The following is a 115343-nucleotide window of genomic DNA, read 5'->3' on the forward strand; positions in this document are numbered from 1 at the left end:
GACCCGATAAGAGCCACCCGGCCGTGAGCCCCCGGACCCCGCCGCCCTCTCCCACAGGCAGGCGGCGGCGTCCGGGGGCTCACCTGCGCTTACGTGCCGCCTGGGCGCTGTACGCAAGCTCTCACCGACGCGCGCGGGCGGGGTCGCTCGGTTATGCTTAACAACGCGTAACAAGTCGGCCCGGTATCGCTCCGGCGGGCTGAATCGTTACGGCGCGGCGACCGAGATCACCCGTTGGATGGTGTGGTCCGGTTTCGCGACTGTTAAAGTCGCGTCAACACGCGGGCCATCGTCGTCCCGTGCCCAGCACCCGGATTCCAGGACCTGGACACGAGGACTCGTTCTTTCACCAAGGACGACGAAGGAGGTCTGCGCAGTGATCTTCTCCGCCATCCCGTCCCCGCAGGGGCTCTACGACCCCACCGCGGAACGTGACGCTTGCGGTGTGGCGATGGTCGCCGACATCAAGGGCCGGCGCTCGCACGACATCGTCGTCGACGCGCTCACCGCGCTGGCCAACCTCGAACACCGAGGCGCCGCGGGCGCCGAGCCGACCAGCGGTGACGGCGCCGGCATCCTGCTCCAGCTGCCGGACGCGTTCCTGCGGGACGTGCTGGACTTCGACCTGCCCGAGCCGGGCGCGTACGCGGCGGGCATCGCGTTCCTGCCCGCCGACGAGGGCGACCGCGCGAAGGCGGTCGAGCTGACCGAGCGGATCGCCGCCGAAGAGGGCCTGGCCGTCCTCGGCTGGCGCGACGTGCCGACCGACCCGGACCACGCGGGTGTCGGGCCGACCGCCCGCTCGGTGATGCCGCACTTCGCGATGCTGCTGCTCACCGGTGAGGCCGGCCGCCACGGCGTCGACCTGGACCGCCTCACGTTCGCCCTGCGCAAGCGGGTGGAGCACGAGACCGCGGCGGCGGACGTCGGCACGTACTTCCCGTCGCTGTCGGCCCGGACGATCGTCTACAAGGGCATGCTGACCACGGGCCAGCTGCCCGCGTTCTTCCCCGACCTGCGCGACGAGCGGCTGGCCAGCGCCATCGCCCTGGTCCACTCCCGGTTCTCCACGAACACGTTCCCGTCGTGGCCGCTGGCGCACCCGTTCCGGTACGTCGCCCACAACGGCGAGATCAACACCGTGCGCGGCAACCGGAACCGGATGCGGGCACGGGAGGCGCTGCTCGCGTCCGACCTCATCCCCGGCGACCTGGCCCGGCTGTTCCCGATCTGCCACCCGGAGGGCTCCGACTCGGCGAGCTTCGACGAGGTGCTGGAGCTGCTGCACCTGGGCGGCCGGAGCCTGCCGCACGCCGTGCTGATGATGATCCCGGAGGCGTGGGAGAACCACACCTCGATGGACCCGAAGCGCCGCGCGTTCTACGAGTTCCACGCCAGCCTGATGGAGCCGTGGGACGGTCCGGCCTGCGTCACGTTCACCGACGGCTCGCTGGTCGGCGCGGTGCTCGACCGCAACGGCCTGCGCCCGGCCCGCTGGTGGCAGACCGCCGACGGCCGCGTCGTGCTGGCGTCCGAGACCGGTGTGCTGGACGTCCCGCCGGAGCAGGTCGTGGCCAAGGGCCGCCTCCAGCCGGGGAAGATGTTCCTGGTCGACACGGTCGCGGGCCGCCTGGTCGACGACGACGAGGTCAAGGCCGCGCTGGCCGAGGAGAAGCCGTACGACGAGTGGCTGCACGCGGGCCTGTTGGACCTGGCCGACCTGGCCGACCGCGAGCACGTGGTGCAGACCCACGAGTCCGTGGTGCGGCGTCAGCTGACGTTCGGCTACACCGAGGAAGAGCTGCGGGTCCTGCTCGGCCCGATGTCCACGGCGGGCGCGGAGCCACTGGGCTCGATGGGCACGGACACGCCGGTGGCGGCGCTGTCGCAGCGCTCCCGCCTGCTCTACGACTACTTCGTGCAGAACTTCGCCCAGGTCACGAACCCGCCGCTGGACGCGATCCGCGAGGAGATCGTCACCAGCGTGTCCCGGGTGATGGGCCCGGAGCAGAACCTGCTGGAGCCCGGCCCGGTCAGCTGCCGGCACGTCAAGCTGACCTACCCGGTGATCGACAACGACGAGCTGGCCAAGCTCATCCACATCAACGACGACGGCGACCTGCCCGGCTTCGCCTGCACGGTCCTCAGTGGACTGTACGAAGTGGACGGCGGGGGCGAGGCGCTGGCGGCGGCGGTCGAACGGGTGCGCCGCGAGGCGTCCGAGGCGATCGCGAACGGCGCGCGCACGCTGGTGCTGTCGGACCGCGACTCGGACCACCGGATGGCGCCGATCCCGTCGCTGCTGCTCGTCTCCGCGGTGCACCACCACCTGGTGCGCACCAAGGAGCGGCTGCGCGTGGCGCTGGTCGTGGAGACCGGTGACGCCCGCGAGGTGCACCACATCGCCGCGCTGCTGAGCTACGGCGCCGCCGCGGTGAACCCGTACCTGGCGTTCGAGACGATCGAAGACATGATCAGCACCGGCGCGGTCACCGGCATCGAGGCGCGCAAGGCCGTCCGGAACTACGTGACGGCGCTGGTCAAGGGCACGTTGAAGATCATGTCCAAGATGGGCATCTCGACCGTCGGCGCGTACACGGCGGCGCAGGTGTTCGAGGCCGTCGGCCTGTCCTCGGACCTGCTGGACGAGTACTTCACCGGCACGGTGTCGAAGCTCGGCGGCGCGGGCCTGGACGTGCTGGCGGAGGAGGTGGCGCTGCGCCACCGCCGCGCCCACCCGGACAACCCGACCGACCGCGCGCACCGCCGGCTCGAGGTGGGCGGCGAGTACGCCTACCGCCGCGAGGGCGAGCTGCACCTGTTCACGCCCGAGACGGTGTTCCTGCTCCAGCACGCCACCAAGACCGGCAAGCAGGACGTGTACCGCCGCTACACCGACGAAGTCGAGCGGCTGTCCCGGACGGGCGGCACGCTGCGCGGGCTGTTCGCGTTCCAGACCGAGGGCCGCACGCCCATCCCGATCGACGAGGTCGAGCCGGTCTCCTCGATCGTCAAGCGGTTCAACACCGGCGCCATGTCGTACGGGTCGATCTCGGCGGAGGCGCACGAGACGCTGGCCATCGCGATGAACCGGCTGGGCGGCCGGTCCAACAGCGGTGAGGGCGGCGAGGACCGGGAGCGCCTGTACGACCCGGAGCGGCGCAGCGCGGTCAAGCAGGTCGCGTCCGGCCGGTTCGGCGTCACCAGCGAGTACCTGGTCAACGCCAGCGACATCCAGATCAAGATGGCGCAGGGCGCGAAGCCCGGCGAGGGCGGCCAGCTGCCCGGCTACAAGGTGTACCCGTGGATCGCGCGGACGCGGCACTCCACGCCCGGGGTCGGCCTCATCTCCCCGCCGCCGCACCACGACATCTACTCGATCGAAGACCTGGCGCAGCTGATCCACGACCTGAAGAACGCCAACGAGCAGGCCCGCGTGCACGTGAAGCTGGTCAGCGAGGTCGGCGTCGGCACGGTCGCGGCGGGCGTGGCGAAGGCGCACGCGGACGTGGTGCTGATCTCCGGCCACGACGGCGGCACCGGCGCGTCACCGCTGAACTCGCTCAAGCACGCGGGCACGCCGTGGGAGATCGGCCTCGCCGAGACCCAGCAGACGTTGCTGCTCAACGGTTTGCGCGACCGGATCACGGTGCAGGTGGACGGCGCGCTGCGCACCGGCCGCGACGTGGTGGTGGCCGCGCTGCTCGGCGCGGAGGAGTTCGGTTTCGCCACCGCGCCGCTGATCGTCGCGGGCTGCATCATGATGCGCGTCTGCCACCTGGACACCTGCCCGGTGGGCGTGGCGACGCAGAACCCGGAGCTGCGCAAGCGGTACACCGGGCAGGCGGACCACGTGGTGGCGTTCTTCGAGTTCGTCGCCCAGGAGGTCCGGGAACTGCTGGCGTCCCTGGGTTTCCGCACCATCGACGAGGCCGTCGGCCACGCCGAGCTGCTGAAGACCGACGAGGCCGTCGAGCACTGGAAGGCGGCCGGGCTCGACCTGTCGCCGGTGTTCGAGGTGCCCGAGACCCCGTACCGCACGGCCAAGCGCAAGGTCCGCGACCAGGACCACGGGTTGGCGCAGGCGTTGGACCGCACGCTGATCCAGCTCGCCGACGCCGCGCTGGAGGACGCCCGCCCGGTGCGGCTGGAACTGCCGCTGCGCAACGTCAACCGCACCGTCGGCACGCTCCTCGGCGCCGAGGTGACGCGCCGGTTCGGCGGTGACGGCCTGCCCGACGACACGATCCACGTGACGTTCACCGGGTCGGCCGGCCAGTCGCTCGGCGCGTTCGTGCCGCGCGGCGTCACGCTGGAGATGATCGGCGACGCCAACGACTACGTCGGCAAGGGCCTGTCCGGTGGTCGGATCGTGGTCCGACCGCACCCGGACGCGCCGTTCGCGGCCGAGCAGCAGGTCATCGCGGGCAACGTGATCGGCTACGGCGCCACGTCCGGCGAGATCTTCCTGCGCGGCCGGGTGGGCGAGCGGTTCTGCGTGCGGAACTCGGGTGCGCTGGCCGTCGCCGAGGGCGTCGGCGACCACGCGTTCGAGTACATGACCGGTGGCCGGGCAGTGGTGCTCGGACCGACCGGCCGCAACCTCGCCGCGGGCATGTCCGGCGGCGTGGCGTACGTGCTCGACCTCGACCCGGCGGCCGTCAACGCCGCCATGGTCGAGTTGCAGCGGCCCGGCGCGGAAGACCTGCGCTGGCTGCGCGAAGTGGTGGAGCGCCACCACCAGCTCACCGGTTCGGCGGTGGCCGCCTCGCTGCTCGGCGACTGGCCCCGGCGTTCCGCGTCGTTCACCAAGGTCATGCCCGGTGACTACCAGCGCGTGCTCGAAGCGATGAGGCTCGCCCGCGCGGAAGGCAGGGACGTCGACCAGGCGATCATGGAGGCCTCCCGTGGCTGACCCGTACGGTTTCCTCAAGCACACCCGTGCCGAGCCGAAGAAGCGGCCCGCCGCCGAACGGCTGTCCGACTGGAACGAGGTGTACCGCGACGTCCCGGCGGAGCAGCGTGACGCGGAGGTGCGCACGCAGGCCTCGCGGTGCATGGACTGCGGCATCCCGTTCTGCCACTCGGGGTCGGCCGGCTGCCCGCTGGGCAACCTGATCCCGGAGTGGAACGACCTGGTCCGCACGGGCGACTGGGGCCTGGCGTCGGACCGGTTGCACGCGACGAACAACTTCCCCGAGTTCACCGGGAAGCTGTGCCCCGCGCCGTGCGAGGCGGCGTGCGTGCTTGCGATCAGCAACGACTCGGGCGGCGCGGTCGCGATCAAGCGGGTCGAGGAGACCATCGCCGACGTGTCGTGGGAGCAGGGCCACGTGCGGCCCGCGCAGGCGCAGGTGGTGTCGGGCAAGCGGGTGGCGGTCGTCGGCTCCGGCCCGGCCGGGCTGGCGGCGGCGCAGCAGCTGACGCGGGCCGGGCACGAGGTCACCGTGTTCGAGCGGGACGACCGGCTCGGCGGGCTGCTCCGGTACGGCATCCCCGAGTTCAAGATGGAGAAGAAGGTCCTCGACCGGCGGCTCGCGCAGCTCCGCAAGGAGGGCACGAAGTTCGTCACCGGCTGCGAGGTCGGGGTGGACCTGACGGTGGAGGAGCTGCGGGCGCAGTTCGACGCCGTCGTGCTCGCGGTGGGCGCTCTGCGCGGCCGTGACGACACGACCACGCCGGGGCGCTCATTGCAGGGCATCCACCTGGCCATGGAGCACCTGGTGCCCGCGAACCGCGCGTGCGAGGGCGACGGCCCGCCCGCGATCGACGCGGCCGGCAAGCACGTCGTGATCATCGGCGGCGGCGACACCGGCGCCGACTGCTACGGCACGGCGTCCCGCCAGGGCGCGGCCTCGGTGCTGCAGCTCGACCAGTACCCGATGCCACCGTCCACTCGGGACGACGCGCGCTCGCCCTGGCCGCTGTGGCCGTGGATCCTCCGCACCTACCCGGCGCACGAGGAGGCAGGGGAGCGGAAGTTCGCGGTCGCGGTGGAGAAGTTCGTCGGCGACGAGGACGGGCACGTGCGGCAGATCCAGCTGCGCAAGGTGCGGGTGGAGAAGGACGCCACCGGCCGGCGCCAGGTGGTGCCGACATCCGAGGAGGTCGAGGTGCTGCCGGCGGACCTGGTGCTGCTGGCCATCGGCTTCGAGGGCGTCGAGCACATGCCGCTGCTGGACGGGCTGGGGATCCAGCTCACCTCGCGCGGCACGATCTCGTGCGGCTCCGACTGGCAGACGCAGTCGCCCGGCGTGTTCGTCTGCGGTGATGCCCACCGGGGCGCGTCCCTGGTCGTGTGGGCGATCGCCGAGGGCCGTTCGGTGGCCAACGCGGTGGACCGCTACCTGACCGGCTCGTCCGACCTGCCGTCCCCGGTGATCCCCAACATGCTCCCGCTCGCCGTGGTGTGATCCGCTGGATCGCCCAGGCCGCCCCGACAACGACGTCGGGGCGGCCTTCGCATCGGGCGTTCGCTAGCCGCCTTCCACATCACCCACCCAGGTGGGTTGCAGTGCGGGCATCTTGCCTCCGAGTGCCGCGTCGACCACTGCGGCGCTCGCCGGTTTCAGCTCGGATGAGCGGCGCACCTCCACCAACCGGTCGCGCAGCAGGGACGTCGACAACGCCGCCGCCGCGTGCTCCACGACCTTCGGCTTGCGGTCCGCGAGGCAGGTGGCCAGCGCGTCGGCCACCGACTCCACCGCTTCCGGTGCGACGGCACCGTCCCTGACCAGCCGGCGGACCGCTACGGCGGCCTCCGTGCGAACCCGCCAGTTCCGGTCTCGCAACGCCTCCACGACGAGCGGCACCGCAGCCGGGGCCGCCGTGTCCCCGAGCGCCAGCACCGCGTTGAACCGGCGGGTCGCCGACCAGCTCGTGAGGTCGTCGCGGTAGTGCTCGACCGGCGAAGCCCGTCGCAGCCGGGGTATCCCGTACGCCAGGCCCAGCGGGTTGCGGTAGGCCTGGCCGCGTACCCACTTGTCGACCTTGTCGGGGATCTCGGGCCGGGGCCCCGCGATGGCGTCGAACGCGTACGAGGGATCCCGGTCCGGGTTCCGCTCGGCCAGGACGCGACACAGCACGGACGCCACCGCGACCGGGCGGCCCTTGATCAGGGCCAGGACTTTGTCGTCGAGACCTTGCTCCTCACTGTCAATCAAAAATCGGATGTGGTCACGCCGATTCGGCGAATCCACGTCCACCACCGCCGCGAGAGCTGCATCGCCGGACATCGTCACCGGAGTCCTCACCGTCGGCCCAACAAACCTGTCAAACACCCGCCTGCCGCGAACACCAGCCTCATCTGCCACGGGGCTCGAGGTCCCGATCGCCATGCTGATGGCGTTCATGTCCTGCTTGCAGCGTATGACCCGATTGCTGAGGTAGACCTTCTGATACGTCCTCTGCACGAAGCTCTTGCCGCGACCCAGCCCGGCCTTGGCGCCGTGCCGGTGTCGATCGTCATCGTCGCGTCGCGTCGCGGACCTTGTAGGTCCAGGCGTGCGGGTCCCGCACGTCGACCTTCTCCCTCAGGGACTGGGTCAGCCGCGGGTCGCTGAAGCTGCCCACCAGCCCCACCAGCGTGCTCGCCAGGTGCCGGCCGAGGCCGTCGAACTGGAACGCGGTCCCGTGGTAGAGGTTCGCTCCGTAGATCTTGTCGACCGGCGCCAGCGTGCGGTTGTTCTTCACGTCGAACCGGGCGCCGACCACGGTGCGGCCGAACATCTGCGGGTAGTCGAACTTGAACAGGGTCCGCCACACCGTCTGGTTGTGCTGACCGGGTACACCCGCTTCTCGTCCCGCAGCCGGGCCTCGTCCACCGAGACCGTCAGCACCCAGCGGGAACCGCCGACGTGCTCCAGCCCGTAGACGCCGCCGGTGCGACCGGGCGGGGTGTCCTCCGTGCCCGCCGAGTCCCAGGTCAGCACCGGCGGGATCACCAGCTCGGCCTTGCCCCTGGCGTCGGCCAGCTGGACGCCCTCACCCACCAGCTTGGGGGTCGACCCGCCGGTGTCGACCGAGGCCGTCCCGACAACGACGTCGGGGCGGCCTTCTCGGTCATTCGACCCCGGTGGTGTTGCGATTGCGGGTGCGCACCCGAGTCGAGTCACCGACAGGGGCGCAGCTGGGCGAAGACGCGTTCCGGCAGTACGGGATCGAGTGCCGGTGAACGATAATGAAAGGGTTTCTTCCCGGTTGTCTCGTCAGTAAGGTGCCGTTCGTGACTGCCTTCGACTACGGGCGTTGGCTGACGTCGATGAACGACCTCGCGGCCCGGTTCGTCTCCGGCTTCGAAAAGAATTTCGGGTACCCGCCGGGCGGGAATGGGGTCACGCCCGTGTCCGGACCACTCTCGGGCGGGGTGGAGCAGTTGCCGGCTCCTCTCGTCCAGTTCTACCGGCACGTGGCGGAGGTGTCGCTGCCGGATGTCAGCATCGGCTACTTCGTTGCGATGGCGCGAGTCGCCGTCGACGGGCGTGACGGCCGACTTCCGGTCCGGATCGAAGGAGTCGAGAGCATCGACGTGGTGAGCTTCGGTTCGGACGGGGGCGGGTCGCACTTCGCGCTCGGGCTGCCCGATGGTGCGCCCGTGTACGGGCTGCCGCCGAGTGCGGTCGATCGCACGGGTGTGTACGACAACCACGATTCCCGCGTGCGGGTGGTGGCGGCGACGTTGCCGGACTTCCTCACCGGGTTGCACGACTTGCCGGCATCCGAAATTCGCCTGTGAGATCAGCGGGCCCGGTGGAGATCGACCGCCGGAATTTCCACGCCGCTTGGCCTGGCGGCATTGTGCGACCATCGGGTGGCAGGTGGTGGGCCGGTGGCCGCATTCGAGTCGGCGAGTGGCCGAACTTCGGCCTTTCTTGTATCGGATCGACGTTTCCCGCGACTTGAGCGAGGAAGAGTCCCGTCTCAGGCGAAAGGTATTCGCGGTGAACATGCAAAGATCTTCGAGACGTGTCGGCGTGGTGCTCGCGAGCGCGTTGCTGGCGACCCTCGGGCTGGTGTCGCCGGTGTCCGCGGGCGCGTCGAAGGGTGTGGAACTCGGCGCGAGCGACACCGAAGGCGTGACGACGTCGGCCACGCCGCTGCGGGGGACGCGGGGCGTGTCCAGCTACGAGGGCACCGGCGTGCCGAGCGACGTGACCGCGTACGGGGCACAGCGCGTGCCCGCCGGGCATCGGATCGAGGGCTACTCCTCGCCCACCGGCGACGACTTCGGCACCCAGTCGATCATCGGCGCGGACGGCCGCGTCCGGGTCGACCCGACGACAAGCTTCCCGGCCCGCGCCACGGTGCTCATCACCCGCACTGTGAGCGGTGTCGAGCGGCTGCACTGCACCGGCTGGATGTTCGGCGCGAGCCTCGTGCTCACGGCCGGGCACTGCGTGTTCAACCAGAGCACCGGCTGGTACACCGGCCAGCTCAGGTTCTACCCCGGCGCCAACGGGACCACCTACCCGTACGGCTCCTGCACCGCGGCGACCCTGCGGTCCAACACCGGCTGGACCGTCGACGGCAGCCCGGACGCCGACTACGGCGGCGCGAGCCTCAACTGCTCCATCGGCAACACCACCGGTTGGTACGGCGCGTACTGGACCACCGCGTCGCTCAACGGCACGTCCACCACGATCCAGGGCTACCCCGGCGACAAGTCCCAGCAGCAGTGGATCCACTCCGACCAGGTCCGCGCGAGCAACTCCCTGCGCCTGTACTACGACAACGACACGGTCGGCGGCAACAGCGGCAGCTCGGTGCACACGGTGCGCGCGGACGGGTCGTCCGGGTGCTCCGGCCGGTGCTCCCTCGCGTTCCACGCTTACGGTGTCGGATCGGGCACGCACAACAGCGGGCCTCGCATCACAGAGAGCCGGTTCAACCTGGTCATCGGCTGGCGCTGAGGTTCGGCGCCGGCGCCTGCCGGTCAGGCAACCGCGGACCCCGACCGTTCCGTCCTCGAAGTGACCGAGAGGAGCAGATCGTGCGACGTCCACTCCGCATGCGAGCGGTCCTGCTGATCGGCATGCTGGTGCTCGGGGCGTGCGGTCGGGAATCCGCCACGTCCGACCAGGACCCGCCGCCAACCCTGACGAACACCCAGGCCACCGTCACCGGCGTGGTCGTGGACGGCAGCGGCCGTCCCGTCGACGGAGCCCTGGTGCAACCGAAGTCGCTCGACTCACCACCGCTGCCCGTGCCGGAACTGGCGGTCCTGTCCGGACCGGACGGCCGTTACGAATGGCACCTGAACGCGGGACGCTACGAGTTCACCGCCACGAAGGACGACCGGACCGGGCCTCCGTCCGAGGTCACCGCGGCAGCCGGTGCGACCGAACAGGTGGAACTCCACCTGCCCTGACCGCACCCGCCGACGAGAGCCCCGACACGCGGACCGCGGTCGGGGCTCACCTCGTGGTCGCGCCGGAAGACGACCGGACCGCGATCACCACGCGATCACCACGCGGTCAGACCCCGGTCACCGCGCGCACCGACCGGATGCGACTCACCAGGAACTCGCGGTGCTCGCCGCGCGGGGCGCAGTTGGCCTTCAGGTTGCCCGCCGCGTGGTCCACGGGCGTGATCACGTGCTTCACCGTGCTGCGCGGCCCGTTCGCCACGGCGATCTCCACCGACGTCCGGCTCGCCAGCGCCTCCGCCAGCAGCACGACCTCCGAATCCCGCAGCACCAGCGACTGGTCCCGCAGCAGCCGCACCGTCCCGATCCGCTGCGGGTCCGCCGCGTGCACCACGAACCTCGGCCGTGGACGCTCCCGCTCGACCAGCGCCATCGCCAGCTTCGTCAGCTCCTGCCCCGTCAACGGCATCCGCCACGCGTCCTCGGTCACGCGCGGGGGCGGCGGCTCGACCCTGCGGCGGGCCACCCGCTCCACCACCGCGATGCCGTCCGGGGTCGACGTCGTCGGCGCGTAACCGGCCGCGCGCAGCAGCGCCAACGTCTCGGCGACCGGCAGCGAGGACGCCAGCACCGTCGGCCCCAGGTGCTGCAGCGACAGCTGCGCTAACAGCCGGTGCCCGGCGATCTCCCGCAACAGCACGGGATCCTCGGTGCGCACGCAGCACGCCACCGGCGTCACCGTGATCCGCCCGTGCTGCCGCGCGACCTCCCGCACCAGGTGCTCCAGCGTCGGCGGCACGCCGTGCTCCGCCACCGACGCCAACCGCGCCAGCAACGCGTCCGGCTCGTGCCCCGCGTCCAACGCCCGCCGCACGCTCGCCCCGCTGAACCGCCACCCGCCCGTCGCGCAGTCCGCCGCCTGGTCCAGCACCCCGCTCAGCCCGCGGGACGGCAACCCGGCGACCACCGCGGTCAGGTCGGGCCGCAGGTGCGCGGTCGTCGCGGCGGGCGGCACGAACCGGTCGGCCACCTCCGCCGTGGCACCCGCCAGCACCGCCCGGCCCAGCGCCGTCGACGCGCCCAGTGCCACCAGGCCCAGCGACTCGGCCTCCACCAGCGCCGCCTCGGTCGCCGCCCGGCCGTGCACTGCGGGCCGCGTCCACACCAGCTCCGCCACCACCTCGTGCCGGTGCTCGTACGCCTCGTCCTCACCCAGCCGCGCGTACCACTCCAGCACGCCCCGCCGCGTCCGGTCGCCGAACTCGGTCGAGGACGGTTCCGCCGTCGCCGCCCGCTGCTTCCCCGGCGTCCACGCCATCCGCGGCCACGCGTCGGCCAGCGTGGACAGCCGGCCCGCGGGCGACTCGTCCCGCCACGCGTCCGAGCCGACGGTCGGCGCCAACCGGCCGTCGTCCACCGCCAGCAACCGCGTCTCCAGCGCCAGCTCCACCCACAGCCGGGCCCGGACCTCCTCGGTCCGCAGCACGCCCGCGATCCGCCGCAGCTCCCGCAGCCCGACCCCGGTCCGGCACGCCACCTGCTCGACGTCACACAGCTCGACCAGCCGCGTCACGCCATCCACAGTGGACGTCGCGGGCGCGATCGCGGCCCGGTCGGCGAAACCCCGGTGCTGGGCCGCGCGGCGCGGCGTCCGCGGCGCGGGCGTGATCCGGCGCGGCGGCTCGTCCTCCAGCAGCCGCAGACCCGGCGAGCTGACCAGCTTCCCGCCCGCCGACCACAGCAACGCACGGGAGCGCAACTCGCCCAACGTCCGCTTCAGCTCCGCCCGCGAGGCCTTCCCGTTGCAGCGCAACCGTTCCGCCAGCGCGTCCGCGCAGGTCTCGTCGCCCATCCTCAGGGCGGTGTCCAGCACGTCACGGCACGCCTGGTCCAACCCGTCGACGGCGGACCGCAACGACGCCGCCGTGGCCAGCTCGTCCGCCAGCGCGCGCAGCGAGTGCGGCCGGCTGTCCGCGGCGTCCCCGCGCAGCGCCAACAGGTCCCGGATGTCCTGTGCGTCGAGCCCCCGCAACCAGCCGGCCAGCGCCGCTTTCCTACCCACCCGGCCGATTATGCACAGAACGTGACAGATCGGTCATGCATTGCGATAGGGCGTTCGAATGAGCCACCAACGGACGAACGTAAGCTTGGCGCCGTGGAATTCACCGGCTTTGGCGAACACGCCATCGACTTCTACGACGGCCTCCAGGTCGACAACTCGAAGGCGTACTGGGAGGACCACAAGCACGTCTACCAGGGTGACGTCCGCGCGCCCATGGAGGCGCTCCTCGCCGCGCTGGAACCCGAGTTCGGCCGGGGCAAGGTCTTCCGGCCCTATCGCGACGTGCGGTTCAGCAAGGACAAGACCCCTTACAAGGACCACTGCGGCGGCGTGGTCGAGCTGGGTCGCGGCGGCGGGGCGCACTACGTCCAGCTCGGCACCGAGGGCCTGTTCGTGGCCGGCGGGTCGTTCGCCATGGCGTCCGACCAGATCGCCCGCTACCGCGAATCCGTGACGGACGACGTGCGCGGGCGTGCGCTGGAGAAGCTGATCGCCGGGCTCACCCGCACCGGCTGGGAGCTGCGCGGCGACAAGCTGAAGCGGGCGCCGCGCGGCTTCGACCCCGAGCACCCCCGGATCGAGCTGCTCAAGCACAAGCGCCTCTACGTGGCGAAGGTGTGGCCGCCGGACGACGTGCTGCACGAGCCGGGGTGCCTCGACCGGGTCCGTGACGCATGGCGCGAGGTGACCCCGTTCGTCGACTGGTGCGCCGACCACATCGGGCTCACCGAGGTCGGCTTCCGCTGACGGGCGGTCCCGCCGTCCACCGCCTCGTGAGCAGGTAGCCGAATGCGATGCCGGCCACATCCACCAGTCCGTCCAGGACGTCGCCGCCGCGACCCAGCGCGGTGATGAGCCACTGCAACACTTCCGAGACCGCGGCGTAACCGATCAGCGCGCCGACCAGTGGTCCGCGCGGCAGCCTCCCGTACCGGCCGGTGGCCGTGAGCAGCGCGAACAGCAGGAAGTGCACCACCTTGTCGGTGCCGGGCGGAGCCGTCGGCACACCTGACGCGGGGGTGAACAACACGATGACGCTCAGCGACGCAGCGACCACGAACGGAAGGATTCTGACGCCCACCGGGCAGATTCTGCCGGTTTCGCGGACGTTACCCCCCGGTACATCCTGATCGGTCCAGTGACAGCGACTACTCTCCTGAGACGTGAGTCGACGCGCGAAGATCGTCTGTACGATGGGCCCCGCCACCGCGACCGAGGACAAGGTCAACGAGTTGGTGGCGGCCGGTATGGACGTTGCCCGGATGAACTTCAGCCACGGCAGCCATGCCGACCACAAGCAGGTCTACGAGCTCGTCCGCGCCGCGGCCGACGCCTCGGGCCGCGCGGTGGGCATCCTGGCCGACCTGCAAGGACCCAAGATCCGCCTGGGCCGGTTCGCCCACGGCCCGGTCGAGTGGCGCACCGGTGACATCGTCCGGGTGACGGTGGAGGAGGTCGAGGGCACCCACGACCGCGTCTCCACCACCTACAAGCAGCTGGCGCAGGACGCCAAGGTCGGCGACCGGCTGCTGGTGGACGACGGCAAGGTGGGCCTCGTCGTCACCGAGGTCGACGGACCGGACGTGGTCTGCGAGGTCACCGAGGGTGGCCCGGTCAGCAACAACAAGGGCCTCTCGCTGCCCGGCATGGACGTGTCCGTGCCGGCCATGTCCGAGAAGGACATCGAAGACCTGGAGTTCGCCCTCAACCTGGGCGTGGACTTCATCGCCCTCTCGTTCGTGCGCTCGCCCGCGGACATCGACCTGGTCCACCAGGTCATGGACCGCGTGGGCCACGGCCGCAAGCCGGTGATCGCCAAGATCGAGAAGCCGGAGGCGGTCGACAACCTCGAAGCGATCGTCCTCGCCTTCGACGGCGTCATGGTCGCCCGCGGCGACCTGGGCGTCGAGCTGCCGCTGGAGCACGTGCCGCTGGTGCAGAAGCGGGCCATCCAGATCGCCCGCGAGAACGCCAAGCCCGTCATCGTGGCGACCCAGATGCTCGACTCGATGATCACCAACTCCCGGCCGACCCGCGCCGAGACGTCGGACGTCGCGAACGCGGTGCTCGACGGCGCGGACGCGCTGATGCTGTCCGGTGAGACGTCGGTCGGCCGGTACGCCATCGAGTCGGTCAAGACGATGGGCCGCATCATCGAGGCCGTCGAGACCGAGTCCACCGTGGTCCCGCCGCTGACGCACGTCCCGCGCACCAAGCGCGGCGTGATCTCGTACGCGGCGCGGGACATCGGCGAGCGGCTGAACGCGAAGGCGCTGGTCGCCTTCACCCAGTCCGGTGACACGGTGCGGCGGCTCGCCCGCCTGCACACGCCGTTGCCGCTGCTGGCGTTCACGCCGGAGCCGAGCGTGCGCAGTCAGCTTTCTCTCACCTGGGGCACCGAGACGTTCATCGTGCCTAAGGTGGACTCGACGGACGAGATGGTCCGCCAGGTGGACCTGTCGATGATCGACATCGGCCGGTACCAGCCCGGCGACCTCGTCGTGGTCGTGGCAGGCTCGCCGCCTGGCACCATCGGCTCGACGAACCTCATCCGGGTGCACCGCCTGGGGGAGGACGACCACGCTTAGGAGTTGACGTGACCGAGGCTGCCCGCGCCGCGGCGTCCGCCGAGTTCTCGGACGTTCCACTGGACACCGACGGCGTGCCGCACGGGCAGCCCGTGCTCGACCGCCTCGTCGCGCTGCTCGACCTGGAGCGCATCGAGGAGAACATCTTCCGCGGGGTGTCGCCCGCCGAATCGCCCGTGCGGGTGTTCGGCGGGCAGGTCGCGGGTCAGGCCCTGGTCGCCGCCGGTCGGACCGTCCCACCGGAACGCCGGGTGCACTCGCTGCACTCGTACTTCATCCGCGGCGGAGACCCGAGCGTGCCGATCGTGTACGAGGTGGACCGCGTCCGGGATGGACGGTCCTTCACCACCCGCCGCGTGGTGGCGGTCCAGCACGGCAAGGCGATCTTCACGCTGTCGGCGTCGTTCCAGCTGGACGAGCCGGGCCTGGACCACCAGGAACCGATGCCCGACGTGCCGCCGGCGACCACGCTGCCCACGTACGCCGAGTCGGCGACCGGGTACCTGGAGAAGATCGGCATGGCGCGGCTGCCCCGGCCGATCGACATCCGGTACGTGACGGAGCCGCCGTGGCGGGCGCGCGAGGGCGGGCCGGCGGAGGCGCGCAGCCAGGTGTGGATGCGGGCGGACGGCAAGCTGCCGGACGACGACATGCTGCACGTGTGCGTGCTCGCGTACGCGTCGGACATGACGTTGCTCGACTCGGTGCTGGTCCGTCACGGCGTGTACTGGGGCACCGACAAGGTGCTGGGCGCCAGCCTCGACCACGCCATGTGGTTCCACCGCCGTTTCCGCGCGGACGAGTGGTTCCTCTACGACTGCGCGTCGCCGTCCGCTTCAGGCGCCCGAGGCCTCGCCACCGGCCGCTTCTACAGCCAGGACGGTCACCTGGTGGCTACCGTGGTGCAAGAGGGACTGCTCCGGGTCCTGTAGTCGATCGGCTACGCCGCGCAGTCGGTTGTCTTCGACCTCGACGCGCTGCTCCGCCGCTAAGCGGTCAGGGCGTCCCACAGCGCGCGGACGTGGCGTTCTTCGGTGGACTCGGCGCCGATGGCGATGCGGATCGCGAAGCGGCCGTCGACCGTGGTGTGGGTGATGAACGCTTCGCCGGCCGCGTTGACGCGGTCCATCGCGGCACGGGTGGGTTCGTCGCCGTCCCGGTGGGCGATGGTGAGCAGGGACAGCGAGCGCGGGGCGACGAGGGTCCAGTTGTCGTCCGCCGCCACCCACGATTCGAGGAGTTCCGCCAGCGCGACGTGGCCGCGCAGGTGCGCGCGCACGCCCTCCAGGCCGTACCAGCGCAGCACCGACCACAGCTTCAGCGCCCGGAAGCGCCGACCCAGCGGGATCTGCCAGTCCCGGTAGTCGACCACCGCGCCCGACTCCGTCGCGGTGTTGCGGAGGTACTCCGGGAGGATCGTCAGCGCGTCCACCAGCACGTCCGGGTGGGCGGTCCAGAACAGGGTCAGGTCGAACGCCGTCAGCATCCACTTGTGCGCGTTCGCCGTGAACGAGTCGGCGAGGTCCAGGCCGTCGAACAGGTGCCGGAACTCCGGGCACAGCGCCGCCGGGCCGGCCCACGCCGCGTCCACGTGCAACCAGATCCCGTGCTCGGCGCACAGCGAGGCGATCTCGCGCACCGGGTCCACCGCGCCCGTGCCCGTGGTGCCGATCGTCGCGCACACCATGACCGGTTTGCGGCCCGCCGCGACGTCGGACCTGATCCGCGACGCCAGGTCGTCCACCCGCATGGCCAGCGCGCCGTCGACCTCGATCGACCGGACGGCCTGCTCGCCGAGCCCGGCCATGCGGGCGGCGCGCTCGACGGACGAGTGGGTCTGCGACGACACGTACACCGTCTCGCTGCCGTCCACGCCGGTCTGCCGCCACTTGCCGCCGGACGTCCGGTGCAGCGCGGCGAGGAGCGCGACCAGGGCGGCCGACGACGCGGTGTCCTGGATGACGCCGCCGCCGAGGAACCGCCGGGGCAGGCCCATCGCGCCCACCAGCTCGTCCATGAGGTGCTGCTCGACCTCGGTGGCGGCGGGCGAGGTGGACCACAACATGCCCTGCACGCCCAGCCCCGACGAGAGCAGGTCGCCCAGCACCGACGGCAGGGACGCGTTCGCCGGGAAGTACGCGTAGAACCCGGGGTGCTGCCAGTGCGTGACACCGGGCAGCACCACGCGGTCCAGGTCGGCGAGCAGGGCGTCGAACCCCTCGCCCCGTTCGGGCAGCGCGCCCAGCTGTCCTCGCACCCAACCCGGCTCGACCTGCGACCGGACCGGGAAGTCCTCGATCCGCGCGCGGTAGTCGGCGATCCAGTCGACCACCTCGTGACCGATCCGGCGGAACTCGTCAGGGTCCATACCGCGGAAATCTAGACGGCGGGGCTAGACGCGCCGCCTGCGGTGGGTGGGGCGCCGGTCGTTCGGCGGGGTGAGGGCGCGCGTCTCGACGCGTTCCAGGACCACCGAGCTGGTCAGGTTCCGCACCTCCGTGCGCGACGCGATCTTGTCCATCAGGAACGCCTGCAGGTGCGTGCTGTCCGCCACCGCGATGTGCACCAGGAAGTCCGCCTGCCCGCTGACGTGGAACAGCGACCGCGTCTCCGGCTGCGCCATCACGAACCGCCGGAACCCCGCCACCACCGGCCTCGTGTGCGGCCGGACGTTCACCGAGATCACGGCCTCCAGCGGCAGCCCGGTGGTGCGCGGGTCGACCACGGCGTGGAAGCCGGTGATCACGCCGAGTTCGCGCAGCCTGCGCACCCGTTGCAGGCACGTGGACGGCGCGATGCCCACCTGCTCCGCGAGGGTCCGGTTCGGCAGCGTCGCGTCGTTCTGCAACGCCTCCAGGATCAGCCAGTCGACCGAATCCAGTTCGGCTGTCTCGTTCACAACCGAACACTGTAACCGTCAGGTGGAATACGCCCGAACGTGTGACCGAGGATTCGGGCGTGCACATCGCCTGGACCTCCTTCCTGCTCGCGCTCGTCGTCGTCACCGTCGTGCCCGGCCCCGACTTCGTGCTGATCACCGGGCACGCGGTGCGCGGCGTGCGGTACGGCGCGGTGACGGCGGCGGGCGTGGTGACCGGGCTGCTGGTGCACGCCGGCCTGGCAACCGTGGGGGTGTCGGCGCTGGTCGCGGCGGTGCCGGCGGCGTTGCTCGCGGTCAAGGCGGTGGGCGCGCTGTACCTGGCGTACCTGGGCGTGATGACGTTGCGGGCGGCGCGGGCCGGTGGGCCGATCACCAGGGCGCCGAAGTCGGACCGCTCGCTGTTCCTGCGCGGTGTGCTGTGCGACCTGCTCAACCCGAAGGTGATGCTGACGTTCCTCAGCCTCGTCCCGCAGGCGATGGACCCGGCCGCACCGCCCCTGCCGCAGGCGGCGTTGCTGTCGGCGGTCGCGGTGGGCGTGTTCGCGTGCTTCTGGGCCGTGGTGGTGCCGCTGGCGGGCCGGTTGGCGGTGCTGCTGGCACGGCCGAAGGTGCGGCCGGTGTTCGAGCGGCTGTGCGGCACCGCGTTGATCGGGATGGCCGCTTCGGTGCTCGCCGCGTAATTCTCGTTATCGTGTCGCCGTCCGACCGTCTCCGGTGGGTAGAGCCGATTCGGCCGAGAGGAGCGGTATGCGCACGCCAGGGGACGCCGAGGCGGTGACGGCGGCGCGGCGGGGTGAGCCGGGCGCGTTGGACGCGCTGGTGGCGGCCTACCTGCCGCTGGTCTACAACGTGGTGGGGCACGCCCTGTCCGGGCACCCCGACACGGACGACGTGGTCCAGGAGACCATGCTCCGGGCGTTGAACGGGCTGCCGAAGCTGCGTGAACCCGAGGCGTTCCGGTCGTGGCTGCTGGCCATCGCGCTGAACCAGGTGCGCGAGCACCACCGCAGCCGGTTGCCGCTCGCCGACGCGGAACCCGTCGACATCGCCGATCCGGGCGCGGACTTCGCCGACCTGGCCATCACCCGGCTCCAGCTCACCGGCCAGCGCCGCGAGGTCGTGGCGGCCACCCGCTGGATCGGCGACGACGACCGCGAGCTGCTGTCCCTGTGGTGGATGGAGCAGGTCGGCCGGATCACGCGGGCCGAGCTGGCGTCCGCGCTCGACCTGACGCCGCAGCACGCGGCCGTGCGGGTGCAGCGGATGAAGGCGCAGCTCGACGCGGCGCGGGTGGTCGTGCGGGTGCTCGCCATGCCGCGGTGCGGTGAGCTGGCGGTGGTGATGGGGGACTGGGACGGTCAGCCGAGCGCGTTGTGGCGCAAGCGGATCGTGCGGCACGCGCGGGAGTGCGCCCGGTGCGCGCGCGGGTTCGACGACTTGGCGGCGGTGGACGGGCTGCTGTCCCGGATCCCGCTCGTGCCGCTGCCGGCGGGGTTCGACCTGCTCGGCGCGGAAGCCGTGGAGCACGTGGTGGCCGAGCCCGTGGTGACCGAGCCCGTGGTAGCCGAGCCCGTGGTGGCCGTGGTGAAGAAGGGGGTCTGGGCGCACGCCGTGACCAAGCCGTTGATCGCGGCGGCGGCCGTGGCTGCGGTGGCGGGCGCGGTGGTGCTGTTGCCGGTGGAACGGCAGCCGGTGCCGGTCGCCGCGCCGATCAGCGTGACCACGACGACCACTGCCGTGGCACCCACGACCGTCGAGACCACGACGACCACCACCACCACCACTCAGCCGCCCGCGTCGACACCACTGCCGGCACCGGCTCTTGCTCCGGCACCCGCGCCGGTGACCAGGTCGATCAAGAAGGGCGTCAGCACCTGGCACTTCGACGGCGTGACGCGGGCGCTGTCGGAAGTCGGCGCGGGTTGGTTCTACAACTGGGCGCCCACGAGGGAGGACGTGCAGGCTCCCGGCGTGGAGTACGTGCCGATGATCTGGGGCGCGAAGACCATGACGCCCGGGAACCTGGCAGCGGTCAAGGGCCAGGGCACCACGCTGCTCGGCTTCAACGAACCCGACCTGCCCGAGCAGTCGAACATGACCGTGGACCAGGCGCTGGACCTGTGGCCGCAGCTGCAGGCGACGGGGATGCGGCTGGGCAGCCCGGCCGTCGCGCACAGCGGTGACAAGGCCGGTGGCTGGCTCGACCGGTTCATGGCCGGCGCGCGGGAACGCGGGCTCCGGGTCGACTTCATCACGCTGCACTGGTACGGCTCGGACTTCGGCCCGGCTGCTGTGGGTCACCTGAAGAACTACCTGGACGCCGTTCGAGCGCGCTACGACCTGCCGATCTGGCTGACCGAGTACTCGCTGATGGACTTCTCCGGCGGTGGGGTGCGGTATCCGGGCGAGCAGGAGCTGGCCGAGTTCGCGGGCGCGTCGTCTCGGATGCTGGAGGGTCTGTCCTATGTGGAGCGCTACGCGTGGTTCGCGCTTCCCGCGGACAAGCCGGGCACGGGGCTGTACCTGCCCGGCGGTGTGCCGAACCGGGCCGGCGAGGCCTATCGCGCCACCGGTTAGGTGAGCGCCCGCCACCGGTCGTGCGGTGGCGGGCGCTCCGCGGAACCCGACCCGCCGCCGGTCGTGCGGCGGCGGGTCGGGCCGTGGTCAGGCGAGCCGAGGTCAGGCGTCCGGGCGGTTGTCGAACAGCGGCTGCCACCGGCCGTCGAAACCGCCGTTGGCCGCCAACTGCCACCCCGGCGGCAGCCAAACGCCGACCTCGCGGCTCGTGCTGTCGTCGATCCCGCCGGAGTGCACGAAGTACTCGTGCTGCCGCCAGTACACGCCGTGCGACGCGAGGTCCCCGCTCACCGCGCCCCGGCTGCGGCCCGAGCTGTCCAAGCCCGTACCGGCGAACCCGCCGAAGTCGTCCGATCCCGAAGGCGTGTCCTCGTCCAGCTCCGCCGAGTACGCGCCGAAGAACCACGCCTTCGACAGGTAACCCTCACGCCCGTCGGTCAGGTCGGACGCCGCGTTGTCGCGCGACTGGTTGTAGAACCGCTGCACGCCCGTGCCGATGCCCAGCGCGGGCGTCTCGAACCGCACGTCCACCACGTCGGTCGCCAGCCAGTGCGCCTGCCACGCCGCCTGCGCCCAGTGCGTCGGCACGATGTCGGCCAGGTCCTGGAGCTCGTACGTCAGCCGCTTCACCCGCGGCCACGTGACCTTGGTGCCGTTGTCGACCCGGCTCGCCTGCACGGACGCGTTGGCGAACGTCAGCGGCACGGCGCCCAACGCCGCCACGGCACCCGCCGCGCCCTCCGGCACGAACGCGTAGTGCACGTTGCGCTTGTCGTCCGCGCCCGAGATGTTCACCTCCGCGTTCGCGGCCACCGCCATCCGCCCCGAGATGTACGCCCACGTGTTCGTCACGAACCGCAGCTCGTGCGCGTGCGGACCGGCGCTCGGCAGGTCGAAGTCGCTCTCGTCGGCCTGCCACAGCAGGAGGTGCTTCCCGGTGGAGGTCTGGAGGAAGTTGACGTCCTGGTCGTAGGACCGCCGCATGATGTGGTCCTTGTGGTGCGTCACGGTGGCGTTCGCGAACGACTCGCCCGCGCCGCCGGGGGTGCCGGTCACCCCGCGCACCACGATCTCCACCCGTTCCCAGTCGTGGATCTCGTCGCCGTCCTTGTCGGCCGCGTTGTAGACGTGGTACAGCAGCACCAACGACTTGCTGCCGTTCTCGGTGAACTCCAGCAGCGCGGTGTAGAGCGTGGGCCGGACCTTCCACCGCTCGTAACCCGCGGCACCGGCCACGTACTGGGGAACCTGGCGCCAGTTCGCGCGGTTGGTGGCGTAGACGCCGTCGCGGTCGAAGTCGAAGTTCGCGAGCCAGTCCCGGCCCTGCTTGCCGTCGTTCTCGTCACCCCGCTTGAGGATGACCGGTGCGTAGTGGTCGAGGTACGCCTGCCGCTGTGCGGCGGTGAGCGTCCAAGGGACTTGGGCCTGCGCGGCGGGCGCGGTCAGGCAGGCCGCCAGCACGGCCGCGACGAGCACGAGCAATCGGGTCATTCCCCCGACTCTCGACCCGTCGCGGCCGGCTGTCAGCGGGGTCGCGCCCCGCTGGAGCGGGACCCCGTAGCGGACGACAGCGGTCAGGCGATGGTCCACTTCTGGTTGGCCGCGCCGGTGCACGTCCAGATCTGGAGCCTGGTCCCGTCGGCGCTGGTGTTGCCGGTGACGTCCACGCACTTGCCGGTCGCGGGGTTCACCAGGTCGCGGCCCGAGGTGTGAGTCCACTGCTGGTTGGCGCCGCCCGCACAGCTCCACAGCTGGAGCTGTGCGCCGTCGGCGGTGCCGTGGTCCTTGATGTCGAGGCACTTGCCGAGCGCGCGCAGCGTGCCGTCACCGGGCCGCGACCACTGCTGCGCCGCGGTGCCGTTGCACGTGTACAGCTGCACCGCCGTGCCGTCGACGCTGCTCGCGCCCGCGATGTCGACGCACTTGCCGGCCAGGCCGGTGATCGCGCCGCCGCCCGTGCCGCCGCCGCTGCCGGGCGTGCCCTGCCAGGTGAACGTCGCCGTGGTGCGGGCGGGCAGGGTGTAGGTGAAGGACTGGTTGCCCCAGTTCACCCGGATCGACTGGGACGACGTGCCGCCGTTGTGCGCGATCAGGGCCTTGGAACCGTCAGGGTTGCGGTAGGCCACGTTCTGCACGGTGCCGTTCGCGGTGGAGTCGATCCGGTACGCGCCCGGCTTGACGAACTTCGTCAGGTGACCGGTGGTGTAGTACTCGACCGTGTAGTCGACCTGGCCGGCGCGCGAACCGCCCTCCTGGACGGTGATCAGCCCGGTGCACGTGCCGCAGCCACCGTTGTGCGGCCCCATGTTCTGGTTCAGCCCCAGGCTCCACTTCACCAGGCTGGAGCTCCAGTTGCGGGCGTAGTTGACGATGTCGGCCATGTCCTCGTTGTGCTGGTTCGAGATCCACGTGCCGCCGGAGTGCTCGGTGCTGAACTGCTTGACGCCCGGGTACTGGTTGCGCACCTGCGTGCCGACCGCCGGGTCGCCGAAGTAGCCGTGCCACGCGATGCCGCCGAACAGCGGGTCGTTGCGGACGCCCGCGTCACCGAGGATGGCCGCGCCGAAGTTGGCGTAGTCGCCGTAGTTCCAGTCGTGCACCAGCACCTTGGTGGTGATGCCCGCCGCGCGGAACGCCGGGTAGACGTGGTTCTTGGTGAACTCGACCAGCCCGGACGGGTTCCAGGCCATGCCGGGGTAGTTCATCGCGGTCGGGTTGGACGCCTGGCAGCAGTTCGGCTCGTTCTGCACGGACAGGTAGTCGATCGGCACGCCGGCCGCCTGGTAGCTCTGCACGTACTTGACCAGGTACTGGGCGTAGGTGGGGTAATGCTCCCACTTCAGCCAGCCCATCTGGTCCATCCGGCCGTTGTCCTTCATCCAGCCCGGCGCGCTCCACGGCACGCCCTTCACCCGCAGCTGCGGGTTGAGCTGCTTGGCCTGCTGCGTCAGCAGCCGCACGTTCGTGTCGTAGCCGTTCGCGCCCCAGTCGTTCAGGTCGCAGCACGTGTCGTCCAGCGAGACGTTGCCCGGCCGGGACAGGTCGGACGCGCCGATCGGGTTGCGCACGAACGACAGGCCGATGCCGTCGACCGGGTGGAACAGCTTGCGCATCACCGCGTCCCGGGTGGCCGCCGAGACGGGACCGCCGCGCAGCAGGTACGCGGTGGTGTCGGTGATCGACGCGCCGCCGCCCTCGAACTGCTGGTAGGTGGTGCCCTCGTTGACGGTGATGGTGTGGTTCGCGCTGCCGCCGTTCGTGCTGAAGGCTACGGACGGCTGCTGGGCGAGGCCGCGGGTGACGACCCGGCCGCCCGAGTCGGACGTGGTGGTCAGGTGGACGCTGACCGTCTCGCCCGCTGCGGCGGCGGGTGACGAGGCGGTGACGGCCGCCGCGAGTGTGATCACGGCTATACCGGTGCTGACGAACGCCCGACGGTGGGGAGAGGGCACCTCGGACTCCTTTCACGACGTTGTGCACAGGGTCATCGGCGGTGAAACAGAATGGAACATTTCTGGAACATCTGCGCACCTGAAGGAAACAATGGCGCAGTACCCGTGTCAAGGCCGCCGATCGTGCGCGGGAGAACCCGGTAAAGACCGTGAAAAGCAGCCGACTCAGCCGCGCGGAGCGGGCCCGGTGGACGCCCTGACCACCAGTTCCGTGGCCAGCTCGACGTGCAGCGCTTCCAGCTCGTGCCGGTCCAGCAGCCGCATCAGCAGCGTCACGGCCATCCGGCCCATCTCCTGCAACGGCTGCCGCACGGTGGTCAGTTCCGGTCGCGTGGCACGGCTGAGGTCCAGGTCGTCGAAACCGGCGACGGACAGGTCGCGCGGCACGTCCAGCCCGTGCTCCCGGGCCGCACGCAACGCGCCGACCGCCATCTTGTCGTTGAACGCGACCAGCGCCGTCGGCCGCTCCGCCAGGTCGAGCAGGTCGCGCGCGACCAGGTAGCCGTTCTCCGTGGTCGGCTCGTCCACGTGCCGCAGCAGCTCCGCCGACGGCAGCACGCCGACGTCCGACAACGCCGCCGCGTACCCGGCGAGCCTGCCGTCGCTCGCCAGCCAGTCACCCGGTCCGCCGATGATCCCGATCCGCCGGTGACCCAGCTCCACCAGGTGCGCCATCAGCCGCCGCGCGCCCGCGAAGTGCGCCGCGGACACCGAGGCCACGTCGCGCGGCAGCTCGGTGCGCGGGTCCACCACCACGAACGGGAACCGCAAGTCCCGCAACCGGACCAGCTCCTCGACCGGCTCCGGCGGCAGTATCAGGATCGCGCCGCCCACGTCGGACCGGGCGGCCAGACCGGGCAGCGCGGACGTGCGCTGCGCCGACGTGCCCGCGTTCAGCAGGACCTGCCGGTGGTGCAGGGACAACGTCTCGGCGACCGTGGACACGATCAGTCCGAAGTAGTCGGTGAGCAGGTACGGGCAGCGCACGTAGATCGGCCCGGAAGGCTTCGCGCCACGCGGCCTCGGCGCCTCCGCGCCCAGGTCGGCAACGGCCTTGAGCACCAGCTCGCGGGTGTGCGCGGCGACGTTGGCCTGGCCGTTCAGCACCCGGGAGACGGTCGCGATGGACAGCCCGGTCGCCCTCGCCACGTCCCGCACCGTCGCCCTGGCCATCCGCGCCCCCTGTTCCACGCCTGTTTCAGGATGTTACAGGCCTTCCGGACCGTCGGCCCGTCGATCCCACCCGTCGGATCGCACAGGTGCGCGCGGGCGCGGATTTCGGCAGGCTGTGCAGATGACCACCTCCGAGGCACCCGCGCGGATCGCCGTCACCGGGCTCGCCGTCATGGGCAGCAACCTGGCGCGCAACCTCGCCCGACACGGCTACCGCGTCGCCGTGCACAACCGCAGCAACGCCCGCACCAAGGCGCTCGTCGCCGAACACGGCCACGAAGGCGACTTCGTGCCGGCCGAGACGCTGGAAGAGCTCGTCGCGAGCCTCCAGACACCGCGCCAGATCATCATCATGGTCAAGGCGGGCGGACCGACCGACGCCGTCATCGACGAGCTCGTGCCCCTGCTGGAACAGGGCGACATGGTGATCGACGGCGGCAACGCGCACTACGCCGACACGCGCCGCCGCGAGGCCGCGTTGAAGGAGGTCGGGCTGCACTTCGTCGGCGCGGGCATCTCCGGTGGCGAGGAAGGCGCGCTGAACGGCCCGTCGATCATGCCGGGCGGGCCCAAGGAGTCCTACGCGCACCTCGGCCCGGTGCTGGAGGACATCGCGGCCAAGGTCGACGGGGTGCCGTGCTGCGTGCACGTGGGGCCGGACGGCGCCGGGCACTTCGTGAAGATGGTGCACAACGGCATCGAGTACGCCGACATGCAGCTCATCGCGGAGGCGTACGACCTGCTGCACCGGGTCGGCGGCATGTCGCCCGCCGACGTGGCCGAGGTGTTCCGCGGCTGGAACAGCGGCGACCTGGAGTCGTACCTCGTGGAGATCACCGCCGAGGTGCTGGGCCACGTGGACGCGGAGAGCGGCGCCGCGCTGGTCGACGTGATCGCGGACGAGGCCGAGCAGAAGGGCACCGGCCGCTGGACCGTGCAGGAGGCGCTGGAGCTCGGCGTGCCGGTGACGGGCATCGCGGAGGCCGTGTTCGCGCGGTCCCTGTCCGGGCGGGCGGGGCAGCGGGAGGCGGTGTGCGCCGCGTTCGGGCCGGCCGACGTCGTGGGCGGGACGGACGAGTCGCTGGTCGAGGACGTGCGGCAGGCGCTGTACGCGTCCAAGGTCGTCGCGTACGCCCAGGGCTTCGACCAGATGCGGGCGGCGAGCGCCGAGTACGGCTGGGACCTCGACCTCGGAGCGATGGCCACGATCTGGCGTGGCGGCTGCATCATCCGGGCCCGGTTCCTGGACCGGATCCGCGAGGCGTACGACAAGGCACCGGAGCTGCCGTCGCTGCTGGTGGACGACTACTTCCGCGACGCCGTGCGGTCGGCCGAGGCGGCGTGGCGGCGGGTCGTGGTGAAGGCCGTGACGGCGGGCGTCCCCGCGCCCGGTTTCGTGTCCGCGCTGGCGTACTACGACGGGCTGCGGTCCGAGCGCCTGCCCGCGTCCCTGATCCAGGGCCTGCGCGACTTCTTCGGCGCGCACACCTACCGCCGCACCGACCGCGAGGGCAGCTTCCACACCCTCTGGTCGGGTGACCGGTCGCAAGTGGACGCCTGACCGGATCTTCGACGGAGAACCCCGTCACGGCCGACTGCCGGCTGTGGCGGGGTTTTCCGCTGTCCGGGGCAAGAAGTCGTCACCTCGGGTGACGAGCACCGGGTTGATCAACACGTCCGGGTGGAACGGCTGTCAGATCGGCCGGAACCTCGTCATCATGGTGTGGACGCGACCTGTGCGACGCGGGCTGTGCCGACACGTCCCCTGTGCCGACACGGAGGTGCCACCGTGGCGACCCCTCACCACCGTGCCCATGGCCGCTGGCCCGCAGACGGCGGCTCGGCCGCCTGGGACGTCGACCTCGCGGTCGGGCCCGAGTGCCGGATCACCGGGCTCGGCGCCTGCCTGCCGCGCCTGTTGCTGCCGCCCTTAGCGCGGTCGTAGGCACCCCTCTCCGAACGACGACACCCCGCGCACCCGCGTGGGGCGATGACCCGTCGCTGCTCGAAAGGACCTGACATGAACCGTCCACGCCCCAACAAGTCCCACGCCGGCGAGCACACCACGGCCGGTCCTCCGGGCGGCCTCGCCGCCGTGCTCCGACACGACCTGCCCGCCTCCGTCGTGGTGTTCCTGATCGCCGTGCCGCTGTCGCTCGGCATCGCCGCCGCGACCGGTGCGCCGTTGATGGCCGGGTTGATCTCCGCGGTGGTCGGCGGGGTGGTGGCGGGGGCGTTGTCCGGGGCGCCGTTGCAGGTCAGCGGACCGGCGGCGGGCATGGTGGTGATCACCGCGGGCATCATCGCCGAGTACGGCTGGGCCGCCACGGCGGCCATCACGCTCGCCGCGGGCCTCGTGCAGATCGTGTTCGGGCTGAGCCGCGTCGGCCGGGTCGCGCTGTCCCTGTCGCCCGCCGTCGTGCACGGGATGCTCGCCGGCATCGGGCTGAGCATCGCGCTGGGCCAGGTCGCCGTCATCCTCGGCGGCACGGCGGCTACCTCCGTGGTCGACAACGTCACCGGGCTGTTCACCACCGACCTGCGGTGGTCCGCGCTGCTCGTCGGCGTGCTGACCGTGTCCGCGCTGCTGCTGTGGCCACGGGTGCCGCGAGCCGCGCTCGTGCCCGCGCCGCTGGTCGCGGTGCTGATCGCGACGCTCGCCGCGCTGAACCTCGACGTGGCCCGGGTCGACCTGCCCGGTGATCCGCTGGGCCAGGTGCTGCTGCCGCAGATGCCGTCCGGCAGCTTCGCCGGCATCGCGTTCGCGGTGCTGACGGTGGCCGTGGTGGCGAGCGTCGAGTCGTTGATGTCCGCCGTCGCGGTGGACAAGCTGCACGACGGGCCGCGTGCGGACCTCGACCGGGAGCTGATCGCCCAGGGCACCGCCAACGCGGTCGCCGGCGCGCTCGGCGGGCTGCCGGTGACCGGGGTGATCGCGCGCAGCTCGACCAACGTCGCGGCAGGCGCGCGCACCCGCGCGTCCGCCGTGCTGCACGGCCTGTGGATCGCGGTGTTCGTGCTCGCGCTCGGTTCGGTGCTGGAGCTCATCCCGATGGCCGCGCTGGCCGGTGTGCTACTGGTGATCGGCGTGCGGCTGGTGAGCCTCCGGCGGATGCGCGCCCTGTGGCGGCACGGCGAGTTCGTCGCGTACGCGGTCACGGTGGTCGGCGTCGTGCTGCTCGGGCTGGTGGAAGGCGTGCTGCTCGGAGTCGCGGTGGCGGCGCTGCGGTCGCTGCACCGGCTGACCCGCAGCTCGGTGCGCATCGAGCCCGAGGCGGACGGGTGGCGCGTGGTGATCCGCGGCTCGCTGGTGTTCCTCGGCGCCGGACGGCTGGTGCGCGGGCTGCGCGCCATCCCGTTGGGGCAGCGCGTGGTGCTGGAGCTGCACATCGACTTCCTCGACCACGGCGCGTACGAGGCGATCGACGACTGGCGCGTCGGCTACGAGCGGCTGGGCGGCCACGTCGAGGTGGACGAGGTGCACGACACGTGGTTCAGCAAGGCCACCAAGGGGATTCCGGCCCTGCGCAAGACACCGCTGTCGCCGTTGCCGAGGTGGTTCGCGCCGTGGTCGCACTGGCAGCGTCGGCACGCCCTCGCCGTGCCCCGGCAGCGCGTCGACGTCGACCCCATGATCCGCGGGATGCGCGAGTTCGAGCGCACCACCGCGCCGCTGGTCCGCCCGTTCCTGTCGGAGCTGGCCGCGCGCGGCCAACGACCGCGGCAGCTGTTCATCACGTGCGCCGACTCCCGCGTGGTGCCCAACCTGATCACCACCAGCGGGCCGGGCGACCTGTTCTGCGTGCGCAACATCGGCAACCTGGTGCCGATGGACGGCGACGACTCGGTCGGCGCGGCGATCGAGTACGCGGTGGAGGTGCTGAACGTCGGGACGATCGCGGTGTGCGGGCACTCGGACTGCGGCGCGATGAAGGCCGTGGTGCACGGTTCGACCCGGCCCGGCACGCGGCTGCACGCGTGGCTGAAGGGCGTCGAGCCGAGCCTCGTCCGGTTCCACGCGACCGAGTCGGACCTGCCGGTGGTGGACCGGCTGGCGGTGGCGAACGTGGCGCAGCAGCTGGACAACCTGCTGACGTACCCGAGCGTGCGCGAGGCCGTGGCGACGCGGTCCCTGCGGCTGGTCGGCATGTACTTCGACATCTCGGCGGCCCGCGTCTACCTCGTCGACCCGGAACGCGACGGCCTGGAGCCGGTGTGCGTGTGATCGGCGCCGCGAGGGCGCGCTCACTCGCCGGACACGGTCAACGCCAGTTGCGCGCCGAGGTAGGCGCGGCAGGGTGACGGCAGTCGGCGGCTCCACCAGCGGGTGCGGCAGGTCGGGCAGCGGCCGTGCTCGTCCGGGGTGTGCTCGTCCAGCAACGCCTTGACCGCCGTGACCACGCGGGGCAGCTCGCAGCGGGCCAGCTCGACCGCCGTCTCGTCGTCACCGGTCGACGCCAGGCGGACCAGCGTGGCCAGGTGCTCGTGGAGGGACCGGTCGAGCTGGCTGAAGACGGTGACGGACACCTTCGGCGCTCCTTCCCGCGGGGGTGGGCGGTGCTCACGCAGCCTGTTCCGGCATGCGGCCGACTGCAAGTTGCAGTACACGAATGGATGACGTCACTTTGCGCGCTTGTCGCCGGGCCACAGACTGTGCTGTGTCGCCGGGGCTGGAGGTCGCCGAATGGGAAGGTATGCGGATGGCACGGGGCAGCAGCCCGACGTTGCGCAAGCGTCGACTGGTCAGTGAATTGCGCAGATTGCGCGAGTCGGCCGAACTGACGATCGAGGAGGTCGGTGAGCGGTTGGAGTGCTCGGCCTCCAAGATCAGTCGCATCGAGACCGGGCGGGTCGGCGTCACACCGCGCGACGCCCGCGACATGCTCGCCGTCTACGGGGCCGATCCGGTGACGCTGGAAGAGCTCGTGCAATTGGCACGTGAGGCGCGGCGGAAGGCATGGTGGGACGAGTTCGGCGATATCGCGCCCGGCCGTTACGTCGGATTCGAGGCGGACGCCGAGTCGGTGCGCACTTATCAGGGGCTAATAATCCCGGGCCTGCTCCAGTGCGAGGCCTACACGAGGGCGTTGATCCGCGAGGTGCTGCCCGACACCGCGCCCGTCGAGGTCGACCGGCGGGTGGAGCTGCGCAAGGCGCGGCAGGCGTTGCTGCTGGAGGACGACCCGCTGCGCTTGCACGTCGTGATCGACGAAGCCGCCTTGCGTCGGCTGATCGGCGGCAGGGAGGTGATGGCCGAGCAGGCGCGGCGACTCCGTGAAGTCGGTGAACTGCCGAACATCACCCTTCAGGTTGTCCCTTTCGAGTCCGGTGGCCATGCCGCGATGGACGGGCCGTTCGTGATCCTGGCGTTTCCCGAGCACCTGGATCCGGACGTGGTATACATCGAAAGCACGCATGGCGACGTCTATTTGGAGCAGCCCTCGGACGTCGTCAGGTATGCCGACATGTTCGCGCGGCTCTGCGCGGAATCGCTCGACCCGGACGCGTCGACCGCGCTGATCGGGCGGGTGGTGCGCGAGCTCGGCTGAAATCCGAGGTGAATTGCCATGCAACGGGAATGGCGCAAGAGCACGCGGTCGTCGGCGGGTGGCCCGGAGTGCGTGGAAATCGTGCTCGGACCCGCCGGGGCCGGTGTGCGTGATTCGAAGAACCCGACCGGCGTGGAGTTGGGCTTCGGCGCCACGCCGTGGGATCGATTCGTCGGCACGGCGAAGAACGGCGTGGTCGACTCGCGCTGAGGAAGTCGTTCCGCATTCGGCGGTTCGGGGACGTGCCCTAGGGTGCGTCCCCGACTTCTGTCACGGGCCCGTACGACCGTGGTCTGGTGGCCGGTCAGCCCCTGGCCGGATGCGCCCGGCGGTGACGTCGCGGTGGACTCCCCTTAGCCTGCACTCCGGTGCTCGCTCATGATCCACACATCATGATCCACAGGGGGATTTGGCCATGGCATTGCTGACCGACGCCTTGGAAGGGCTCGCCGGTCTGCCCCAACCCGCCGTGCTCGCGGTGACGGGCGCGTTGACGTTGGCGGAGTGCACGCTGGGCGTGGGGTTCATCGCACCGGGGGAGAGCGCGCTGCTGCTGGCGGCGACCACGGTGACGACCGTGCCGCGGTTCCTGGTGATGTGGCTGGTGGTGTCGGTGTGCGCGATTGCCGGTGACAGCATCGGCTACTTCCTCGGGCGGAAGTACGGTGACCGGCTGCGCGAGAGCAAGATCGTGCGCAAGATCGGTCAGGAGCACTGGGACAAGGCGGGGGCGTTGCTGCGGCGGCGCGGTGCGTGGGCGGTGTTCTTCGCCCGGTTCATGCCGGTGGTGCGGACGCTGGTGCCGGCGTCGGCGGGTGCGTCGAAGCTGGAGTACCGCCGGTTCCTGCCCGCGTCGATCGCCGGTGCGGTGAGCTGGTCGGCGCTGCACATCGGCATCGGGTCGGCGGCGGGGGCGTCGGCGAAGTACATCGAGTCCGTGTTCAACGGTGTGATGTGGGTTTTGATGGCCGTCGCGATCGTGGTCGGCGTCGTGGTGGTCCTGCGCCGCCGCCGCGCGGCGTCCAAGCCGAACACCCCCCGCGAACTCGAAGAAGTCGCCTAACCCAGTGAGTCCTACGTTCAGAACGCGTGAGTCGTACCTTCGGAACGCGTGAGTCCTACGTTCGGAACTCCCGTGTCCTACGTTCACGACCCCCGAGTTCAACGCTCAAGACATCGATCTTGTACTGAGCGTTGAACTCGGGGGTTCTGAACGTAGGACACGGGTGTTGAGAGCAGCGGATGTTCCGCTGTCTGGTCCAATCTCGCTCACCGGGGTTCGCCCTGTGTGGTTGATCGGACACGCTTAGCGTAAGAATGCGGCTACAGGACGACTGGAGCCAGACTGAAGTGATCTCCTAGGCTCCTTCGTGGGGTTCGACTTTCGGCGAAGGAACGGTCGGTGGCAGACGGCGGCGGAGAGCGCTTGCGGTTCGAGGTGCTCGGCCTTCTCCGGGCGGCGCGCGGCGGCGAGGAGGTCGACCTCGGCGCCGCCAAGCAGCGCGCCGTCCTCGCGGTGCTGCTGCTCGCCCGCAACACGCCCGTGAACCGCGGCCAGATCATCGAGGCGGTCTGGGGCGACAACACGCCGCCCAGCGCCGTCAACCTCGTCCAGACGTACGTGGCCGGCCTGCGACGCGCCCTGGAACCCCGGCGGGCACGGCGGGCGCCGGCCGAGTTGCTGACCTCCGTCGGCGACGGCTACCTGCTGCGCGTCGACCCGACCGCGGTCGACCTGGACGAGTTCGAACGCGGCGTGGCGACGGCGGCCCGGCTCCGCTCGACCGGCGACCTGGTCGCGGCGGCCACCACCCTGGACGAGGCCCTCGGCCTGTGGCGCGGTGAACCGCTGGGCGGCGTCGCCGGGCTGTTCGCCGAGGTCGAGCGCGGCCGTCTGGCCGAACGCAGGCTCGCGGTGCTGGAGGAACGGGCGGAGCTGCTGTTGCTGATCGGCCGCGGCGCCGAGCTGGTGCCGTCCCTGACGACGCTCGTCGGCGAACACCCGTTGCGCGAACGCGGCCACGGCCTGCTGATGCGCGCCCTCTGCCAGGCGGGACGGCAGGCCGAGGCGTTGGCCGTGTACCGCGAGGCACGTCGGGTGCTGATCGAGGAGCTTGGCGTCGAGCCCGGCCCGGAGTTGCGCAAGCTCCAGCAGGCCGTGCTGTCCGGCGAGAACCCCGAGCCCGAGCGCCCGACCCGGCCGATGACGCTGCGCCCCCTGGGCGAGTCCGCGCCCGCCATCACGCCCGCTCAGCTGCCGCGCGCCTCGGCGACCCTGATCGGCCGCGACGACGAGCTGAAACGCCTCGACGGTCTGCTGGCGGCACACCCCGACGGCGGCCTGGTGCTGGTGGTCACCGGGCCGGCGGGGGTGGGCAAGACCGCGCTCGCGCTGCACTGGGCGCAGACCGTGCGCGAGGACTTCCCGGACGGCCAGCTGTACGTGGACCTGCACGGCTACGACCCGAACCAGGAGCCGCTGGGCGCGGGCGAGGTGCTGAGCCGGTTCCTGCGCACGCTCGGTGTGCCGTCGGCGGACATCCCGGTCACCGCGGAGGAGCGGTCGGCTCTGTTCCGCACCCTCATCGCCGACCGCCGCATGGTGGTGATGCTGGACAACGCCCGCGGTTCGACGGAGTTGCTGCCGCTGCTGCCCGGCCCGCCGTCGTGCGTCGTGGTGACGTCCCGGCGGCGGCTGGTCGGCCTGGTCGCGCACGCCGAGGCCCGGTTGGTCGAGCTGGACATGCTGGACCTGGACGCGTCGGTGGCCGTGGTGGGCCGGATCGCGGGCCGGGACGGGACTGAGGCCGCCGCGCTGCGCCGGTTGGCCGTGCTGTGCGACGGCCTGCCGCTGGCGCTGCGGATCGCGGCGGCCCGGCTGGCGGTCGCGCCGACGTTGCGGGTCGCGGAACTCGTGGCCGAGTTGGACGACGAGCACGGCCGGTTGGCGGCGCTGGGCCTGGAGGACGAGGACTCGACGGTCCGCGCGGCGCTGGACGCGTCACGCCGGGCGCTGTCTCCGTTGCCCGCGCGGCTGCTGGCGTTGCTGGGGCTGCACCCCGGCCCGGACGTGACGGGGTTCGTGGTGGCCGCCATGGCACGGGTGCGGGTCGGCGAGGCGCAGCGCGCGCTGGACGCCCTGACGGCGGCGAACCTGCTGTCGGTGAACGAGCCCGGCCGGTACGGGGCGCACGACCTGGTGCGCGTCTACACCCGGACGTTGGCCGCCGAACTGCCCGCGGAGGTCCGGCGCGAGGCGACCGGCCGGATGCTGGACTACTACCTGCACTGCGCGGACCTGGCCGACGGTCAGCTGCCGGTGGGGCGGGGCAGCGTGCGGGTGGCGCCCGAGCACGTGCCCGCGGAGATGCCGAAGCTGGCCGGCCCGGCCGCCGCGACCGCCTGGCTGGACGCCGAGCAGGGCAACATCATCGCCGCCGCCGAGCTGGCCGCCGCACCCGCCGAGGCGCCGGAGTGGCCGGTGCACGCGTGGCAGCTGCCGTACACGCTGTCGCGGTTCCTGTGGCTGCGGGCGGACCGGACGACGTGGCTGCGGACGACGGAGGCCGCGCTGGAGGCGGCCACCACGCTGGGTGATCCCGAGGCGAGGTTCGTGATGCTGTTCAACCTGGGCATCGCGCTGGCCCAGTTCCAGCGGATGGACGAGTCGCTGGCCCGGCACCGCGAGGCGCTGGACGTGGCGCGCGCGTCGGGTGACCTGAACGCGCAGGCCAGGGCGTTGACGACGGTCGCGGACATGCTGGCGTTCCTGGGCAGGCCGGCCGAGTCGGAGGCGTCGTACCGGGAGGCGCTGGACGTCAGCCGGTCGGCCGGGTCGCGGTGGGCCGAGGCGAACGCCCACCACAACCTCGGGCTGCTGCACATGTCCTCCCGCCGGTACGACGACGCCAAGACGTGGCTGCGTGCGGCCGTGACGATGTACCGGGAGGTCGGCGAGCAGTGCGGTGAGTCGACCTGCCACACGGACCTCGCGACGGCGCTGCTGGAGTCGGGCGGCGAGGGCGAGGCGCTGGCGTCGGCGCGCACCGCCCTGTCGGTCGCGACGGCCGCCGCGAGCCCGTACCACCAGGCGATGGCGCACGACCGGCTGGCCGCCGTGCTCGACCGGCTGGGGCTGCCCGGCGCGGTGGCGCACTGGCAGCGCGCGCTGGCGCTGTTCACCGAGCTGAACGCCCCGGAGTCGGACCAGGTGCGGGAACGCCTGGCCCGCGCCCGCGCCACCGCCCCCGTCTGAGCCGCGGTCCGGAGCGCCGCCCGACACCCGGACCGGCACGTCCCTGATCGGTCGAGTGGTCTGGACCTATTGACAATGAGGTCTAGACCTATTTACGTTCGATCGGCTGCGTCGTGGCCGCCGCCTCGTGCAGGAGGAGTCGGTCGTGTCCCAGAGATCCAGGTTGTTGCCGCTGATGGCGATGCTCGCCACGGTGGCAGGCCTCGTAGTCGCCGTCGTGTCCCCGTCCACGTCCAGTGCCGCCGCCGGTGAGGAATGCCGACCGGACGGCCTTTACCAGACGCCCGGCGTCGCGGTGCCGTACTGCTCCGTCTACGACACCGACGGCAGGGAGTCGATGGGCGCCGACCACTCCCGCCGCGTGATCGGCTACTTCACCAGCTGGCGCACCGGCCGCAACGGCTCGCCCGCCTACCTGGCGTCCGACATCCCGTGGACCAAGGTCACGCACCTCAACTACGCGTTCGCGCACCTCGACGCGCAGAACCGGGTCTCGGTCGGCCCGGACGGCCCGGACAACGCGTCCACCGGCATGACGTGGCCGGGCGTCGAGCTCGACCCGTCCCTGCCGTACAAGGGCCACTTCAACCTGCTCAACAAGTACAAGAAGCAGTACCCGGACGTGAAGACGCTGATCTCGGTCGGCGGCTGGGCGGAGACCGGGGGCTTCTTCAACGCCGACGGCTCGCGCACCGCGTCCGGCGGGTTCTACAAGCTCGGCGCGCAGCCGCAGTCCACTGTGGACGCGTTCGCCGACTCCGCCGTGCAGTTCATCCGGACCTACGGGTTCAACGGCGTGGACATCGACTACGAGTACGCCACGTCGAACAACCACGCGGGCAACCCGGACGACTTCTGGATCTCCAACGCCAACCGCGGCACGCTGTGGGCCGGCTACGAGAAGATCATGAAGACGCTGCGGGAGAAGCTGGACCGCGCCTCGCAGCAGGACGGCAAGCACTACCTGCTCACCGCCGCCGTCCCCGCCTCGGGCTGGCTGTTGCGCGGCCAGGAGGCCTACCAGGTCACCCGCTACCTCGACTACCTGAACGTGATGAGCTACGACCTGCACGGCTCGTGGAACCACTTCGTCGGCCCGAACGCCGCGCTCTACGACGACGGCAAGGACGGCGAGCTGGCCGCGGGCGGCGTCTACACCGCGCCGCAGTACGAGGGCATGGGCTACCTGAACACCGACTGGGCGTACCACTACTACCGGGGCGCGATGCAGGCCGGCCGGATCAACATCGGCGTCCCGTTCTACAGCCGCGGCTGGCAGGGCGTCACCGGCGGCACGAACGGCCTGTGGGGCCGCGCCGCGCTGCCCGACCAGACGAAGTGCCCCGCCGGCACCGGCTCGAACGTCGGCTCGACCACCCCGTGCGGCAACGGCGCGGTCGGCATCGACAACCTGTGGCACGACTCGACCGCGGGCGGCGCGGAGGTCCCCTCCGGTGTGAACCCCATGTGGCACGCCAAGAACCTGGAGAACGAGATCACGCCGGACTACCTGGCGCAGCACGGCCTCGACCCGGTGAACGACCCGACCGACCGCGTCACCGGCGCGTACAACCGGTTCTACGACAGCACGCTCACCTCGCCGTGGCTGTGGAACGCGGACAAGAAGGTGTTCCTGTCCACCGAGGACGAGCAGTCGATCGCGGCCAAGGCGAAGTACGTGGCGGACAAGGGCATCGGCGGCATCATGATCTGGGAGCTGGCGGGCGACTACCGCTTCGACGCCGCCAAGGGCCAGTACACCGTCGGCGACACCCTGCTCACCAAGATCAACGACGGCCTGCGCGGCGCGGCGCCGTACGGCGCGGGCAAGGCCGCCGGGACGCCGCCGAGCCAGGTGCTGGACGTGAGCGCCACCGTCTCCGGGTTCGCGCTCGGCGACAGCAACTACCCGATCACACCGAAGCTGAGGATCACCAACAACTCGACCACCACCCTGCCCGGCGGCACGAAGATCGAGTTCGACTACGGCACCAGCGCGCCGGGCAGCATGTCCGACCAGTCCGGGTTCGGGCTCCGGGTGACCGCCAAGGGCCACTCGGGCGGCAACGTCGGCGGGCTGAAGGGCGACTTCCAGCACGTCGAGCTGACGCTGCCGACGTGGCAATCGCTTGCGCCCGGCGCGTCGGTCGACGTGGCGCTGAGCTACCAGCTGCCGATCGCGTCGCCGTCGAACTTCAAGCTCACCTTCGGTGGACGGTCCTACGCCATCGCCTCCGACCACCCGCGCGGTGGCGGCGGCACAGGCCCGACCACGACAACGACGACCACCACCACTACTACCACGACCACGACCAGCCAGCCGAGCTGCACCGTGCCCGCGTGGGACCGCGCCAAGGTCTACAACGGCGGGAACGAGGTCTCCCACCGCGCCAAGCGCTGGCAGGCCAAGTGGTGGACGCAGGGCGAGGAGCCCGGCACGACCGGCGAGTGGGGCGTCTGGCGGGACCTCGGGGCCTGCTGAGGGGTCTCCGAAGTGCGCTGACGCCCACCTGAGGCATCCCTTACCCGCCGTCTGCTGTCCCTTACGGCGGCGGGTAAGGGGACCAACGCGGTAACCCACGTGAACGACGGATGCCCGCCCCGGCCCCTCAGGACGAATCTTCGTGTCATCAGCAAGACGGACCGACACGAGGAGCAAGTCATGGACTGGACGACCGAGGGCCTGAAGGCGGAGATCGACTACCGGCAGGCCTCCCTGCACCAGGACGCCGCGCACCACCGGGTCAGCATGCAGTCGCGCCCGGCCAGGCCGTCCTGGTGGCGGCGGCTGGGTCACCGTCCCGGACCGGATCTTCCCGGGAACGTGAACGGCCACCGCGACGCCGGCTGAGGTGTGACAGCATGCCTGGTGTGGCACGTCTGGGTTCCGGAATCCCGTTGGTGGCGCGTAGCCGGGAGATGACCAGGCTGCGCGCCGCCCTCGACGAAGCCGCACGCGGCACGGCGGGCGCGATCCTGCTCTCCGGTGACGCGGGCGTCGGCAAGACGCGGGTGGTGGACGAACTGACCGCGGCGGCGGGTGACGCGCTCGTGCTCACCGGCCGCTGCCTGGACATCGGCGAGACCGGCCTCCCGTACCTGCCCTTCACCGAGGCGTTGGGGCAGGTGCGGGACGCCGGTCTGCTCGACGTGGCCGCCCGGCCCTCCCTCGGCCTGCTGCTGCCGGACCTGGCGCTGCCGACCGGCCACGACGGCAACCCGGGCGTGTCCGGCCTCCCGTCGCACCTGGTCGGCCGCCGTCCCGAGCAGGACGTCGGCCAGCTCCAGCTGTTCGACGCGGTGTACGGGCTGCTGTGCGAACTCGCCGAGCAGCGGCCGGTGCTGCTGGTGCTGGAGGACCTGCACTGGGCCGACGCCTCCACCCGTTACCTGCTGTCCTTCCTGCTCTCCCGGCTGCGCTCGCAGCGGCTGCTGATCATCGGCACCTACCGCTCCGACGACCTGCACCGCAGCCACCCGCTGCGCCCCCTGCTCAACGAGCTGGTCCGGCTGCCCGCCGTGCGGCGGCTCGACCTGGCACCGCTGAGCGCGATCGACGCGCGCTCGTTCGTCGCCGCCCTGGCCGACGACCTGCCCGACGACGTGCTGCTCGAGGTCGCCGAGCGCTCGGACGGCAACCCGTTCTTCGCCGAAGAGCTGATCGCGGTCGCCACCTGCAGCGACGGCCGGGTGCCGTGGACGCTCGCCGAAGTGCTGCTCGCCCGGATCGAACGCCTGTCACCGGACGCCCAGCGCGTGGTGCGGGTCGCGTCGGTCGGCGGGCGGTCCGTGCGCCACGACCTGCTGCGCGACGTGGCCGGCGTCGACGACGTGGCGCTGGACGGCGCGCTGCGCGAGGCCGTGCAGCACCACGTGCTGCTGATCAACGGCGACGAGGTGTACACGTTCCGGCACGCGTTGTTGCGCGAGACCGTCTACCTCGACCTGCTGCCCGGCGAACGCGCGCGGCTGCACTCCGCGTACGCCGACCGGCTCGCGTCGTCCGGTGGCCGTGGTGCCGCCGCCGCGCTCGCCCACCACAGCATGGAGTCGCACGACCTGGCCCGTGCGCTGGCCGCGTCGGTGGACGCGTCGCACGAGGCGCAGGCGGCCGGTGCGCCCGCCGAGTCGCTGCGGCACCTGGAACAGGCGTTGAAGCTGTGGTCCGCGGTGCCCGCCGGTGACCGGCCGTCCGGGCTGACCGAGCTGGAGCTGCTGCGGAGCGCGTCGTGGGCCGCGGGGACGGCCGGACAGCCGGAGCGCGCCATCGCGTTCGCCCGGACCGGCACGACCGTGGTGGACGAGTCGGACCCGGAGGACGCGGCCGTCATGTGGCGGCGCTTCGCGCAGGCGTTGCAGGTGCTCGACGGCACGGAGGACGAGAAGTACCACGCGGTGGAGGAGGCGTGGCGGCTGGTCCGGGACCGGCCCGCGAGCCCGGCGCGCGCGTGGGTGCTGGCGGTGTGGGCGGCGGCGTTGCGGCACGACCGCAAGTACGTCGAGGCCCGTGAACGCGCGGAGATGGCCGTGGCGGACGGGCGTGCGTCGGGCGCGGAGTCGGCGGTGGCGGACGCGTTGACCACGTTGGGGCTGCTGGACGAGCCCGAGGGTGACGTGCCGCGGGCGCGTGAGCACCTGACGGCTTCGGTGGCGTGCGCGATGGAGGCGAAGTCGGTCAGCACCGAGCTGCGCGCCAGGTACTTCCTCGGCCTGCACCACTACGACCTCGGTGAGCTGGACGAGGCCGGCCGGGTGTTCGACGAGGGCGTGGCGCGGGCCAAGGCGACCGGGCTGACGTGGAGCTCGTTCGGCTTGGAGCTGCGCATCCTCCAGGTGCTGACCAGGTACTACCGGGGTGAGTGGGACGGCGCGGCGACCGCTGCCGAACCGCCCGGCCTGCGGGTGTCGAGCACGGTGTCGGCGCGGTTGGCGGCAGCGGGCACGCACGTGGCGGTGAGCCGGGGCGAGTTCGAGCAGGCCGAGCGGATGATCCGGGAGCTGCGCGCGGACTGGCACCGCGACCTGCAGATCGCGTTGATCACCGGTGGTACCGGCGCGGAGCTGGCGTTGTGGCGGGGGCAGCCGGAGCTGGCGGTGGACCGGGTCGCGGACGCGATCAGCTGGTCCCGTCGGGAGGGCGAGTGGATGCTCGCCGGTATTCGGCTGGCCGCGCTGGGCGTTGCGGGGTACGTGGAGCTGGCCGCGCGGGCACGTCGGCGGAAGGACGCCGCGGGTGAGGCGGAAGCCGTGCGTGCGGGGCGGGAGATGGCGGTGTACGCGCGCACGACGGTGGAGATGGGCGCGCCGCGCACGGGTGTGCTGGGGCCGGAGGGGACGGCCTGGCTGGCGCGGGCGGCGGCCGAGGAGTCGCGGTTGACCGGTGCCGGTGACCCGGAGCTGTGGCGGCGGGTGGTGGACGGGTTCGGGTACGGGGCGGTGTTCGAGCAGGCCGTGTGCCGGTGGCGGCTGGCGGAGGCGTTGCTGGGGGCGGACCGGCGGGACGAGGCGGCGGCGGAGTTGCGGCCGGCGAGCGCGGTGGCGGACGAACTGGGCGCGGCGCCGTTGCGGGAGGCGTTGGACCTGGTCGCGCGGCGGGCGCGGGTGGCGTTGCGCGACGTCGGTCCGCGTGACCGGGTCGACCCGTTCACGCCTCGTGAGCGTTCGGTGCTGGAGCTGGTCGCCCAAGGCCGCACCAACCGGCAGGTCGGCGAGGAGCTGTACATCTCGGAGAAGACGGTCAGCGTCCACCTGAGCCGGATCATGTCCAAGCTGGGCGCCAGCCGCCGAGCCGAGGCCGTGGCCAACGCCTTCGACCGCGGCCTCCTAGACCTCCCCGACCAGTGAGTCCTACGTTCCCGTCGCGTGAGTCCTACGTTCAGGACGCGTGAGTCCTACGTTCAGAACGCGTGAGTCCTACGTTCGCGTCCCCCGAGTTCAACGCTCAGAACCGCCCGAGCCGGCCGACCCTGTTCTGAGCGTTGAACTCGGGGGTTCTGAACGTAGGACACGGGTGTTCCGAAGGGACGACTCACGGGGCCGGAACGTAGGACTCACGGCGGGGTCAGACCGGGGGACTACGGGACGTCATACCGGCGGTTGACGGGTGGTTCCGCCGTCGGCGTGACGACCGGGCACGCGGCTGCGGCCTAGTTTTCTCCACGTCCGGGAGAGCTAGGGAATGAGGGAGCATGTCCGCACTGGTGTCCGACGTCGGGACCCGCACCGCTGTAGCCGCCGAGGACCTGGTGAAGGTGTACGGCAAGGGCGACACCGCCGTCCGGGCGCTGGACGGGGTCAGCGTCACCTTCCAGGCAGGCCGGTTCACCGCCATCATGGGCCCGTCCGGGTCCGGCAAGTCCACCCTGATGCACTGCCTGGCCGGGCTGGACAACGTCGACGGCGGCAAGGTGCACGTCGGCGGCACCGAGATCACCGCGCTCGGCGACAAGGATCTGACCAAGCTGCGGCGTGACCGGGTCGGGTTCGTCTTCCAGGCGTTCAACCTCCTGCCCACGCTCACCGCCGAGGCGAACATCCTGCTCGGCCTCGAACTCGCCGGCCGCAAGCCCGACCGCGAGTGGTTCGACACGATCGTGGACGTCCTCGGCCTCCGCGACCGCCTCAAGCACAAGCCCAGCGAGCTGTCCGGCGGCCAGCAGCAGCGCGTGGCCTGCGCCCGCGCCCTCGTCGCCCGCCCCGACGTGGTGTTCGCCGACGAGCCCACCGGCAACCTCGACTCCCGCTCCGGCGCGGAGGTGCTGGACTTCCTGCGCATGTCGGTGCGCAAGCTCGGCCAGACGGTCATCATGGTGACGCACGACCCGGTGGCCGCCTCCTACGCCGACCGCGTGGTGCTGCTCGCCGACGGCAGGCCCGCCGGCGAGATCGACAGCCCGACCACCGACTCCGTGCTGTCCGCGCTCAAGCACCTGGGGGCGTGACCTGATGCTGCGCACGATCATCGCGGGCCTCCGCGCCCGCACCGCGCGGCTCGTCCTGTCCTCGGTGGCGATCGCCCTCGGCGTCGCCTTCGTGACCGGCACGCTCGTGCTGGGCGACGCCATGAACGCGAGCCTGCGCGACGAGTTCGCCAAGGGCGCGCGGAACGTCGACGTCTCGGTCACCGTGTCCGGCGACTCGTCCGATGTGGACGGCATCAGCCCCGAAACGCTCGCGGCGATCCGGCAGGCGCCGGGCGTGGCGGGCGCCGACCCGCGCGGCTCACAGGCCGTGCCGGTGCTCACGGCCAACGGCAAGGCGAAGCCCGCTTGGGCGGTTTCCCTCCCCACCAACGAGAAGCTGCGCGAGTTCGACCTCGCGGACGGCCGCTACCCGACGTCGGCGGACGAGATCGCGGTCGACAAGCGCACCGCCGCCACCGCCAAGCTGACCATCGGCCAGCCGGTCGTGCTGCTGGGCAAGGAGGAGAAGCGGCACACCTACACGCTCGTCGGCACGTACCAGCAGGGCACGAACACGATGTCGCTGTCCGGCTACGACCACGTGGGCCTGACGCCCGAGGCGTTCCAGGCGTTGGAGCCGGAACGCCCGCCGTACCAGGTGGTCGCCACCGCCGCGGCCGGGTTCACCCAGCAGCAGGTCGTGGACAACGTCCGCAAGGCCATCGACGCCAAGGCCTTCACCGTCCAGAGCGGCGAGGAGCTGACCCAGGAGACGCTGGCACGGGTCGAGTCGCAGTCCGGCGAGTTCACCGCGCTCCTGCTGGCGTTCGCGCTGATCGCGCTCGTCGTCGCGGCCATGGTCATCTACAACACGTTCACCATCCTGGTCGCCCAGCGCACCCGCGAGCTGGCCCTGATGCGCTGCGTCGGCGCGAGCCGCGGCCAGGTGTTCCGCGGCGTGCTGGCGGAAGCGCTGGTGATGGGCCTGACCGCCTCGGTGATCGGCCTGTTCGGCGGGATCGGCGTGTCCGCGCTGCTGCAACGGGTGATCCTCTCGTTCGGCGGCGCCGGCGAGGGTGTGGTGTACCTGCCGGTGTCGGTGACGACGGTGCTCGCCGCGTTCGCCGTCGGCACGCTGGTGACGGTGCTCGCCGCGGTGCTGCCGGCCCGCAAGGCGACGAGGGTCGCGCCGGTGGCCGCGCTGCGCAGCCAGCCCGACAGCGGCGAGGAGGTCGCCCGCACCGGCGTGGTGCGCGCGCTGACCGCCGTGCTGTTCACGGTGATCGGCGTCGGCGCGGTCGTGTTCGGCATGAGCATGGACGACGAGGACGCGGCCATGGTCGTCAGCGGCGCCGGCACGATGGCGCTGCTGGCCGCGGTGCTCGTGCTCGGCCCGCTGCTGGTCGGCCCGGTCAACCGGGTGCTCGGCGTGCTGCCGCGGGCGCTGTTCGGCGTGCCCGCCAAGCTGGCCTCGGCGAACGCCGGCCGCAACCCCAAGCGCACCGCCGCGACGACCGCCGCGCTGATGATCGGCGTGACCATCGTGGCGCTGGTGACCGTGGTCGCCAACAGCGCCAAGGAGACCGCCAACGCCCAGATCGACGAGCGGATGCCCGCCGACTACACGGTGACGTCCTCGGTGTACGACCGGCCGCTGCCCAAGGAGCTGGCCACGCAGCTGGCCGCCGTGCCGGAGGTGGCGAAGGTCGCGCCGACCACCGTGGTCTACGGCGAGCGCGAGTACCTCACCGGCATCCCGCGCGACGCGATCGGCGACCTGTTCCGGCCGACGGTCACCAGCGGTTCGCTCGCCGACCTGGTCGACGGCACGGTGGCGGTGAACGCCGACTACGTCAAGCGGCGGAACGTGTCGGTGGGCTCCATGCTGACGATCCGGCCGGAGAAGGGCGAGGAGCAGCAGCTGAAGGTCGTCGCGGTGATCGAAGGGCAGCGGCTGTCCGACGGCGTCATGACGATGGAGACGTCGCAGCGCTTCCCGCAGGCCGCCGAGGGTTACGACAGCATCCTGGTGAAGCTCAAGGACGGCGTCGCGAACGGGCGCGCGGCGGTGGAACGGGTCACCGACCCGTCGCCGCTGGCCCTGCTGGACAGCGCCGCGGAGACGAAGGAGCAGCTGAACCAGCAGCTCAACCAGGTGCTGACGTTCATCTGGGCGCTCATCGGGCTGGCCGTGCTGATCGCGTTGTTCGGCATCGCCAACACGCTGACGCTGTCGGTGTTGGAGCGGACGCGCGAGTCGGCGCTGCTCCGGGCGCTCGGCCTGACCCGCGGCCAGTTGCGGCTGATGCTGGTGATCGAGTCGGTGCTGATGGCGTTGATGGGCGCGGCGATCGGCCTGCTGCTCGGCATCGGCTTCGGCTGGGTGATCACGGAGGCGCTGTCCACCGACACGATCTCGGTCGACCTGATCGTGCCGTTCGGGCAGATCGGCGTGATGCTCGCCGGCGCCGTCGTCGCGGCCGTCGTGGCCGCCGCGCTGCCCGCCCGGCGTGCCGCCCGGACCTCGGTCGTCGCGGGGATGGCCGAGGCGTGAAACCCCTGGTGGCCCGTTCCTCTTCGGGGAGGGGAACGGGCTACCGGGGCGCACGCCGCCAGTGCGACGCGAGTCACAGGATTTCTTGCGAGCACGCGTCACGTCCGAGCGCGAATCGCCTCTAACAGGGTGCGGGATGGCCCGGGCGAGGGCCGGGCCATCCCGCCTCGATCCCGCCTCGATCCGGCCCTTCCTGGCCACCGGGACCGCTCACTCGTTGTGATCGCGACGGTCACGTTCGGCGCACAAGAGCGCTTCAGAATGTTGCGGAACGGTGTCGACCGGTACTTCCCGGGTTGACAGCACCGACCGTCCTCACGACTGTGAGAGCGCTCTCATGAAGCCGGGTCGGAAACCGGCGAGTGCGTCGAGGAGGACGGATGAGCAGGACTCTGGTCGGCCGGACGACGGCGATCACCGCGGTCGCCGTGGCCGCGACCCTGGTGGCCGCCTGTGGCGGTGGAAGTGACGCGGGCGACGGCAAGGTCAAGCTGTCGATCGGCGTGTTCTCCGACTTCGGATACGCCAACCTGATCAAGGAGTACCAGGCGTCCCACCCGGACATCGAGATCGAGCAGCGCACGGTCAAGATGGAGCAGCACCACACGCAGCTCGCGACGCAGCTCGCGGGCGGCCGGGGCGCGGCGGACATCGTGGCGATCGAGGAAGGCAACATCGCGCAGTTCCGCCAGTCCAAGGACAAGTTCGTCAACCTGGCGGACCACGGCGCCAAGGACCTCGAGAGCCAGTGGGCCGCCTGGAAGTGGAACCAGGGCACCACCGACGACGGCGACTTCGTGCTGGGCCTCGGCACGGACATGGGCAGCCTCGCGCTCTGCTACCGCCGCGACCTGTTCGAGGCCGCCGGCCTGCCCGCCGACCGCGAGTCCGTCGGCAAGCTGTGGCCGACCTGGGACGACTACCTCGCGGTCGCCGAGACCTTCTCGCAGAAGACGCCCGGCGTGAAGTTCGTCGACACCGCCCAGAACGTCTACAAGGCGATCCTCGACCAGACCGAGGAGGGCTACTTCGCCAAGGCCGACGACTCGTTCATCGGTGACAAGAACGAGAAGGTGAAGCAGGCCTTCACGCTCGCGGCCACGCTGGGCGAGCGCAAGCAGACCGGCGCGCTGGCGCCGTTCAGCCAGGACTGGAACGTGGCGCTCAAGCAGGCGTCCTTCGCCACCACCACCTGCCCGGCGTGGGCGCTCGCGCTGATCAAGGCCGGTGCGGGCGACGAGGCCGCGGGCAAGTGGGACGTGGCCGCGGCGCCCGGTGGCGGCGGCAACTGGGGCGGTTCGTTCCTCGCCGTGCCCAAGCAGGGCAAGCACCCCAAGGAAGCCTACGAGCTGGCCAAGTGGCTGACCGCGCCCGAGCAGCAGAAGCGGATCTTCAAGGAGACCGGCAACCTGCCCAGCGAGCCCGCCGCGTACAAGGACCCCGAGGTCACCGCGACGACCAACGAGTACTTCAACAAGGCCCCGGTCGGCCAGATCTTCGGCAACTCGGCGGAGAACCTGAAGCCCACCTACCGCGGCACCAAGGACTCCAAGGTCACGCCGGTCTTCGGCAACGCCCTGTCCCGCGTGGAGACCGGCAAGCAGTCCACAGCGGACGCCTTCGCCCAGGCCCTCCAGGAAGCGCGGGACGCCGTCAAGTGACGGTCGCACCCGAACGGGCCGCGGCGGGACGGGGCACCACGCCCGTCCCGCCGCCGGCGCAGCGCCTGTCGTGGCGGGACAAGCTCGGTCGGCTGGACACCAGGTACACGCCGTACCTGATCATCGCGCCGTTCTTCGTGGTGTTCGGGATCTTCGGCCTCTACCCGCTGCTGTTCACCGCGTGGGTGTCGCTGCACGAGTGGCAGCTCATCGACGGCGACCAGGGCTTCACCGGCCTGGACAACTACGCCGAACTGCTGTCCGACAAGAACTTCTGGAACGCGCTGGGCAACACGGTCAGCCTGTTCCTGCTGTCCACCGTGCCGCAGCTGTTCGCCGCCCTCGGCCTGGCCGCCCTGTTGGACCGCGGCCTGCGCGGCCGGGCGTTCTGGCGGGCGGGCGTGCTGCTGCCGAACGTGATCTCGGTGGCCGCGGTCGCGCTGGTGTTCGCGCAGCTGTTCGGCCGCGACTTCGGCATCGTCAACGCCCTGCTGGGCTTCGTCGGCATCGACCCGGTGGACTGGCGGGCCGAGACGTGGGCCTCCCACCTGGCCATCAGCTCGATGGTGATGTGGCGGTGGACCGGCTACAACGCGCTGATCTACCTGGCCGCGATGCAGTCGGTGCCCAGGGACATGTACGAGTCGGCGATGCTCGACGGGGCGTCCCGCTGGCGGGTGTTCTGGTCGATCACGGTTCCCAGCATCCGGCCGACGATCCTGTTCACGGTCATCGTGTCGACCATCGGCGGCATGCAGCTGTTCGTCGAGCCGCAGCTGTTCGACCCGGGCGGCACGGCCACCGGCACCGGCGGCGACGACCGGCAGTTCCAGACCCTGGTGATGTACCTGTACGAGAAGGGGTTCCGGTTGTTCGACGCGGGCTACTCGTCGGCCATCGCGTGGGTGCTGTTCCTGCTGATCCTGGTGGTCGCGGTCGTGAACTTCACGGTGGCGCGGCGCATCGCGTCGAAGGGGTGAGGCGCGGATGAGCTCGAAACGACTCACGCGCTCCGGCCCGGTCGCCTACGCGCTGCTGGTGGTGGTCCTGCTCGCCTCGGTGTTCCCGCTGTACTACTCGTTCCTGATCGCCAGCAAGGACAACTCGGCGCTGGGCGAGGCGGTGCCGTCGCTGGTACCCGGCGGGAACCTCTTCGACAACCTGGCCAGGATGTTCGACACCGTCGACTTCTGGCTCGCGATGCAGAACTCGCTGGTGGTCGCGGGCACGGTGGCGCTCAGCAACGTCGTGCTCGGTACGCTGGCCGGGTTCGCGTTCGCCCGGCTGCGGTTCCGCGGCGGCAACTCGCTGTTCCTGATCGTGGTCGGCACGTCCATGGTCCCGACGCAGCTCGGCGTCATCCCGCTGTACATGCTGATGTCCGACCTCGACTGGTACGGCACGCTCCAGGCGGTGATCGTGCCCGCGCTGATCGGCGCGTTCTCGGTGTTCTGGATGCGGCAGGCCTGCGAGGAGTCCGTGCCGTACGAGCTGATCGAGGCGGCCCGGGTGGACGGCTGCTCGGTGCTGAAGACGTTCTGGCACGTGGCCTTCCCGGCAGTGCGGCCACAGGCGGCGGTGATGGGCATGTTCACGTTCATGACGGCGTGGAACGACTTCTTCTGGCCGCTGATCGTGCTGGATCCCAACGACAGCCCCACGGTCCAGGTGGCGTTGTCGACGCTGGCCAGCGGCTATTACACGGACTACTCGCTCATGCTCTCCGGCGCGTCGCTCGCGGTGCTGCCGGTGGTCGGGATCTTCATCCTGCTGGCCCGACAGATCGTCGGTGGGATCATGCAGGGCGCTGTGAAGGGGTGAACTTTCGGATGACGACAACCGACCCGGACACCGAGGTCGGACAGGACGTGCTGCGCTTCCCACCGGATTTCCTGTGGGGCTCGGCGACGGCGTCCTTCCAGATCGAGGGTTCGACCACGGCGGACGGTCGCGGACCGTCCATTTGGGACACGTTCGCGGCGAAACCCGGTGCGGTGGTGGGCGGTGACACCGGCGACCCGGCGTGCGACCACTACCGCCGGTACGCCTCGGACGTCGGCCTGATGGCCGAGCTGGGGCTGGGCGCCTACCGGTTCTCGCTGGCGTGGCCGCGGATCCAGCCGGTGGGTGCGGGCCGGGTGGAGCCCAGGGGACTGGCGTTCTACGACCGGTTGGTGGACGAGCTGCTGGGGCGCGGGATCCAGCCGGTGGCCACGCTCTACCACTGGGACCTGCCGCAGGCGCTGGAGGACGGCGGCGGGTGGCGCAACCGCGACACCGCCTACCGGTTCGCCGAGTACGCGGCGTTGACGCACGAGCACCTCGGCGACCGGGTGCAGCTGTGGACCACGTTGAACGAGCCCTGGTGCTCGGCGTTCCTCGGGTACGCGACCGGCATCCACGCGCCGGGGGTGGTGGACCTGAAGGCGTCGCTGGAGGCGGCGCACCACCTGCTGCTCGGGCACGGCCTGGCGGTGCAGGCGATGAGCGTGCAGGCGCCGGCCGACCACCGGTTCTCCATCGTGCTGAACTTCTGCGCGACGATGGTGGAGGACGACGAGTCCCAGGAGGCGGTGCGCAAGGTCGACGGCCTGCAGAACCGGCTCTTCCTCGACCCGCTGGCGGGCCGCGGCTACCCGCAGGACGTCATCGAGGACACCGCGTGGCTGGGTGACTGGACGGAGGTCGTGCGGGACGGCGACCTCGACGTGATCGCGACGCCGATCGACTGGATGGGCGTGAACTACTACAGCCCGACCCGCGTCGCCGTCGCCGCCGATCCCGAGGTGGTGACCGGCGGGCCGTTCCCGGGCCTGCGCGGCGTCGAGTTCCTGCCCGCGCGCGGTGACGTGACCGGGTTCGGCTGGGAGATCGACGCGCGCGGCCTGACCGAGCTGCTGGAACGGCTCGGGCGCGACGTCGACGTGCCGCTGGTGATCACCGAGAACGGCTCCGCGTTCCCCGACGTGGTCGAGGACGGGGAAGTGGTGGACGAGGCGCGGACCAGGTACCTGGTCGACCACCTGCGGGCGGTGCACCGGGCCATCGCCGCAGGGGTGGACGTGCGCGGGTACTTCGCGTGGTCGCTGCTGGACAACTTCGAGTGGGCCGAGGGCTACAGCCAGCGGTTCGGCATCGTGCACGTCGATTACGACACGCAGGTGCGCACGGTGAAGCGGAGCGGTCGCACGCTGGCCGGGGTGATCGGCGCCAACGCCGTTCCCGCCACCGGCTACGACGTGACCTGACCCCGGAGCCCGGGGGCTGCCTGGTGCCGCTGGGGCAGCCCCCGACCTTCACCGACTGTCGTACACGTGCTCGACCGCCAACGTGATCAGCACCCGGCGATCGGACACCATGACCGACCGGTACTCGTCCCAGTCCGGGTGCTCGCCAGCCGCGGCGCGGTAGTAGTCCACCAGCGCATCGACCTCCGGGCCGTGCGGGTCCGTCCCCGGACCGACCAGCGTGACGACGCCCTCGGCGGTCGCCCACGCCATGCCGTCCTCGCGGGTCACCTCCAACGAGGCCCGCGGGTCGCGGCGCAGGTTGGCCACCTTGGCGGTCCGCTCGGTCGTCGACACCCGGATCACCCCGGCGGCCCGGTCGTACGACGGCTGCACCGGGGACAACTGGGGGCGGCCGTCCGACTTGATCGTCGCCAGCACCCCGAGCCGGCTCTGCGCCAACAAGTCGTGCGGGTCGAACTGCGCGTTCGTCATGCCACGGACAACCCGGCACTTGCCGCCGGGTATTCCGGCGTCTCCCGCGCTTCCGGCGCTACGCGGACTCGCGGCGGATCAGGACCGTCGGCAGCACCTCGCGCCGGGCCCGGATGTTCTCGCCGCGCAGGAGGCGGAGCAGGTGGGTCACCATGTGCCTGACCTGCGCGCTCGTGTCCTGCTGCACGCTGGTCAACGACGGGGTGGTGTGCGGCGCGATCATCGGGTGGTCGTCGAAACCGACCACGGCGACGTCCTCCGGCACCCGCTTCCCGGCCTCGCGCAACGCGTCCAGCGCGCCCGCGGCCATGTGGTCGGACGCCACGAACGCCGCGTCGAGGTCGGGCACCCGGGCGAGCAGCTTCTCCATCGCCCGCCGGCCGCCCTCGCGCGAGAAGCCGCCGTCCTCGGTCAGGAACGCGGTCAGCTCGTCGTCCGCGCCGACCGCCGACCGCCACCCGGCCAGCCGGTCCATCGCCGAGTGCTCGTCCAGCGGACCCGTCACCGACACGATCTTCTTGCGCCCCAACGACATCAGGTGCTCGGTGGCCAGCAGCCCGCCGCCCTCGTTGTCGTGGTCGACGGTGTGCAGGCCGCGCAGCGAACCCCACGGCCGCCCCGCGTACACCACGGGCAGCGGCAGCTTGCGGGCCACCGTCGGCAGCTGGTCACCCTTGTGCGGCGCGAACATCAACGCGCCGTCCACGTGCCCGCCGGCCATGAACCGCTCGGCCCGCGCCTTGTCCTGCGGCGAGTGCACCAGCATCAGCACCATCTGCACGTCCGCGTCGGCCAACGACCGCGCCGCCGAACGGATCAGCCACGCGAAGTGCGGGTCGTCGAAGATCTTCGGCTCGGGCTCGGAGAACACCACCGCCACCGCGCCGGAACGCCGGGTCACCAGTGCCCGCGCGGCCTGGTTCGGCTGGTAGCCCAGCTCCATCACCGCCGCCGTCACCGCTTCGTGCGCCTCCGGGCTCACCCTGGGGGACGCGTTGAGCACCCGCGACGCCGTCGCACGGGAAACGCCAGCCTTCGCCGCTACGTCCTCCAGCGTGGGCCGGGCTCCTGAGTGCGATGAAACGGACACGAGCACCACTCCTCGACGATCGCCGTACGTAACCAGCTTAGCCGGAGGCGATCGGGCGGGAAGCGCTCTCAAGGAGACCCGGACCGGGGATCCGGGTGCGGTCCGGAGTGATCGACACCCGCAGCAGCCCGTCCTCCCGGCGGACCGACGTCGGCAGCCCTGCCCTGGCCGCCGTGCGGAGCAGACCGGTCTCGGCCGGCAGGCACCAGCCGACCAGCTCGCGGCGCCCGTCCGCACCGGCCGCGCGGGCCAGCGCGCCGAGCAGCCCGGTGCCCACGCCGCGGCCCTGCCACCCGTCCTCCACCAGCAACGACACCTCGGCGCTGTGCGGGGAGGCCATCGGGATGAGCTGCCCCATCGCGATCACCCGGTCCGCGCACTGCGCCACCACGGTCGTGCCGCGCGGCGGGCTGAGCAGCCGGTGCAGCCAGCGCCGCGGCACCGTCCGCACGCCCGCGTGGTAGCGGTTGAACAGGGTGCCCATCGAGCAGCGGGAGTGCAGTCGGGCCACGGCTTCCTCGTCGCCGGCACGGCCCGGCCGCAGCACGACCGCCATGCCGTCGTCGGTCAGCAGCGCCGTCGACCGCGGCATCGCCACGCCCTCGTCGGACAGCAGGTCGACCAACGCCTGCCCGCGCGCCAGCTCGACCTGCGTGAACGGCGACCAGCCCCGCCGCGCCAGGACCACCACCCCGTTCTTCGTGACCAGCCGCGCGGTGTTGGAGTGCCGCAGCTCGGCGGACGGACCGGTCGCCTCGACCTCGCGGTCGTCCGCCGCGGCGTCGGGCAGGAAGGACACGGAGTCGGCGGCCAGGACGGCCCGCAGCGCGTCGCACACGGCGCCGGGATCGCGCATGGCGTGACCGGCCGCGCGCAACGCCGCCGTCGGGGCGTCGACCAGGTCGCGCACGTCCGCGGCGGTGATGCCGACGCACCGGCCGCCCTCGGCGCGCACCGCCGCCACCAGGTCCGCGGGCAGCAGGCCCGGCCCGGCCCGCACCACGAGCTCGTCGAGGACGCCGCCCGGCACCGGTATCACGGACAGCGACAGCACGTTGCAGTCCTGGTCCGCGAGCCGGATGGTGACCCGCGCCAGCGCGCCGGGACTGTCGTCCAGCTCGACGCGCAGCCGCCAGGTCTTCGGTGTGGTGTCCATGGGCCCAGGCTGCTCGCCCGACGTTGCCGCGCGGGGACGCTGAGGTTTCGGCTCCGTTGAGGGCGCCGGTCCGACCGGGAGCCGGGCCTGTGCGTTCGGCCGCCGCGCGTCAGGTGTTGCAGTGCGGCGGCGGGAACAGGTTGAGCGGGCTGCACGGCCACTCGCTGTCCCGGGTCTGCGTCGTGGTGGTCGTCACCGGCGGGGCCTCGGTGGTCACCGGCGGTGGCGGTGGCGCCGGGGGAGGCTGCGTCGTCGTGGTGGTCTTGACCGCGGCGCTCGGGCTGGCCGCCGGAGGCCCGGCCTCCGTGGTCCCGACGGTCGTCGTCGAACTCGAGCCGCTGGTGTAGCTGGTCGACGGTCTACCGGTGATCCAGGTCGAAGCCGGGGTGTCGGCCTGCTCGTCGTCGTTCACCCCGTCGAGGACCACCCCGATGAGAACACCGGTCAGCGCCGACGCCGCGACGGCCAGGCCGCACGTGGCCCACAGCACCCGCACAGCGATCCTCCTAACAGAACGTACTCGTGGCGCGACGGCGAGCCGAACACTACCGCCCACCGGGCTGTTCCACGTCGCCCACCGGTCCACCTCGTGGGCGCGCGACCTTCCATGTCGCCGGGACAACGAGCGGAGCCGCCGGACGGTGACGGTCACCGGCGCACCCGGCGTCAGCGGGGCCGAGCCCGGCCGCCATCCCTTCTACCGTGAGTGCCGGGAAAGGCCATTCCCGCGATCTGTACCCCCCGACGGGCGTCCCTCAACCGCGTTCTTCCCGGTGTTCCACCGCCGCCAGCCGCCGTTCCAACACCGCTGTTCCCAGCACGCGGGCCAGGACCAGGGCGGCCCCGGACAGCCCGGCCGCCAGCACCGCCCCGGTCATGTGCCACGTAGGTGCGTCACCTGTGCAGGTGAACACTTCCGTGAACGTCTCCGACGAGCAGGTCACGAACGGCACGGAGGCCAGTCCGACGCTCGTCGCGGCGACCCCTCCGAGCAGCGCGGAGCCGAACGTGCGCATCAGCGGGAACGCGGCGTTGGCCGCGCCGACGGCGGCTACCGCGAACAGCAGCGGCACGGGGTGCGGGAACGGCCCGAACGCGGCGCAGCCCACCATGAGCGCGCACACGATCGCCAGCCCGGCCCGTTCACCCACCCGGCGACCCTAACAACGCCGGCGGGCAGGCGTCAGAACTTCGTAACCCCGTTTCGCCCCACGCGCGGCCCGCGATTCGCCAGAGTTGCCGGTACAAGACGACTTCGGAAGGCGTGCGATGTCCAAGCGGGTAGTGGTGGTCGGGGTGGCCGGTGTGCTGGTGGTCGCCCTGGCGGTGGGGCTGTACCTGTTCCAGCCGTGGCGGTTGGTCACCGACCGGACCGCCGACGAGGCGTTGCTGGTGCCGGTGCCCACGACGACCGCAGCGGCGGGTTCGAGCGCGTCCGCACCCGCCACGACGTCGGCGGCACCCGTCACCACGACGTCGGCGGCGCCGACCGGCCCGGTAGCGCTGGCCACCGGGCCGTTCCGCTCGCTCGACTACACCACGAGCGGCAGCGCGACCCTGGTCCGGACGCCCGACGGCAAGCTCGCCGTCCAGTTCGAGGCGCTGGACACGACCGACGGTCCGGATCTCCACGTTTACCTCTCGGACAAGCCCGCGGACTCGCCCGAGGCGGCGTTCGACTCCGGTTTCACGAACCTGGGAAAACTGAAGGCGAATCGCGGCAACCAGGTCTACGAGGTGCCCGCCGGCATCGACCTGACGGCCGTTCGCAGCGTCGTGATCTGGTGCGAAAGGTTTTCCGAGGGTTTCGGAGTGGCGCCGTTGGAACACGCCTGACACAGCGCTGGAACAAATCTCAATTGGCGGGTGCTTTTCGCCGTATTGACGTATCTGGTCTAGACCACATAAGGTTATCGGACCACGACGTCCCTCGACGATGGGCGGGCGGATGCCCCACCGTCGAGGCGCCGGCTCACTGGGGTGGGCCACCGTGGCGGCGGCGCGGGACCTTCTCTCCCCTCACCGCGCCGCCGCTCACGGCTCTGATGCGACACTGTGAGTGATGCTCACCCGGACCATCGCCATCCACTACGTCACCGCGGCACTGCGCGGCGCCGAACGGCGTGGTCACGACATCGCCGGGCTGCTCACGTCGGCGGGCATCGGCGAGGCCCTGCTGGCGGACGAACGGGCCCGGGTCACCCCCGCCCAGTACACGAAGCTCATCCAGACGCTGTGGGAAGTGCTGGACGACGAGTTCATGGGCCTGGGGCCGCAGCCGAGCAAGCGCGGGACGTTCCCGACCATGTGCCTGCTCGCCGTGCACTGCCCGTCTCTGGGTGACGCGTTGCGGCGCGGCCTCGCGTTCTACGACCTGTTCGACGTCCGGCCGGCGATGGCGTTGTCCGAGCGGGACGGCGTCGCCACGTTCACGCTGTCCGCGGCGGGCGTGGACGACCCGGACCGGTTCCTGGTCGAGTCGCTGCTGGTGCTGTGGCACCGGTTCTCGTCGTGGCTGATCGGCCGCCGCATCCCGCTGCGCGGAGTCGACCTGGCGTACCCAGAGCCGGCGCACGGCGCGGAGTACCACTTGATCTTCGGCGCGCCCCTGCGGTTCTCGGCGCCGGAGACGACGTTGACGTTCGACGTGCGGTTCCTGCGGATGCCGGTGGTGCAGGACGAGTCCGCGTTGCGCCGGTTCCTGCGCAACTCGCCCGCCGAGCTGCTGTCCCGGCGCGACTACGGCGCGGACGCGTCCAGCCAGGTGCGGCGGATGCTGGCCGGCGGTGTGGTGGGGCTGGAGAGCGCTGCCGCGCGGCTCGGGGTGAGCGCGCCGACGTTGCGGCGGAAGCTCGCCGCCGAGGGCACGTCGTTCCGCGAGGTGCGGGAGCAGCTCCTGCGGGACCAGGCGGTGGCGAGCCTGGTGCGCGGCGGCGAGTCGGTGGAGGAGCTGGCCCTGCGACTGGGTTTCTCCGAGGCGAGCGCATTTCACCGAGCGTTCAAGAGGTGGACGGGCAGCAGTCCTGGAACGTACCGGGGTGGGCCTGCAAGCTGACGCCGGCGGCCGATCGGGCTGCCAACTGCGTCCGAACGGCCGTGTACGGAGAACTTCCAACACGGTGGACTGATATCGCGTAATTTCTCACCCACCTTGCGGGAGTCCCCGTGGTCCCACGCCCTCGCTCCTCCGCCCTGGCCGCGGTGCTGGTGCTCGCCCTGGCGACGCCCGCGGCGCACGCCGAGCCCGCCCCCGTCGTCGACCTGCCCGGTGTGGCGGTCGCGCCCGCCGTCGACCCCGCACGCCGCATCGAGACCGCGCGCACCACCCGCCCCGTCGCGCCGGGCGTCTCCCTCGACTCGTTCGACTGGTACGAGCCGGGCGGCGCGGGAGGCTGGATCCGCGGTGACGCGCTCACCGTCGACCTGACCGCGGGCACCAAGGTCGACTACCTGTACCCCGGCACGGTCGCCGCCGCCGAGCCGCTGTCCGCGCAGGCCGACCGGACCCGCGCGGTCGCCGCCGTCAACGGCGACTTCTTCGACATCAACAACTCCAACGCGCCGCAGGGCGTCGGCGTCCAGGACGGCCGCGCGGTGAAGTCGCCCGCCGCCGGGCACCGCCGCGCGGTCGGCCTCGACGCGGCCGGCGTCGGCCGGGTGATGGAGGTGTTCTTCGACGGGAAGATCACCCGCGAGGACGGCACCTCGATCCGGCTCGACCAGCTCAACAGCGCCGCCATCCAGTCCGGTGGCGTCGGTGTGTTCGACCCGATCTGGGGTTCTTACAGCCGGGCGCGGGCGGTGCAGGGCGCGTCACGCGTGACCGAGGTCGTGGTGCGTGCGGGCGTGGTGACCGAACGGCGTGGTCAGGCGGGCGCCGACCCGATCCCCGCGGACGGTTTCGTGCTCGTCGGGCGGGAGGCGGGCGCCGACGCGCTGGCCACGCTCGCGGTCGGGCAGCGGATCGCCGTGGAGCACACCACGAAGGCCGACGACGGCAGCTCGTTGCGCGCCGCGATCGGCGGGAACCAGTTGCTGGTCAAGGACGGCGTGGTGGTCGCGCCCGACGACCCGCTGCACCCGCGCACCGCCGTCGGGTTCTCGGCGGACGGCAAGAAGATGTACATGCTGACCGTGGACGGCCGCCAAGGCGCGTTCATGCTCGGACTGAACCTCAAGGACGTCGCCTCGATCCTGCTGGAGATGGGCGCCCACAACGCGCTCAACCTCGACGGCGGCGGTTCGTCCACGCTGGTGGCGCGGATGCCCGGCGCCGAGGCTGTGGCAGTGGAGAACACGCCGTCCGACGGCGGCGAGCGGTTGGTGCCCAACGGGTTCGCGCTGTACGCGCCGGAGGGCAGCGGCTCGCTCACCGGGTTCTGGGTGCGGACGGCGATCGACGCGCGCCGGGCGCCGGGTGCGGACACCGTGCCGGGCGGTCACCCCGAGCGGGTGTTCCCGGGGCTCACCCGGCGGCTGGTGGCCGACGGGCACGACGAGACGTACGGCCCGGTCCTCGACGACGCGCACCGGTGGCACACGGCCCGCGCGGACGTGGGCAAGGTGGACGAGGACGGCGTGTTCCACGCCCTGCGTCCGGGCACGACGACGGCCAAGGCGCAGCGCGGTGAGGCGTCCGGCCAGGTGGAGCTGACCGTGCTGGGCGCGTTGGCCGGGCTGTCCGCGACCACCAGCCGGCTGAGCCTGCCTGAGGTGGGCGGCGTCGGCGGGTTCGGCGTGGTCGGGCGTGACGGCGACGGGTTCACCGCGCCGGTCGAGCCCGCTGACCTGGCGCTGGAGTACGACCGGTCGGTGGTCGACATCGCAGCCGGTGCCAACGGTGACCTGCGGATCACGGCGTTGCAGCCCGGTGCGACGACGGTCGTGGCCCGCGTGGGCGAGCACGTGGTGCGCGTGCCGGTGACCGTGGGGCTGGAGGAGCGGCTGATCGCCGGGTTCGACGACGGCGCGGCGTGGAAGTTCGGCACGGCGCGTGCGTCCGGCGCGGTGATGCCGGTGGCCGAGGGGCACACCGGCGCGGGGCTGCGGATGACGTACGACTTCTCCAAGTCCACCGGCACCCGGACCGCGTACGCCATCCCGCCGCAGCCGATCGAGGTCACCGGCCAGCCGCTGGCGCTGGGCGCGTGGGTGTACGGGCACGGTCGCGGCGAGTGGACCGCGTTCACCGTCACGGACTCGTCGGGGATCAGCCGCTCGCTCTACGGGCCGTACATCACGTGGACGGGGTGGCGGTACCTGGAGGTGCCGGTGCCGTCCGGACTCGCGTTCCCCTTGCGGGTGAACAGGTTCTACACGATCGAGACCAAGGCGGACCGGCAGTACAGCGGTGAGGTGATCGTGGACGACATCGTGGTCAAGGTGCCGCCCGCGGTGGAGCTGCCGGTCGTCTCGGAGCCGGCCGACCGGTTCGTCGTGCAGGACGGCACGGTGGCCGACCGGCCGTGGCGGTTCGCGGTGATGTCCGACGCGCAGTTCGTGGCGCGCAACCCCGACAGCGAGCTGGTGCGGGCGGCGCGGCGCACGTTGCGCGAGATCAAGGCGCAGCGGCCCGACTTCCTGGTCGTGAACGGCGACTTCGTGGACGAGGCCTCACCCGCCGACCTGGCACTGGCGCGCCAGGTGCTGACGGAGGAGCTGGGCGACGAGCTGCCCTGGTACTACGTGCCGGGCAACCACGAGATCATGGGTCCGGGCACGATCGAGAACTTCCGGCGCGAGTTCGGCGCGACGAACCGGGTGTTCGACCACAAGGGCACGCGGTTCGTGCTGCTGGACTCGTCCACCGGGACGTTGCGCGGCGGCGGGTTCGACCAGGCCGTGATGCTGCGGGACGCGTTGCGCGACCACTCCGCCGTGCACTCGGTCGTGGTGATGGAGCACCACCCGCCGCGTGACCCGACGCCGACCAAGGGCAGCCAGTTGACCGACCGGATGGAAGCCGACGTGGTCGAGGACTGGCTGGGCGACTTCCGGCGCACGACCGGCAAGGGCGCGGCGTTCATCGGGGCGCACGTCGGCCTGTTCCACGCGTCGCGGGTGGACGGGGTGCCGTACCTGATCAACGGCAACTCGGGCAAGGGGCCCGCGGGTGAGGCCGGGCGCGGTGGGTTCACCGGCTGGACGATGCTCGGCGTCGACCCCCGTTCGTCGGGTGACGACTGGCTGGCCGCCGAGATCCGCCCGCACGTGGACGCCCTGGCGCTGACCGTGCCGTCCACCGTGCGGATCGGCAGCCCGACCGTCGTGACCGCCGCGATCACGCAGGGTTCGCGCCAGGTTCCGGTGGCCTACCCGGTGTCGGCGGACTGGTCCGGTTCGCCGGGCCTCCACATCGGCCCGGAGTCCGGCGTGCGGCCGTGGCACGTGGCGTGGCTGGACCCCGCCACCGGCGCGTTCACGGCGTTGCGCCCCGGTCAGGTGATGCTGGCACTGGCCGTCAACGGCGTGACCCAACGCACCGACATCACCACCGCCCTACCCACCAAATCCCAACCCGCCGCGTGAGTCCTACGTTCAGAACCCGTGAGTCCTACGTTCAGGCATCCTGAGTTCAACACTCAGGGAGGTTGAGCGTGCGATCGATGCTCACGGTCATCGCCGAAGACGACGAGGTCGCCCGGTTCTTGAACTGGCCGGGCGACTTCGAACTCGATCGTGCGGACCACGGCGAGGAGGTCCACCTCGCGTCCGGCGCGGCTTTGGAGGGCTTCGCGGGCGAGGGAGCCGGAGGTACGTACTTCTTCTGCGGTGACGGCGGCGAGGAACGTCCGATCCTGTACGCGGACTCCGAGGGACGCGCGTCGCTGATCGCGATCGGCCTGCCGGAGCTGCTGCGGCTCCTGCTGGTCGCGCCGTGGTGGCGGGACTGCCCGACGTTCACCGCGGAGGAGAGCGCCGCGATGGCCGTCGAGTACGTGCAGGACATCCCCGACCTGATCGCCCGCCGTGACCGTGCAGCCGCGGCCCTGGGCTTGACCCTCCCGACCGAAGCCGAAGTCCTGACCCGCCTCCACGAGGTGGCCACCGGCCCCGGCAAGGACTTCGTCCTCGTCTTCACCCCCGAAGACGAGCCCTACGACCCCTTGATCCCGTGAGTCCTACGTTCACGTCCCGTGAGTCCTACGTTCGGAACCCCCGAGTTCAACGCTCAGAACAGTCGACCTTGTCCTGAGCGTTGAACTCGGGGTACACGAACGTAGGACTCACGCGTTCGGAACGTAGGACTCACGGGGCGCGAACGTAGGACTCACTGGTTAGAAGGGGGTGTTGTGGGTGGCGCGGTCGCGGAGCGAGGACGTGGGGCGGAAGCGCTCGCCGTACGTGTCGGCCAGGTAGTCGGCGCGTTCCACGAACTCGGCCAGGCCGTACGAGTTGACGAACTGCAGCGTGCCACCGCTCCACGGCGCGAAGCCGAACCCGAAGACGCTGCCGATGTTCGCGTCACCGACCGAGGTCAGCACACCCTCGTCCAGGCACCGCACCGTCTCCAACGCCTGGACGAACAGCAGCCGGTCCTCGACGTCCCGCTCCGTCACGCCCGCGTCGGCCCGCGCATAACGCGCCAGCCCCGGCCACAGGAACTTCCGGCCCTCCGCGGGGTACTCGTAGAACCCGGCCCCGCCGGACTTGCCGGTCCGACCCTCGCCGACCAGCTCCTCCAGCACCCGGAACGCGGGGTGGTCGGCCAGCGCACCCGAGGCCGAGTCCGCCAGCGCCTGGTCCCGGATCTTCAGCTGGAGCGTCAGCGTCACCTCGTCCGACACCGCCAGCGGCCCGACGGCCATCCCGGCGCGGCGGGCGACGTTCTCGATCAACGCCGGCGCCACGCCCTCCGCGACCATCGACACGGCCTCGGTCACGTACGTGCCGAACGTCCGTGACGTGTAGAAGCCGCGGCTGTCGTTCACCACGATCGGCGTCTTGCCGATCTGCAGCACGTAGTCGAACGCCCGCGCCAGCGTCTCGTCCGACGTCTCCGCGCCGCGGATGATCTCCACGAGCCGCATCTTCGGCACCGGCGAGAAGAAGTGCAGCCCGACGAACCGCGAGGGATCACCCACCGCCGACGCCAGCCCGGTGATCGGCAGCGTGGACGTGTTCGACGCGATCACCGCGTCCGGCAGGGCAGCGGACTCCGCCGCCGGCAGCACCTGGTTCTTCAGCTCCCGGTTCTCGAACACCGCCTCGACGATCAGGTCGCACCCGGCCAGGTCGGCGTCGGAGTCGGTCGGCGTGATGCCCGGCGTGTCACCGGCACCGCGCCGCGCGCCCTCGAGCGTCACGTCCTTCAGCACGACCTCGATCCCGGCCTTGGCGCTGACCTCGGCGATGCCCGCGCCCATCATGCCCGCGCCGAGCACGCCGACCTTGGACACCTTCGACGCCGGCACCCCGGCCGGCCGGGACTTGCCCGCGCCGATCTCGTTCAGCTGGAACCAGAACGTGTTGATCATGTTCTTGGAGACCTGGCCCGAAGCCAGCTCGACGAAGTACCGCGTCTCGATCCGCAACGCCGTGTCGAAGTCCACCAGCGCGCCCTCGACGGCCGCCGCCAGCACCTTCTCCGGCGCCGGGTACACGCCGTGCGTCTTCTTCCGCAGCACGGCGGGCGCCGCGGCGAGCAGCCCGTACAGGTTCGGGTCGCCGAACCGCACGTCCGGCACCACGTACCCCGGCTTGTCCCACGGCTGCTGCGGCGCCGGGTTCTCCTTGATCCACGCCCGAGCCTGGGTGATCAAGTTCTCGCGCGACGACGCCAGGGCGTGCACCAGCCCGGCCTGCAACGCCCGCGCCGGCCGCAGCTGCTTGCCCTCCATCAACAGCGGCAACGCGGGCTGCACGCCGAGCAGCCGCACCATCCGGGTCACGCCGCCACCGCCGGGCAGCAGGCCCAGCGTCGCCTCCGGCAGCCCGATCTTGATCTTGTCGTCGTCCAGCGCGACCCGGTGGTGGCACGCCAGCGCGATCTCGAAACCGCCGCCCAGCGCACTGCCGTTGATCGCCGCGACGACCGGCTTGCCCAGCTGCTCCAACCGCCGCAGCTGGTCCTTGACCTCCTCCAGGAAGCCCAGCGACTCCAAGGCGTTCTCGGGCGTGATCCGGATCAGCAGGTTCAGGTCGCCACCGGCGAAGAACGTCTTCTTCGCCGACGTCAGCACCACACCGGTGATGTCGTCACGGGCGGCCTCCAGCTTGGCGACCGCCTCACCCATGTCCCGGTGGTACTCGGCGTTCATCACGTTCGCCGAACCGGACATATCCATCGTGAGGGTGACGATCCCCTCGTCGTCCCGCTCGAAGTGGATAGCCATCAGACCCTCTCGATGATCGTCGCGATGCCCATGCCGCCGCCCACGCACAACGTGGCCAGCCCCCGCCGCAGGTCCCGGCGCTCCAGCTCGTCGAGCAGGGTGCCGAGGATCATGCAGCCGGTCGCCCCGAGCGGGTGGCCCAGCGCGATCGCGCCGCCGTTGACGTTGACCTTCTCGTCGGGCAGGTCCAGTTCACGCTGGAACTTCAGCACCACCGACGAGAACGCCTCGTTGATCTCGAACAGGTCGATGTCCTCGACCGTCAGCCGGGCCTTGTCCAACGCCTTGCGCGCGGCCGGCGCCGGACCGGTCAGCATGATCGTGGGTTCCGAGCCGATGATCGCGGTGGCGATGATCCGGGCGCGGGGCGTGAGGCCGAGTTCCCGCCCGGTGCGGGCGTTGCCGATCAGCATCGCCGCCGCGCCGTCCACGATCTGCGACGAGTTGCCCGGCGTGTGGACGTGCGAGATGCGCTCCACCGTCGGGTACCGGTCGATGGCCACCGCGTCGAAGCCCAGGTCGCCGTGGAACGTGAAGCTCGGCTTCAGCCTGCCCAGGCCTTCGAGCGTGGTCTCCGGGCGGATCGCCTCGTCGTGGTCGAGCACGACCGCGCCGTTCTGGTCGACCACGGACACCAGCGACCGGTCGAAGTACCCCTTGTCACGCGCCAGCGTCGCCCGCTGGTGCGAGCGCAGCGCGAACGCGTCCACGTCCTCCCGGCTGAACCCCTCCAACGTGGCGATCAGGTCGGCGCTCACGCCCTGCGGCACGAAGTTGACCGCCATGTTGGTCTCCGGGTCGGCCATCCACGCGCCGCCGTCGGAACCCATCGGCACCCGCGACATCGACTCGACGCCGCCCGCCACCACCAGGTCCTCGAACCCGGACGCCACCTTCGCCGCGGCCAGGTTCACCGACTCCAGGCCGGACGCGCAGAACCGGTTGAGCTGCACGCCCGCCGGCCGCAGGTCCCAGCCGGCCGCCAGGACCGCCGTGCGGGCGATGTCCGCGCCCTGCTCGCCGACCGGCGACACGACGCCGAACACCACGTCGTCCACCGCCGAGGTGTCCAGGTCGTTGCGCTGCGCCAGCGCCGCGAGCACCCCGGAAGCCAGGGTGATCGGCTTGACGCTGTGCAGCGAACCGCGCTTTCCCCTGCCACGCGGTGTGCGCACCGCGTCGAAGATCAAGGCTTCGCTCATGTACTCAACGGTAGGGAAGCGGCTCGCCGTTGCCCATGACCGCATGAGGTGACTTATTAGCTCACGGAGCAGCCCCAACCCTCCCGACCTCGGCCGCGACGCCATCCGATCTTGACAATTGCGCTCACGATCACACGTCACGTTGGCATGTCGCGGTCATGGCGGCACGGGCCTGGCAGTGGGAATGTCAACGTCATGCCAACTCGCCGTTCCGCATGGATGACCGAGGACCTGGACCAGCTGCGCCAACTGGCCCGGACGTTCTTCGAGAGGGAGTCGGTCCCGCACCACGAGCGCTGGGCCGCGCAGAAGCAGGTGGACCGGGACTTCTGGAAGAAGGCCGGTGAGGTCGGGCTGCTCTGCCTGTCGATCCCCGAGGAGTACGGCGGTGGCGGCGGCACGTTCGCGCACGAGGCCGTGCTGCTGGAGGAGCAGGCGCGGTGCGGCGACAGCGCGTGGGGCAACAGCGTGCACAGCGGGATCGTCGCCCACTACGTCAACGCCTACGGCACGGAGGAGCAGAAGCGGCGCTGGCTGCCGAAGCTGGCGTCCGGCGAGTCGGTCGGCGCGATCGCCATGTCCGAGCCCGGCGGCGGCTCCGACCTCCAGAACATCAAGACGAAGGCCCTGCGGGACGGCGACGAGTACGTGCTGTCCGGCTCGAAGACGTTCATCACCAACGGCGCGCAGGCCGACCTGGTGATCGTGGTCGCCAAGACCGACCCCGCCCAGGGCGCCGCGGGCACCTCGCTGCTGGTGGTGGAGGCGGACTCGGCGCCGGGGTTCCGCCGGGGCCGGGTGCTGGACAAGATCGGGCTGAAGGGCCAGGACACCGCCGAGCTGTTCTTCGACGACGTCCGGCTGCCCGCGGCGAACCTGCTCGGCGAGGTCGAGGGCCAGGGGTTCGTCCAGCTCATGCAGCAGCTGCCGCAGGAACGGCTGATCATCGCGGTGGCGTCCGTCGCGGGCATCGAGGCTGCCGTGGACCTCACGCTGGCTTACGTGAAGGACCGCACCGCGTTCGGGCGGGAGCTGATCAAGTTCCAGAACACCCGCTTCACGCTCGCCGAGTGCGCCACCGAGGCCCGCGTGACCAGGGCTTTCGTGGACCAGTGCGTGGCGGAGCACTTGGAGGGCAAGCTCGACGTGCCCACGGCGGCGATGGCCAAGTGGTGGGCCACCGAGCGGCTGTGCCGGGTGGTGGACGAGTGCGTCCAGCTGTTCGGCGGCTACGGCTACATGACGGAGTACCCGATCGCCCGCGCGTGGGCGGACGCGCGCGTCCAGAAGATCTACGGCGGGACGAACGAGATCATGAAGGAAATCATCGCGAGGTCGCTCTAGTGCCGGGGCCGTTGGCAGGGCTGAAGGTCGTCGAGCTGGCAGGGCTCGCACCAGCGCCTTTCGGCTGCATGGTGCTGGCAGACCTCGGCGCGTCCGTGATCCGGGTCGACCGGCTCGCGGGCAACGTGGAAGTGCCCGTGCTCGGACGTGGGCGGCGGTCGATCGGCGTGGACGTGCGGCGGCCCGAGGGCGCCGAGCTGGTGCTCCGCCTCGTCGCCGGGTCCGACGTGCTGATCGAGGGTTTCCGTCCGGGCGTCACGGAACGGCTGGGCGTCGGGCCGGCGCAGTGCCTGGCCCGCAACCCGCGGCTGATCTACGGGCGGATGACCGGGTGGGGCCAGGGCGGGCCGCTGGCGGACCGCGCCGGGCACGACATCAACTACATCGCGGTGGCGGGCGCGCTGGAGCCCATCGGGCGGGCCGGTTCTCCCCCGACCGTGCCGCTGAACATCATCGGCGACTTCGGCGGCGGCGGGCTGCTGCTGGCGGTGGGCGTGCTGGCGGCGCTGTACGAGCGGGAGCGGTCCGGGCGCGGGCAGGTGGTGGACGCGGCCATGGTCGACGGCGCCGCGCTGCTGACCACGTTCCTGCACGGCATGGCGTCGGCGGGCGCCTGGCCCGGTGCGCGCGGGACGAACCTGCTGGACGGCGGCGCGCCGTTCTACGACGTGTACGAGGCGGCGGACGGCCGGTTCGTCAGCATCGGTGCGTTGGAGGAGAAGTTCTACGCCAAGCTGCTGGACGTGCTGGGGCTGGCCGGCGCGGAGCTTCCGGGGCGGCACGACCCGGCGAACTGGCCGGAGCTGCGGGCCCGCATCGGCGCGGCGGTGGCCACCCGGACGAGGGACGAGTGGGCGGCGCTGGCCGAGGGCACGGACGCCTGCCTCGCGCCCGTGCTGGCTCCCGGTGAGGCCGCACAGCACGGCCACGTCGCGGCGCGCGGGACGTTCGTCGAGGTAGGAGGGGTGTCGCAGCCCGCGCCCGCACCCCGGTTCGAGCGGACGCCCGCGTCGGCGCCGAGCCCGCCGCCGATGGTGGGTGAGCACACCGTCGAGGTGTTGGGCGAGCTGGGACTGGACGACGCCGAGATCGACGATCTCCGGCGGTCGGGTGTCATCGGTTGATCACTTCTTCGACCGCGGAAATGGGCGCGGAAAATCACCTGAAGGGGTACCGGAAATGGGTGGCGGCCGACAGCGGCCTTGTCACGCTCGGTGCGGACACCGGCGCAATCAGGTGATGAGCTACGAGAGCCGAGGGAGAGCTGACAGTGTCGATGAACCTCGATGTCCGTGCTGGGGGGATGGGCGAGTGGCCCGTACCTTGGTGATCGGCGGGACCCCAGGTCCCCTTGATCGTCCGTTCGGGTGACAGCGGGCGTTTCCCAGGCAGGGTTCGTGGTCGCCGTTGAGACCGGTCGGGCGATGACGGCGGGTTCCGCCGTCATCATCCGGGTGAATGGGGGACCATGGCGGGTGACCCGACCGGAGCGGCGCCAGGCCGCCCCTGCCCTGTGAGACGGACGGAGACCGATCAGTGAACGTCAAGAAGGTGGTGACGCTGGCGGCGGTCGCGCTGGTGCTGTTCCTCCTGATCACCCAGCCCAACGAGTCCGCGGCGGCGGTGCGGACCGCGCTCGGCTGGCTCCAGTCCGGCGCCGAGTCGATCATCACCTTCGTGCGCAGCCTCTTCGCCTAGCCCGCCCCGCGAACTCCGCTCAATGCGGTCACGATCGGTGATCACGCAGGTCAGGCGTTGCACCGTACGGGTGGAATGAGGGCTATAACGCCCTGGTAACAGGGTTTCAGACAAACAAGGGTCTAGCGGTTGTCGTTTGCCGCTAATACGGTGCGTCGCATTGGCTGATCTTCGACCGATGAGGAGGCAGAATGGTCGAGGACTCCGGAGTCGACGAGCTGTTGCGGCAGTGGGCGGCTGAGCGCTCGGACGACGCCGAGCTGCAGGAGGTGAACCGGATCAAGGACGCGTGGCTCGCGGAAGCACCGCCGTCCCTGCCGGGGATCCCGGTGCAGCGGGCGAACGGCGGTTCCCGCGGCCTGGTGAAGGTCGAGTCCGCGGATCCCGCGTACGTGGCAGCGATGCGGAAGCGGGCGCCCGAGGTGCCCGAGGCTCTGCTCGCCGCCGCCGCCAGCTACTGGCAGCTGGTGGGTGACCTGCGCGAGGCGGAGCAGTGGTGGGACGCGGGCATCAGCCCGTTGGACCAGCGCGCTCTGGACTACCGGGCGGCCGGGCTCACACCCGCCGACCTCGGTCGTCGCCTCGGCCCCATGACGGTGCTCCAGCACCTGCGTCGGGGCAGCGCGGCAGCCTGGTGCGTGGCCAGGTTGCAGAGGCAACGCCGGGACGGCGTGGCCTAGTCGGATCGAGTCGGGGCGGGCTCCTACGCGGTAGAGGAGCCCTCACCTTGAGGGGCGGGCTCCTGTGCGGGGAGCCCCAGCCCCGGAGCAGTACCCTTGAGGCGTGCGTGGCCTCATCACCCCCCGGCGTCTGGCCATCGCGGCTGTCTGCGTGGCGGCGATGGTCGTGTGCTGCGGGCTGGCCTACTGGCAGTGGGAGCGGTTCTCCGCGGCCGGTGGCTCGTTCCAGAACCTCGGCTACGTCTTCCAGTGGCCGCTCTTCGGCCTCTTCCCGGCGTTCATGGTGTGGCGCATCCGCAGGCTGGACGCCCGCCGCAAGGCCGAGGAGGCAGCCGCCGCGGCCGGTGCCCCGGACGACGCCGCAGATGAGGCCGTCCCGGAGCCGGTGCCGGTGCCGTCGCGGCCGGTCGTTACCGTTGAGCCCGTCAGAGCACCCGCGCACGACGACGAGGACGACGAGCTCGCGGCCTACAACCGCATGCTCGCCGCGCTCAACGCGCGGGACCAGCGGTGAACGAAGGTAGGGCGATGAGCGGCGCGTTGACCAGGTTCCGGTTCATGGCTTACGTGGTCGGTGTCGGCCTGCTGCTCCTCGTGGTCGCGATGATCGCCAAGTACGCGGGCGACAGCGCGGGCATGATGCAGGTGGTGGGCCCGATCCACGGCTTCCTCTACGCGGTCTACCTCGTGCTGACGGTCGACCTCGCGCTCAAGGCCCGCTGGTCGATCAAGGGCACGGCGCTGGTGCTGCTCGCGGGCACGATCCCGTTCGTGTCGTTCTACGCCGAACGCAAGGTGGTCGAGAGCGTCCGGGCCGAGAAGAGCCTGTGACCCGGGCCTATCCGAGCCGCTCTCGCTTCGCACGTGTGATTCTCGGACCAGCCACGCGCCGACCCGACCGGTCGGCGCTGACGGCATGTCCGCACCCCAGGGAGGACCTCGCCTGATGGAAAGCCGCCGCACGCCCCTGCACGCCGAGCACGAAGCGCTGGGCGCCATGTTCACCGACTTCGCGGGCTGGCGGATGCCGCTCCGCTACGACAGCGAGCTGGCCGAGCACCACGCCGTGCGCACGTCCGCGGGCCTGTTCGACCTCACCCACATGGGCGAGATCGTGCTCACCGGCCCCGAGGCGGGCGCCGCGCTCGACCACGCCCTGGTCGGTCACGCGTCCGCGATCGGCCTCGGCCGCGCCCGCTACACGATGATCTGCGAAGCCGACGGCGGGGTGATCGACGACCTGATCGTCTACCGCACCGGCGAGCAGGAGTACCTCGTCGTCGCCAACGCCTCCAACGCCGCCGTCGTGCACGACGCGCTGGTCGAGCGGGCGAAGGGGTTCGACACGACGGTCGAGGACAGGTCGACGGACTACGCGCTGCTGGCCGTGCAGGGCCCGAAGGCCACCGCGATCCTCGCCGGCCTCACGCCGACCGACCTGGCCGGCGTGAAGTACTACGCGTCGTACCCGACCGAGGTCGCGGGCAAGTCGGTGCTGCTGGCCCGCACCGGCTACACGGGTGAGGACGGCTTCGAGCTGTTCGTCGCGCCGGACGACGCGCCACACGTCTGGCAGGCGCTGCTGGAGGCGGGCGCGCCGCACGACCTCAAGCCCGCCGGCCTCGGCTGCCGCGACACGCTCCGGCTGGAGGCCGGCATGCCGTTGTACGGCAACGAGCTGGGCCGCGACCGCACGCCGTTCCACGCGAACCTCGGCCGGGTGGTCAAGCTCGACAAGCCGGGTGACTTCGTCGGCCGCGAGGCGCTGGCCGCCGTCGCCGAGCAGGGCGTCGACCGCAAGCTGGTCGGCTTGAAGACCACGTCGCGCCGGGCGCCCCGACACGGGTACCCGGTGCTGGACTCGGCGGGCACGCCGATCGGCGAGATCACCAGCGGCGCGCTGTCGCCGACGCTCGGGTACTCCGTGGCGATGGCCTACGTCGCCGTCGGCGAGACTGAGCCCGGCACCCGGCTGTCCGTGGACGTCCGGGGCAGGCACGAGCCGGTCGAAGTCGTCGCACTGCCGTTCTACACGCGAACCAGCTAAGGGAGAGACCCACATGTCCGAGCACTTCAACGCCTCCCTCGCGGAGTTCGACCCGGAGGTCGCGGACGCCGTCGCCGCCGAGCTGCGCCGCCAGCAGGGCACGCTCGAGATGATCGCCTCGGAGAACTTCACGCCGGTGTCGGTGCTCCAGGCGCAGGGTTCGGTGCTGACGAACAAGTACGCCGAGGGCTACCCGGGTCGCCGCTACTACGGCGGCTGCGAGCACGTCGACGTCATCGAGCGGCTGGCGATCGAGCGGGTCAAGGCGCTGTTCGGCGCGGGCTTCGCGAACGTGCAGCCGCACTCGGGCGCGCAGGCCAACGCGTGCGCGATGTTCGCGCTGATCCAGCCGGGCGACACGATCCTGGGCCTCGACCTGGCGCACGGCGGGCACCTCACCCACGGCATGCGGATCAACTTCTCCGGCAAGCTCTACAACGTGGTCCCGTACCACGTGTCCGAGGAGGACGGCCGGGTCGACATGGCCGAGGTCGAGCGGCTGGCCACCGAGTTCAAGCCGAAGCTGATCGTGGCCGGCTGGTCGGCCTACCCGCGTCAGCTCGACTTCGCCGAGTTCCGCCGGATCGCCGACTCGGTGGGCGCCTACCTGATGGTCGACATGGCGCACTTCGCCGGTCTGGTGGCGGCGGGCCTGCACCCGAGCCCGGTGCCGCACGCGCACGTCGTGACCACGACCACGCACAAGACCCTCGGCGGTCCGCGCGGCGGCGTGATCCTGACGAACGAGGCCGACCTGGCGAAGAAGATCAACTCGGCGGTGTTCCCCGGTCAGCAGGGCGGCCCGCTGGAGCACGTGATCGCGGGCAAGGCGGTGGCGTTCAAGCACGCCGCGTCACCCGAGTTCGCCGACCGGCAGCGGCGCACGGTCGAGGGCGCGAAGATCCTCGCCGACCGGCTGTCCCAGCCCGACGCGGCGGCGGCCGGCGTGAAGGTGCTCACCGGCGGCACGGACGTGCACCTCGTGCTGGTGGACCTGGTGGGGTCGGAGCTCGACGGCAAGCAGGCCGAAGACCGGCTGCACGAGGTCGGGATCACGGTGAACCGCAACGCGGTGCCGAACGACCCGCGTCCGCCGATGGTGACGTCCGGCCTGCGCATCGGCACGCCGGCCCTCGCCACCCGCGGCTTCGGCGAGGCGGACTTCGTCGAGGTGGCGGACGTCATCGCGGCGGCGTTGCAGGCGTCGCCGGACCTGGCCGAGCTGCGTTCCCGGGTCGAGGTGCTCGCGGCCAAGCACCCGTTGTACCCGAACCTGTGAAGCACACCACGAAATAGTCGGTGCCCCCTGGCGGTTGTCCCGTGCGCTACCCGCGTACGGGACAACTGAAAGAGGCATCATGACCACGACGTTCGACGCGATGGCGCTGCCGCGCGACGCACAGGACCTGCTCTTCCGCGAGGCGCGCACGGCGAACGCGTTCACCTCCGAACCGGTGACGGACGAGCAGCTCCGCGAGGTCTACGAGCTGGTCAAGTGGGGTCCGACCTCGATGAACAGCCAGCCGCTGCGGGTGCTGTTCGTGCGCGGCGAGGACGCCAAGGCCCGGCTCGTGCCGCACATGGCCGAGGGCAACCGGGCGAAGACGCAGTCCGCGCCGGTGACCGCGATCCTGTCCGCCGACACGGACTTCCACGAGCACTTCGCCCGGACGTTCCCGAACTACCCGGGCGCCAAGGCGGCGTTCGCCGATGACGCCGGCCGGACCGAGGCGGCGAAGTTGAACGCCCTGCTCCAGGTCGGCTACTTCATCGTCGGCGTTCGCGCGGCCGGTCTCGCCGCGGGCCCGATGAGCGGCTTCGACCAGGACGGCGTGCGCCGCGAGTTCTTCGCCGACACGACCCTGCTCCCGCTGGTGGTCGTCAACATCGGCCACCCGGACCACTCCGGCACGCACCCGCGCAACCCGCGCCTCGACTACGCCGAGGCCGTCACCGTCGTCTGACGCGTGCGCTGATCCCCCGGCCAACCCCAGGCCGGGGGATCAGGGCTGTCACGGCGGTCTAGGCGGCAGGCGCCGTCACCCCCGGCGGCAGGCACTCCACGTTGCGCTTGCCGTCGGGCTGCACCACGAACCAGGTGCCGCCGACGCCCTGGCCCTTCCACTGGCCCGGCGCCTCGTCCTTCGCGTAGGTGTAGAGCGGCCAGCCGTCCAGGGTGACCTGCTCGCTGCCGTCGGCCCGCTTCACCGTCGACACGAGCGCGGGGTCGACGCCCTGCAACCGCGGCGTGCCGTTGGACAGCACGGGCGGCCACGTGACGGCGCACTGACCCTCGCAAGTGGACTTCGCCGGGTTCGGCGTGTCCTTGTCGAACCGGTACAGCGTCCGGCCGTCGCCGTCCTGCACGACGTCGCCCATCTTGGGAACGCTCTTGCCCACCAACGAGATCTGTGGACCGGACGGCGCGGGCGCGGCCTGGGCCTCCGGCGTTCCGGCGGCAGTGGTCCCGGTCTCCTCGGCGGACGCCGCCTCCTCGCTGGTCGGAGGGGCCAGGGGCTCCTGGACGTCGCCGTAGTCGCCCTGGGCCGCGGCGCCCACCTGCTCGGTCTGCGCGACCGTCCTGCCCTGCAGGCCGGTGGCGTTGGAAGTCCACATGACCAGCGCGAGCACGGCAGCCATGCCGCCCGCGACGGCGATGGCGATGCGGTTTCGTCGGATCACACTCACTCCTCCTTGGTCCGTCAATCGCTCCACCGACGATTACGGCCCCCGTCCGGGAGTGGTTCAGCCCCGGCGCGGGGACAGGGGTTCGGCGTGACCGCTCGTGCGGACCCGTCCGTGTCGCCGTCGTGGTGACCGGAGGCGTCCGCCGGGGACATAGGGTGTCCCGGTGGGCAACGAGATCTCTTTTCCGCGCCAGCACGCGCGCACCCAGCGGTTCACCCTTGGCGCACCGCGGACGTTCACCGTGGCGCCGGACGGCGCCAGGGTGTACTTCCTCCGCACCGCCACGGCCACGAGCCGGGCGAACGGCCTGTGGGCGTTCGACACCGCGACCCGGTCCGAGACGCTGCTGGTCGACCCGAACACGCTGCTGACCGACCCCGAGGACCTGTCCCCGGAAGAGCGGGCACGCCGCGAGCGCACCCGTGAGCAGGCGGCGGGCATCGTCGGCTACGCCACGGACGGCGCCGTGCGGCAGGCGGTGTTCGCGTTGTCCGGCAGGCTGTTCGTGGTCGGACTCGCCACCGGCGACGTGCGCGAGCTGCCGGTACCCGGCGCGGCCATCGACCCCCGGCTCGACCCGACCGGGCGCAAGGTCGGGTACGTGGCGGACGGCGCGCTGCACGTCGTGGAGCTGGAGTCCGGCGCGGACCGGGTGGTGGCGGCGCCGGACGGGCCGGACGTGACGTGGGGCCTGGCGGAGTTCATCGCGGCCGAGGAGATGGGCCGGTTCCGCGGGTACTGGTTCTCCCCGGACGGCGATCGCGTGCTGGCGGCCCGGGTGGACAACGCGCCCGTGCCGCGGTGGCACATCGCCGACCCGGCGAACCCCGACAAGCCCGCCGCCGAGATCGCGTACCCCGCCGCGGGCGAGGCCAACGCGGTGGTCGGCGTGTCCGTCTTCGGCGCCGACCGGGTCGACGTGACGTGGGACCGCGACGCGTTCCCGTACCTGGCCGCGGTGTCGTGGTCGTCGCACGGCAAGCCGCTGCTCCAGGTCCAGTCACGGGACCAGCGCCACGTCCGCGTGCTGGCGGTGGACGTCGAGACCGGCGCGGTGGACGTGGTGGCCGACGACACCGACCCGCGGTGGCTGGAGATCGTGCCGGGCGCGCCGCGCTGGACGCCGGGCGGCGAACTGCTGCGCGTGCTGCCGATCGGTGACGCGAACCGGCTCGTCGTGGGCGACCGCCCGTGGACGCCCGACGGGTTCCAGGTGCGCTCGGTGCTGGACGTGGCCGAGGACGGCGTCCTCGTGACCGCGTCCACGGACGACCCGACGCAGACGCACGTCTTCCTGGTCACGGCCGAGGGGCCGACCCGGCTGTCCACTGAGGACGGTGTGAACAGCGCTGCGCGGGCGGGAGGCGTGCTGCTGCTGGTGTCGTCGGCGATGGACCGCTTCGGGCCGAAGGTCACCGTGTCGACCGGTGGCGAGATCGGGACGTTCGCGGAAACCCCCGTGCTCACGCCGGAAGTGCGGCTGCTGACCGTGGGTGAGCGCGAGTTGAGGACGGCGCTGCTGTTCCCGCGCGACCACGTGCCGGGCGTGAAGCTGCCGGTGCTGCTGGACCCGTACGGCGGGCCGCACTCGCAGCGCGTCGTCTCGGCGCGGAACGCGTACCTGACGTCGCAGTGGCTCGCCGACCAGGGTTTCGCGGTCCTGGTGGCGGACGGTCGCGGCACGCCCGGTCGTGGTCCGGTGTGGGAGCGGGAGATCGCGTTCGACTTCGCGGACGCCACCTTGCAGGACCAGGTGGACGCCCTGCACGCCGTCGCGGCCGTCGAACCCGACCTGGACCTGACCCGGGTGGGCATCCGGGGGTGGTCGTACGGCGGGTACCTGGCCGCGTTGGCCGTCCTGCGCCGTCCGGACGTGTTCCACGCGGGCATCGCCGGCGCGCCGGTCACCGACTGGCGGCTGTACGACACCCACTACACCGAGCGCTACCTGGGCCACCCGGCCGAGAAGCCCGAGGTCTACGACGCGAACTCGCTCATCGCCGACGCCCCGAAGCTGGAACGTCCGCTGATGATCGTGCACGGCTTGGCGGACGACAACGTGGTGGCCGCCCACACCCTGCGGCTCTCGTCGGCCCTCTTGGCCGCCGGCCGTCCGCACACCGTGCTGCCGCTGTCCGGCGTCACGCACATGACCCCGCAGGAGCAGGTCGCGGAGAACCTGCTGCTGCTCCAGGTCGACTTCCTCCACCGCTCCCTGACCGCGTGAGTCCTACGTTCGCGTCGCGTGTGTCGTTCCTTCAGAACACGTGAGTCCTACGTTCGGAACCCCCGAATTCAACGCTCAGGACAAGGTCGGCCGGCTCGGGCCGTTCTGAGCGTTGAACTCGGGGTACGGGAACGTAGGACTCACGGGTCCTGAACGTAGGACTCACGGGTCCTGAACGTAGGACTCACGCGTTCTGAACGTAGGACTCACGGGGGTGGGTCAGGCCAGCGAGTGGCGCACCAGGTACGGCGGGATCGAGTTGCCGACCAGGGCGAGGTCGTCGATCGTCTCTGGCTGGTAGCCGCACGCGGGCAGCCGCTCGACCATGAGGGCGGTCGGGTCGGCCACCTCGTCGGCGCGCCCGAACAGGTAGGCCCACTCGTGCTCGTCCGAGCCGTAGTACGCCACCGTGTCGAACACCTCGTTGAACCGCTGCCACATCCGGATCAACGTGGTGTTGCGCCACATCGTCTGGCAGCCGGCCTGCGACACCACGACGCCGCCCGGCGTGAGCAGCGCCTTGCACAGGCCGAGGAACTCCGCGCCGTACAGGCGGTTGTGCTGCGCTTCTTCCTCGCGCTCGTCCGGCAGGTCCACCAGGACGATGTCGTAACGCTCCGACGTCGTCCGGATGTATTCGTAGCCGTCGATGTACTGCACCCGGATCGCGCCTTCGCCCTTCTCGGCGAGGGCCAGCTCGTCCGGCGTGTACCCGTACGGCAGGTGCTCGGCGCACAGCCGCACGGCCTGCGAGTCGATGTCGATGTGGTCGACCACCGAAGCGCCCGCCGCCACCGCCATCTGGCACACGACGCCCTCCGACGACCCGATGACGAGCACCCGGTCGACGCGGTCGGCGAGCAGCAGCGCGGGCGCCATCAGCGCCTCGTGGTACGTCAACTGGCTGAACTCGGTGCTCTGCCGGTCGTCGTCGCAGAACAGCGACAACCCCTGGGCGGTGCGGGCGATCACCAGGTGCTGGAACTCGGTCCGGGTGTCGACCACGACCTCTTCGACGTCCCAGTGCCGGGTCATTCCGGCCGCGAGCGGTTCGCGGATCAAGACGCTTTCTCCTCACCGACGAGTGCGGGGACGCGGCGTCCCCGGCTGACCGTGTCCGTCCGTGCCGACGCAGCTCCCAGCGCTTCGGCCAGCAACTGCACCGCGAGCGCGGGCTTGGCGCGCGTGCCGCAGGTGAACACGTCCACGAACACCGCTCCGACTTCCGGATACGTGTGGATGGACGCGTGCGACTCCGACAACAGGGCCAGCACGGTGACCCCTTGCGGCTCGAACTGCTTGGAGACCACCTCCAACACCGTGGCATCCGCCTGGGTGAGCGCTTCACCGAGCGCGTGTCGCAGGAACTGCTCGTCGTCGAGCAGTTCGGGGCTCACGCCTTCAAGTTCGGCGAGCACGTGCTGTCCTGCGAACAAGCCGACCGGCTCGACTTCGCACGGGAGTTCGGACATCAATCACTCCAAACATCTTCAGGAGGTGCACTGCAACGGACAGGCGGGGGCGTGCTCATCGCACGCAGTGGGTGGCCAGCGGCGGGAAGCCGTTGAACGCCACCGAGGAGTAGCTGGCCGTGTAGGCGCCCGCGCCGAGCAGGTCGACGTGGTCACCCGCGCGCAGCTCCAGGGGCAGCTGGTAGCACGTGTTCTGGTACAGGACGTCGTCCGCGTCGCACGTCGGGCCGGCGATCACCACCGGGCCGACGGGTCCGCCGTCCCGGCTCGTCCGCAGGGGGTAGGCGATGGCCTCGCCCTCGGTCTCCGCCAGTCCACCGTACCGGCCGATGTCGAGGAACACCCATCGGCGTTCGTCCGAATAGGACTTGCGGGCCACCAGGACCACCTCGGACCTGATGAGACCCGACTCGGCGACGATCGCGCGTCCCGGCTCGATCATCACCCGAGGGGCGCGGCAGTCGTCGGGGAGGCCGCCGAAGTGGCGTTCGACCGACGCCGTGATGGCCGCGGCGTACGCGGACAGCGGCGGTGGCTGCTCCAGGTAACCGGCGGGCAGGCCGCCGCCCAGGTTGACGGTCGTCAGCGCCACGCCCTCGGCGCGCAGCTTCGCGGTGATGAGGGCGGCGTCGGCGATGGCGGCGTCCCAGCCGTTCGGGTCGAGCTGCTGCGACCCGGCGTGGAACGCCACGCCCAGCGGAACGAGCCCCGACTCCGCCGCCAACCGCAGCAAATCCGTCGCCATTTCGGGCGAGCAGCCGAATTTCTTGCCGAACGGGTAGGTGGAACCCTTGCTGTTCACCAGGATCCGCAGCAGCACGGACGCGCCGGGCGCGTGCTCGGCGAGCGCGAGCACGTCCTGTTCGCTGTCGGACACGAACAGTCGCACGCCCCGCCCGTACGCGTAGGCGATGTCCCGCGCCTTCTTGATCGGGTTGCTGTAGGAGATGGTCTCCGGCGCGGCGCCGCGCGCCAGGCACAGGTCGATCTCCGCGGGGCTGGCGACGTCGAACGAGCAGCCCTCGGCCGCCAGCAGCCCGACCACTTCGGGCGTCGGGTTCGCCTTGACCGCGTAGAAGATCCCCACCTGCGGCAACGCCGAACGGATGGCCGTGAACCGGTCGCGCACGGTCGGCAGGTCGATCACCAGACAGGGGGTGTCCGGTCGCTCATTGTCCAGGAAATGACGGATACGAGCTGTTGCCTCGTCAAGCCGTTGATCGGCAAAGCTCTTCGTCATCTCGCTAGGGGTCCCCCTCCGCAACCGTGTTCGGGCACGGCGGTCCACTCTAGGTGGTGAAGGCGAAAAAAGCGCTATCAGCCGGCGAACTTGTGACGCAGCTCCACGACGGTGATGTCCGGCGGCGCGCCCACCCGCACCGGCGGACCCCAGAAGCCGACTCCGTTCGTCGTGTAGACCTGCGTGCCGTCGATCGTCTCCAGCCCGCTGCGCATCGGCTGCTGGAGGCCGACCGCCAGGTGGAACGGGAACATCTGGCCGCCGTGCGTGTGCCCGGACAGCTGGAGGTCCACCCCGTGCTTCGCCGACTCGCGGACCTGCACCGGCTGGTGCGCCATCAGCACCACGGGCGTCGACGTGTCCCGGCCGTCCAGGGCGCGCGCGTAGTCGGGGCCGTCGTCGAACGCCACGCCGGTGACGTCGCTGACGCCCGCGAGGTCGAACGACGCGCCGGCCCGTTCGATCGTCAGCCGCTCGTTGCGCAGCGCGTTGACCCCGAGCCGCTCCAGCTCCGCGAGCCACGGCTCGGCCCCCGAGTAGTACTCGTGGTTGCCGGTGACGAAGAAGCTGCCGTGCGTGCTCACCAGGTCGCCCAGCGGAGCCGCCGCCTCGCCCAGCTCGTCCACCGTGCCGTCGACCAGGTCGCCCACGATCGCGACCAGGTCCACCTGCTGCTCGTTGATCATCCGCACCACCCGCTCGGTGTGCCCGCGGCCGAGGAGCGGACCGAGGTGGATGTCGCTCACCACCGCGATGCGGTAGCCGGACAGCCGCGGGTCGAGCTTGCCCAGCGTCACGGGCACGCGCTTGATCACCGGGTCGCCCAACGCCTCCGTGGCGCCGTACGTGACGACGCCCGCCGTGGCCACCCCGCCCACGACCGCGAGCGACCGTGCGATGAACAGCCGCCGGCCCGGGTCCGCCGGCTGCTCCTCGGGCGCCTGGGCGGCCTCCGGGGTCTCCACCACCGCGTCGGGTACGCCCGCGGCGACCGACACCTCCAGCCGCCGGGTCGACCGCAGCACCAGCAGCCGGGGGATCTCCAGCACGCCCAGGACCAACGAGAAGTAGAACGCTCCCGCCAGCCAGACGAACCCCGGCCACGCCAGCGCGTCGCCGACCACCGAGCCCAGCCTGCTCACCGACAGGCCGGCCATCACCAGCACGTAGAGGAGGAGCACCACGACGGTGCCGATCCGACGTCCGCGGCCGGGGCGGGTCGTGTCCCGGACGGCCCGCTTCCAGATGTAGTAGTGGGCCGCGCCCATCACGACGGCGAACAGCACGAAGAAGAACAAGCGGGGCCTCCCGGGTGGTGATGGGACCAGTTTCCACGAATCTCGGAGCCGGCATGCAACCCCCCGAGTGCCCGACTGCGTGATTACCTCGTACCGCAGCACGGGGGAGGACAGATGAGTGATCGGGACACCGCGTTCGCCGAGTACTTCGCGGCGCGGTCCGAGGCCATGCGTGGCACGGCGTACCTGCTGTGCGGCGACTGGCACCGTGCCGAGGACCTGGTCCAGGCCACGTTCACGAAGCTTTACGTGGCGTGGCGGCGGATCGACCGGCACGAGGCACTCGACGCCTACACACGGCAGACGTTGGTCCGGACGTTCGTGTCCGAACTGCGCCGTGGCTGGTTCCGCAAGGAACGGGTGAGCGAGACGGCCGTCGACACGGCGGCCGTCGGACGTGGCTCGACGGAGGACCGGCTGGTGCTGCTCGCGGCGCTGGCCGGCGTACCACCACGGCAACGGGCCGTGCTCGTGCTCCGGTACTGGGAAGACCTGTCGGTCGAGGAGACCGCCAGGGCGTTGGGCTGTTCCGAAGGAACGGTGAAGAGCCAGGCCGCGCGGGGGCTGCAGACGCTGCGCGGCCTGATCACCCCTCAGCAGGGAGAGATGGTGCGATGAACGAGCACGAGCTGAAGAGCGCGTTGCAGGACGTGATGGTGGCGAGCAGCCCGCCACCACCGATGGACGCCGGGGCTGCGCTGGACCGGGGCCGCCGTGCGCACCGCCGCCGGAAGGCCACGTGGGGAGGGGCGGTCGCCGGACTGGGTGTGGTCGCCATCGCGGTCGGCGCCGTGCTGGTGCCGAACCTGGCGGGTGGCGGCGGCGTCGCTCAGGTGGGTGCCCGGTCGTCCGAAGTGCAGTCGTCGGAGACCCTGTCGTCGGACCCCCGACCGTCGTTGACGTCGATCCCGCCGTCGCCGTCCGGGACGGACACCTCGGACGTGGCGTCGCCGTCGTCCGGTGACGAGAAGACCCCCTGGCCGAACGGGCAGGGCGACCGGACCTCGACCAACGGGCCGCGGGCGGACAAGAGCGTCACCGTGCTCAACCACCTGGCGTCGTCGTTGCCGACCGGGGTGAAGGCCGAGGACAGGACCAGGATCGGCTTCCAGGACCACGGGCCGATGACCCGCGCCCAGTCGCAGTTCGTCGACTACGCCGCCGACAGGCTGGAGGTCTGGGAGTACCTGGCCATCACCCCGGTGGTGCGCGGTGGTGCCCCGGGCGTCGGACACCTGTGGGTGCAGGTCGACACCAAGGGCAACACGCGGCTCAGGGACCTCGAGGGCTGCGGCATGGTGATCAGCCAGCCGTACGTGCGGGGCGACGGTCGGTGCGACATCGTCGACGTCGACGGCAAGCCGGTCGTGGTCGTCACGGGGAACGGTGCGGAGAACGGCATGGAGCAGGCCGCCTTCTACCGGTACGACGACGGCACGGTGGTGATCGTGGCCCAGTCGAAGGGCTACGAGTTCTCCGGTCACCCGGCGCTGGCCGAGCCGCCGCTGACGTCGCAGCAGCTCGCGGCCATCGCCGCGGACCCGACGTTCCACCTGGACTGAGTCGGGGAGGGACGGGGAGGCCGGGCAGCACGTGTGCCCGGCCTCTTCGGTGTGTGGTGTGTCGTCCGTCCGGGGGTACTCCATCCGGGTGTTCGTGCAGGTAACGTCGTGTCTGCCATGCGGACCCTGCTCATCGACAACCACGACTCGTTCACCTTCAACCTCTTCCAGTACCTGGCCGAGGTGAACGGGCGCGAGCCGGTCGTCATCACCAACGACGACCCGCGGTTCCGGCTGTCCGACCTGCGCCGGTTCGACAACGTGGTGATCTCGCCCGGCCCCGGCCGGCCGCAGCGCGAGTCCGATTTCGGGCTGTGCCGCGCGGTCATCGACGAGGCGGCGATCCCGCTGCTCGGGGTGTGCCTCGGCCACCAAGGGCTGTGCCTGGCGCACGGCGCGTCCGTGGGGCTGGTGCCGCCCCGGCACGGTGTGGTGGACCTGGTGCGGCACACCGGGGTGGACGTGTTCGCCGGCCTGCCGTCGCCGCTGCCCGTGGTGCGGTACCACTCGCTGGCCGTGTCCGACCTGCCCGATTCGCTGGAGCCGATCGCGTGGACGTCCTCCGATGACGTCCTGATGGGCGTGCGGCACCGGTCGCGGCCCGCGTGGGGCGTGCAGTTCCACCCCGAGTCGGTGTGCACGTCGCACGGCCACCGGCTGCTGGCCAACTTCCGCGACCTGACCGCCGCCGCTGCCGTAGAGCCCGCCGTCACCCCGCTGCCTGCCGTCGAGGTGCCGTCCGAGGCGCCCGTCTCCGTTGCCGCTCCTGTTCCGGACTCCGTTCCAGGTCGGGAGGTGCTGGTGCGGCGCGTGGACGCGCACCCGTCGGCGGAGGACGTGTACGCGGCCCTGTACGGGGCGTCCGGCGACGCGTTCTGGCTGGACAGCAGCCTCGTCGGCGCGCGGGGTCGGTTCTCCGTGATGGGTGACGCGCAGGGGCCGCTGGCGCGCGTGGCGACGTACGACGTGTGGACCGGCGAGGTCACCGTGGACGGGGTGACGCACCCCGGGCCGTTCTTCGACTGGCTGGAGGCCGACCTGGCCGCGTGGCGGGTGACGCCACCGGACGTGCCGTTCGAGTTCGCGCTCGGGTGGGTCGGCTACCTCGGGTACGAGCTGAAGGCCGAATGCGGCGGAGTGGCGGCGCACCGTTCGGAGCAGCCCGACGCGGCATTCGTGTTCGCCGACCGGGCGTTGGTTTTCGACCACGTTTCGCGGTGCGTCTACCTGTTGGCGTTGTCCGACGAGGATGGGTGGTTGGGCCGAACGGCCGATTTCCTGCGTGATTTCACCGCGGTGCCCGCATCGCCTCCGCGACCGGCCCGCGCGGAGTCCGTGCAGGCGCGGCACAGCCGTTCGCACTATCTCAAGCTGGTGGCGGCATGTCAGGAGGCCATCACGGCGGGCGAGAGCTACGAGGTGTGCCTGACGAACACGGTGGCGTGGCGCGGCGGGGTCGACCCGTGGGACGCCTACCGGTTCCTCCGCGCGGAAAGCCCCGCGCCGTTCGGGGCGTTGCTCCGTTTCGGTGCGCTCTCCGTGCTCAGCACTTCACCCGAGCGGTTCATCCGGGTGGACCGACAGGGCGTCGTCGAATCGGAGCCAATCAAGGGCACCAGACCACGCGGGGCCACGGCGGCGGAGGACGAGGCTTTGCGCACGGCCTTGGCCACCAGCGCGAAGGACCGGGCCGAGAACCTCATGATCGTGGACTTGGTCCGCAATGATCTGGGTCATTGCGCGGAAGTCGGCAGCGTCGAGGTGCCCAGGATCTTCGAGGTGGAGAGCTACGCGACAGTGCACCAGCTCGTCAGCACCGTTCGGGCCAGACTGCGTTCCGGGAGTTCCGCCGCCGACGTCGTTAGGGCGGCGTTCCCGGGTGGGTCCATGACGGGGGCGCCCAAGATCCGGACAATGCAGATCATCGACGGGCTGGAAGCCGGGCCCAGGGGTGTCTACTCCGGGGCGCTCGGTTACTTCTCACTCTCCGGAACGGCCGACTTCAGCATCGTCATCAGGACGCTGGTGGTGGACCGGGACAAGGTGAGTTTCGGGGTGGGCGGCGCGGTCATCGCGCTGTCCGACCCGGCGGAGGAATTCGAGGAGACGGCGGTCAAGGCGACCGCCCTGCTCAGCCTGATGGACGCCGAGTTCCCGGGGCGCAGCCGAATGGCCTGACGGCCCCTGACCTGCGTTGTTCCCCTGCGGCAGTGGCGGACCGCCGCAGGGGAAAACGACGCGACTCAGGAGGCGTGGGCTTCCTGGAACTGCACGACCAGGCCCTGGGGAATGCGACCGCGGTCGGAGATCTGGTGGCCCTGCGCGCGCGCCCAGTCCCGAATCGCCTGCGCCTGCGCCTTGTCACCAGCCTTTACCGTGCTCTTGCCGGTGCCCTTGCGCTGCTTGCGGCCACCCGCGCGGCGCGCCTTGGCGACGAAGTCGGCCAGGGACTCGCGGAGCTTGTCCGCATTGTCCTTGGAGAGATCGATGGAGTACTCCACTCCGTCCAGCGCGAAGGTCACGGTCTCGGCGGCTTCGCTGCCGTCGAGGTCGTCGATGAGTTGGACGACGGTCTGCTGTGCCACTGTTCCTCCGTGTGTGCTCGCATAGCGCGTGCTGCCTTCGACTTGTTCTGCGCCACACGCTTCGACGACACCATAGTGCACGAGAGGAATATCGCCTAACCTTTCGTGTGGAAAATGTGACGATGCCCCCGGACGGGTCATTTCACCGGCTTAACCGCGCCCGCTGAAATGCGAGGAGCCCGAAGCCTTGCCCGTGGTGCCGGTCACACCCGGTCGAGTGGCCTATCCTGGGAGTCGGGTACCCGCCCAGGGTAGGGAAGGTCGGGAGCGATGCACGGTTACACACCGGACAAGGACGCGTTCCTCAAGCGATTGCGACGCGTCGAAGGGCAGGTCCGCGGCCTCCAGCGGATGGTGGAGAACGACGAGTACTGCATCGACGTGCTGACCCAGATCTCGGCCGCGACGAAGGCGTTGCAGGCGGTGTCCCTGGGTTTGCTGGACGAGCACCTGAAGCACTGCGTGGCGCAGGCGGCGGCCGAGGGTGGCGAGGTGGCGGAGGCGAAGATCGCCGAAGCGTCCGCCGCCATCGGTCGACTGGTCCGGTCCTGACGCCCGGGACCCCCGGCCGTCGTTCCCCGGAGTCGGGGGTCGTGCGGCGGCCGGGCAACCTGATCGAGTAGAGTGCTCCCGCCGGCCCCCGTAGCCCAATCGGCAGAGGCAGCGGACTCAAAATCCGTCCAGTGTGCGTTCGAGTCGCACCGGGGGCACATTCGCACTTCACCTGCTCTGGCCCCTGACCTGTGATCTTCGGGTCAGGGGTCGATCTTGTTCCCGCCCTGGTCGGTTCGTCGGGGTCGGACCGGGTGCGGGTTGTCGCCGGTGGGCCGACTCGCGTGCCGTAGCCCTTCGGATACGTCACTGGGGGCGGCATGGCGGACATGGCGGGGATGCTTGTCCGGGCGAGGCGCGCTGCGGGTCTCAGTCAAGAGGAACTCGCACGTCGAGCAGGTACTTCGCGGTCGACGCTGCGTGGTCGCGTGGTCCTCACGTTGAGTGAGCTTCCCCGGCTTCCGGTGGACCGGGCTTTTTCCGTCGTGACCCTGCCGATCCACTTGAACTGGTCCGATCCTGGGCGGCGGTTCAACCTGGCCAACCGGTCTGAACGGGCGCGCGTCTAGGAGATCGTGCTTCGCGAGGGTGGGCAGGAGGACGTGATCATGTACGTGGACGGTGCTCTGCTCTTCGACTTGTGGGATGAACTCGTCCTTCCTCGTGACGTCCGAGCCGCTTGGTCGTCGGTTGTCGGTCGTGCCGGGGCAGAGGCCGCGTGATGCCCGACGAGTCGTCTCAAGAGGGCTTGACCGACTTCCAGTTCGCTTGACCGACCGGCCGACCCAGGACTTGGGCTTCTTCGCCGGTCCCGATAGCGGGGATGTCGTTGCCGCTCGTGACGGCTTCGAAACGGCTGCGGTCAACGGCTCTGCTGGTTGATCACCCTTCGTGGACCGGGCTGTTCGCCATCGGTGCTGTCGATCGTCCAGCTTGACGGTGGACTCAGAAGGTGTGCGAGCAGTCCGGCTGCGAGCAGGTCACGGGGTTTGGTGAAACTCAAGACTGCTGTGGGCGGTCTGGTGGTGATGAAGATCCGCCCGTGCACGTTGGATGCCGCAGCCGGAACCGCCGAGTCGTCATGACGACGGGAATGTGGCGCGGTGGGCTGGGCGGACTCCGGTGCCACCGGGTCGGTGGCAAGGGCTGAATCCCGGTTTCGGCAACAAAGATTGTCAGTGTCTCCACCGCGAGCCGAGCATGGGCGCTCTGATCCACTCACGCGAAGGAGACCTCCGGACATGAGCGTCCACACCGCCGAGCGGAAGGCGGACTCGCGCGGGCTGCCGCTCGGCGTCTACCTGCTCGCGTTCAGCCTGTTCGCGATGGGCAGCGCGGAGTTCCTGGTCGCCGGGGTGCTGCCGCAGGTCGCCGACGACCTGCGGATCTCGTTGTCCTCGGCCGGCGCGTTGATCTCGGCGTTCGCCATCGGCGTGGTCATCGGCGGCCCGCCGCTGGCCGTCATCACGCTCCACTGGCCTCGGCGGACCACGCTGGTGGTCACGCAGGTCCTGTTCGCCGCCTCACTGGCGCTCGGCCTGCTGGTCGACAACTACGCCCTGCTGCTGGCCACCCGTTTCGTCGGTGGCCTTGCCTACGCGGGTTTCTGGGCGGTCGCGGCGGTCACCGCGATCAGCCTCGTCACCGCCGACCGCACCGCGCGTGCCTCCGGCGTGGTCGTCAGCGGGCTCAGTCTCGCGATGATCGCCGGCGGTCCGGCGGGCGCGCTGCTCAGCCACTTCACCGGCTGGGAGGGCGGGTTCTGGGCCGTCGTCGCCCTCACCGCCATCGGCGCGGTGTTGACGGCCGTCGCCGTTCCCGCCACCCGGGCCGAGCGGGAACCCAGTGTGCGGCGGGAATTGCGCACCATGCGGCAACCGCAGCTGTGGGTCGTTTACGCCGCGACCTTGTTGAGCACGGCCGCCTACATGATCTCGTACAACTACTTGGCGGCGTTCCTGGTCGACATCACCGCCGTCCCGGCGGTGTGGGTGCCGGCGATCCTGACGTTGTTCGGCATCGGCGCGTTCTTCGGCCTGTCGGTCGGCGGCAGGATCGCCGACCGGCGTCCCCATCACGCGCTCCTGGCCGGTGGCGTGGGAATCGCGACGACTTCCGCGCTGCTCGCGCTCCTGGCCGAGCACTCGGCGGCCGTCATCGTCCTCGTCGTGCTGATGGGCGTCGCGGGATTCGTGCTGAACCCGGCCATCTACGGGAGGGTGTTCACGGTCGCGGCTCAGGCGCCGACGTTGGCCGGTGCGACCGCCGTGTCGATGTTCCAGCTCGGCATCAGCGTGGTCCCGGTGCTCGCCGGAGTCGCGCTCAACGCCGGCGCGGGCCTCGTCTCCATCCCGTGGATCGGCGCGGCGCTGGCGGTGGCCGCGGTCCTGGCAGTTCTCTTGGAACGGACGATGTCCCGCCGCACGGGCGCGTAAGTCGGTCGATCCTCGCGCGTGGGCCGTCGAGCTGGGAGGCGCACGGTCCACTGTGGACGGCGCTGGAGGCTAGTCCTGGCCGGGCTGATCCGGGTGTGGCCATGCGTTCATCGCCGTGCGGACCGCGGCTTCGAGGTCGTCGCGGGTCGCACCGTCACGTGCGGACAGCGAGAGCCCCTGCCAGACCAGGACGACGTAGGTCGCCAGGTGGCCGGCGTCGACGTGGCGGGGGAGCCTGCCTTCGTCGACGTCGGCCTGGATCTTCCGCTCGACCAAGGCGGCGACGTGGGCTCGGCGGGCTCGTAGCCCTTCCGCCACCTCGGCCGCGGCGGGGCTGTGGTTGATCGCGCCGTTGATGATCAGGCACCCGGCGGGGCGGTCGGGCAGCGTCTGCTGGCGGGCCGCCCCGGACAGGAGTGCCGTCACCGCACGTCGAGCGTCGGCCCCACCACCGAGGGACTCTTCGATGTACCCGCCGTAGCGCTGCGCGTACGCCTCGACCGCCTCCTCGAAGAGCGCCTGCTTGCTGGTGAACGCGTTGTACAGGCTGGGCGCGACGATGCCCATCGCCTCGGCGAGGTCACGGGTCCCCACCGCGTCGTAGCCGCGCTCCCAGAACAGCACCATGGCGCGCTCCAGCGCCTCGTCCCGGTCGAAGCTGCGCGGCCGTCCTCGTCCTGGGGTCACCCCCCAATTGTATAGCGCTCGATCAGGAATCGTGTACGGTACTTGTGTATCGACCGCTATAAAAAGGTGGAGAGCATGCGACTCGACAACAGGACCGCGCTGGTGACCGGCGGGGGACGCGGCATCGGACGTGCCGTCTCACAGCGCCTCGCGGCCGAAGGGGCCCGGGTCCTGATCCACTACGGCCGCGACGCCGACGCGGCCGAAGCGACCGCGGCGGCCGTGCGCGAAGCAGGTGGCCAGGCCGAAACCCTGGGCGTCCCGCTGGGGGAAGCGGACCCCGAGCAGGAAGCGGCCGAGCTCTGGCGCCAGGTCGACGCCCTGGTGGACGGCGTCGACGTGCTGGTCAACAACGCCGGCATCGCGGACGTCCGGGGCACGATCGACGCGATCGACCCGGCCGGGCTGAACCGCCTCTGGGCGGTCAACACCGTCGCACCGTTCTTCATCACCAAGCACGCCCTGGGCCGGGTGCGTGACGGCGGTCGGATCGTCAACGTGTCCGCGCACCTGACCCGCGGCGCCACGCAACCGGACCTGATCGCGTACACGATGACGAAGGCGGCCATCGACGCCTTCACCGCCGCCCTCGCCAAGCAGCTCGGCGCACGGGGCATCACGGTCAACGCCGTCGCGCCCGGCGTGGTCGACACCGACATGAACGCCGCCTGGCTCGGCTACGCCCGCGACATGGTGGCGGGGCTCTCGCCCCTGGGCCGCGTCGCCGACGCCACCGATGTCGCCGACGTCGTGGCGTTCCTCGCGTCCGACGACAGCCGGTGGGTCACCGGTCAGCACGTCGACGCTTCCGGCGGTGCCCTGCTGTGACCAGCCTCGTGGCCCCGGCCGCCCGACGAAGCCCATGGCTCGGCTTCCTCGTGCTCGGCGGCATCGAGTTCCTCACGGTCATGGACGCCGCCGTGGTCAACATCGCCCTCCCGGTGATCAAGGAGGACCTCCGCTTCTCCCCGTCCACGATCGCGTGGGTCGTGAACTGCTACCTGATCCCGTTCGCGGGCGTGCTCCTGCTGGCAGGACGACTCGGTGACGTCCTCGGGCACCGGCGCCTGTTCCTGAGCGGGACGGCGTTGTTCACGCTGGCATCGGCGGGCTGCGGCTTCGCCGCCGCGCCGTGGCAACTGCTGCTCGGCCGCACGGTCCAAGGGCTCGGGGCGGCGCTCGTCGTCCCCGCGGCGCTGGCCCTCATCACCGGGCTGTTCGCGGAAGGGCCGGGGCGCAACCGGGCGTTGGCGATCTTCGGCGGCATGGGTGGACTCGCCGCGCCGGTCGGGCTGGTCGTCGGCGGGCTGCTGGCGGGCGTCGACTGGACGATGATCTTCTGGGTCAACGTGCCGCTCGGCGTCGTCGTGCTCCTGGTCGCCCGCGCGGTGCTGCCGGCACCCGCCAACACCCCGGCGCGACTCGACGTGGCAGGTGCTGTTGCCGCGACGGGCGCCCTCAGCCTCCTGGCGTTCGCTGCCGCGTCCCTCGAAAGCCCCTCGCCGCTGACCGTGACGCTGGCGGGCGCCGGTGCGGTGCTGTTCGGGGCGGTGTTCGTGCTGCGGCAGCGCAAGGCGGAGCACCCGCTCATCCCGGGATCGGTGCTACGGCTGCGTTCCGTCACGGTCGGGAGCGGGATCTTCGTGCTGGTCGGCACGATCTTGTTCGCCACCTTCTACATCGTGACGCTGTACCTCCAGGACGTGCGCGGCCTGGCACCGCTTGAGGCGACGCTGGTCTACCTGCCGCTCCCGCTGGCCGTCTTCGTCGGCACGCAGCTCGCACCGCGGCTGGTCGCCAGGCTGACAGCACGCAACGCTCTCGCGCTCGGCCTCGGGGTACAAGGCGCTGCACTGGTTGGGTGGGCGATGACCAGCACGGAAACGGGCAGCCTGCTGACAGGTCTGATCGCACCCGCGACACCGTGGGGCTTCGGGCTGGGACTGTCGATCGTCAGCTCGTTCGTGGTCTGCACGAGCGGTGTCGCCGGACCCGCCGCGGGTGCCGCGTCCGGTGTCGCCACCAGCGCTTACCAGGGCGGAGGAGCAGTGGGCCTCGCCGCCGTCGCAGCCCTGGCCGCGACCGGCACGAGTCGGGTCGCGGCCGGCGCGGCGGTCGACGGCCCGGCGCTGCTCGCCGGCTACCACCTCGCCATGTGGACCCTTGCGGCCGTGGCAGCAGTCGGAGTGGTCCTCACCAGGGCACTGCCGGCAGCGTCGGCACGCTGATGTTCGCGCGGTAATAGAGGCGCTTTCGCACGACGTGATCGACACCCGGCGAGGGCGAAACCTCGGCGGTGTACGAAGATCGGGCGGCACCGGCGGGTCGGCTCGCGAAATTCCACGCGCCGGCAAATCTCACAACGGATGGAGTGGCGCATGGTGATCGTGGCGGGGCACATCGTGGTCGACCCGCAGGAGCGCGAGGCCTACCTCGCGGACTGCGTGAACGTGGTGGAGCAGGCGCGCCGCGCACCCGGCTGCCTCGACTACGCCATCACCGCGGACCTGGTGGACGCCGGCCGGATCGTCATCTTCGAGCGCTGGGAGTCGCAGGCGGACGTGGAGGCGTTCCGCGGCAGCGGGCCCGGCGACGAGCAGGGCGCGGCGATCATCGAAGCCTCGGTCGCCGAGTACGACATCTCGGCCGTGCGCACCCTGTTCTGAACCCCTCCAACGCCTGGAACCCTCGCCCCCGCACTAATGCGGGGATGCTGGGGCGAGGACCTGCGAAGATCCGTTGATCAGCCTGGGCGAAGGCGGATCCTCATGCGCGGTGATCGCGGAGCGGCGGCCGGTTACGACGCGTTCATGTCGTACAGCCACGCGCACGACGGCAGGCTGGCGCCGCTGTTCCAGCGCGAGGTGGAGCGGTTCGCCAAGCGGTGGAACCAGAGCCGGGCGCTGCGGGTGTTCCGGGACGACGCGAACCTCGTCGCGAGCGCCGCCCTGTGGCCCTCGATCGTCGCGGCGATGTCCGCGTCCCGGTGGTTCGTGCTGATGGCGTCACCCGACGCGGCGAGGTCGCCGTGGGTGGACGCCGAGGTCGCGTGGTGGCTGGAGCACCGGTCGGTCGACACCCTGCTGATCGTGGTCACGGCGGGTGACGTCGTGTGGGGGCCTGGTGGCGTCGACCGGACGGCTTCCACGGCGCTGCCGCCGTCGCTGGTGGCGGCGCTCGCGGTGGAACCGCGGTGGGTCGACCTGCGCGCCCTGGACACCGCCGAGGAGGTCGACTGGGCCGATCCGCGGTTGCAGGACCGGGTGGCCGACGTCGCCGGCGCGATCCGCGGTGTCTCGAAGGACGCCGTCGTCGGCGAGCACGTCCGGCAGCACCGGCGCACCATGCGACTGGCCCGCGGCGGCGCGACCGCGTTGGCCGTGCTGCTGGTCGCGGCCCTGGTCGCCGCGGCCGTGGCGGTGTGGCAGAACCGGGAGGCCACCCGGCAGGCTCGGATCGCCACCGCACGGCAGTTGGCCGCCACCGCGCTGTCCGAAGTGGACAACCAGCTCGACCTCGCGCAGCTCCTGGCGGTCGAGGCGCACCGGATGAGCCCCGACGACCCGCAGACGCGGGCGGCGCTGTTCCAGGTGTTCGCCGCGAGCCCGTACCTGAAGCGGCACCGGCAGGTCGGCCGTCCGGTGAGCGTGATCGGCGGCGGGGAGTCCGTCGCGGTCGCGGGCACGGCGGACGGGCACCTCGTGCGCTGGGACGTGCGGGACGACCGGACCACGTCCACCGCGGTCGGGGAACGGGCCGTCACCGCGGTGGCCGCATCCGACGACGGTGGGGTGATCGCGGCGGCCGACGGCACCACCGTGGTCTTGTGGCGCGGCGACGACGGGAAACCCGAGCAGGTCTTCGAGGGCGCGGCGAGCGGCGTGGCCGTGTCACCGTCCGGGAAGACCGTAGCGGTGGTGGGAGGCGACGCGCCCTTCGACGACGGACCGTTGCCGCTGGTGGTGGTCGACGGGGCCACTGGTGCCGAACTCCGGCGCACCACCCTCCCCTCCGCGCCCGGCCACCTCGCGCTGCCCGACGACAAGACCCTGATGATCAGCACGGGCGCCGGCTCGTGGCAGCGACGGGCGGTGGCGGACTTCCGCCCACTCGGGGACTCCGAGACCGGTGCCGGCACCCCTGCGGCTTCCTTCTGCTGCGGCTACTCCCGCAACGGCGCGTACTTCGCCTGGTCGAAGTTCGCGGACTTCCACGTCCACCCCCAGTCCACCACTCCGGACCGCGGCGTCCTCGCCGGCTCGTCGCTGCCCATCGAGGAGCCGGAAGAGTTCGCGGTGAGCAACGACGGCAAGATGCTCGCGGCGGCGGGCGGCGAAGTCCTCTACGTGCAGGGGAACCTGCGGCGACCGATCCCGCAACGGCTGCCGGGCGCGGGCCGGGTCACCGGGCTCACGTTCCTCGACGCCGAGCGGCTGGTGTCCGGCAGCGGGTCCGCGCTGATCCTGTGGGACCTCACGCAGGTCTCCCGGGCGTTGGCGGGCCCGCCGAGCGCCGCGCCCGACTCCAGCAACGCGGGTCCGCCGCCGAGGGTGGCGCTGTCACCGGACGGCCGGTGGGTGGCGAGCGCCGGTGAGGGCGAGGACGTGCTCGTCCACGATGTCGCCGAACAGCGGGACCTGCCCGTCCAGCACGCGGTGCCGAACGCGCTGCCGGTGTGGTCGGCGGACAGCCGGACGCTGGTGCTGCTGGGCGACGACGGCGGGCACGACGCGACCCTGTGGTCGGAAGGCGGCGCCTACCGGGGCTGGCCGCGGCAGGTCGGGGGCCGGGTCTTCGCCGCCGCCGCTTCGCCCGACGGGCGGTCCCTGGTCTCGGTCGGAGAGGCGGGGGTCGTGGAGCGTGACCCGGCCGACGGCGACGTCCGGCTGCACGTGGCCGTCGAGGGCCTGGCCGAGGGCGGGGGATCGGAGCGGCAGTGGACGGCGTCCGTCCGGCCGGACGCCGGGTTCGCGGCCGTGATCGACGGGAACGGGTCGGTGCACGTCGTCGACGTCGAGGCTGAGGAGAGCCGGGTGCTCCCGCGGGCCGGCGCGAACGCCGTCACCTACGGACCGGACCACCTGGTGGTGCAGTACGAGGACTCCGGCATCGAGGTGTGGAACGCGGACGCGTCCGAACGGCTGCGCGTCGAAGCCGCCGACGCGGGCTACCAGCGCGCGATGGCGGTGGTGGCCGAGCACGGCCTGCTGGCCAGGATCACCGCGCAGGGCACGGTCGTGCTGTCCGATGTGGCCACCGGCGGACCGCTCGGCGTCGTGGCCCTGCCCATGCCGGAGCGGTCGACCGGCGCGCCGCCGTGGGGCTCCACCACGGTCGTGGCCGGTGGTCGCGGCCTCGCCACCGCCACGTCGTCCGGCGCGGTGGTCCGGTGGGAACCGGACCCGGCCCGGTGGCGCGGTTCCGCGTGCGCCACCGCCGGCCGGGACCTGACCGCCGACGAGTGGCGCGGCTACGTGGACCTCGACCCGCCGGAAAACCTCGACTGCGCAAGGTGATCCCGGGAAAAGTCCTGTCCGAAGCAGACCTCCGCCTGGGAGTATGCGCGCACCAGACGCGGCACGCCGCCCGTCGCACACACCCCAAAGGTGGACATGAGATCGTCCGGAAGACCGGGGCGCACCGCGCGCACCGGAGTGCTCGTCGCTGCCCTGATCGGCAGCCTCGCGGTGGTGCCCGGCACCGCCGCCGCGGCCCAGAGCCCGAACTGGGCCACGCAGAACTCGACGAAGTGGCTCAGCACCGACTCCCGCACCCCGGACGTGGCCGTCACCACCGGTGACGCCCGCGTCGGCTCGTGGCGGGACGCCGAGGGCAAGCACCACATCGCCAAGTCCTACTTCACGTTCGACCTCACCCGGTTCACGGGCACGCAGCTGTTCACCGCGTCGATCCGCACGCCGGAGCTCGCCGCGAACGACTGCGCCAAGCCGCGGGCGACCGAGGTGTGGGTCGTGGAGCCGTCGGACGCGATCACGTGGGCGAACCAGCCGCGTGAAGTGGTCCGGGTGGCCGGTCCCACGGGCCCGGACGGGTGCACGACGCCGTGGCTCAACTGGAACGTCCTCGACGTGGTCAAGCAGGCCGTCGCGGAGGGCCGCACGTCCCTCACCGTCGCAGTCCGCGTCGCCGAGGAGTTCCAGGGTGATGTGGCCTACGGCCGCACCCACAACGCGTTCGCGGTCCTGAACACCACGTTCAACACACCGCCCGCGACGCCGACCAACCTGCAGGTCGAGCACCAGCCCTGCACCGGCGAGCCGATGTACTTCGCCGGCACACGGCCGTTCGTGTCCGCCAGGGCGAGCGACCCGGACGGCACCTACGGGCTGGACGGACGGCTGGCGTTCTGGCCGGTGGACGCGCCGGACCGGCGCGTCGAGGTCCGGACCCAGGGCGGGGACCGGGTGACCGGCTGGTTCCCCGAGGGCATGATCCAGGACGGCGGCACCTACGCCTTCGCCGCCCGCGCGGAGGACGGTTTCGCCAACTCCGAGTGGTCCGCGCCGTGCGTGTTCACGTCCGACCTCACGGCGCCGGCGAAGGCGCCGACGGTCACCTCCACGGTGTACCGGGAGGACGGCGGCCCGCCCGGTGACGGCGGCGACGGCATCCCGGGCGACTTCACGTTCAGCGCCGACGGCGACCAGGACGTGGTGGCGTTCGACTACTCGGGACCAGGCATCCAGGGCGGCCGGGTGGCCGCCGACCAGCCGGGCGGTTCCGCCACGGTGACGGTCACCCCCACCACCGACGGACCGGTCTCCATCCAGGTCAGCGGCATCGACCGCGTGGGCTACCGGTCACCGGCCCGGACCTACCGGTACTGGGTGCGGTCCACGGCTCCGTCGGTGGAGATGCCGCTGTTCGAGATCGGCGAGCCGCGGGACGTCGTGCTCACCGCGACCCAGCCCGGTGCGACGGCGTTCGTCTACCAGCTCGACGGTGGTGCCGAGCAGACGGTGCCGGTCGGCGAGGACGGCACGGGCCGCGTGACGCTCGTGTTCCCCGAGCCCGGACCGAACAGCCACCACTTCCTGGTGTGGACGGTCGACGCCACCGGCTTCAAGTCGGGCGCCTACGACCAGCACCTCTACGTCGACCAGGCGCAGCCGTGGGTGGACGTCGACCCGTGGTGGGGCGTCGTCGGGGAGAAGCGGGTCTTCACCGTCTCGCCGAACCGGACCGGTGTCGTGTCGTACGTGTACCGGATCGGCGGGGAACCGGAGGTGTCGGTGCCCGCCGCGCCGGACGGCTCGCTGACCTTCGAGTACACCCCGACCGTCGCGGGCGAGGTCACCGTGCTGGTGGCGAGCGTCAACGGCGCGGGCATCCGCTCCGGCTGGGGCGAGAGCGGCGTCTACGCGGACGCGCCCGCGCCGACCGTGACCAGCGCCGAGTACCCCGGGTACCCGGAAGGCGGCGGTCCCGGCGTCACCGGCACCTTCACGTTCTCCTCGCCGTACCTGCCGGTGGTCTCGTACCGGTACGCGTTCGCCGGCGGGGCGGAGCAAGCGGTGCCGGCGGGCGACGAGGGCACGGCATCGGTCCAGTGGACGCCCACGAATCCCGGCTTCCACTCGGTGCGGGTCCGCGGCGTGACCGCGACGGGCGTCGAGACGGACGAGGCGTACTTCTCGTTCCGGGTCAAGGCATTCCCACCGGCGGTGACCAGCCCGCAGTTCCCGGACGGCGGTCCGTCGACCGCCAAGGTGGGGCAGCCGGTCGAGTTCACCGTCACCCCGGCGCTGCCCGGTTCGCACGAGGTGCTGTGGTCGATCGCGTTCACCCCGCCGCAGGTCGTGCCGGTCGGTCCGGACGGCAAGGCGACGTTCACCTACACGCCCCTCGGGTCGTTCCAGCTCACCGTGTCGAGCCGGACGCCCGGAGGCGCCGTGTCGGGTGACGTGACCCGCTCGTACTACGTGCAGCCGTGACGGTGTGGCCCGTCGGTTCGACCGGCGGGCCACACCCCGGCCCTACTGGACGCTCGGCCAGCCCGCCGAGTCGTAGACGAGGCGGTTGATGCCGAGCAGCGACGCTCCGCTGTCGGCGTAGTAGTGGTAGACCAGCAGATCACCGTCGGTGTCGGCGAGCACCGCCTGGTGGCCCGGACCGTGGATGCTGCCGTGCGAAGCCAGGATCTGAGTGCCGCCACCGGAGTTCATGGTGACGCCGTTGCGGTCGTGGTACGGGCCGGTGACGCTGGTGGAACGGCCCACCATCACCCGGTACGTGCTGGACGCGCCCTGGCAGCACCGGTCGAACGAGACGTACTGGTAGTAGTACGACCCGCGCTTGAAGATGAACGGCGCCTCGATCGCGCCACCGCCCCGGCCGGCGATGGCCAGGAACGTGCTGTTGAGCCGCAGCCCGGTCGACGGGTTCAGCTCGATCATCTTGATGCCGGACCAGAACGAGCCGAAGCTCAGCCACCACCGGCCCTGGTCGTCCACGACGAGGTTGCCGTCGATGGCGTTCCAGTCGTCGCTCGTGCGCGATTCGATCACCAGACCGCGGTGGGTCCAGGTGCCGGCGTCGCCGCTCGGGCTGGTGGCCAGGAAGATCGCTGACCGGTTCGAGCCGAACGACGAAGCCGAGTAGTACATGTAGTACTGGCCGTTGCGGTACGAGATGTCCGGTGCCCAGAGGTTGCGCCCGCCGTTGGTGTAGGTCGTGGTCCACGACGCGCCGCCGGGGAACGCCTGGCCCGCGTTGCGGAACGCGGTCCGGTCGGCCGACGTCTTCAGCGCGATGTTGTCGCCGGTGTGCGCGACCAGGTAGCCGCCGGTGGGCCGCTTGACCGCGGTCGGGTCGTGCACGCCGATGTCACCGGTGACGTATCCGGGGTTCGGGTAGCCGGCCGACCCCGTGGACCACTTCTGGTTGGGCGTGCCGGTGCACGTCCACAGGATGACCCTGGTGCCGTTGGCGGTGCCGTGGTCCAGCACGTCCAGGCACAGGCCGGAGTTCGTCGCGGTGACGGAGCCGTCGCCGTTGAGCCGGAACTTCTGGTTCGCCGCGCCGGTGCAGGTCCAGATCACCAGCCGGGTGCCGGCCGTGGTGCCGTGGTCGTAGGCGTCGAGGCAGCGCGTGTCGTCGAACGTCCGCAGCTCACCGCCGGAGGTGAAGTGCCAGCCCTGGTTCGCCTGCCCGTTGCAGTCCCAGATGGACACTTCCGTGCCCGGGGCGGTGTTGTTGCCGACCACGTCCAGGCAACGTCCGGACCCGGTGCCCACCAGCGGTGAGCCGATGACGGCCGACGCCGCGGGCGCCGTGACCAGTGCCGCTGCCAGCGCGGCCACCAACAACGCGGCTCTGCCGAGCCGAATGGTGCTTCTTGCGGTGGACATCCATTCCTCCCGGAGAACTGCGGTCAGTAGCCGATCTGGAACGTGGCGTCGGCGCGGTCCGCCGCGGTGCCGATGGGGTCGATGCGCAGGACGTAGTCGGCGTGCCGGAGGTGCCGGTCGGGGAAGTTGTGCGACCGGAACGACGTCCAGGCGCTGTTCGCCAGGCCGGCGACCCGGTGGAACGTGGCGTCCGCCGCGAACGTCGCCGAGCCGTCGTCGGCGGCGAGACCGACGACGTAACCGGCGTGCCGCAGGTACCGGTCCGGGAAGTTGACCGAGCGGAAGGAGACGCCGCTTGAGGACGCCAAGCCCGGCACCAGGCGCCACTGGGAGTCCTGGTAGGGGTCGAACGGGTACGGGTCGATGCGGGCCGCGTTGTCCGCGTGCCGGATCAGGTGGTCCGGGAAGTTGTAGGACTTGATCCTGTTCCACGCCGGCGTGCCCCACCGGGACAGCAGGTTGGCGTGCTCGGTCGCGGTGATCGGGCAGATGGTGGGGTGCTTCGCGTTCAGCGGCTGGGTGTACTGCGCCTTCGTGAGCGGCGTCCAGCCGTTGGAGTTGACGTCGCCGCTGCGCCACGCGTACAGCTCGCCGTTGACCGGGGAGAACGAGTCACCCCACAGCCACCACTCGTTGCGGTCGTTGGCCTTCACCACGATCGGCGCCTCGATGCCGCCGTTCACCACGCCGCTGGTGTAGGTGGTGAAGCTGCGCGGGTTCAGCGTGCCGGAGCGCGCCCCGTACAGGCGCCCGTCGGCGAAGCTCTTGTAGTACAGGAAGTTCGTCCCGCCGCCGACGTGCACGGTGGCGTCGAGGACGTTGAAGCCGGGGTCGAAGAAGAGCTGCGGCGAGCCGACGTTAACGAAATCGGTGGTGTAGTTGACCCAGATGCCGTCACGGCCGCCGCTGTTGGCGGAGTAGACGATGCCGTACTGGCCGCGGGCGGCGTCCCAGAACGCCTCGGGCGCCCACGTGTGGGTCGGCATGGAGTGCATCTTCAGCCTGCGGTAGCCCGTGAACGACCGCAGGTCCGCGGAGTCCCAGGCGTGGATGTACTGGTTCTGCCGGGTGAAGTCGGTGCCGGTCAGGTCGGTCGCCAGGACCACGAACCCGCCGCCCTGCTTGCGCATGATGAACGGGTCGCGCAGACCACCCGTGCCCGCGGTGGGCGTGGCGACCGGGTTGTTCTGGTTCAACGGGGTCCAGGTGAGGCCGTCGGTGCTGACCGCCAGGTGCAGCGCGTACCGGTCGGCGAGCTTCGACGGCGACTCGGTGAAGTAGCCCATCACGTAGGCGGAATCGCCCGGAGCGGCCTGCGCGGTCAGGCGGGACGCCCCCGTGAGGGCGACCGCGGACAAGCCGCCGGCCAGGAACGTGCGTCGTTGCAGCATGGACGTCCTTGTCCACTGGGAGGGGGTGGTGGCCGGCGGCGGGAGACGTGCCGCCGGCCACCGGGCAGGGGGTGGTTCGGCCAGGGGTGGTTCCGTCAGGGGTGGTTCGGCCAGGAGGTGGTCTCGGTCAGGAGGTGGGTTCGCCGGACGGCGCGGCGAGCTGGGTGCCGAGCCGGACCGGTGTGCCGAAGTTCGGCGTTCCGTCGGAGTTCCAGGTGAACTTCTGGGCACGCGTGGAGCGGTTCATGTCGCAGCCGCCGGACGCCGAGTCGTTGGCGTGGTAGACGATCCAGTCCTCGGTGCCGTCGGGCGACTTGAAGAACCCGTTGTGGCCCGGTGCGAACACGCCGTTGCCGTCGTTGCGCTGGAACACCGGGTTCGGGGACTTCGTCCAGTGCGACCGGTTGAGCGGATCGCTGCCGGTCAGCGTGAGCAGGCCCAGCTTGTAGTCCGGGCCCCAGCACGCGCTGGCCGAGTACACGATCATCGTGCGACCGTTGCGGTACAGCGGTTCCGCGCCTTCGTTGACCGGAGCGGTCTGCCGTTCCCACGCCAGCGTCGGCTGGCTGATCGTGCGCCGCGCGCCGCTGATCGTGTACGGGTTGGACAGCGGTGTGATGGTGAGCGACTGGGTGCCGTCCATCGCGCTGCCCATCAGGTACAGCCGCCCGTTGTGCTGGAGGATGCTCGGGTCGAGCTCCCACGTGCTGCCGAGGTCGGCCTTGAACGTGTACGGGCCCATCGGGTCGGAGCCGGCGCTCTCGATCACGTGCAGCCGCTGCGTGGGGTTGTAGTCCGACACGTTCTGCCCGGCCACGTAGTACAGGTACCAGCGGCCGTTGAGCAGGAAGAACTCCGGCGCCCACATGTTGCAGCACCCGTTGGACCGGCCCGCCAGGTTGAAGATCACCTGGTCGGCCGCGGTGGACAGCCCGGCCAGCGTCCGCGACCGGCGCATCGTGATGGTCGAGTTCCACGTCGTCGTGGCCAGGTAGTAGTAGCCGTTGTGGTACTGGAGCCACGGGTCGGGGCCGTTGCGCTTGATCGGGTTGGTGAACGTGCCCGGCGCGGGCGCACCGAGCTTCACCAGCTGCCACTGCTGGTTCGTGCCACCGGTGTCGGGCCACTGGATGAGCTGCGCGCCGTCGGCGGTGGAGAAGTCGAGCACGTCGACGGCCTTGCCGCTGTTGCGGTTGACCAACCGGACGAACCCGCCCGCCGAGTCGGCCAACCGGAACTGCTGGTTCGTCGCGCCGCGGTCGGTCCACTGGATGACGTTCGCGCGGTCGGCGGTCGAGCCGCCCTCGATGTCGAGGACCTTGCCGCTGTGCACGGACCTCAGCCGGTAGTAGCCGTCACCGGAGTCCAGGAACTTCCACTGCTGCCACGCGCCGTCGTTGCGCGTGTACTGCGAGATCCGCGCGCCGTCGTTGGTCGCGAGGTCGTAGACGTCCAGCGCCTTGCCGCTGTTGCGGTTGACCAGCACGTACGTCGCGCTGGTGTCGACCACGGCGGCGGACGCCGACTGCGGCAGGGCGATCACACCACCGCCGAGCAGGACCGCCGTCGTGGCGAGGGCGAGGGCCGATCTCATGTTGTTTCTCCTTGCGCCGTTGCAGGGAACGAGGTGATCGGATGTCAACCGGTTGCCCGACCAGCGGTGGTCGGGCGGGCGGAGACGGCGGCGTGGAGTGCTGCGGTGCCAAGGCCTGTTAACGCTAACAGCAGAAGTTGGCGAACTTCAACAGGCAAATGGTCGCGCTGCTGCGTTCGGCCTAGTAGGGCGGCTGTACGGCGGTTTTGTCTTCGTTGTGGCCGATTTCTGGGGATAGCGCCGATCTGTTAGCGATAACAGAGATCGTTACTGGCGGGTCATCGCGTCCGTGGTCGATCGGGCGCGCGAACGCGGGAGGGGCACCGAGCCGACCGGCTCGATGCCCCTCCCGCGGGTGTTGCTCCGGGTGTCAGCCGGCGGAGCAGGTGGGCGACATGCCCGTGCCCGATCCGGTGGCCTGGTAGCCGAACTCGACCGACTGCCCGGCCGCGATCGAACCGTTGTAGCTGACGTTCGTGAACTCGACCGCGCCGCTGGTGCCGCTGCGGTTGACGTTCCACGAGTTGGTGATGGTCGCGCCGGACGGGAGGGTCATGGCGACTTTCCAGCCGTTGACCGGTGCGGAGCCGGCGGTGACGCGCACCGTGGCGACGAAGCCGCCCGTCCACTGGTTGATCGCCGCCGACGCCGTGCAGCCACCGTTCGGCGAGCTGGTCGTGGTGGTGGTTGTGGTCGTCGTTGTGGTCGTGGCCGTGGTTGTCGTGGTGGTGTCGCTGCTGGTGGTGGTGGATGTCGTGGTGGTGGTTCCGTCGGTGAGGGTGGGGGTTTGCCAGGTGCGCCATTGGGCGAGGTTGCCGGCGGCTTTGGCGGAGATGCGGATGGTGCCGGTGGCGGTGCCGGTCTTGTGGAGGAATTTCTGGATGTTCTGTTGGAGGGGGGTGCGCCATTCGGGTCGGTTGGCGCAGTGGCTGCCGTCGGCGACGTCGGACCAGTAGGTGATGTTGGCGCCGGCGCCGAGTGCTTTGTATACCTCTGCGCCGCCGAGGGCGGCGACGCTGGCGGAGCGGGGGCCGAGGTTGGCGATGTGGGGGTTGTCCATGATGAACAGGCCGCGGGGGGCGACCATGGCGACGAGTTGGTGGGTGTCGAGGGGGGTGGTGTTGGGGTTGGTGGTGTAGGGGCTGAAGGCGTCGCCGAACCAGGGTTGTTCGCCGTAGGCGCTGGTGAGGCTTTGGGCGCCTTCGCCGGGGATGCCGCGGTAGATGGGTGCGCCGGCGGTGCCGGATTCGATGGGCATGGTCAGGGCGATGCGTTGGTCGAAGACGCCGACGGCGAAGGCGCCTTTGCCGAAGCGGGAGCAGCCGGTGACGCCGACGGCGTCGGCTTTGAGGGTGGTGCCGCCGGAGGTCTCGATGACGTCGATGATGCGGCTGACGCCCCAGGACCAGGCCATGAGCAGGCCGGTGGTGCTGGTGTTGCCGTAGACGCTGTAGAAGGCGCCTTGTTTGTTGTTGCGGGGGGTGCCTTCGCGGCCCACGGCGTAGGGGTCGTAGTTGATGACGGCGGCGCCGGCGGCTTTGATGGCGGCGGTGTCGGCGCCGAAGCCGCCCAGCACGACGACGGCGGGGAAGGGCCCGGTGCCGGACGGCAGTTCGACCTTGGCGGAGAAGCTGCTGCTGCGGCCGTTGTGGGAGACGTTGACGGTGATGTTGCTGCCGGACACGGTGCCGGTGACGGTGGAGGGTTTGGCCGGTTTGTCGCCGTAGACGTGCCGTTCGGCAAGTTCCCGGATCTCCGCCCGCCGGCACCGCCAGTCCGACTTGCTCGTGATCCGCGACCCGTTCAGCTTCGTGAACGGGTCGGGCAGTTGCGAGTTCGACGGGAACGACCCCGGCAACGACACCGGGCAGTCCGCCCCGTCGTCCTCGACACCCGCGGCGGCGACACCCACCCCCGCCGCCACCGCGGAGTCGGAAATCGCTATCGCGGTCAGCGTTCCGGCGAGCGTGAGCGCCGCGACCGCCAGCATGGCAGCCGTCGAACGGATCTTGGAGCGGCCCGAGCTGATGTCCACGGGTGCTCTCCTTCCGAGTGCGTGGGCGTGACCAGGCGGCGTCGATCGATGATCACTGAGGGCGAATGACCTAAAGTTTCGGTCGATTGAACGAAACATGGCAATGCCGCCATCCGCGCACCCGGTCTCACTTGGCCCACCCCCGTGAGTCCTACGTTCACGCCCCGTGAGTCGTACCTACAGAACACCCGTGTCCTACGTTCAGAACCCCCGAGTTCAACGCTCAGTACAAGATCGATGGTGGCGGCGAAACGGCCGGGCCGGTCGTACTCGGGGAACGCGGGCGTGGCGCGTTCGTAGGCACGCGCGCTGCGCATCGGACGCACGGGCCGGCCGGCGACCAGCCAGATCAGCGACCCGACCAGCGGGAAGAACAGCACGATCAGCAGCCAGCCGACCTTCGGCAGGTTCCGCGCGTCACCGTCGTCGGTGGTGATGACGTCGATCAGGCAGAACAGCCACAGGCCGAGCGTGAGAAGGCCGAAGAAGCCACCGAAGTACAGCATTCGCCCACATCCCCCAAAGTCGCCCGAGAGATGCTACCGCAAGGGGCACAAGGCATGGGTCAACGATCGAGCTGCCCGACGAGCACCCGCAACGCCGAGCGCACGTGCTCCTCGGCGTGGTGCGCGACGGCGTCGGGATCACCGGCGTCGAGCAGTCGGACGATCTCCCGGTGCTCGTCCACGACCACCGCGCGGTAGTCGGGGTAGCCCAGGCGAATCCGGGTGAGCTGGAACAGGTGCACCTGCGAGCGCACGGCGTGCCACGCGTCCAGCAGCCGCCGGTTGCCCGCGGCCTCGTAGATCGTGTCGTGGAACTCGATGTCCAGCGCCAGCAACTCGCTGCTGGACGCGCCCGACGCGAGTCGGCGGGCCATGGTGTCGACCAGCCGCCCCAGCACGTCGAGGTCGACGCGGCCGATCGCGCCACGTCCCGCGAGTCCTTCCAGCGCGGCCCGGACCGAGTAGACCTCCTCGGCGTCCCGGACGGTCAGGTCGATCACCTTCGTGCCGCGGTGCCAGGCGCTGCGCACCAGCCCTTCCCGCTCCAGCTCGGCGAGGCCTTCGCGCACCGACCCCCGGCTGACGTCCAAGGACGCCGCCAGTTCCACCTCGCGCACGGGCGATCCGGGCGGGAACACGCCGGCGAGGATCGCTTCACGGATCCGGTCGGCCGCCTCGTCCGCCAGCCCTCGCCGATCGGCCTTACGCAGCAGCTGCACAATGTCGAATGTTGACATCAGCCAAGGCGGTGGTCAAGGTTGGGGTCATGAAACCCGGGTTCCACCTCGCAGTTCCCGTCGACGACCTGGCCGAGGCCCGCGCGTTCTACGGCGGTGTGCTCAACCTCGAAGAGGGGCGTTCCGCCGACAAGTGGGTCGACTGGAACTTCTACGGCCACCAGTTCGTGACGCACGTCGTGCCCGGCCCGCGCGCCGATTCCGGCCGCAACCCGGTCGACGGCCACGACGTGCCGGTGCCGCACTTCGGCCTGATCCTGCCGATCCCGGAGTTCCACGCGCTGGCCGACCGGCTGCGCGCCGCCGGGACGGAGTTCGTGATCGAGCCCTACCTGCGGTTCGCGGGCGAGCCGGGGGAGCAGTGGACGATGTTCTTCCGCGACCCGGCCGGCAACGCGCTGGAGTTCAAGGCCTTCAAGGACGAGTCCCAGGTGTTCGCGAAGTGAGCCGGGGTGTGCTGGTCACGGGCGGCAACCGGGGCATCGGCGCGGCGATCGCCGACGCGTTCCGGGAAGCCGGTGACGAGGTCGTCGCGCTGTCGTCGGCGGACGTCGACCTGGCCGATCCGGACGCGATCGCCAGGGTGGTCGACGCCGCCGCCGACACGCTCGGCGCCATCGACGTCCTGGTCAACAACGCCGGTCTGGTGGAGCTCGGCTCGCTGACGGACAAGTCGTACCAGGAGTGGCAGGCGTTGTGGCGCCGCACGTTCGAGGTGAACGTCTTCGGCGCGGCGAACATGTCGTACTGCGTGGCGCGGCACATGATCGAGCGGGGTGTTCGCGGGCGGATCGTGAACGTCGGCTCTCGTGGCGCCTTCCGGGGTGAGCCCGACATGCCGGCGTACGGCGCGAGCAAGGCCGCGCTGCACTCGATGGGCCAGTCGCTGGCGGTTTCCCTTGCCCCGCACGGCATCGCGGTGACGTCGGTGGCGCCCGGGTTCGTCGGGACCGATCGGGTGGCGCACATGGTGACCGACGACGTCCGGCGGCAGAGCCCGTTCGGCCGGGTCGCGGAGCCGGCCGAGATCGCCGCCGCGGTGGTCTACCTGGCCTCGCCGGCCGCCGAGTGGGCGTCCGGGACCGTGCTCGACCTCAATGGCGCTTCCTACCTGCGGACGTGAGGGGAACCGACGTGGACCGGTCCGGAGCGGTCGGGGTGATGCTGCCCCGCGACCTTGCACCGTCGCAGGTGCTGCCGTACGCGCGGCGTGCGGACGAGCTCGGGTTCGACGAGCTGTGGGTGGTGGAGGACCTCGGTTTCCGCGGTGGCGTCGCCCAGGCGGCGGCCGTGCTGGCGGCGACGGAGCGGGTGCGGGTCGGCATCGGGTTGCTGCCGGTGGGTGCGCGCAACGCGGCGTTCGCGGCCATGGAGGTGGCGACGCTCGCCCAGCTGTTCCCCGGCCGGGTCGACATCGGCATCGGGCACGGGATGCCCGCGTGGATGCGGTCGGTGGGCGAGTGGCCGGCGAGCCCGTTGACGTTGCTGGAGGAGTACCTCCGCGCGGTGATCGCCTTGACGGGCGGCGACGCGGTGGAGCCCGGCGAGTACGTCGCGCTGGACGCCGTTCGGCTGGAAGGCGCGTGTGTGCCGGACGCACCGCCGCTCGTGCTGGCAGGCGTGCGGGGGCCGCGGTCGCTGGCCGTGTCCGGTCGGGTGGCGGACGGGACGATCCTGGCCGAGCCGACGACGCCGGAGTACGTGCGCGCGGCCCTGGGGCACATCGACGCGCACCGGCCGCACCGGCTCGTGGGGTACAACGCCGCCGCCGTGCACGCCGATGCGGCCGTGGCGGTCGATGCGGTCCGCGCCGGGTTGGAGTGGATCGGTGAGCCCGACTGGGCGCCGCACCTGGCACCGCTGCCGTTCGCGGACGAGTTCGCGGTGCTGAGGCGGGAGTCCGGCAGCCGCGAGGAGTTCGTGCGACGGCTGCCGGAGGAGTGGGTGCGGCAGCTCGCGGTGACCGGCACGCCCGCCGACGCGCGGGCCCGGCTGGGCGAGCTGTTCGCGGCCGGCGTGGACAGCGTCGTGCTCATCCCGGTGGGCGCGGAGCCCTTCCAGGTCATGGAGAGCCTGGCGGAAGTCCTGTAACGGGGACGTAGACGACCAGGCGGTGGTCCTCGTCACCGGGCACGGTCAGGCTCTCGTAGGCCAGCCGCAAGGTGCCCGCCTCCGGGTGCCGCCACTGCTCGACCCCGGTGCCGGCGGGCACGGCCGACGCGGCGAAGCGGCGGCCGAACTCCGCGCCCACCGTGATGGACAGCTCCTCGGCGAGCATGGCCGCCGCGCCGTCGCCGAGGTCGGCCGCGGCACGCAAAGCGGCGGCCTGTTCGTCGGCGACCTGTTCCCACTCCGGGAACGCTGTGCGCGCCCTGGCGTCACCGAACACGAACCGGGCGAGGTTCGGCCGGTCGGCGTCGAGGAGTCCGGCCGGCCCGGCGAGCCACCGGAATCCGTCGGTGCAGGCGAGAACGTCACCCTGCGCGTCGGCGACGAACGCGGGTGTCGGCTCCAACCGGTCCAGCAGCGCCAGCACGGTAGGGCGCACGGGGCGCGGTGCCGTCGACGCCGGGCACAGCACACCGCCGCCCGCCTTCACCAGGCGGTGCAGGTGCACGCGTTCGTGCGAAGAGAGGCGCAACGCGTCGGCCAGCGCGCCGAGGACCTGGGCCGACGGGTGGCGGTCGCGCCCGCGTTCCAGGCGGGTCAGGTACTCGACGCTGATACCGGCGAGGTCGGCGAGCTCGCCGCGGCGCAGACCGGGCGTGCGGCGGCGTGTGCCGGTGGGCAGCCCGACTTCGGTCGGGGTGATCGCCTCCCGTCGGGCACGCAGGAACCCGCCCAACGCGTTCATGGTCGCCGAGTGTAGGTCGCCCCGAAGGTGTCAGGCCGGGAGTCCCAAGCCGAATGTCCAGGGCAGAACTTCCCCGGCAGAGGGTCCCTGGCGGGGCCTCCCTCCGGCGCACGGGCCGTTCCAGGCTGTGCGGCATGAGGTACCGACTCTTCGGCCAGACCGGCCTGCGCGTGTCCGAACTCCTGCTGGGCACGATGGCCTTCACCGATCCCGCCGAGGCACGCCGCATCGTGGACGCCTACGCCGACGCGGGCGGCAACGTGCTCGACACCGCGTCGGCTTACGGCGACGGCGAGGAACTGCTCGGTTCCGTCGTGGAGCGCCGCGACCGGTTCGTCATCGGCACGAAGTACACGCTGTCGCGCGACGCCGCCGACCCCAACGCCTCGGGCAACCACCGCAAGAACCTCACGCGGTCGCTGGACCGGAGCCTGCGCCGGCTGCGCACCGACTACATCGACGTCTACTGGGTGCACATCTGGGACCGGCACACCCCGGTCGAGGAGACGATGCGCGCGCTGGACGACGCCGTCCGCGCCGGGAAGATCCTCTACACCGGCATCTCCGACGCGCCGGCCTGGGTCGTCGCCCACGCCAACACCCTCGCGCGGTGGCACGGCTGGACGCCGTTCGCCGGTCTCCAGGTGCCCTACAACCTGCTGAAACGGGACGCCGAGCGCGAACTGCTGCCGATGGCCGAGGCCCTGGGGCTGAGCGTGACCGCGTGGGCACCACTCGCCGCGGGCAAGCTGTCGGGCGCGGTCGACGCACCACCCGGGTCGCCCCGCTCGAAGCGCGTGGACGCCGACTCGCTCACCGCACGCGACCGCGCGGCGGCCCACGCGGTCCGCACGGTGGCCGACGAGCTGGGCGTACGCCCGGCGCAGGTGGCGCTCGCGTGGACGCGCGCCAAGTCCCGCGCCGTGCTGCCACTGGTCGGCGTGAGCAGCGTCGCGCAGTTGACCGAGAACCTGGGCGCGCTCGACGTCACCCTGCCCGCCGACGCGGTCCGGCGGCTGGAGGAGGCGGTGGAGTTCCGGCTCGGCTTCCCCTCCGACTTCATCGCCGAGTGCGAGCCGAGCCCGTTCGTCTTCGGTGACACCGCCACCCGCGTCGAGCCGCGCTGAACGGTCGGCCACGACCGCCGGCGATCGGAATCCCCGACTTGCGGGTCGCCCGGAACGATCATGGCTTCGGCTGCGTCTGACCGCGTGGTGTCGAGTGGACAGATGGGTGGACATGGCTGGGTTCGGGGCGGTGCCCGAGGAGTTACGACGGGCGGCCGGTGAGATCGGTGACGCGGGCGACAAGACGGCGGGCCTGGTGTGGTGCGGTCCGAGCGGCGAGTACGGGCACGAAGGCGTCGCCAGTGCGTGGGAGCTGTTCATCGAGGAGATGAAGGCGTACGTGGAGCGCCTGCGGCAGGAGGCCGACGAGCACGCCATCGGACTCCGCGCCGCCGCGACGTCCTACGTGGACGTGGACGCCGACGAGGCGGTCGGGTTCGGCGGGCTCGGCGGGTCGGCGCACACCGACATCTCGCGCCGGCTGGGCGCCGGGACCACGCCGTTGAAGCCGGTGTCCTGATGGCGGCACGACTGGGCGAGACGAACGACCCGAAGGCGCTGATCCCCGGCGAGCCCGAGCTGATCACCGGTGACCTGCGCCGACTCGTGCAGACGCTGCGGATGGTGGTGGCGGTCGGCGAGGACCTGGGCCGGATCGACCCCGGCGGCTGGAGCGGCGACGCGAGCACCGCGTTCCGGTCGGTCTTCCGGTCCGAACCGCCCCGCTGGTTCCAGGCCGGCGACGACATGGGCAGCGGCGGGCAGGTGCTCGCCGACTACGGCGACGTGCTGGTCAAGTGCCAGGCCGAAGCGCAACGCGCCGTCGAGCTGTACCTGGAGGCACAGGCCGCGACCCGCCTCGCCGCCGCCCAGCACGACGCGATGGTTCTCGCCGGCGCGCCGACCGCCCCGTTCCAAGACCCGGGGCAGGCGGGCGCGGCCACCGCGCAGAAGGTGCTCGACGACGCCCGCACCGGGCTGAGCGGCATCGGGGACGTGGTCGCCAAGGCGCTCGGCTGGGAGTCCGACGGCAAGGGCGGTTACAAGAAGTCGTTCGGCAAGAAGGAGTTCGGCGCCGCGCACCGCGAGAAGGACGAGAACGGCAAGGACCCCGGCGGCTGGCAGGAAGGGTCGGGCGGCAAGTCGTACCAGGGCAAGACGGGCAGCGAGTCCGAGCGCCTGCTCACCGAGGCGATCGCCGAGGTCGCCGAGAAGTTCGGCATCGACCTGCACGAGCGGACCGCCGGCAAGGACTGGCAGGTCGAGGTCGCCGGCGGCGGGAAGGAAGGCGACTTCACGGCCGGGCCGCTGTCCGGCAAGGGCGCCATCAGCGGCTCGGTGCTCGGCGCGGAGGCCGGGGTCACCGCGACCGCGAGCGCCGCCGGCGTCACCGTGGGCGCGAACGCGAGCGCGTACCTGGCCAGGGGGCACGCCGAGGGCGAGATCAACCTCGGCAAGCACGCGGGCGTCTCGGGCAGCGCCGACGCCATCGTCGGTGCGTCCGCCGAGGCCAAGGGCACCGTCGGCTGGCTGGGGGCGAAGGGGAACGCGGAGGCGTTCGCCGGCGCCAAGGTGTCCGGTGAGGCGAGTGCCGAGGTCGCGGGCATCGGCGCGGGCGTGAACGGCGAGGCGTGGGCCGGTGTCGGCGCGCAGGCGAGCGGGCAGTTCGGCATGGGCGAGGACGGCAAGTTCCACATCGGCGGGTCGCTGGGCGTCGGGTTGGGCGTGGGTGGCAAGGTCGGCTTCGAGGTCGCCGTCGACCCGGTCGAGGTCGTGGAGACGGTGGTCGACGTCGCGGACGACGTGGGCGAGATCGCGAAGGACGTCGGGCGCGGCGTGGAGAACGTCGCCGAAGGCGCCGGCCGCGCCATCGGCCGGTTGTTCGGCCGATGACCTACCGCAGGACCCCAGGAGGAGACGCAGGCATGGCCACCACCCTTCCGGTGCCGATCGAGTTCTCGCTGCCCGCCGGGTGGCTCTCGGCACCTCCCGACGAGGTGGGCGCGCCGCAGGCGGCGTTCGTCGCGCTGCACCCCGGTTCCGCCGCCGGGTTCACCGCGAACGTGACGATCAGCGGCGAGGTGCGCACCGACGTGACGTTGGCGGAGGTCGCCGCGGAGGCCGTGGCCCGGCTCGAACGCGGCGTCGGCCAGGTCGAGGTCGGGCGGCGCAACGAGCTGGAGTCCGCGTACACGCAGGTCGTGCGGATGACCGTGCCGATCGACGGCAGGCCGGTGGAACTGGTGCAACTGCAGGTGTTCCTGGCCATGCCGGACGTGCGCGACGAGAGCCGGCGCGCGGTGCTGGAGATCGTGCTGAGCGCGACGCCGGAGCAGTTCGAGGACCTGGTGGGCGACTTCCAGGCGTTCCTCGAGACCATCCGCCCGGACGAGGGAGTGGCCCGGTGACCGAGTCCGCCGACATCCTGTTGCGCCGCATCGAGGCCATCGACACGGCCGCCGCCGACAACCGGTTGCGCGCGGAGTCGTACCAGCGCATGGCCGAGGGGTTGAAGGACGTGGTGGGCACGGCGACGTCCGGCGACGGCGTCGTGACCGTGGTCGCCGGGTCGGACGGCGCGGTCAGGTCGATCACGTTCGGCGCCGCGGTGCGGACCACCGACCCGGCGGCGCTGTCGTCCACGACGTTGCGGACGATCGCGTCGGCCCGGGTGGACGCGGCCCGCAGGCAGGCCGAGGTGGTCCGGTCGGTGCTGGGCGACACGAAGCTGCTGGACCAGGTGCTGGCCGAGGATCGGCGGGGGTTCGGCGACGAGCCACCGCACGAGCCACTGCGCGAGCCGCAGGCCATCGCTCCCCGCGTCGTCCGACGCGAGCGCCGGGTGGTGGAGGAGGAGCCGGAGACGGCCTACCAGAGCCGTCCCGCCTGGTGAGCGTCGGCTGATCGCCGGCGGGGCGGACGCGGCCCCGCCGGCGACGGCCCCGCTGGTTTCGGCTGCGCCACGCCGACCCCGCGCCCCCGCTCACCTCGGGCAGCAGGCCAAGTCCTCCCCGCGCGCGAGCGAACAATCCATTGTGGATTAATCAAACCGCTTCCGGCGCAAGCGATTCCGCCGGACGGGTGATGTGCGAGGCCCGCGCGCGATCCCGGTAACACCCGCCCGCCACCGCCGCGATGTCAGGTCGACTGCCGTGTGAGCGGGCGTGGCGCGGGCACGCCTGATGTCGACTCCGATCCCGCGTCGGGGAGTCGCAGTGGTCGCAGGTTATGCGGTGGTCGACGTGGAGACGACCGGAATCCACCCCGGTTGGCACCACCGGGTGGTGGAGGTCGCCGTCGTCCGACTCGACCCGACCGGCCGGGTCGTCGACGAGTGGTGCACCATCGTCAACCCGGAACGGGACCTGGGACCGCAGCACATCCACGGCATCACCGCGGCCGAGGCGCGGCAGGCGCCGACGTTCCCCGAGATCGTCGGGGACCTCGGGGTCCGGCTCGCCGGGAACGTCGTGGTCGGGCACAACGTGTCGTTCGACGTCCGGTTCCTGGACGCGGAATTCCGGCGCGCGGGCGTCGACGTGCCGCTGACGACCGACGTCGGCCTGTGCACCATGAAGCTGGCGACCAGGTACCTGGCGACCGCGACCCGATCGCTGGCCACGTGTTGCGAGGAAGCCGGTGTCGACGTGGGACGGGCGCACTCGGCCTTGCACGACGCACACGCCGCCGCGGGTCTGTTGGCGTTCTTCCTGCGTGAGGCGGGCCTGCCGGAGCCTTGGCGCGACCGGCTGGAGGCCGCCGAGCACCTGCCGTGGCCGGTCCTGCCGCCGCTCACGGGCCGGGTGATGACGCGGGGCGCCGCCTACACGCAGCCCGCGCACTTCCTGGCGCGCCTCGTCGACAACCTGCCCCGCGTGCCACACCCGCCGCGCGCGGACGACTACCTGTCGGTGGTCGACGGCGCGCTGCTCGATCGGCACCTGTCGGTGACGGAGCAGGCCGAGCTGGTCGGTGTCGCCGGTTCCCTCGGACTGGGCCGCGCCGAGGTCGAGCGGCTGCACCGGCACTACCTGGTGGCGTTGGCGCGGCGGGCCTGGGCGGACGAAGTGGTGACGGCGGAGGAGAAGGCGGATCTGCGCCTCGTCGCCACCCTGCTGGGCCTCGACCTGGCCGACGCCGACCACGCGCTGTCGGTCGCCCGCGAAGCGGAAGCCGGGACCGGTGATCCGGAGCCCGCCTGGGGCGATTTCCGGCTCGAAGCGGGCGATCGGGTCGTGTTCACGGGCCAGATGGACCTGCCGCGCGAGGTGTGGGAGCAGCGGGCGCTGGAAGCCGGTCTCACCGTGCAGGACAACGTCACCAAGAAGACCCGCCTGGTCGTGGCGGCGGACCCCGACTCGCTCTCCGGCAAGGCGAAGAAGGCTTCCCGGTACGGCATTCCGATCGTCACGGAAGACGCCTTCGCGCGAATCCTGGGCACTGCCCGGATCGGTTCACACACGCTGTGAGCTGCCCGGGACACGCCCGGCACTGCGCTGTGGCGCCGGCGGCACCACGACGTGTACCGTGGGTGCATCGGGGCGATTCATATCTTCTGAACCCGAAAACCCTCGCGCCGTGTGAGGATCTCCGGCCCGGCACCGCCGGCCGTGAGCACGCAGCGGACGCGGAGAAAGTCGGAACACATGTCAACTTCGTTCAACGAGCTGTTCAGCCACCCGGACACGACCCGGACCGAGACCGCCAACGGTCCCGGCCGGGACGAGCAGCGGTCCTACACCGATCTGTTCCGCGAGCCGGCCGACGTGCCGCCGCAGAACACCGGCGAGATGGCCTGACCGCGGTAGGAAGAACCGCTCCACGGAGCCCGTGACCGAAACGGTCGCGGGCTCCGCTTCAAGCATGTCCAAGCACCATCAGCACGGCTGGTGGCCGCTCTCGGTGCACGGCCTGTCGGGCACGATCAGCAGGTCGCGGGGCTGGAGGGGCCGGCACACCGGCCACCTCCGCCACCTCGTTCCGCCGCCTGCCCGATCACCCTCCGGTGATCACGTCACAGCGCACGTCACAGCGGGATGTTCGTGTGCCGTCCCCGACCGGCCGGCGCGTTCGCCAGCGCCTTCGCGATCCTGACCCGGGTCTCGTCGGGCGAGATCACCTCGTCCACCACGCCGAGCGCCATCGCGCGGTCGACGCCGCCGGCGATCCGGCGGTGCTCCTCGATCAGCTTCTCGCGCAGCTCGGCCCGCTCCGCCTCGTCGGCCACGGCGGCCAGCTTCTTGCGGTGCAGGATGCCGACGGCGGCTTCCACGCCCATCACGGCCACCTCGGCGTCCGGCCACGCGAACACGGCCGTCGCGCCCAGCGAACGCGAGTTCATCGCGATGTAAGCGCCGCCGTAGGACTTCCGCGTGATCAGGGTGATCCGGGGCACCGTCGACTCGGCGAACGCGTGCAGGAGCTTCGCGCCGCGCCGCACCACGCCGCCCCACTCCTGGCCGACGCCGGGCAGGTAGCCGGGCACGTCCACGAGCACGACCAGCGGCACGCCGAGCGAGTCGCACATCCGCACGAACCGCGACGCCTTCTCCGCGGACAGCGAGTCGAGGCAGCCGCCCTTGCGCAGCGGGTTGTTGGCGATGATGCCGACGGTCCGCTCGCACAGCCGGCCGAGACCGACCACGACGTTCGGCGCCCAGCCAGCCTGCAGCTCTTCGAACACGGCGTCGTCCAGCAGCCGGTTGATGATCGGGTGCACGTCGTAGGCGCGACGCGGCGACTCGGGCAGCAACGCGCTCAGGTCGTCGGGCTCGCCCGCGGACGCCACCTCGACCTCGCCGGGCCGGCTGAAGAACCCGGTGAGCCGCCGCGCCCGCGAGTACGCCTCTTCCTCGGTGTCGACGACGATGTGCGCCACACCGGACTTGCGGCCGTGCGCGACGGGACCGCCGAGGCCCGCCATGTCGATCACCTCGCCGGTGACCGTCTTCACCACGTCCGGGCCGGTGACGAAGATCCGGGCGTCCTCGGACATGATCACGATGTCGGTCAGCGCGGGGCCGTAAGCGGCGGCGCCTGCGGCCGGGCCGAGCACCACGGAGATCTGCGGCACGACGCCGGACGCGCGGGTCATCGCCGCGAACATGCGGCCGACGCCGTCCATCGACTCGACGCCGTCGGCGAGCTTCGCGCCGCCGGAGTGCCACAGGCCGACCACCGGCACGCCCTGCTGGACCGCGGTCTCGATGGCTTCCACGATGTGCATCGCGCCGGGCCAGCCGAGAGCGCCGCCCATCTTCGTCGCGTCGGTGCAGTAGGCGATCACTGGTTGGCCGTCGATCAGTCCGCTCACCGCGCTCACGCCGCTGTCGTCCGCCTCGTGCAGCGGTTGGGCGGAGTCCTCGTCCAGCAGCCGGCCGAGCCGGACTGACGGTGCGCGGAAATCGGGCTCGACGTCGCGAGCGTCGACGTGGGCGGGCACGGTCTGCGCCGTCATTGGTCCCCCGGGTCTGCAGAATGGTGTCAAAGACGGAATATGACCGCCTCCGACTGAGGGGGGAACCCCAGAAAACCCCCTGCACCCACCCCTATGGGGCCACTTCCCCTCGGCGCGGTCGGCGCACCGAGGGGGTCGCGAGTGGCCCGGCTCAGCTGTCGATCACGTGTTTCCTCCGGGAGTTCCTACCGGGCGATCACTCCGCGCGCCAGAGGGCCGGCACGTTCGGCGGCTCCCAGCCCGGCTGGGCGAGGTGGGCTTGGAGGCACGAGTAACCGGTGCCGCCGTACGTGACGCGCGCTCCGATCGCGTAGGACGTGCCCGCCGCCCACGTTCCGCCGCCCGGTGACGACGTGGTCGTGGACGTCCGCGTGGTGGTGCCGGTCTGCGTCACGTTCAGCACGAAGTCGAACGTCGCCTCACGGCCACCGGTCACGTTCCGCACCACCATCAGCAGCCGCGGGTCGAAGAGGCTGTCGGTGTTGTTCCGTGGCTCACCGGGGAAGTACAGCTGGGTCGTGAGCACCGGGCGTCCGGGTGCCTGCACCTTCACGTGGAGGTGCCTGGTGCGCCCGGGGTAGAGGCCGGGCACGATCGTGGTCAGCGTGAACGCGCCGCCGGCGTCGGTGAACTGGTGGCCGCGGAAGCGGAAGCCGGTGTTGTCGTACACGCCGTTGACGTCCGCCTGCCAGAAGTCCAGCAGCACGTTGCCGAGCGGTTGGCAGGCCAGGCCGAACACGTAACCGGTGACGGTGAGCCGGGTACCCGGCGTGCCGGCGTCGACCAGGGACGTGCGGCGGGGCGAGTTCGGCTTGAAGTAGGGGCCTTCCATCTGCGGTGGCGTCGGGTCGTCGCCGTCGTCGCACTCCGGGGTCAGGTCCAGCGGGCCGCCGTCCGGGCCGACCGTGCGGGCCAGCGCGGGCACGCCCATCAGCGCCGCGGGCAACGCGACCCCGGCGGCGAGGGCGGCGCGCAGCACGGTCTTGCGGCTGAGGTGGCGGGGGTCCGCGCCGTCGGCCGGTGGTCGCCCGGTCGTGCCGCGGTCGTCGTCCATCGGTGCGTCCATACCTGCTCCTCGTGGTGGGGTTCGCCAGGGACGAACCCGAACCTAGGGACGCCGGTCGGGTCGCGACGATGGACTGGCGCCGCGGTTCGTGGTGATCCTCGCGGGCGCTGTTGCCGGTGCCCTCACTGTGAACGCGCGTCGTCGCCGCGTCGGAAGGCACCCGGGCTCACGCCCGTCTCGCGGCGGAAGAAGCGGCAGAAGTACGCCGGGTCGGCGAAACCCGTCCGGGCCGCGACCTGCCGCACGGTCAGTTCCGTCTTGGCCAGCAACCGCTTCGCCTCGTGCGTGCGGGCCTCCCGGACGAGCTGCGACGGCGTCCGCCCGGTCGCCGTCTTCACCGCCTCCGTCAGGTAACCGGGCGTGACACCGATCCGCTCCGCGTACGCGGCCACCGACCACAGCGCGTGGTCCGTGCGGTTGGACAGCCGGCCGAACTCCTCCGCCACCGCGCCGGCCCGCGCCGGAGGGGGTGCGGCCGGTGTCGCGCGAAGCCGGGCCACGCGCACCACGAGCACGTGCAGCAGCGCGCGCAGCACCGTTTCGACGCCTGCCTCTCCGCGCTGGTACTCGTCGTCCAGTTCGGCGACGAGCCGGGTGATCCGGGTGTGCGCGGGCTCGTCCAGCGTCAGCCAGGGGCGTTCGCTCAGGCGGCGCAGCAGGTCCCGGTCCGCCGGGTGGTCGAGCAGGAAGTCGTCGGTGAACAGCAGCACGGACCCGGTCAGGTCCCGCGCGTCGTCCCAGTGGTGCACCTGGCCGGGCGCGATCACGCACAGGTGCGGCGGGCGCAGCTCCCAGCGGGCGAGGTCGACGACGTGCGTGCCCGTGCCGCCGGTGACGTGCACGATCTCGTGGAACGTGTGCCGGTGGGGGAACGCCGCGCGCGACAGCGGGCCGATCGTGTCGAACGTGCCGACGGCGAACGGCAGCGCGTTGGGCAGCGGCACCTCCAGCCGGTGCACGGGCAGCTCGCCCTCGCGCGTCGCCCGGCAGGGCGTTCCCGGTGGCACGGTGGTGCCGCGCATCGTCCGATCCTCTCGCCGCGTGAAGGTCCAGACCAATCATCGCCACCATGGCACGGCGGGGCGGTCGTGGGAACGCCCTTGTGGACCCCTCTCTTCGACTCCGCTCGGTAAGCGCTTGCCTGCTCTCCGTCCGCGATCCGGTGCCCGATCGCCCTCCGTAGCCGTCGCGGTCTGAACCTTTACAACGTTGTATCAACGATGTAAGAACGGAGCCGCCCTTGAGAGTGACGCCGCTCACTCACACCCGGATCGAGGAGCGAGACATGTCCCTGCCTGCCCGTGTCGGTGTCGCGGTACTCGCGACGACCGCCCTGCTGACCTCCTGCACGAGCCGTGAAGCCGCGCCGTCCGCCCAGGGCACCGGCGGTCCCGCCGCGTCCGCCGCCGCCTCCCAGGCGAGCGGGCCGGGCTGCGCCCGTGACCGGATCGGCTACCCGGCGGTCGACGTCAAGAACGCGGTGATCGGGTTCTCCCAGTCCGAGAAGGAGGCCAACCCGTTCCGCATCGCGGAGACCCAGTCGATCAAGGACGAGGCGGCCAAGCTCGGCATCCCGTCCGACAAGCTGCTCGTCACCAACGCCCAGAGCGACCTGAACAAGCAGATCAGCGACATCAAGTCGCTGCTCGACCGCGGCGCGCAGCTGCTGATCGTCGCGCCGCTCAACTCCGACGGCCTCCAGCCCGCGCTCGACGCGGCGAAGGCGAAGCAGGTCCCGGTCGTGACCATCGACCGCAAGGTGACGTCCGACCCGTGCGACGACTACTTGACGTTCATCGGCTCGGACTTCGTGGAGCAGGGCAAACGCGCCGCCCAGGCGATGGTGGCGGCCACCGGCGGCAACGGGAAGGTGGCCATCCTGCTCGGCTCGTCGGGCAACAACGTCACCACCGACCGCACCAAGGGCTTCAAGGACGAGATCGCCAAGACGCCGGGCATCTCGGTGGTGGCCGAGCAGACCGGCGAGTTCGACCGCTCCAAGGGCCAGTCCGTGATGGAGCAGCTGATCCTGGGCAACCCGGACATCACCGCCGTGTACGCCGAGAACGACGAGATGGGCATCGGCGCGGTGACCGCCCTGAAGGCGGCCGGCAAGACCCCGGGCCAGGACGTGAAGGTCGTCTCGATCGACGGCACGCGCAACGCAGTCCAACTCGTCGCCGACGGAGGCTACGACGCGGTGATCGAGTCCAACCCGCGGTTCGGCCCGCTGGCGTTCCGGACGTTGCAGGACTTCGCCGACGGCAAGGAGGTGCCGCCGACGGTGATCATCTCCGACGACGAGTACGACCGGTCCAACGCCGCCCAGAAGCTCGCGAACGCGTACTGACATGGTGTTGGAGGTCGTCGACGCCACCAAGGAGTTCGTCGGCGTCAAGGCACTGGACGGGGTGTCGTTCTCGGTCCGGCCGGGTGAGGTGCACGCCCTGGTCGGCGAGAACGGCGCGGGCAAGTCGACGCTGATCAAGGTGCTGACGGGCGTGCACCGGCCCGATTCCGGGCAGGTGCTCCACCGCGGCGAGCCGGTCGAGTTCCACCGGCCGCTGGACGCGCAGCGGGCCGGCATCTCCACGATCTACCAGGAGGTCAACCTCGTCCCGCTGATGAGCGTGGCGGCGAACCTGTTCCTCGGCCGCGAGCCGCGCACCCGGTTCGGCCTGGTCGACCGGGCGCGGATGCACGCGGAAGCGGCCGAAGTCCTGGTGGGTTACGGCATCCACGACGACGTGCGGCGCCCCCTCGGGACGCTCGCGGTCGGCGCGCAGCAGATGGTCGCGCTGGCACGGGCCGTCTCGGCGGACGCGCACGTGGTGATCATGGACGAGCCGACGTCGTCGTTGGAGCCGCGTGAGGTCGAGACGTTGTTCTCGGTGATCGAGCGGCTGCACGAGCGCGGCATCGCGATCGTCTACGTGAGCCACCGGATGGACGAGCTGTACCGGATCTGCGACCGGGTCACCGTGCTGAGGGACGGGCGGCACGTGCACACCGGTCCGCTGGCGGACCTGCCGCGGATCGAGCTGGTGTCGCTGATGCTGGGCCGCAGCGTCGGCGACATCCGCGAACACGGCGCGACGGCGTTCAGCGAAGAGCACCACGCGGGCGCGGAACCGTTGCTGCGCGCGGAAGACCTGACCAGCGGACGTCGGCTGGCGGGCGTCTCGGTGTCGATCCGGCCCGGTGAGGTCGTCGGTCTCGCCGGGCTGC

Annotated in this window: 96 protein-coding genes, 1 tRNA gene and 1 pseudogene (2 of these 98 cut by a window edge); 64 read left to right on the top strand and 34 right to left on the bottom strand. The window is 71.2% G+C overall.

The features are described 5' to 3' along the window. The 3 genes from dctA to OQ02_RS09260 all read left to right on the top strand — a co-directional run. On the top strand, positions 1–10 hold the end of the coding sequence (gene dctA, locus OQ02_RS09250; protein ID WP_231499922.1) for a C4-dicarboxylate transporter DctA. It extends 1427 nt beyond the left edge of the window; the window shows 10 of its 1437 coding nt (coding positions 1428–1437); its start codon lies off the left edge, out of view; its stop codon occupies positions 8–10. A gap of 366 nt (positions 11–376) precedes the next feature. Then, positions 377–4915, top strand: a complete 4539-nt coding sequence (gene gltB, locus OQ02_RS09255) for a glutamate synthase large subunit (protein ID WP_033437819.1) — start codon at positions 377–379, stop codon at positions 4913–4915. Further along, positions 4908–6413, top strand: coding sequence for a glutamate synthase subunit beta (locus OQ02_RS09260; protein WP_033437820.1), 1506 nt, complete (start codon positions 4908–4910; stop codon positions 6411–6413). Before gltB ends, OQ02_RS09260 begins: the two co-directional genes overlap by 8 nt. Before the next feature lie 63 nt (positions 6414–6476). Here the strand turns inward: OQ02_RS09260 and OQ02_RS09265 are convergent, their stop codons facing one another. Next, a complete protein-coding gene (locus OQ02_RS09265) occupies positions 6477–7163 on the bottom strand; it encodes a HEAT repeat domain-containing protein (RefSeq protein ID WP_033437821.1) in 687 nt (228 codons plus the stop codon). A 301-nt stretch (positions 7164–7464) separates the two neighbouring features. Beyond that, positions 7465–7764 carry a hypothetical protein gene (locus OQ02_RS09270; RefSeq protein ID WP_033437822.1) on the bottom strand — a complete coding sequence of 100 codons (300 nt, stop codon included), beginning with the start codon at positions 7762–7764 and terminating at the stop codon, positions 7465–7467. A 415-nt stretch (positions 7765–8179) separates the two neighbouring features. Here OQ02_RS09270 and OQ02_RS09275 point away from each other — a divergent pair, with 415 nt between their 5' ends. From OQ02_RS09275 to OQ02_RS09285, 3 genes are all read left to right on the top strand, one after another. Beyond that, complete coding sequence (locus OQ02_RS09275; RefSeq protein WP_156076931.1) at positions 8180–8734, top strand: hypothetical protein; 555 nt, start codon at positions 8180–8182, stop codon at positions 8732–8734. A 238-nt stretch (positions 8735–8972) separates the two neighbouring features. Further along, positions 8973–9908, top strand: a complete 936-nt coding sequence (locus OQ02_RS09280; RefSeq protein WP_051772064.1) for a trypsin-like serine protease — start codon at positions 8973–8975, stop codon at positions 9906–9908. A gap of 80 nt (positions 9909–9988) precedes the next feature. Next, on the top strand, positions 9989–10366 hold the full coding sequence (locus tag OQ02_RS09285) for a carboxypeptidase-like regulatory domain-containing protein (RefSeq protein WP_156076932.1): 378 nt from the start codon (positions 9989–9991) through the stop codon (positions 10364–10366). Positions 10367–10472: 106 nt separating this feature from the next. On the opposite strand, the gene OQ02_RS40815 is transcribed toward OQ02_RS09285, so the two are convergent. Continuing rightward, positions 10473–12425: a helicase-associated domain-containing protein gene (locus OQ02_RS40815; protein ID WP_051772065.1), complete on the bottom strand. Its 1953-nt coding sequence runs from the start codon at positions 12423–12425 to the stop codon at positions 10473–10475. A 93-nt stretch (positions 12426–12518) separates the two neighbouring features. Here OQ02_RS40815 and OQ02_RS09295 point away from each other — a divergent pair, with 93 nt between their 5' ends. Further along, entirely contained in the window at positions 12519–13172 is a 654-nt protein-coding gene (locus OQ02_RS09295) for a DUF2461 domain-containing protein (RefSeq protein WP_033437825.1), read from the top strand. Here OQ02_RS09295 and OQ02_RS09300 read toward each other — a convergent pair. Further along, complete coding sequence (locus tag OQ02_RS09300; protein WP_051772066.1) at positions 13150–13506, bottom strand: VanZ family protein; 357 nt, start codon at positions 13504–13506, stop codon at positions 13150–13152. The two genes, OQ02_RS09295 and OQ02_RS09300, sit on opposite strands and share 23 nt — an antisense overlap. 82 nt (positions 13507–13588) lie before the next feature. Between OQ02_RS09300 and pyk the strand changes: the two genes are divergently transcribed. Both pyk and tesB read left to right on the top strand, forming a co-directional pair. After that, positions 13589–15013, top strand: a complete 1425-nt coding sequence (gene pyk / locus OQ02_RS09305; RefSeq protein ID WP_033437826.1) for a pyruvate kinase — start codon at positions 13589–13591, stop codon at positions 15011–15013. An 8-nt stretch (positions 15014–15021) separates the two neighbouring features. Next, positions 15022–15945, top strand: coding sequence for an acyl-CoA thioesterase II (gene tesB / locus OQ02_RS09310; RefSeq protein ID WP_033437827.1), 924 nt, complete (start codon positions 15022–15024; stop codon positions 15943–15945). A gap of 56 nt (positions 15946–16001) precedes the next feature. On the opposite strand, the gene OQ02_RS09315 is transcribed toward tesB, so the two are convergent. Beyond that, entirely contained in the window at positions 16002–17381 is a 1380-nt protein-coding gene (locus OQ02_RS09315) for an aminotransferase class V-fold PLP-dependent enzyme (protein ID WP_033437828.1), read from the bottom strand. Between the two features lie 24 nt (positions 17382–17405). Further along, positions 17406–17912, bottom strand: coding sequence for an Lrp/AsnC family transcriptional regulator (locus OQ02_RS09320; protein ID WP_033437829.1), 507 nt, complete (start codon positions 17910–17912; stop codon positions 17406–17408). A 41-nt stretch (positions 17913–17953) separates the two neighbouring features. On the opposite strand from OQ02_RS09320, the gene OQ02_RS09325 reads away from it, so the two are divergent. Further along, positions 17954–18574, top strand: coding sequence for a LysE family translocator (locus OQ02_RS09325; protein WP_231499923.1), 621 nt, complete (start codon positions 17954–17956; stop codon positions 18572–18574). Between the two features lie 67 nt (positions 18575–18641). Further along, entirely contained in the window at positions 18642–20471 is a 1830-nt protein-coding gene (locus OQ02_RS09330) for a sigma-70 family RNA polymerase sigma factor (RefSeq protein WP_033437830.1), read from the top strand. Positions 20472–20573: 102 nt separating this feature from the next. Here OQ02_RS09330 and OQ02_RS09335 read toward each other — a convergent pair whose 3' ends face one another. From OQ02_RS09335 to OQ02_RS09345, 3 genes are all read right to left on the bottom strand, one after another. Further along, a complete protein-coding gene (locus OQ02_RS09335; protein ID WP_033437831.1) occupies positions 20574–21962 on the bottom strand; it encodes a hypothetical protein in 1389 nt (462 codons plus the stop codon). Between the two features lie 83 nt (positions 21963–22045). After that, positions 22046–23878: a ricin-type beta-trefoil lectin domain protein gene (locus OQ02_RS09340; RefSeq protein WP_231499924.1), complete on the bottom strand. Its 1833-nt coding sequence runs from the start codon at positions 23876–23878 to the stop codon at positions 22046–22048. A gap of 210 nt (positions 23879–24088) precedes the next feature. Continuing rightward, complete coding sequence (locus tag OQ02_RS09345) at positions 24089–25114, bottom strand: LacI family DNA-binding transcriptional regulator (RefSeq protein ID WP_197043256.1); 1026 nt, start codon at positions 25112–25114, stop codon at positions 24089–24091. A 103-nt stretch (positions 25115–25217) separates the two neighbouring features. On the opposite strand from OQ02_RS09345, the gene gndA reads away from it, so the two are divergent. Both gndA and OQ02_RS09355 read left to right on the top strand, forming a co-directional pair. Continuing rightward, complete coding sequence (gene gndA / locus OQ02_RS09350; RefSeq protein ID WP_033438027.1) at positions 25218–26657, top strand: NADP-dependent phosphogluconate dehydrogenase; 1440 nt, start codon at positions 25218–25220, stop codon at positions 26655–26657. 459 nt (positions 26658–27116) lie between these two features. Beyond that, the gene (locus tag OQ02_RS09355; protein WP_033437834.1) at positions 27117–29321 is read left to right on the top strand and encodes a SulP family inorganic anion transporter; all 2205 of its coding nucleotides are present in this window, start codon (positions 27117–27119) and stop codon (positions 29319–29321) included. A gap of 20 nt (positions 29322–29341) precedes the next feature. Here the strand turns inward: OQ02_RS09355 and OQ02_RS09360 are convergent, their stop codons facing one another. Then, complete coding sequence (locus tag OQ02_RS09360) at positions 29342–29623, bottom strand: hypothetical protein (protein WP_033437835.1); 282 nt, start codon at positions 29621–29623, stop codon at positions 29342–29344. A gap of 173 nt (positions 29624–29796) precedes the next feature. Here OQ02_RS09360 and OQ02_RS09365 point away from each other — a divergent pair, with 173 nt between their 5' ends. From OQ02_RS09365 to OQ02_RS09425, 13 genes are all read left to right on the top strand, one after another. After that, entirely contained in the window at positions 29797–30645 is an 849-nt protein-coding gene (locus tag OQ02_RS09365; RefSeq protein ID WP_033438028.1) for a helix-turn-helix domain-containing protein, read from the top strand. 18 nt (positions 30646–30663) lie between these two features. Next, positions 30664–30855: a DUF397 domain-containing protein gene (locus OQ02_RS09370; RefSeq protein ID WP_033437836.1), complete on the top strand. Its 192-nt coding sequence runs from the start codon at positions 30664–30666 to the stop codon at positions 30853–30855. 205 nt (positions 30856–31060) lie between these two features. Further along, entirely contained in the window at positions 31061–31708 is a 648-nt protein-coding gene (locus OQ02_RS09375) for a DedA family protein (RefSeq protein WP_033437837.1), read from the top strand. 339 nt (positions 31709–32047) lie between these two features. Further along, positions 32048–34900, top strand: a complete 2853-nt coding sequence (locus tag OQ02_RS09380; protein WP_033437838.1) for an AfsR/SARP family transcriptional regulator — start codon at positions 32048–32050, stop codon at positions 34898–34900. 145 nt (positions 34901–35045) lie between these two features. After that, complete coding sequence (locus OQ02_RS09385) at positions 35046–37382, top strand: chitinase C-terminal domain-containing protein (RefSeq protein WP_033438029.1); 2337 nt, start codon at positions 35046–35048, stop codon at positions 37380–37382. A 180-nt stretch (positions 37383–37562) separates the two neighbouring features. Next, positions 37563–37751, top strand: coding sequence for a hypothetical protein (locus OQ02_RS09390; protein ID WP_033437839.1), 189 nt, complete (start codon positions 37563–37565; stop codon positions 37749–37751). An 11-nt stretch (positions 37752–37762) separates the two neighbouring features. Next, positions 37763–40744, top strand: coding sequence for a helix-turn-helix transcriptional regulator (locus OQ02_RS09395; protein WP_033437840.1), 2982 nt, complete (start codon positions 37763–37765; stop codon positions 40742–40744). A gap of 344 nt (positions 40745–41088) precedes the next feature. Continuing rightward, positions 41089–41841 carry an ABC transporter ATP-binding protein gene (locus tag OQ02_RS09400; protein ID WP_051772067.1) on the top strand — a complete coding sequence of 251 codons (753 nt, stop codon included), beginning with the start codon at positions 41089–41091 and terminating at the stop codon, positions 41839–41841. A 4-nt stretch (positions 41842–41845) separates the two neighbouring features. Further along, positions 41846–44356: an ABC transporter permease gene (locus OQ02_RS09405; RefSeq protein WP_033437841.1), complete on the top strand. Its 2511-nt coding sequence runs from the start codon at positions 41846–41848 to the stop codon at positions 44354–44356. Between the two features lie 380 nt (positions 44357–44736). Then, positions 44737–46017, top strand: a complete 1281-nt coding sequence (locus OQ02_RS09410) for an ABC transporter substrate-binding protein (protein ID WP_033437842.1) — start codon at positions 44737–44739, stop codon at positions 46015–46017. A gap of 65 nt (positions 46018–46082) precedes the next feature. Further along, the gene (locus tag OQ02_RS09415) at positions 46083–46997 is read left to right on the top strand and encodes a carbohydrate ABC transporter permease (RefSeq protein WP_051772103.1); all 915 of its coding nucleotides are present in this window, start codon (positions 46083–46085) and stop codon (positions 46995–46997) included. Positions 46998–47004: 7 nt separating this feature from the next. After that, positions 47005–47838 carry a carbohydrate ABC transporter permease gene (locus tag OQ02_RS09420; RefSeq protein ID WP_033437843.1) on the top strand — a complete coding sequence of 278 codons (834 nt, stop codon included), beginning with the start codon at positions 47005–47007 and terminating at the stop codon, positions 47836–47838. Between the two features lie 8 nt (positions 47839–47846). After that, entirely contained in the window at positions 47847–49265 is a 1419-nt protein-coding gene (locus tag OQ02_RS09425) for a GH1 family beta-glucosidase (RefSeq protein ID WP_051772068.1), read from the top strand. A gap of 48 nt (positions 49266–49313) precedes the next feature. On the opposite strand, the gene OQ02_RS09430 is transcribed toward OQ02_RS09425, so the two are convergent. The 5 genes from OQ02_RS09430 to OQ02_RS09450 form a co-directional block, all read right to left on the bottom strand. Continuing rightward, entirely contained in the window at positions 49314–49739 is a 426-nt protein-coding gene (locus OQ02_RS09430) for a PPOX class F420-dependent oxidoreductase (RefSeq protein WP_033437844.1), read from the bottom strand. Positions 49740–49797: 58 nt separating this feature from the next. Continuing rightward, a complete protein-coding gene (locus OQ02_RS09435) occupies positions 49798–50829 on the bottom strand; it encodes a LacI family DNA-binding transcriptional regulator (protein ID WP_081915499.1) in 1032 nt (343 codons plus the stop codon). 37 nt (positions 50830–50866) lie between these two features. Further along, a complete protein-coding gene (locus tag OQ02_RS09440) occupies positions 50867–51985 on the bottom strand; it encodes a GNAT family N-acetyltransferase (RefSeq protein WP_033437845.1) in 1119 nt (372 codons plus the stop codon). Between the two features lie 109 nt (positions 51986–52094). After that, positions 52095–52481, bottom strand: coding sequence for a hypothetical protein (locus OQ02_RS09445; RefSeq protein ID WP_033437846.1), 387 nt, complete (start codon positions 52479–52481; stop codon positions 52095–52097). A gap of 259 nt (positions 52482–52740) precedes the next feature. Further along, positions 52741–53136, bottom strand: coding sequence for a hypothetical protein (locus tag OQ02_RS09450; RefSeq protein ID WP_033437847.1), 396 nt, complete (start codon positions 53134–53136; stop codon positions 52741–52743). A gap of 118 nt (positions 53137–53254) precedes the next feature. Here OQ02_RS09450 and OQ02_RS09455 point away from each other — a divergent pair, with 118 nt between their 5' ends. From OQ02_RS09455 to OQ02_RS09470, 4 genes are all read left to right on the top strand, one after another. Next, positions 53255–53821, top strand: coding sequence for a DM13 domain-containing protein (locus tag OQ02_RS09455; RefSeq protein ID WP_033437848.1), 567 nt, complete (start codon positions 53255–53257; stop codon positions 53819–53821). Between the two features lie 226 nt (positions 53822–54047). After that, a complete protein-coding gene (locus tag OQ02_RS09460) occupies positions 54048–55040 on the top strand; it encodes an AraC family transcriptional regulator (protein ID WP_033437849.1) in 993 nt (330 codons plus the stop codon). Between the two features lie 110 nt (positions 55041–55150). Then, positions 55151–58513, top strand: coding sequence for a phosphodiester glycosidase family protein (locus OQ02_RS09465; RefSeq protein WP_033437850.1), 3363 nt, complete (start codon positions 55151–55153; stop codon positions 58511–58513). 77 nt (positions 58514–58590) lie between these two features. Then, positions 58591–59103: a hypothetical protein gene (locus OQ02_RS09470; RefSeq protein ID WP_231499939.1), complete on the top strand. Its 513-nt coding sequence runs from the start codon at positions 58591–58593 to the stop codon at positions 59101–59103. A gap of 159 nt (positions 59104–59262) precedes the next feature. Here the strand turns inward: OQ02_RS09470 and OQ02_RS09475 are convergent, their stop codons facing one another. Beyond that, complete coding sequence (locus tag OQ02_RS09475) at positions 59263–61320, bottom strand: 3-hydroxyacyl-CoA dehydrogenase NAD-binding domain-containing protein (RefSeq protein ID WP_033437852.1); 2058 nt, start codon at positions 61318–61320, stop codon at positions 59263–59265. Then, positions 61320–62522: an acetyl-CoA C-acetyltransferase gene (locus OQ02_RS09480; protein WP_033437853.1), complete on the bottom strand. Its 1203-nt coding sequence runs from the start codon at positions 62520–62522 to the stop codon at positions 61320–61322. The genes OQ02_RS09475 and OQ02_RS09480 overlap by 1 nt, the downstream gene beginning before the upstream one ends. 219 nt (positions 62523–62741) lie before the next feature. Here OQ02_RS09480 and OQ02_RS09485 point away from each other — a divergent pair, with 219 nt between their 5' ends. The 9 genes from OQ02_RS09485 to OQ02_RS09520 all read left to right on the top strand — a co-directional run bounded on the left by OQ02_RS09485 (position 62742) and on the right by OQ02_RS09520 (position 70255). Further along, a complete protein-coding gene (locus OQ02_RS09485; RefSeq protein ID WP_442973593.1) occupies positions 62742–63866 on the top strand; it encodes an acyl-CoA dehydrogenase family protein in 1125 nt (374 codons plus the stop codon). Next, positions 63866–64990 (top strand): CaiB/BaiF CoA transferase family protein, encoded by a 1125-nt coding sequence (locus tag OQ02_RS09490; RefSeq protein WP_033437855.1) that lies wholly within the window; start codon positions 63866–63868, stop codon positions 64988–64990. Before OQ02_RS09485 ends, OQ02_RS09490 begins: the two co-directional genes overlap by 1 nt. Before the next feature lie 412 nt (positions 64991–65402). Then, the gene (locus OQ02_RS44730) at positions 65403–65564 is read left to right on the top strand and encodes a hypothetical protein (RefSeq protein WP_197043257.1); all 162 of its coding nucleotides are present in this window, start codon (positions 65403–65405) and stop codon (positions 65562–65564) included. A 191-nt stretch (positions 65565–65755) separates the two neighbouring features. Next, complete coding sequence (locus tag OQ02_RS09495) at positions 65756–66244, top strand: hypothetical protein (RefSeq protein WP_033437856.1); 489 nt, start codon at positions 65756–65758, stop codon at positions 66242–66244. A gap of 160 nt (positions 66245–66404) precedes the next feature. Beyond that, positions 66405–66758, top strand: coding sequence for a hypothetical protein (locus OQ02_RS09500; RefSeq protein WP_051772104.1), 354 nt, complete (start codon positions 66405–66407; stop codon positions 66756–66758). Positions 66759–66772: 14 nt separating this feature from the next. Then, on the top strand, positions 66773–67075 hold the full coding sequence (locus tag OQ02_RS09505) for a DUF3817 domain-containing protein (RefSeq protein ID WP_051772070.1): 303 nt from the start codon (positions 66773–66775) through the stop codon (positions 67073–67075). Between the two features lie 115 nt (positions 67076–67190). Further along, on the top strand, positions 67191–68291 hold the full coding sequence (gene gcvT, locus OQ02_RS09510) for a glycine cleavage system aminomethyltransferase GcvT (RefSeq protein ID WP_033437859.1): 1101 nt from the start codon (positions 67191–67193) through the stop codon (positions 68289–68291). A 13-nt stretch (positions 68292–68304) separates the two neighbouring features. After that, positions 68305–69570, top strand: a complete 1266-nt coding sequence (gene glyA / locus OQ02_RS09515) for a serine hydroxymethyltransferase (protein ID WP_033437860.1) — start codon at positions 68305–68307, stop codon at positions 69568–69570. A gap of 79 nt (positions 69571–69649) precedes the next feature. Next, positions 69650–70255 carry a malonic semialdehyde reductase gene (locus tag OQ02_RS09520; RefSeq protein ID WP_033437861.1) on the top strand — a complete coding sequence of 202 codons (606 nt, stop codon included), beginning with the start codon at positions 69650–69652 and terminating at the stop codon, positions 70253–70255. Between the two features lie 58 nt (positions 70256–70313). Here the strand turns inward: OQ02_RS09520 and OQ02_RS09525 are convergent, their stop codons facing one another. Then, positions 70314–70973, bottom strand: coding sequence for a COG4315 family predicted lipoprotein (locus OQ02_RS09525; RefSeq protein WP_033437862.1), 660 nt, complete (start codon positions 70971–70973; stop codon positions 70314–70316). A 169-nt stretch (positions 70974–71142) separates the two neighbouring features. Between OQ02_RS09525 and OQ02_RS09530 the strand changes: the two genes are divergently transcribed. Continuing rightward, positions 71143–73206 carry a S9 family peptidase gene (locus OQ02_RS09530; protein WP_033437863.1) on the top strand — a complete coding sequence of 688 codons (2064 nt, stop codon included), beginning with the start codon at positions 71143–71145 and terminating at the stop codon, positions 73204–73206. A gap of 219 nt (positions 73207–73425) precedes the next feature. Here OQ02_RS09530 and OQ02_RS09535 read toward each other — a convergent pair whose 3' ends face one another. The 4 genes from OQ02_RS09535 to OQ02_RS09550 all read right to left on the bottom strand — a co-directional run bounded on the left by OQ02_RS09535 (position 73426) and on the right by OQ02_RS09550 (position 77216). Further along, complete coding sequence (locus OQ02_RS09535) at positions 73426–74268, bottom strand: spermidine synthase (protein ID WP_033437864.1); 843 nt, start codon at positions 74266–74268, stop codon at positions 73426–73428. Then, positions 74265–74678 (bottom strand): adenosylmethionine decarboxylase, encoded by a 414-nt coding sequence (gene speD / locus OQ02_RS09540; RefSeq protein ID WP_033437865.1) that lies wholly within the window; start codon positions 74676–74678, stop codon positions 74265–74267. The genes OQ02_RS09535 and speD overlap by 4 nt, the downstream gene beginning before the upstream one ends. A 55-nt stretch (positions 74679–74733) precedes the next feature. Beyond that, complete coding sequence (locus OQ02_RS09545) at positions 74734–75918, bottom strand: type III PLP-dependent enzyme (protein WP_033437866.1); 1185 nt, start codon at positions 75916–75918, stop codon at positions 74734–74736. A gap of 77 nt (positions 75919–75995) precedes the next feature. Beyond that, the gene (locus OQ02_RS09550; RefSeq protein ID WP_033437867.1) at positions 75996–77216 is read right to left on the bottom strand and encodes a metallophosphoesterase; all 1221 of its coding nucleotides are present in this window, start codon (positions 77214–77216) and stop codon (positions 75996–75998) included. 114 nt (positions 77217–77330) lie between these two features. On the opposite strand from OQ02_RS09550, the gene OQ02_RS09555 reads away from it, so the two are divergent. From OQ02_RS09555 to pabB, 3 genes are all read left to right on the top strand, one after another. Further along, a complete protein-coding gene (locus OQ02_RS09555; RefSeq protein ID WP_033437868.1) occupies positions 77331–77834 on the top strand; it encodes a SigE family RNA polymerase sigma factor in 504 nt (167 codons plus the stop codon). After that, positions 77831–78778: a hypothetical protein gene (locus tag OQ02_RS09560; RefSeq protein ID WP_033437869.1), complete on the top strand. Its 948-nt coding sequence runs from the start codon at positions 77831–77833 to the stop codon at positions 78776–78778. The genes OQ02_RS09555 and OQ02_RS09560 overlap by 4 nt, the downstream gene beginning before the upstream one ends. Before the next feature lie 117 nt (positions 78779–78895). Beyond that, on the top strand, positions 78896–80956 hold the full coding sequence (gene pabB / locus OQ02_RS09565; RefSeq protein ID WP_033437870.1) for an aminodeoxychorismate synthase component I: 2061 nt from the start codon (positions 78896–78898) through the stop codon (positions 80954–80956). A 65-nt stretch (positions 80957–81021) separates the two neighbouring features. Here pabB and OQ02_RS09570 read toward each other — a convergent pair whose 3' ends face one another. Beyond that, positions 81022–81363, bottom strand: coding sequence for a histone-like nucleoid-structuring protein Lsr2 (locus tag OQ02_RS09570; protein ID WP_015104119.1), 342 nt, complete (start codon positions 81361–81363; stop codon positions 81022–81024). 270 nt (positions 81364–81633) lie between these two features. Between OQ02_RS09570 and OQ02_RS09575 the strand changes: the two genes are divergently transcribed. The 4 genes from OQ02_RS09575 (at position 81634) to OQ02_RS09590 (ending at position 84350) form a co-directional block, all read left to right on the top strand. Further along, positions 81634–81915: a metal-sensitive transcriptional regulator gene (locus OQ02_RS09575; RefSeq protein ID WP_033437871.1), complete on the top strand. Its 282-nt coding sequence runs from the start codon at positions 81634–81636 to the stop codon at positions 81913–81915. An 84-nt stretch (positions 81916–81999) separates the two neighbouring features. Further along, positions 82000–82073 (top strand) — tRNA-Leu (locus OQ02_RS09580). A gap of 180 nt (positions 82074–82253) precedes the next feature. Continuing rightward, positions 82254–82484, top strand: a complete 231-nt coding sequence (locus tag OQ02_RS45630) for a helix-turn-helix domain-containing protein (protein WP_231499940.1) — start codon at positions 82254–82256, stop codon at positions 82482–82484. Positions 82485–83156: 672 nt separating this feature from the next. Next, positions 83157–84350, top strand: coding sequence for an MFS transporter (locus tag OQ02_RS09590; RefSeq protein ID WP_033437872.1), 1194 nt, complete (start codon positions 83157–83159; stop codon positions 84348–84350). A 69-nt stretch (positions 84351–84419) separates the two neighbouring features. Here the strand turns inward: OQ02_RS09590 and OQ02_RS09595 are convergent, their stop codons facing one another. After that, complete coding sequence (locus tag OQ02_RS09595; protein ID WP_033437873.1) at positions 84420–85037, bottom strand: TetR/AcrR family transcriptional regulator; 618 nt, start codon at positions 85035–85037, stop codon at positions 84420–84422. A 75-nt stretch (positions 85038–85112) separates the two neighbouring features. Between OQ02_RS09595 and OQ02_RS09600 the strand changes: the two genes are divergently transcribed. The 5 genes from OQ02_RS09600 to OQ02_RS09620 all read left to right on the top strand — a co-directional run bounded on the left by OQ02_RS09600 (position 85113) and on the right by OQ02_RS09620 (position 92992). Next, positions 85113–85865 (top strand): SDR family oxidoreductase, encoded by a 753-nt coding sequence (locus OQ02_RS09600; protein ID WP_033437874.1) that lies wholly within the window; start codon positions 85113–85115, stop codon positions 85863–85865. Next, positions 85862–87265 (top strand): MFS transporter, encoded by a 1404-nt coding sequence (locus OQ02_RS09605; RefSeq protein WP_156076933.1) that lies wholly within the window; start codon positions 85862–85864, stop codon positions 87263–87265. Before OQ02_RS09600 ends, OQ02_RS09605 begins: the two co-directional genes overlap by 4 nt. Positions 87266–87415: 150 nt before the next feature. Beyond that, the gene (locus tag OQ02_RS09610) at positions 87416–87703 is read left to right on the top strand and encodes a putative quinol monooxygenase (protein WP_033437875.1); all 288 of its coding nucleotides are present in this window, start codon (positions 87416–87418) and stop codon (positions 87701–87703) included. 102 nt (positions 87704–87805) lie between these two features. Then, entirely contained in the window at positions 87806–90553 is a 2748-nt protein-coding gene (locus OQ02_RS09615; RefSeq protein ID WP_033437876.1) for a TIR domain-containing protein, read from the top strand. Between the two features lie 96 nt (positions 90554–90649). Then, positions 90650–92992 (top strand): hypothetical protein, encoded by a 2343-nt coding sequence (locus OQ02_RS09620; protein WP_156076934.1) that lies wholly within the window; start codon positions 90650–90652, stop codon positions 92990–92992. 42 nt (positions 92993–93034) lie between these two features. Here the strand turns inward: OQ02_RS09620 and OQ02_RS09625 are convergent, their stop codons facing one another. The 6 genes and pseudogenes from OQ02_RS09625 to OQ02_RS09645 form a co-directional block, all read right to left on the bottom strand. Next, complete coding sequence (locus OQ02_RS09625; RefSeq protein ID WP_033437878.1) at positions 93035–94408, bottom strand: family 43 glycosylhydrolase; 1374 nt, start codon at positions 94406–94408, stop codon at positions 93035–93037. Between the two features lie 23 nt (positions 94409–94431). Then, the gene (locus OQ02_RS09630; RefSeq protein ID WP_033437879.1) at positions 94432–95799 is read right to left on the bottom strand and encodes a glycoside hydrolase family 43 protein; all 1368 of its coding nucleotides are present in this window, start codon (positions 95797–95799) and stop codon (positions 94432–94434) included. 127 nt (positions 95800–95926) lie between these two features. Further along, the gene (locus OQ02_RS09635) at positions 95927–97393 is read right to left on the bottom strand and encodes a family 43 glycosylhydrolase (protein ID WP_033437880.1); all 1467 of its coding nucleotides are present in this window, start codon (positions 97391–97393) and stop codon (positions 95927–95929) included. Between the two features lie 370 nt (positions 97394–97763). Beyond that, complete coding sequence (locus OQ02_RS09640; RefSeq protein WP_033437881.1) at positions 97764–99428, bottom strand: glucuronyl esterase domain-containing protein; 1665 nt, start codon at positions 99426–99428, stop codon at positions 97764–97766. A 239-nt stretch (positions 99429–99667) separates the two neighbouring features. Continuing rightward, a pseudogene (locus OQ02_RS42270) lies at positions 99668–99934 on the bottom strand (PLDc N-terminal domain-containing protein); the annotation flags it as partial. Between the two features lie 59 nt (positions 99935–99993). After that, positions 99994–100653 (bottom strand): GntR family transcriptional regulator, encoded by a 660-nt coding sequence (locus OQ02_RS09645; RefSeq protein WP_331281528.1) that lies wholly within the window; start codon positions 100651–100653, stop codon positions 99994–99996. A 47-nt stretch (positions 100654–100700) separates the two neighbouring features. Here OQ02_RS09645 and OQ02_RS44735 point away from each other — a divergent pair, with 47 nt between their 5' ends. Genes OQ02_RS44735 through OQ02_RS09660 form a run of 3 tightly spaced genes read left to right on the top strand, consistent with a single transcriptional unit; the run spans position 100701 to position 102762 of the window. After that, a complete protein-coding gene (locus OQ02_RS44735; protein ID WP_033437883.1) occupies positions 100701–101117 on the top strand; it encodes a VOC family protein in 417 nt (138 codons plus the stop codon). Further along, entirely contained in the window at positions 101114–101794 is a 681-nt protein-coding gene (locus OQ02_RS44740) for an SDR family NAD(P)-dependent oxidoreductase (protein ID WP_033437884.1), read from the top strand. The genes OQ02_RS44735 and OQ02_RS44740 overlap by 4 nt, the downstream gene beginning before the upstream one ends. A gap of 11 nt (positions 101795–101805) precedes the next feature. Further along, positions 101806–102762, top strand: a complete 957-nt coding sequence (locus OQ02_RS09660) for an LLM class flavin-dependent oxidoreductase (protein WP_033437885.1) — start codon at positions 101806–101808, stop codon at positions 102760–102762. Here the strand turns inward: OQ02_RS09660 and OQ02_RS09665 are convergent. Beyond that, positions 102734–103525, bottom strand: a complete 792-nt coding sequence (locus tag OQ02_RS09665) for a helix-turn-helix domain-containing protein (RefSeq protein WP_033437886.1) — start codon at positions 103523–103525, stop codon at positions 102734–102736. The genes OQ02_RS09660 and OQ02_RS09665 overlap by 29 nt on opposite strands. Positions 103526–103659: 134 nt before the next feature. Here OQ02_RS09665 and OQ02_RS09670 point away from each other — a divergent pair, with 134 nt between their 5' ends. The 7 genes from OQ02_RS09670 to OQ02_RS43625 all read left to right on the top strand — a co-directional run bounded on the left by OQ02_RS09670 (position 103660) and on the right by OQ02_RS43625 (position 109391). After that, the gene (locus tag OQ02_RS09670) at positions 103660–104652 is read left to right on the top strand and encodes an aldo/keto reductase (protein ID WP_033437887.1); all 993 of its coding nucleotides are present in this window, start codon (positions 103660–103662) and stop codon (positions 104650–104652) included. Positions 104653–104764: 112 nt separating this feature from the next. Then, entirely contained in the window at positions 104765–105112 is a 348-nt protein-coding gene (locus OQ02_RS09675) for a hypothetical protein (protein ID WP_156076935.1), read from the top strand. Next, positions 105112–106485 carry a putative T7SS-secreted protein gene (locus OQ02_RS40820; RefSeq protein ID WP_051772073.1) on the top strand — a complete coding sequence of 458 codons (1374 nt, stop codon included), beginning with the start codon at positions 105112–105114 and terminating at the stop codon, positions 106483–106485. The genes OQ02_RS09675 and OQ02_RS40820 overlap by 1 nt, the downstream gene beginning before the upstream one ends. A 32-nt stretch (positions 106486–106517) precedes the next feature. Continuing rightward, complete coding sequence (locus OQ02_RS09690; RefSeq protein WP_033437888.1) at positions 106518–107000, top strand: hypothetical protein; 483 nt, start codon at positions 106518–106520, stop codon at positions 106998–107000. Next, a complete protein-coding gene (locus OQ02_RS09695) occupies positions 106997–107485 on the top strand; it encodes a YbaB/EbfC family nucleoid-associated protein (protein WP_051772074.1) in 489 nt (162 codons plus the stop codon). The genes OQ02_RS09690 and OQ02_RS09695 overlap by 4 nt, the downstream gene beginning before the upstream one ends. A gap of 322 nt (positions 107486–107807) precedes the next feature. After that, entirely contained in the window at positions 107808–109061 is a 1254-nt protein-coding gene (locus tag OQ02_RS09700) for an exonuclease domain-containing protein (RefSeq protein ID WP_033437889.1), read from the top strand. A gap of 177 nt (positions 109062–109238) precedes the next feature. Beyond that, positions 109239–109391 (top strand): hypothetical protein, encoded by a 153-nt coding sequence (locus tag OQ02_RS43625; protein WP_156076936.1) that lies wholly within the window; start codon positions 109239–109241, stop codon positions 109389–109391. Between the two features lie 227 nt (positions 109392–109618). Here OQ02_RS43625 and OQ02_RS09705 read toward each other — a convergent pair whose 3' ends face one another. From OQ02_RS09705 to OQ02_RS09715, 3 genes are all read right to left on the bottom strand, one after another. Further along, positions 109619–111049, bottom strand: coding sequence for an acyl-CoA carboxylase subunit beta (locus tag OQ02_RS09705; protein WP_033437890.1), 1431 nt, complete (start codon positions 111047–111049; stop codon positions 109619–109621). Between the two features lie 196 nt (positions 111050–111245). Continuing rightward, positions 111246–112103 (bottom strand): dioxygenase family protein, encoded by an 858-nt coding sequence (locus OQ02_RS09710; protein ID WP_051772109.1) that lies wholly within the window; start codon positions 112101–112103, stop codon positions 111246–111248. A 134-nt stretch (positions 112104–112237) separates the two neighbouring features. After that, positions 112238–113137 (bottom strand): helix-turn-helix transcriptional regulator, encoded by a 900-nt coding sequence (locus OQ02_RS09715; RefSeq protein ID WP_033437891.1) that lies wholly within the window; start codon positions 113135–113137, stop codon positions 112238–112240. A 263-nt stretch (positions 113138–113400) separates the two neighbouring features. On the opposite strand from OQ02_RS09715, the gene OQ02_RS09720 reads away from it, so the two are divergent. Beyond that, positions 113401–114465 (top strand): ABC transporter substrate-binding protein, encoded by a 1065-nt coding sequence (locus OQ02_RS09720; RefSeq protein ID WP_033437892.1) that lies wholly within the window; start codon positions 113401–113403, stop codon positions 114463–114465. A 1-nt stretch (position 114466) separates the two neighbouring features. Beyond that, a protein-coding gene (locus tag OQ02_RS09725; protein ID WP_033437893.1) for a sugar ABC transporter ATP-binding protein crosses the window boundary here: on the top strand, positions 114467–115343 show its 5' portion. It continues 626 nt past the right edge of the window; 877 of the gene's 1503 nt are visible here — the first part of the coding sequence; its start codon is at positions 114467–114469; its stop codon lies off the right edge, out of view.

Source organism: Saccharothrix sp. NRRL B-16314 (genome assembly GCF_000716595.1).
GTDB lineage: Bacteria > Actinomycetota > Actinomycetes > Mycobacteriales > Pseudonocardiaceae > Actinosynnema.

Excerpts from the sequence above, each read along its gene's own strand:
- OQ02_RS09470 (WP_231499939.1), top strand. The coding sequence starts at position 58,591 with ATGCTCACGGTCATCGCCGAAGACGACGAGGTCGCCCGGTTCTTGAAC.
- OQ02_RS09410 (WP_033437842.1), top strand. The coding sequence starts at position 44,737 with ATGAGCAGGACTCTGGTCGGCCGGACGACGGCGATCACCGCGGTCGCC.
- gcvT (WP_033437859.1), top strand. The coding sequence starts at position 67,191 with ATGGAAAGCCGCCGCACGCCCCTGCACGCCGAGCACGAAGCGCTGGGC.
- OQ02_RS09480 (WP_033437853.1), bottom strand. The coding sequence starts at position 62,522 with ATGAGCGAAGCCTTGATCTTCGACGCGGTGCGCACACCGCGTGGCAGG.
- gndA (WP_033438027.1), top strand. The coding sequence starts at position 25,218 with ATGACCACCTCCGAGGCACCCGCGCGGATCGCCGTCACCGGGCTCGCC.
- OQ02_RS43625 (WP_156076936.1), top strand. The coding sequence starts at position 109,239 with ATGTCAACTTCGTTCAACGAGCTGTTCAGCCACCCGGACACGACCCGG.
- OQ02_RS09715 (WP_033437891.1), bottom strand. The coding sequence starts at position 113,137 with ATGCGCGGCACCACCGTGCCACCGGGAACGCCCTGCCGGGCGACGCGC.
- OQ02_RS09485 (WP_442973593.1), top strand. The coding sequence starts at position 62,742 with ATGACCGAGGACCTGGACCAGCTGCGCCAACTGGCCCGGACGTTCTTC.
- OQ02_RS09275 (WP_156076931.1), top strand. The coding sequence starts at position 8,180 with ATGAAAGGGTTTCTTCCCGGTTGTCTCGTCAGTAAGGTGCCGTTCGTG.
- OQ02_RS09705 (WP_033437890.1), bottom strand. The coding sequence starts at position 111,049 with ATGACGGCGCAGACCGTGCCCGCCCACGTCGACGCTCGCGACGTCGAG.
- OQ02_RS09600 (WP_033437874.1), top strand. The coding sequence starts at position 85,113 with ATGCGACTCGACAACAGGACCGCGCTGGTGACCGGCGGGGGACGCGGC.
- OQ02_RS09425 (WP_051772068.1), top strand. The coding sequence starts at position 47,847 with ATGACGACAACCGACCCGGACACCGAGGTCGGACAGGACGTGCTGCGC.
- OQ02_RS09615 (WP_033437876.1), top strand. The coding sequence starts at position 87,806 with ATGCGCGGTGATCGCGGAGCGGCGGCCGGTTACGACGCGTTCATGTCG.
- glyA (WP_033437860.1), top strand. The coding sequence starts at position 68,305 with ATGTCCGAGCACTTCAACGCCTCCCTCGCGGAGTTCGACCCGGAGGTC.
- OQ02_RS09560 (WP_033437869.1), top strand. The coding sequence starts at position 77,831 with ATGAACGAGCACGAGCTGAAGAGCGCGTTGCAGGACGTGATGGTGGCG.
- OQ02_RS09460 (WP_033437849.1), top strand. The coding sequence starts at position 54,048 with ATGCTCACCCGGACCATCGCCATCCACTACGTCACCGCGGCACTGCGC.
- OQ02_RS45630 (WP_231499940.1), top strand. The coding sequence starts at position 82,254 with ATGCTTGTCCGGGCGAGGCGCGCTGCGGGTCTCAGTCAAGAGGAACTC.
- OQ02_RS09610 (WP_033437875.1), top strand. The coding sequence starts at position 87,416 with ATGGTGATCGTGGCGGGGCACATCGTGGTCGACCCGCAGGAGCGCGAG.
- OQ02_RS09500 (WP_051772104.1), top strand. The coding sequence starts at position 66,405 with ATGGTCGTGTGCTGCGGGCTGGCCTACTGGCAGTGGGAGCGGTTCTCC.
- OQ02_RS09630 (WP_033437879.1), bottom strand. The coding sequence starts at position 95,799 with ATGCTGCAACGACGCACGTTCCTGGCCGGCGGCTTGTCCGCGGTCGCC.
- OQ02_RS09675 (WP_156076935.1), top strand. The coding sequence starts at position 104,765 with ATGGCTGGGTTCGGGGCGGTGCCCGAGGAGTTACGACGGGCGGCCGGT.
- OQ02_RS09505 (WP_051772070.1), top strand. The coding sequence starts at position 66,773 with ATGAGCGGCGCGTTGACCAGGTTCCGGTTCATGGCTTACGTGGTCGGT.
- OQ02_RS09590 (WP_033437872.1), top strand. The coding sequence starts at position 83,157 with ATGAGCGTCCACACCGCCGAGCGGAAGGCGGACTCGCGCGGGCTGCCG.
- OQ02_RS09315 (WP_033437828.1), bottom strand. The coding sequence starts at position 17,381 with ATGGACCCTGACGAGTTCCGCCGGATCGGTCACGAGGTGGTCGACTGG.
- OQ02_RS09390 (WP_033437839.1), top strand. The coding sequence starts at position 37,563 with ATGGACTGGACGACCGAGGGCCTGAAGGCGGAGATCGACTACCGGCAG.
- OQ02_RS09545 (WP_033437866.1), bottom strand. The coding sequence starts at position 75,918 with ATGACGAAGAGCTTTGCCGATCAACGGCTTGACGAGGCAACAGCTCGT.
- OQ02_RS09520 (WP_033437861.1), top strand. The coding sequence starts at position 69,650 with ATGACCACGACGTTCGACGCGATGGCGCTGCCGCGCGACGCACAGGAC.
- OQ02_RS40820 (WP_051772073.1), top strand. The coding sequence starts at position 105,112 with ATGGCGGCACGACTGGGCGAGACGAACGACCCGAAGGCGCTGATCCCC.
- OQ02_RS09665 (WP_033437886.1), bottom strand. The coding sequence starts at position 103,525 with ATGAACGCGTTGGGCGGGTTCCTGCGTGCCCGACGGGAGGCGATCACC.
- OQ02_RS09555 (WP_033437868.1), top strand. The coding sequence starts at position 77,331 with ATGAGTGATCGGGACACCGCGTTCGCCGAGTACTTCGCGGCGCGGTCC.
- OQ02_RS09365 (WP_033438028.1), top strand. The coding sequence starts at position 29,797 with ATGGCACGGGGCAGCAGCCCGACGTTGCGCAAGCGTCGACTGGTCAGT.
- OQ02_RS09575 (WP_033437871.1), top strand. The coding sequence starts at position 81,634 with ATGCACGGTTACACACCGGACAAGGACGCGTTCCTCAAGCGATTGCGA.
- OQ02_RS09475 (WP_033437852.1), bottom strand. The coding sequence starts at position 61,320 with ATGGCTATCCACTTCGAGCGGGACGACGAGGGGATCGTCACCCTCACG.
- OQ02_RS09400 (WP_051772067.1), top strand. The coding sequence starts at position 41,089 with ATGTCCGCACTGGTGTCCGACGTCGGGACCCGCACCGCTGTAGCCGCC.
- OQ02_RS09420 (WP_033437843.1), top strand. The coding sequence starts at position 47,005 with ATGAGCTCGAAACGACTCACGCGCTCCGGCCCGGTCGCCTACGCGCTG.
- OQ02_RS09670 (WP_033437887.1), top strand. The coding sequence starts at position 103,660 with ATGAGGTACCGACTCTTCGGCCAGACCGGCCTGCGCGTGTCCGAACTC.
- OQ02_RS09395 (WP_033437840.1), top strand. The coding sequence starts at position 37,763 with ATGCCTGGTGTGGCACGTCTGGGTTCCGGAATCCCGTTGGTGGCGCGT.
- OQ02_RS09440 (WP_033437845.1), bottom strand. The coding sequence starts at position 51,985 with ATGGACACCACACCGAAGACCTGGCGGCTGCGCGTCGAGCTGGACGAC.
- OQ02_RS09710 (WP_051772109.1), bottom strand. The coding sequence starts at position 112,103 with ATGGACGACGACCGCGGCACGACCGGGCGACCACCGGCCGACGGCGCG.
- OQ02_RS09720 (WP_033437892.1), top strand. The coding sequence starts at position 113,401 with ATGTCCCTGCCTGCCCGTGTCGGTGTCGCGGTACTCGCGACGACCGCC.
- OQ02_RS09620 (WP_156076934.1), top strand. The coding sequence starts at position 90,650 with ATGAGATCGTCCGGAAGACCGGGGCGCACCGCGCGCACCGGAGTGCTC.
- OQ02_RS09625 (WP_033437878.1), bottom strand. The coding sequence starts at position 94,408 with ATGTCCACCGCAAGAAGCACCATTCGGCTCGGCAGAGCCGCGTTGTTG.
- OQ02_RS09355 (WP_033437834.1), top strand. The coding sequence starts at position 27,117 with ATGAACCGTCCACGCCCCAACAAGTCCCACGCCGGCGAGCACACCACG.
- OQ02_RS09370 (WP_033437836.1), top strand. The coding sequence starts at position 30,664 with ATGCAACGGGAATGGCGCAAGAGCACGCGGTCGTCGGCGGGTGGCCCG.
- OQ02_RS09430 (WP_033437844.1), bottom strand. The coding sequence starts at position 49,739 with ATGACGAACGCGCAGTTCGACCCGCACGACTTGTTGGCGCAGAGCCGG.
- OQ02_RS09690 (WP_033437888.1), top strand. The coding sequence starts at position 106,518 with ATGGCCACCACCCTTCCGGTGCCGATCGAGTTCTCGCTGCCCGCCGGG.
- pabB (WP_033437870.1), top strand. The coding sequence starts at position 78,896 with ATGCGGACCCTGCTCATCGACAACCACGACTCGTTCACCTTCAACCTC.
- OQ02_RS09375 (WP_033437837.1), top strand. The coding sequence starts at position 31,061 with ATGGCATTGCTGACCGACGCCTTGGAAGGGCTCGCCGGTCTGCCCCAA.
- OQ02_RS09335 (WP_033437831.1), bottom strand. The coding sequence starts at position 21,962 with ATGACCCGATTGCTCGTGCTCGTCGCGGCCGTGCTGGCGGCCTGCCTG.
- OQ02_RS44735 (WP_033437883.1), top strand. The coding sequence starts at position 100,701 with ATGAAACCCGGGTTCCACCTCGCAGTTCCCGTCGACGACCTGGCCGAG.
- OQ02_RS09405 (WP_033437841.1), top strand. The coding sequence starts at position 41,846 with ATGCTGCGCACGATCATCGCGGGCCTCCGCGCCCGCACCGCGCGGCTC.
- speD (WP_033437865.1), bottom strand. The coding sequence starts at position 74,678 with ATGTCCGAACTCCCGTGCGAAGTCGAGCCGGTCGGCTTGTTCGCAGGA.
- OQ02_RS09635 (WP_033437880.1), bottom strand. The coding sequence starts at position 97,393 with ATGAGATCGGCCCTCGCCCTCGCCACGACGGCGGTCCTGCTCGGCGGT.
- OQ02_RS09455 (WP_033437848.1), top strand. The coding sequence starts at position 53,255 with ATGTCCAAGCGGGTAGTGGTGGTCGGGGTGGCCGGTGTGCTGGTGGTC.
- OQ02_RS09495 (WP_033437856.1), top strand. The coding sequence starts at position 65,756 with ATGGTCGAGGACTCCGGAGTCGACGAGCTGTTGCGGCAGTGGGCGGCT.
- OQ02_RS09330 (WP_033437830.1), top strand. The coding sequence starts at position 18,642 with ATGCGCACGCCAGGGGACGCCGAGGCGGTGACGGCGGCGCGGCGGGGT.